General features: G+C 37.2%; 105 protein-coding genes and 2 tRNA genes (2 of these 107 only partly in view). 44 read left to right on the plus strand and 63 right to left on the minus strand.

Translation table 11 applies throughout. The annotated features are described in order from the left end of the window. The 14 genes from GGR42_RS09035 to GGR42_RS09100 all read right to left on the minus strand — a co-directional run. Nucleotides 1–5, minus strand: the 5' end (the start) of a protein-coding gene (locus GGR42_RS09035; protein ID WP_167963043.1) for a xanthine dehydrogenase family protein molybdopterin-binding subunit. The gene continues 2,254 nt to the left of window position 1, outside the view; the window shows 5 of its 2,259 coding nt (coding positions 1–5); it begins with the start codon at nt 3–5; the stop codon falls past the left edge of the window. Between the two features lie 18 nt (nt 6–23). Beyond that, entirely contained in the window at nt 24–479 is a 456-nt protein-coding gene (locus GGR42_RS09040; RefSeq protein WP_167963046.1) for a (2Fe-2S)-binding protein, read from the minus strand. A 96-nt stretch (nt 480–575) separates the two neighbouring features. After that, nucleotides 576–1,178 carry a flavodoxin family protein gene (locus GGR42_RS09045; protein ID WP_167963048.1) on the minus strand — a complete coding sequence of 201 codons (603 nt, stop codon included), beginning with the start codon at nt 1,176–1,178 and terminating at the stop codon, nt 576–578. A 19-nt stretch (nt 1,179–1,197) separates the two neighbouring features. Beyond that, the gene (locus GGR42_RS09050) at nt 1,198–2,322 is read right to left on the minus strand and encodes an aldo/keto reductase (protein WP_167963050.1); all 1,125 of its coding nucleotides are present in this window, start codon (nt 2,320–2,322) and stop codon (nt 1,198–1,200) included. 27 nt (nt 2,323–2,349) lie between these two features. After that, a complete protein-coding gene (locus GGR42_RS09055; protein ID WP_209023943.1) occupies nt 2,350–3,252 on the minus strand; it encodes an alpha/beta hydrolase in 903 nt (300 codons plus the stop codon). A gap of 41 nt (nt 3,253–3,293) precedes the next feature. Beyond that, nucleotides 3,294–5,450, minus strand: a complete 2,157-nt coding sequence (locus GGR42_RS09060; RefSeq protein WP_167963053.1) for a pyrroloquinoline quinone-dependent dehydrogenase — start codon at nt 5,448–5,450, stop codon at nt 3,294–3,296. Nucleotides 5,451–5,495: 45 nt separating this feature from the next. Next, nucleotides 5,496–7,124 carry a carboxylesterase/lipase family protein gene (locus tag GGR42_RS09065; RefSeq protein WP_167963055.1) on the minus strand — a complete coding sequence of 543 codons (1,629 nt, stop codon included), beginning with the start codon at nt 7,122–7,124 and terminating at the stop codon, nt 5,496–5,498. Between the two features lie 24 nt (nt 7,125–7,148). Further along, nucleotides 7,149–7,595, minus strand: coding sequence for a nuclear transport factor 2 family protein (locus GGR42_RS09070; protein ID WP_167963057.1), 447 nt, complete (start codon nt 7,593–7,595; stop codon nt 7,149–7,151). Nucleotides 7,596–7,621: 26 nt separating this feature from the next. Continuing rightward, nucleotides 7,622–8,074, minus strand: coding sequence for a nuclear transport factor 2 family protein (locus GGR42_RS09075; RefSeq protein ID WP_167963059.1), 453 nt, complete (start codon nt 8,072–8,074; stop codon nt 7,622–7,624). Nucleotides 8,075–8,468: 394 nt separating this feature from the next. Further along, complete coding sequence (locus tag GGR42_RS09080) at nt 8,469–8,882, minus strand: cupin domain-containing protein (protein WP_209023944.1); 414 nt, start codon at nt 8,880–8,882, stop codon at nt 8,469–8,471. Nucleotides 8,883–8,923: 41 nt separating this feature from the next. Continuing rightward, nucleotides 8,924–9,745 carry an alpha/beta fold hydrolase gene (locus GGR42_RS09085; protein ID WP_167963061.1) on the minus strand — a complete coding sequence of 274 codons (822 nt, stop codon included), beginning with the start codon at nt 9,743–9,745 and terminating at the stop codon, nt 8,924–8,926. Between the two features lie 24 nt (nt 9,746–9,769). Then, a complete protein-coding gene (locus GGR42_RS09090) occupies nt 9,770–10,516 on the minus strand; it encodes a family 16 glycoside hydrolase (RefSeq protein ID WP_167963063.1) in 747 nt (248 codons plus the stop codon). Nucleotides 10,517–10,603: 87 nt separating this feature from the next. Continuing rightward, entirely contained in the window at nt 10,604–11,188 is a 585-nt protein-coding gene (locus GGR42_RS09095; RefSeq protein ID WP_167963065.1) for a Crp/Fnr family transcriptional regulator, read from the minus strand. Between the two features lie 108 nt (nt 11,189–11,296). Next, nucleotides 11,297–11,992: a dioxygenase family protein gene (locus tag GGR42_RS09100; RefSeq protein ID WP_167963067.1), complete on the minus strand. Its 696-nt coding sequence runs from the start codon at nt 11,990–11,992 to the stop codon at nt 11,297–11,299. Nucleotides 11,993–12,457: 465 nt separating this feature from the next. Here GGR42_RS09100 and GGR42_RS09105 point away from each other — a divergent pair, with 465 nt between their 5' ends. Both GGR42_RS09105 and GGR42_RS09110 read left to right on the plus strand, forming a co-directional pair. Beyond that, on the plus strand, nt 12,458–13,036 hold the full coding sequence (locus GGR42_RS09105; protein WP_167963069.1) for a Crp/Fnr family transcriptional regulator: 579 nt from the start codon (nt 12,458–12,460) through the stop codon (nt 13,034–13,036). 75 nt (nt 13,037–13,111) lie between these two features. Continuing rightward, the gene (locus tag GGR42_RS09110) at nt 13,112–13,768 is read left to right on the plus strand and encodes a hypothetical protein (RefSeq protein ID WP_167963071.1); all 657 of its coding nucleotides are present in this window, start codon (nt 13,112–13,114) and stop codon (nt 13,766–13,768) included. 40 nt (nt 13,769–13,808) lie between these two features. Here GGR42_RS09110 and GGR42_RS09115 read toward each other — a convergent pair whose 3' ends face one another. The 4 genes from GGR42_RS09115 to GGR42_RS09130 form a co-directional block, all read right to left on the minus strand. Continuing rightward, a complete protein-coding gene (locus GGR42_RS09115; protein WP_167963073.1) occupies nt 13,809–14,231 on the minus strand; it encodes a putative quinol monooxygenase in 423 nt (140 codons plus the stop codon). Between the two features lie 12 nt (nt 14,232–14,243). Beyond that, on the minus strand, nt 14,244–15,311 hold the full coding sequence (locus tag GGR42_RS09120) for an alpha/beta hydrolase (RefSeq protein WP_167963075.1): 1,068 nt from the start codon (nt 15,309–15,311) through the stop codon (nt 14,244–14,246). A 19-nt stretch (nt 15,312–15,330) separates the two neighbouring features. Then, nucleotides 15,331–16,176: an aldo/keto reductase gene (locus GGR42_RS09125; RefSeq protein WP_317169691.1), complete on the minus strand. Its 846-nt coding sequence runs from the start codon at nt 16,174–16,176 to the stop codon at nt 15,331–15,333. A 160-nt stretch (nt 16,177–16,336) separates the two neighbouring features. After that, nucleotides 16,337–17,083, minus strand: coding sequence for a hypothetical protein (locus GGR42_RS09130; RefSeq protein WP_245201420.1), 747 nt, complete (start codon nt 17,081–17,083; stop codon nt 16,337–16,339). Nucleotides 17,084–17,320: 237 nt separating this feature from the next. Between GGR42_RS09130 and GGR42_RS09135 the strand changes: the two genes are divergently transcribed. After that, a complete protein-coding gene (locus GGR42_RS09135; protein WP_167963079.1) occupies nt 17,321–18,232 on the plus strand; it encodes a helix-turn-helix domain-containing protein in 912 nt (303 codons plus the stop codon). 184 nt (nt 18,233–18,416) lie between these two features. Here GGR42_RS09135 and GGR42_RS09140 read toward each other — a convergent pair. Continuing rightward, a tRNA-Ala gene (locus GGR42_RS09140) sits at nt 18,417–18,493 on the minus strand. 54 nt (nt 18,494–18,547) lie between these two features. Next, a complete protein-coding gene (locus tag GGR42_RS09145) occupies nt 18,548–19,345 on the minus strand; it encodes a universal stress protein (protein ID WP_167963081.1) in 798 nt (265 codons plus the stop codon). A 53-nt stretch (nt 19,346–19,398) separates the two neighbouring features. Here GGR42_RS09145 and GGR42_RS09150 point away from each other — a divergent pair, with 53 nt between their 5' ends. The 7 genes from GGR42_RS09150 (at nt 19,399) to GGR42_RS09180 (ending at nt 26,171) form a co-directional block, all read left to right on the plus strand. Continuing rightward, nucleotides 19,399–19,899 carry a GNAT family N-acetyltransferase gene (locus tag GGR42_RS09150; RefSeq protein WP_167963083.1) on the plus strand — a complete coding sequence of 167 codons (501 nt, stop codon included), beginning with the start codon at nt 19,399–19,401 and terminating at the stop codon, nt 19,897–19,899. An 11-nt stretch (nt 19,900–19,910) separates the two neighbouring features. Beyond that, on the plus strand, nt 19,911–21,245 hold the full coding sequence (locus tag GGR42_RS09155) for an MATE family efflux transporter (RefSeq protein WP_167963085.1): 1,335 nt from the start codon (nt 19,911–19,913) through the stop codon (nt 21,243–21,245). A gap of 21 nt (nt 21,246–21,266) precedes the next feature. After that, nucleotides 21,267–22,034, plus strand: a complete 768-nt coding sequence (locus tag GGR42_RS09160; protein ID WP_167963087.1) for an enoyl-CoA hydratase/isomerase family protein — start codon at nt 21,267–21,269, stop codon at nt 22,032–22,034. 163 nt (nt 22,035–22,197) lie between these two features. Beyond that, nucleotides 22,198–23,067 carry a LytR/AlgR family response regulator transcription factor gene (locus GGR42_RS09165; RefSeq protein WP_167963089.1) on the plus strand — a complete coding sequence of 290 codons (870 nt, stop codon included), beginning with the start codon at nt 22,198–22,200 and terminating at the stop codon, nt 23,065–23,067. Between the two features lie 15 nt (nt 23,068–23,082). Continuing rightward, nucleotides 23,083–24,276, plus strand: coding sequence for an acyltransferase family protein (locus tag GGR42_RS09170; RefSeq protein ID WP_245201421.1), 1,194 nt, complete (start codon nt 23,083–23,085; stop codon nt 24,274–24,276). Between the two features lie 197 nt (nt 24,277–24,473). Beyond that, nucleotides 24,474–25,682 (plus strand): PHP domain-containing protein, encoded by a 1,209-nt coding sequence (locus GGR42_RS09175; protein ID WP_167963093.1) that lies wholly within the window; start codon nt 24,474–24,476, stop codon nt 25,680–25,682. Nucleotides 25,683–25,721: 39 nt separating this feature from the next. Next, nucleotides 25,722–26,171: a 6-pyruvoyl trahydropterin synthase family protein gene (locus tag GGR42_RS09180; protein ID WP_167963095.1), complete on the plus strand. Its 450-nt coding sequence runs from the start codon at nt 25,722–25,724 to the stop codon at nt 26,169–26,171. 14 nt (nt 26,172–26,185) lie between these two features. Here the strand turns inward: GGR42_RS09180 and GGR42_RS09185 are convergent, their stop codons facing one another. After that, the gene (locus tag GGR42_RS09185) at nt 26,186–27,820 is read right to left on the minus strand and encodes an N-acyl-D-amino-acid deacylase family protein (RefSeq protein ID WP_167963097.1); all 1,635 of its coding nucleotides are present in this window, start codon (nt 27,818–27,820) and stop codon (nt 26,186–26,188) included. A gap of 120 nt (nt 27,821–27,940) precedes the next feature. Between GGR42_RS09185 and GGR42_RS09190 the strand changes: the two genes are divergently transcribed. Beyond that, a complete protein-coding gene (locus GGR42_RS09190; RefSeq protein ID WP_167964435.1) occupies nt 27,941–28,702 on the plus strand; it encodes a UDP-2,3-diacylglucosamine diphosphatase in 762 nt (253 codons plus the stop codon). A 264-nt stretch (nt 28,703–28,966) separates the two neighbouring features. Here the strand turns inward: GGR42_RS09190 and GGR42_RS09195 are convergent, their stop codons facing one another. From GGR42_RS09195 to GGR42_RS09210, 4 genes are all read right to left on the minus strand, one after another. Continuing rightward, on the minus strand, nt 28,967–30,235 hold the full coding sequence (locus tag GGR42_RS09195; RefSeq protein ID WP_167963099.1) for an MFS transporter: 1,269 nt from the start codon (nt 30,233–30,235) through the stop codon (nt 28,967–28,969). A 62-nt stretch (nt 30,236–30,297) separates the two neighbouring features. Then, nucleotides 30,298–30,654: a hypothetical protein gene (locus GGR42_RS09200; RefSeq protein ID WP_167963101.1), complete on the minus strand. Its 357-nt coding sequence runs from the start codon at nt 30,652–30,654 to the stop codon at nt 30,298–30,300. Nucleotides 30,655–30,659: 5 nt separating this feature from the next. Beyond that, nucleotides 30,660–31,214, minus strand: a complete 555-nt coding sequence (locus GGR42_RS09205) for an FMN-binding protein (protein WP_167963103.1) — start codon at nt 31,212–31,214, stop codon at nt 30,660–30,662. Beyond that, on the minus strand, nt 31,198–32,124 hold the full coding sequence (locus GGR42_RS09210; protein ID WP_167963105.1) for a DUF6607 family protein: 927 nt from the start codon (nt 32,122–32,124) through the stop codon (nt 31,198–31,200). The genes GGR42_RS09205 and GGR42_RS09210 overlap by 17 nt, the downstream gene beginning before the upstream one ends. A 125-nt stretch (nt 32,125–32,249) precedes the next feature. On the opposite strand from GGR42_RS09210, the gene GGR42_RS09215 reads away from it, so the two are divergent. Together GGR42_RS09215 and GGR42_RS09220 are read left to right on the plus strand one after the other, a co-directional pair. Beyond that, nucleotides 32,250–34,379 (plus strand): TonB-dependent receptor plug domain-containing protein, encoded by a 2,130-nt coding sequence (locus tag GGR42_RS09215; protein ID WP_167963107.1) that lies wholly within the window; start codon nt 32,250–32,252, stop codon nt 34,377–34,379. A 12-nt stretch (nt 34,380–34,391) separates the two neighbouring features. After that, nucleotides 34,392–35,810: an HmuY family protein gene (locus tag GGR42_RS09220; protein ID WP_167963109.1), complete on the plus strand. Its 1,419-nt coding sequence runs from the start codon at nt 34,392–34,394 to the stop codon at nt 35,808–35,810. A 163-nt stretch (nt 35,811–35,973) separates the two neighbouring features. On the opposite strand, the gene recJ is transcribed toward GGR42_RS09220, so the two are convergent. Together recJ and GGR42_RS09230 are read right to left on the minus strand one after the other, a co-directional pair. Then, a complete protein-coding gene (recJ, locus tag GGR42_RS09225; protein WP_167963111.1) occupies nt 35,974–37,683 on the minus strand; it encodes a single-stranded-DNA-specific exonuclease RecJ in 1,710 nt (569 codons plus the stop codon). A gap of 43 nt (nt 37,684–37,726) precedes the next feature. Further along, nucleotides 37,727–38,137 carry an OsmC family protein gene (locus GGR42_RS09230; RefSeq protein ID WP_167963113.1) on the minus strand — a complete coding sequence of 137 codons (411 nt, stop codon included), beginning with the start codon at nt 38,135–38,137 and terminating at the stop codon, nt 37,727–37,729. A 55-nt stretch (nt 38,138–38,192) separates the two neighbouring features. On the opposite strand from GGR42_RS09230, the gene GGR42_RS09235 reads away from it, so the two are divergent. Further along, nucleotides 38,193–38,783 (plus strand): carboxymuconolactone decarboxylase family protein, encoded by a 591-nt coding sequence (locus GGR42_RS09235; protein ID WP_167963115.1) that lies wholly within the window; start codon nt 38,193–38,195, stop codon nt 38,781–38,783. Nucleotides 38,784–38,922: 139 nt separating this feature from the next. On the opposite strand, the gene rsmI is transcribed toward GGR42_RS09235, so the two are convergent. Beyond that, nucleotides 38,923–39,594 (minus strand): 16S rRNA (cytidine(1402)-2'-O)-methyltransferase, encoded by a 672-nt coding sequence (gene rsmI / locus GGR42_RS09240; protein WP_167963127.1) that lies wholly within the window; start codon nt 39,592–39,594, stop codon nt 38,923–38,925. Nucleotides 39,595–39,676: 82 nt separating this feature from the next. Beyond that, complete coding sequence (locus tag GGR42_RS09245; RefSeq protein WP_167963129.1) at nt 39,677–40,363, minus strand: hypothetical protein; 687 nt, start codon at nt 40,361–40,363, stop codon at nt 39,677–39,679. 106 nt (nt 40,364–40,469) lie between these two features. Between GGR42_RS09245 and GGR42_RS09250 the strand changes: the two genes are divergently transcribed. From GGR42_RS09250 to arfB, 8 genes are all read left to right on the plus strand, one after another. Further along, nucleotides 40,470–41,114 carry a thymidine kinase gene (locus GGR42_RS09250; RefSeq protein WP_167963131.1) on the plus strand — a complete coding sequence of 215 codons (645 nt, stop codon included), beginning with the start codon at nt 40,470–40,472 and terminating at the stop codon, nt 41,112–41,114. Then, on the plus strand, nt 41,107–42,204 hold the full coding sequence (alr, locus tag GGR42_RS09255) for an alanine racemase (RefSeq protein ID WP_167963133.1): 1,098 nt from the start codon (nt 41,107–41,109) through the stop codon (nt 42,202–42,204). Before GGR42_RS09250 ends, alr begins: the two co-directional genes overlap by 8 nt. Nucleotides 42,205–42,307: 103 nt before the next feature. Beyond that, the gene (mscL, locus tag GGR42_RS09260) at nt 42,308–42,712 is read left to right on the plus strand and encodes a large conductance mechanosensitive channel protein MscL (RefSeq protein ID WP_167963135.1); all 405 of its coding nucleotides are present in this window, start codon (nt 42,308–42,310) and stop codon (nt 42,710–42,712) included. Between the two features lie 215 nt (nt 42,713–42,927). Beyond that, a complete protein-coding gene (locus GGR42_RS09265; RefSeq protein ID WP_167963144.1) occupies nt 42,928–43,917 on the plus strand; it encodes an aspartate-semialdehyde dehydrogenase in 990 nt (329 codons plus the stop codon). 213 nt (nt 43,918–44,130) lie between these two features. Continuing rightward, nucleotides 44,131–44,769, plus strand: a complete 639-nt coding sequence (locus GGR42_RS09270; protein ID WP_167963146.1) for an NAD(P)-dependent oxidoreductase — start codon at nt 44,131–44,133, stop codon at nt 44,767–44,769. 91 nt (nt 44,770–44,860) lie between these two features. Next, nucleotides 44,861–47,017 carry a prolyl oligopeptidase family serine peptidase gene (locus tag GGR42_RS09275; protein ID WP_167963148.1) on the plus strand — a complete coding sequence of 719 codons (2,157 nt, stop codon included), beginning with the start codon at nt 44,861–44,863 and terminating at the stop codon, nt 47,015–47,017. 56 nt (nt 47,018–47,073) lie between these two features. Then, nucleotides 47,074–48,057, plus strand: a complete 984-nt coding sequence (locus GGR42_RS09280; RefSeq protein ID WP_167963150.1) for an ABC transporter ATP-binding protein — start codon at nt 47,074–47,076, stop codon at nt 48,055–48,057. Between the two features lie 6 nt (nt 48,058–48,063). After that, a complete protein-coding gene (gene arfB, locus GGR42_RS09285) occupies nt 48,064–48,468 on the plus strand; it encodes an alternative ribosome rescue aminoacyl-tRNA hydrolase ArfB (RefSeq protein WP_167963152.1) in 405 nt (134 codons plus the stop codon). Here the strand turns inward: arfB and GGR42_RS09290 are convergent. From GGR42_RS09290 to pdxA, 12 genes are all read right to left on the minus strand, one after another. Continuing rightward, the gene (locus GGR42_RS09290) at nt 48,465–49,301 is read right to left on the minus strand and encodes a fumarylacetoacetate hydrolase family protein (RefSeq protein WP_167963154.1); all 837 of its coding nucleotides are present in this window, start codon (nt 49,299–49,301) and stop codon (nt 48,465–48,467) included. The genes arfB and GGR42_RS09290 overlap by 4 nt on opposite strands. 17 nt (nt 49,302–49,318) lie before the next feature. Continuing rightward, the gene (locus tag GGR42_RS09295) at nt 49,319–51,040 is read right to left on the minus strand and encodes an IlvD/Edd family dehydratase (RefSeq protein WP_167963156.1); all 1,722 of its coding nucleotides are present in this window, start codon (nt 51,038–51,040) and stop codon (nt 49,319–49,321) included. Between the two features lie 95 nt (nt 51,041–51,135). Beyond that, a complete protein-coding gene (locus GGR42_RS09300) occupies nt 51,136–51,582 on the minus strand; it encodes a GreA/GreB family elongation factor (RefSeq protein ID WP_167963158.1) in 447 nt (148 codons plus the stop codon). Next, a complete protein-coding gene (gene lpxD, locus GGR42_RS09305) occupies nt 51,583–52,575 on the minus strand; it encodes a UDP-3-O-(3-hydroxymyristoyl)glucosamine N-acyltransferase (protein WP_167963160.1) in 993 nt (330 codons plus the stop codon). 69 nt (nt 52,576–52,644) lie between these two features. Continuing rightward, nucleotides 52,645–53,763, minus strand: coding sequence for an NAD(P)/FAD-dependent oxidoreductase (locus GGR42_RS09310; protein WP_167963162.1), 1,119 nt, complete (start codon nt 53,761–53,763; stop codon nt 52,645–52,647). 72 nt (nt 53,764–53,835) lie between these two features. Beyond that, on the minus strand, nt 53,836–54,474 hold the full coding sequence (locus GGR42_RS09315) for a hypothetical protein (protein WP_167963164.1): 639 nt from the start codon (nt 54,472–54,474) through the stop codon (nt 53,836–53,838). Nucleotides 54,475–54,651: 177 nt separating this feature from the next. Continuing rightward, nucleotides 54,652–56,001 (minus strand): acetyl-CoA carboxylase biotin carboxylase subunit, encoded by a 1,350-nt coding sequence (accC, locus tag GGR42_RS09320; protein WP_167963166.1) that lies wholly within the window; start codon nt 55,999–56,001, stop codon nt 54,652–54,654. 77 nt (nt 56,002–56,078) lie between these two features. Next, entirely contained in the window at nt 56,079–56,567 is a 489-nt protein-coding gene (accB, locus tag GGR42_RS09325; protein WP_167963168.1) for an acetyl-CoA carboxylase biotin carboxyl carrier protein, read from the minus strand. A 28-nt stretch (nt 56,568–56,595) separates the two neighbouring features. Continuing rightward, nucleotides 56,596–57,591, minus strand: coding sequence for a beta-ketoacyl-ACP synthase III (locus GGR42_RS09330; RefSeq protein WP_167963170.1), 996 nt, complete (start codon nt 57,589–57,591; stop codon nt 56,596–56,598). 175 nt (nt 57,592–57,766) lie between these two features. Then, complete coding sequence (gene rpmF, locus GGR42_RS09335; RefSeq protein ID WP_167963172.1) at nt 57,767–57,964, minus strand: 50S ribosomal protein L32; 198 nt, start codon at nt 57,962–57,964, stop codon at nt 57,767–57,769. An 8-nt stretch (nt 57,965–57,972) separates the two neighbouring features. Further along, nucleotides 57,973–58,506 carry a YceD family protein gene (locus GGR42_RS09340; RefSeq protein ID WP_167963174.1) on the minus strand — a complete coding sequence of 178 codons (534 nt, stop codon included), beginning with the start codon at nt 58,504–58,506 and terminating at the stop codon, nt 57,973–57,975. A gap of 163 nt (nt 58,507–58,669) precedes the next feature. Further along, nucleotides 58,670–59,716 carry a 4-hydroxythreonine-4-phosphate dehydrogenase PdxA gene (gene pdxA, locus GGR42_RS09345; protein ID WP_167963176.1) on the minus strand — a complete coding sequence of 349 codons (1,047 nt, stop codon included), beginning with the start codon at nt 59,714–59,716 and terminating at the stop codon, nt 58,670–58,672. Nucleotides 59,717–59,771: 55 nt separating this feature from the next. Between pdxA and GGR42_RS09350 the strand changes: the two genes are divergently transcribed. Continuing rightward, nucleotides 59,772–60,362: a riboflavin synthase gene (locus GGR42_RS09350; RefSeq protein ID WP_167963178.1), complete on the plus strand. Its 591-nt coding sequence runs from the start codon at nt 59,772–59,774 to the stop codon at nt 60,360–60,362. Nucleotides 60,363–60,389: 27 nt separating this feature from the next. On the opposite strand, the gene GGR42_RS09355 is transcribed toward GGR42_RS09350, so the two are convergent. From GGR42_RS09355 to GGR42_RS09375, 5 genes are all read right to left on the minus strand, one after another. Next, a complete protein-coding gene (locus GGR42_RS09355; protein WP_167963180.1) occupies nt 60,390–60,932 on the minus strand; it encodes a cupin domain-containing protein in 543 nt (180 codons plus the stop codon). A gap of 84 nt (nt 60,933–61,016) precedes the next feature. Beyond that, the gene (locus GGR42_RS09360) at nt 61,017–61,823 is read right to left on the minus strand and encodes a helix-turn-helix domain-containing protein (RefSeq protein WP_245201422.1); all 807 of its coding nucleotides are present in this window, start codon (nt 61,821–61,823) and stop codon (nt 61,017–61,019) included. Between the two features lie 36 nt (nt 61,824–61,859). Then, a complete protein-coding gene (locus tag GGR42_RS09365) occupies nt 61,860–62,945 on the minus strand; it encodes an acyltransferase family protein (protein WP_167963182.1) in 1,086 nt (361 codons plus the stop codon). Between the two features lie 58 nt (nt 62,946–63,003). Further along, entirely contained in the window at nt 63,004–66,801 is a 3,798-nt protein-coding gene (locus tag GGR42_RS09370) for a transglutaminase domain-containing protein (RefSeq protein WP_167963184.1), read from the minus strand. 104 nt (nt 66,802–66,905) lie between these two features. After that, complete coding sequence (locus GGR42_RS09375) at nt 66,906–68,717, minus strand: sodium:solute symporter family protein (protein ID WP_167963186.1); 1,812 nt, start codon at nt 68,715–68,717, stop codon at nt 66,906–66,908. Nucleotides 68,718–68,808: 91 nt separating this feature from the next. Here GGR42_RS09375 and GGR42_RS09380 point away from each other — a divergent pair, with 91 nt between their 5' ends. After that, nucleotides 68,809–69,546 (plus strand): sulfite exporter TauE/SafE family protein, encoded by a 738-nt coding sequence (locus GGR42_RS09380; RefSeq protein WP_167963188.1) that lies wholly within the window; start codon nt 68,809–68,811, stop codon nt 69,544–69,546. Nucleotides 69,547–69,593: 47 nt separating this feature from the next. After that, nucleotides 69,594–70,988: an AGE family epimerase/isomerase gene (locus tag GGR42_RS09385; protein ID WP_167963191.1), complete on the plus strand. Its 1,395-nt coding sequence runs from the start codon at nt 69,594–69,596 to the stop codon at nt 70,986–70,988. Nucleotides 70,989–71,053: 65 nt separating this feature from the next. On the opposite strand, the gene GGR42_RS09390 is transcribed toward GGR42_RS09385, so the two are convergent. The 5 genes from GGR42_RS09390 to GGR42_RS09410 form a co-directional block, all read right to left on the minus strand. Continuing rightward, nucleotides 71,054–71,860: a DUF4097 family beta strand repeat-containing protein gene (locus GGR42_RS09390; RefSeq protein ID WP_167963193.1), complete on the minus strand. Its 807-nt coding sequence runs from the start codon at nt 71,858–71,860 to the stop codon at nt 71,054–71,056. A gap of 21 nt (nt 71,861–71,881) precedes the next feature. Then, a complete protein-coding gene (locus GGR42_RS09395) occupies nt 71,882–72,757 on the minus strand; it encodes a DUF4097 domain-containing protein (protein ID WP_167963195.1) in 876 nt (291 codons plus the stop codon). Nucleotides 72,758–72,803: 46 nt separating this feature from the next. Then, nucleotides 72,804–73,598 (minus strand): HEAT repeat domain-containing protein, encoded by a 795-nt coding sequence (locus tag GGR42_RS09400; RefSeq protein WP_167963197.1) that lies wholly within the window; start codon nt 73,596–73,598, stop codon nt 72,804–72,806. A gap of 3 nt (nt 73,599–73,601) precedes the next feature. Further along, nucleotides 73,602–74,129 (minus strand): RNA polymerase sigma factor, encoded by a 528-nt coding sequence (locus GGR42_RS09405; protein ID WP_167963199.1) that lies wholly within the window; start codon nt 74,127–74,129, stop codon nt 73,602–73,604. Between the two features lie 116 nt (nt 74,130–74,245). Then, nucleotides 74,246–75,010: an SDR family NAD(P)-dependent oxidoreductase gene (locus GGR42_RS09410; protein ID WP_167963201.1), complete on the minus strand. Its 765-nt coding sequence runs from the start codon at nt 75,008–75,010 to the stop codon at nt 74,246–74,248. A gap of 344 nt (nt 75,011–75,354) precedes the next feature. Between GGR42_RS09410 and GGR42_RS09415 the strand changes: the two genes are divergently transcribed. Further along, nucleotides 75,355–78,795, plus strand: a complete 3,441-nt coding sequence (locus tag GGR42_RS09415) for a ThuA domain-containing protein (protein WP_167963203.1) — start codon at nt 75,355–75,357, stop codon at nt 78,793–78,795. A 106-nt stretch (nt 78,796–78,901) separates the two neighbouring features. On the opposite strand, the gene GGR42_RS09420 is transcribed toward GGR42_RS09415, so the two are convergent. The 6 genes from GGR42_RS09420 to mce all read right to left on the minus strand — a co-directional run bounded on the left by GGR42_RS09420 (nt 78,902) and on the right by mce (nt 83,946). Then, on the minus strand, nt 78,902–79,648 hold the full coding sequence (locus tag GGR42_RS09420; protein ID WP_167963205.1) for a LytR/AlgR family response regulator transcription factor: 747 nt from the start codon (nt 79,646–79,648) through the stop codon (nt 78,902–78,904). Further along, nucleotides 79,645–80,688: a sensor histidine kinase gene (locus GGR42_RS09425; RefSeq protein WP_167963207.1), complete on the minus strand. Its 1,044-nt coding sequence runs from the start codon at nt 80,686–80,688 to the stop codon at nt 79,645–79,647. The genes GGR42_RS09420 and GGR42_RS09425 overlap by 4 nt, the downstream gene beginning before the upstream one ends. A gap of 243 nt (nt 80,689–80,931) precedes the next feature. Then, nucleotides 80,932–81,939, minus strand: coding sequence for a sugar phosphate isomerase/epimerase family protein (locus tag GGR42_RS09430; RefSeq protein WP_167963209.1), 1,008 nt, complete (start codon nt 81,937–81,939; stop codon nt 80,932–80,934). Nucleotides 81,940–82,113: 174 nt separating this feature from the next. Beyond that, on the minus strand, nt 82,114–83,178 hold the full coding sequence (locus GGR42_RS09435; protein WP_167963212.1) for a cellulase family glycosylhydrolase: 1,065 nt from the start codon (nt 83,176–83,178) through the stop codon (nt 82,114–82,116). Between the two features lie 194 nt (nt 83,179–83,372). Further along, nucleotides 83,373–83,446: transfer RNA gene (locus GGR42_RS09440), tRNA-Ile, on the minus strand. Between the two features lie 95 nt (nt 83,447–83,541). Beyond that, the gene (mce, locus tag GGR42_RS09445) at nt 83,542–83,946 is read right to left on the minus strand and encodes a methylmalonyl-CoA epimerase (RefSeq protein WP_167963214.1); all 405 of its coding nucleotides are present in this window, start codon (nt 83,944–83,946) and stop codon (nt 83,542–83,544) included. 58 nt (nt 83,947–84,004) lie between these two features. Between mce and rbfA the strand changes: the two genes are divergently transcribed. Both rbfA and GGR42_RS09455 read left to right on the plus strand, forming a co-directional pair. After that, nucleotides 84,005–84,397 (plus strand): 30S ribosome-binding factor RbfA, encoded by a 393-nt coding sequence (gene rbfA / locus GGR42_RS09450; protein ID WP_167963216.1) that lies wholly within the window; start codon nt 84,005–84,007, stop codon nt 84,395–84,397. A gap of 3 nt (nt 84,398–84,400) precedes the next feature. Next, nucleotides 84,401–85,621: an ABC transporter permease gene (locus GGR42_RS09455; protein ID WP_167963218.1), complete on the plus strand. Its 1,221-nt coding sequence runs from the start codon at nt 84,401–84,403 to the stop codon at nt 85,619–85,621. A gap of 5 nt (nt 85,622–85,626) precedes the next feature. On the opposite strand, the gene dusB is transcribed toward GGR42_RS09455, so the two are convergent. Together dusB and GGR42_RS09465 are read right to left on the minus strand one after the other, a co-directional pair. Then, complete coding sequence (dusB, locus tag GGR42_RS09460; RefSeq protein ID WP_167963220.1) at nt 85,627–86,619, minus strand: tRNA dihydrouridine synthase DusB; 993 nt, start codon at nt 86,617–86,619, stop codon at nt 85,627–85,629. A gap of 90 nt (nt 86,620–86,709) precedes the next feature. Then, the gene (locus GGR42_RS09465) at nt 86,710–87,930 is read right to left on the minus strand and encodes a M28 family peptidase (RefSeq protein ID WP_167963222.1); all 1,221 of its coding nucleotides are present in this window, start codon (nt 87,928–87,930) and stop codon (nt 86,710–86,712) included. A 37-nt stretch (nt 87,931–87,967) separates the two neighbouring features. On the opposite strand from GGR42_RS09465, the gene GGR42_RS09470 reads away from it, so the two are divergent. Next, nucleotides 87,968–89,074, plus strand: a complete 1,107-nt coding sequence (locus GGR42_RS09470) for a TolB family protein (RefSeq protein WP_167963224.1) — start codon at nt 87,968–87,970, stop codon at nt 89,072–89,074. 2 nt (nt 89,075–89,076) lie between these two features. Here GGR42_RS09470 and GGR42_RS09475 read toward each other — a convergent pair whose 3' ends face one another. After that, nucleotides 89,077–91,485 (minus strand): outer membrane beta-barrel family protein, encoded by a 2,409-nt coding sequence (locus tag GGR42_RS09475; protein WP_167963226.1) that lies wholly within the window; start codon nt 91,483–91,485, stop codon nt 89,077–89,079. 197 nt (nt 91,486–91,682) lie between these two features. On the opposite strand from GGR42_RS09475, the gene lepA reads away from it, so the two are divergent. Further along, nucleotides 91,683–93,479 (plus strand): translation elongation factor 4, encoded by a 1,797-nt coding sequence (gene lepA / locus GGR42_RS09480; protein ID WP_167963228.1) that lies wholly within the window; start codon nt 91,683–91,685, stop codon nt 93,477–93,479. Here the strand turns inward: lepA and GGR42_RS09485 are convergent. Continuing rightward, on the minus strand, nt 93,476–95,314 hold the full coding sequence (locus GGR42_RS09485) for a cation:proton antiporter (RefSeq protein ID WP_167963230.1): 1,839 nt from the start codon (nt 95,312–95,314) through the stop codon (nt 93,476–93,478). The genes lepA and GGR42_RS09485 overlap by 4 nt on opposite strands. A gap of 190 nt (nt 95,315–95,504) precedes the next feature. Here GGR42_RS09485 and GGR42_RS09490 point away from each other — a divergent pair, with 190 nt between their 5' ends. From GGR42_RS09490 to GGR42_RS09555, 14 genes are all read left to right on the plus strand, one after another. Then, a complete protein-coding gene (locus GGR42_RS09490; RefSeq protein WP_167963232.1) occupies nt 95,505–96,362 on the plus strand; it encodes a universal stress protein in 858 nt (285 codons plus the stop codon). 1 nt (nt 96,363) lies between these two features. After that, nucleotides 96,364–98,607 (plus strand): SulP family inorganic anion transporter, encoded by a 2,244-nt coding sequence (locus GGR42_RS09495; RefSeq protein ID WP_167963234.1) that lies wholly within the window; start codon nt 96,364–96,366, stop codon nt 98,605–98,607. A gap of 272 nt (nt 98,608–98,879) precedes the next feature. Then, entirely contained in the window at nt 98,880–101,627 is a 2,748-nt protein-coding gene (locus GGR42_RS09500) for a PAS domain S-box protein (RefSeq protein WP_167963236.1), read from the plus strand. After that, entirely contained in the window at nt 101,596–101,991 is a 396-nt protein-coding gene (locus GGR42_RS09505) for a response regulator (RefSeq protein WP_167963238.1), read from the plus strand. The genes GGR42_RS09500 and GGR42_RS09505 overlap by 32 nt, the downstream gene beginning before the upstream one ends. Nucleotides 101,992–102,063: 72 nt before the next feature. Next, nucleotides 102,064–102,924 carry an MBL fold metallo-hydrolase gene (locus GGR42_RS09510; RefSeq protein WP_167963241.1) on the plus strand — a complete coding sequence of 287 codons (861 nt, stop codon included), beginning with the start codon at nt 102,064–102,066 and terminating at the stop codon, nt 102,922–102,924. 106 nt (nt 102,925–103,030) lie between these two features. After that, complete coding sequence (locus GGR42_RS09515) at nt 103,031–104,671, plus strand: S8 family peptidase (RefSeq protein ID WP_167963243.1); 1,641 nt, start codon at nt 103,031–103,033, stop codon at nt 104,669–104,671. 10 nt (nt 104,672–104,681) lie between these two features. After that, a complete protein-coding gene (locus tag GGR42_RS09520; RefSeq protein WP_167964439.1) occupies nt 104,682–106,520 on the plus strand; it encodes a M1 family metallopeptidase in 1,839 nt (612 codons plus the stop codon). A gap of 15 nt (nt 106,521–106,535) precedes the next feature. Next, a complete protein-coding gene (locus GGR42_RS09525) occupies nt 106,536–107,477 on the plus strand; it encodes a hypothetical protein (protein ID WP_167963245.1) in 942 nt (313 codons plus the stop codon). Nucleotides 107,478–107,537: 60 nt separating this feature from the next. Continuing rightward, complete coding sequence (gene rnpA / locus GGR42_RS09530; RefSeq protein ID WP_167963247.1) at nt 107,538–107,930, plus strand: ribonuclease P protein component; 393 nt, start codon at nt 107,538–107,540, stop codon at nt 107,928–107,930. Then, nucleotides 107,911–109,539 (plus strand): S41 family peptidase, encoded by a 1,629-nt coding sequence (locus tag GGR42_RS09535; protein ID WP_167963249.1) that lies wholly within the window; start codon nt 107,911–107,913, stop codon nt 109,537–109,539. Before rnpA ends, GGR42_RS09535 begins: the two co-directional genes overlap by 20 nt. Nucleotides 109,540–109,543: 4 nt before the next feature. Continuing rightward, on the plus strand, nt 109,544–110,029 hold the full coding sequence (locus GGR42_RS09540) for a GyrI-like domain-containing protein (protein WP_167963251.1): 486 nt from the start codon (nt 109,544–109,546) through the stop codon (nt 110,027–110,029). Nucleotides 110,030–110,066: 37 nt separating this feature from the next. Continuing rightward, nucleotides 110,067–112,181 (plus strand): pyrroloquinoline quinone-dependent dehydrogenase, encoded by a 2,115-nt coding sequence (locus GGR42_RS09545; RefSeq protein ID WP_167963253.1) that lies wholly within the window; start codon nt 110,067–110,069, stop codon nt 112,179–112,181. Between the two features lie 70 nt (nt 112,182–112,251). Further along, on the plus strand, nt 112,252–113,472 hold the full coding sequence (gene dcm, locus GGR42_RS09550) for a DNA (cytosine-5-)-methyltransferase (RefSeq protein WP_209023948.1): 1,221 nt from the start codon (nt 112,252–112,254) through the stop codon (nt 113,470–113,472). Nucleotides 113,473–113,475: 3 nt separating this feature from the next. After that, nucleotides 113,476–114,090 carry a hypothetical protein gene (locus tag GGR42_RS09555; RefSeq protein ID WP_167963255.1) on the plus strand — a complete coding sequence of 205 codons (615 nt, stop codon included), beginning with the start codon at nt 113,476–113,478 and terminating at the stop codon, nt 114,088–114,090. Here GGR42_RS09555 and GGR42_RS09560 read toward each other — a convergent pair. Both GGR42_RS09560 and GGR42_RS09565 read right to left on the minus strand, forming a co-directional pair. Then, nucleotides 114,087–114,536, minus strand: coding sequence for a GNAT family N-acetyltransferase (locus tag GGR42_RS09560; RefSeq protein WP_167963256.1), 450 nt, complete (start codon nt 114,534–114,536; stop codon nt 114,087–114,089). The genes GGR42_RS09555 and GGR42_RS09560 overlap by 4 nt on opposite strands. After that, nucleotides 114,537–115,343 carry the 3' portion of a cation diffusion facilitator family transporter gene (locus GGR42_RS09565; protein WP_167963258.1) on the minus strand. Its footprint extends 108 nt past the window's final position, so the window shows 807 of its 915 coding nt (coding positions 109–915); its start codon lies off the right edge, out of view; its stop codon occupies nt 114,537–114,539.

Consider the following 115,343-nt stretch of genomic DNA (forward strand, 5'->3'; position numbering starts at 1 on the left):
GCCATTTGTGTGATTTTTTTTAATTAAGATTCAGCTGCTGTTTTAACCGCTTTTTTAATACGGGTATACGTACCGCAGCGACAAATATTTCCGTTCATGGCAGTCTCGATTTCGGTGTCAGAAGGATGGGGATTTCTCTTCAACAATGCCGAAGCGGTCATGATTTGTCCCGCTTGGCAATAGCCACATTGTGGTACATCTATTTCCAACCAAGCCTTTTGCACAGGATGGTCACCATTTTCTGAAAGGCCTTCTATAGTGGTGATTTCTTGCTCACCAACGGCCGAAACAGGTAATTGACATGAACGAACCGCATTGTCACCTAAATGAATTGTACAAGCACCACACTGCGCAATGCCACAACCGTATTTGGTGCCAACCAGTTTAATGTGATCGCGCAGTACCCAAAGCATTGGGGTACTTGGGTCAACGTCTATTTCTTTTGTTTCCCCGTTGATGTTTAAATTGAAAGTTGCCATGATTTTAATGTTTGATTGAAATTATGAATTTTTTGCTGAATCGAGACCTAAAATTCCAATATTCTCAATCCAAATAATGTTAATTTTTTTATTTTTCTATCTCATAATCAATAGATTGAGTTTTTTAAGCCATTCTTCAATTTTTAATTCCGCTTTCATTGCAATAGTATCTTTAATGACCAAAAAAATACCATCCCTTTCAACACCACCTTTTACAGTAAATCCTTTTAATATATTACTGTTTGGACATAGTTCTTTTACTTTTTTAAAACTACTTCCAACGCCATACCCAGCATTGGTGTTAAAAGGTACTATGGTCTTGTTGGATAGGTTATTGTTATAGAGGAAACTCTTCATTGGCGGGGGCAATTGCATGCCCCATGTAGGGAAACCCAAGAAGATAGTATCGTATTTGGTAATATCTACGTTTGTTTTGAGCGGGGGAAGAAATCCAGATTCGTTTTCTTCGGCCACCTGTTTTACTATAGCCTTGTAATTCTCTGGATAGGGATTTTCTAGCTCCAAGGCCACCAAATCACCACCAACTTTTTGATGTATTATTTCTGCAATGGCTTTGGTATTATTGGTGCGGGATAGATATACGATAAGAATATTGTCCGATTTGGGCTGATGTTCCTTTTCCGCCCCCATTGGGAAGCAAGAGGTAAATAAGACTAAGAATATGGCCAGCTTATTCATAAATATCCAAATTCAAAATTTATTGGTCTATCAAGGCAGTTTCGGGACCTCTCACCCCAATTAAATTTATTTGCTCTAAATCGTTTCTAAATTCTTTCAATTCTGATTTGGTAAAATTAATATTGATGGCTCCCATATTCTCTTTCATATGATGCAATTTTGTGGTGCCTGGAATAGGTACGATAAAAGGTTTTTGGGCCAATAGCCATGCCAATGAAATTTGTGCGGGGGTCGCATTTTTCTTTCGCGCCCATTGTCGAACAAGTACCAGCACATCCATATGGGCTTTGATAGCTTCTGATGTAAAATAAGGAACGGCCGATAGACGGGATTCGCTCGAAAAACGACTGTGTTCATTAAATTTGTCCCCCAGAAACCCACGGCATACGGGCCCCCATGGCACAAAACCGATTCCTAATTCGCCACAGGTATCTATTACTTCATTTTCAAGTACGCGTTGAATCAAGGAATATTCGCTTTGAAGTGCTGCAACCGGTTGCTCGAGATGTGCTTTTCGCAAAGTGGCCGGCGAAACTTCAGATAACCCAAAATGGAGGGCCTTGCCCTCCTTAATCAAATCTTTAACTGTGCCAGCAACATCTTCAATAGGAACATTTGGATCTAAACGATGTAGATAGAGCAAGTCTATACGATCTGTTCTTAATCTTTTCAACATACCTTCTACAGCTTGCCTAATATATGCTGGGTTGCTGTTTCTTCCACCTCTTTGTCCTGAAGTTAAATCGAATCCGAATTTACTTGCTATGACCACCTGTTCCCGAACAGGGGCAAGTGCTTCTCCTACAAGTTCTTCATCTATAAATGGGCCGTACACTTCTGCAGTATCAAAAAAAGTAACCCCTAAATCTACAGCACCACGTATTACAGGAATCATTTCTTTTTTATCCCTTGGCGGATTGTAGCTGCCACTTTTCATACTCATACAGCCTAGTCCAATTGGCGAAACTTCCAATGCGCCCAACATACGTTTACCAGGGCTGGAAGCTGCTTTTGAACCCTCAATTTTTTTAGATGAATTTTTCTCGTGGGCAAAAGTCATAGGGCTTGCCACGAGCCCTGCACCTAAAAGCGCGGATTTTGATATAAAACTCCTTCTATTGACTTGTTTCTTTTCCTCTTTCATGATGTTTTCATTTTATAGGGTAAAAAATTATTGCCCTAAGTGTTTCTGTAAAAAATAAATAACCTTATCTCTGATGTCAGCAACATCGAACATTTCTCCAAAATGGGGGGCATCCTTAACAACAATCAGTTCATTTTCAACGCCATGAACTGTTAACCATGAACTTAAAAGTAGGGATTGTCTTGGCGAAACCAAGTCATCCTTTTCCCCATGAATGATTAAAAAAGGAGGGTCGTTTTCATCCACATAGGTTACAGGGCTAGCAATCTTGGCCAAGTCAGGCCTATGAAGAGGAGGAGCTCCTATCAATAAAGCTTCGGGCGATTTAGCATCATTGGCCCCTGGGAACAATATTAATTCTGCTGGGCCATAAAAATCTACCACTGCCTTAAAGTTGAATGATTCTGTTGAGCCGTTCATAAAAAAATTAGGAACACCATTGTTTTTAGAAAGTCCCATTAATGAAGCTAAATGTCCTCCAGCCGAGAATCCCATTACCGCAATACGGTCAACATCCAAATTATATTTTTCGGCATTGTCTATCAAAAAAGAAACGGCCCTATTGCAATCTTGTATCTGTGCCGGAAAAACAGCTTGGGTGGCAAAACGGTAATCGATTGAAACCAAGGCATATCCTTTAGAAACAATTTCTGCCACTGTTTTTTTCATGTATCCGATATCGGCGTATTTATCATTGACCAACCATCCGCCTCCGTGAACAAAAACAACTACCGGTACCTTGCCGTTTATATTAGGTGGTAAATAAATATCCAACATGTGCTTTTGTAGGGTGTCGTTGTTGTAATTTACATTGCCATGTAATACAGTTCGCTCAGGGAATAGGTTAATTACCCGATTGGTCTGAGAAAATCCCTGCTGAACTATGATAATCCCAAAAAATAAGAAGAGTAAAGGTTTATTAACTTTCAAAATACATTGTTTTTTTAAGTAACTAAAACATTTTACAATTGCTATGGTAATGCAAACGTCATAATCGAACCCGAGGGGTTTTCTTTTGTGCCACCTACCGAAAGTGCAATATATTGTTTACCATCAATCACATAAGAGCACACATTTGCGTTATTGGCCGCAGGCAATTCTTTTTCCCAAACAAGTTCTCCTGTTTTCTTGTCAAAGGCCCATAATTTTTTATCTGCCGCACCACTGATAAATACCAGTCCTCCTGCGGTTACCATGGGACCAGAGCGGCCAAGTAGGCCAGTGTTGGGACCTCCTGGCTCTTGTAGTTTTTCATCGTTCCCCAATGGAATCTGCCAATCATATTCCCCCGTGGAAAGATTCAGGGCATTTAAGGTTGCCCAAGGGGTTTTTAAAGCCGGATTGCCACTAGGGTCGCTCCATGTTCTGTACGGTGTAATGTTCATATACCTTGTAGGTTTTTCTTCATCATCAGCTATTTGTGGAGCATCAATTGTAGCATCCTTCATATTGTATAAAAAGGCAATGATTCCTCTTTCTTCCTGAGCTGTAATCACTCCTTTGTAGCCGGGCATTTTGCCACCTCCTTGCTGTATTTTCTGAAGTGCTTCGCGTTCAGAAAGCTTATCTTTTAAGTCGACCAAAGAAGGTACATCCGCCATCATTCCTTGTTTTTCGATACCATGACAGGCCACACAATGTTTTTCATAGGTAACCCTTCCCAACTCAAAACGGGTATTGTTCTGGGCGGCAAAGTGTTTATCCGCATCCACAATGGTCTGAATTTCGGGAAGATTGTTTCCCCTTATGTACAAATAATCTGTGTTTGGGTCATAGGCAGACCCACCCCAATTGGCACCGCCTCTTGTGGCTGGTAAGGATAATGTTCCCTTTAAATCTGGTGGTGTAAACAACCCTTCATACCTTACCGAACGAAACGTTTTTAATATGGCTTCATGGTCTTCTGGTGAGTAATTATTCAGGTCATCTTCTGTCATAAACTGTTTTACAAAAGGTTTTGGTTTTACAGGAAAAGGCTGGGTTTCAAAAGCTACTTCCCCAGGAAGATTGGATGCAGGTACTTTGCGTTCTTCCACTGGGTAAATAGGTTCTCCTGTATCACGATCCAAGATAAAAACAAAACCTTGCTTGGTCGTTTGGGTGACTGCCTCGATTGTTTTTCCATCTTTTTGAAGGGTCACCAAAGTAGGAGGTGCAGGCAAATCATAATCCCAAATGTCATGATGCACCGCTTGAAAATGCCATTTATAGGCGCCCGTGGTAGCATCCAATGCCAAAACACAGTTTCCGTAAAGGTTAGCACCTATTCTGTCGGCCCCATAAAAATCATAGGAAGGAGACCCCAACGCTAAGTAAACCATACCTCTTTCCGCATCGATACTCATACCTGCCCAGCAATTAACACCACCCGCATATTTGTATGCATCTGGGGGCCATGTCTCATAGCCAGGTTCACCTGGATGGGGAATGGTATGAAAGGTCCAGGCCAATTCTCCAGTTTTTACATTATAGGCACGAACATAACCGGGAGGAGCTCCATAAAAATCGGGTAATCGTGAACCTATAATCACCAGATCCTTAAAAATGCTTCCTGGTGTTGTCAGCGTTACTGAAATTTCTTCCGGATTATCGCGTACCCCAACATTCAAGTTTACTTTTCCGCCTTCTCCAAAAGTGGGAACCAACTCACCAGTTTTTGCATTAATGGCCATTAAATAATTTCCCGCGGAATAGAGGATACGCTTGTCTTCACCATCTTCCCAATACGTAACACCTCTACTGGCAGCACTTGGAGCACCTTCTTCCAAGGCTTTAAATTTCCAAATTTGCTCTCCTGTTTTGGCATTTATGGCATAGACTGATTGTTTTGCTGAATTAGCATACAGTACCCCATCAATTATTATGGGATTACTTTGGCTCGAAATAGGGTCCTCCCCCTGCGGCACATCATCCGTTTGAAAGGTCCAAGCGTTTTGTAGTTGGGCCACATTGGAAACATTTATTTGGTCCAATGGGGAATAGCTTGAAGCTTTGGCATCTGCTTTGTAGGTGGTCCAGGTATTCAATTTTTTTTTGGCTTCCTTGGCACAATTGGTTAATAGCAGCATTGAAATAAGCCCAATATATATGGAGTATTGAATACGCGTATGTACAATTTTTATTTTCATATTTTAATATCGGGAATTTCTTTTCCGTCTTCTGAACAATTCCTGTTAAATCCCACGTGACTGGATTTGCCCTCTTAATTTAATAGCTTTTTTAATTACATCAAGGCGTGCTTTTCTCGGGTCTGGTTTTCCAACTGCATCACCATTTAGTTCAATATCTAAAATCTCACCTCCCTCTTCATTGTAGACTGGCCATTCAGGTAATCCTGCCCCATTAGGATCTCCGGTCTTGGCAAAATTTACCCAATAGGCATTCATGATTTCTGCCACCTTTTTGTCCTCAGGAGTTATCTCAGGATTTCCCCAACGTGCGTCAAGGTTATTAAAAACATAACCCACTTCGGAACCATGGCCGGCACCGTATTTCATTCTTTCTTTCAGAGGTTCCGGTACAAAACCAAAATGGTAAATAAATGTGGGTTCTCCTTGTTCCGCAAAAGCTCTTGCGGCAAAACGACCTGGTTCTCCCCATACCCAATCGGTATTGAATTTTGTAATGACTTCGGCAAATTCTTTGTTGCCTTCAGGGTCATAGGCTACTTTGGCTTCCTCTTTAAAATTACCAAAAAGTGAAAATAGTTCTTCTTTGGTTGTGCTAGCATTAACAAAACTACCACCTATTTCTGCACTGTTGGAACCGATGATTAACGGGATTTTTAATTGTTTTCCCTTGTTGTAGGCACTTTCGGCAGTTTCTATTACTAGTTTGCCGTCCAGGATTGGACCGGAATAAATTCGAGGTCCTCCCTCACCATCCGTTTCTTGTCCACCGTCCACAATTTCTTCCACACTTAGTGCGCGAAGCTTCGCCAAGGCATCGGCACCAGTTCCTTCTATACCATGTTTTTTGGCAAAATTAACACCAATAGTTTCTGCAGAAACAACATAAAAAACATCGGTATTTTCTTCTTTAATTGGCCTACCCGTAAGCACACCATCACGACCACCTCCAGATTCGCTAATGGCTTTATGAAAAAGTCCTTTTGCATCGGGTATTGTCATAAGTGAATGTACCGATACCCCGCCAGCGGAAAAACCAAAGATGGTCACATTATTGGGGTCACCACCAAATGCAGAAACGTTTTTCTGTACCCATTGAAGTGCCGCAATCTGGTCCATGTAGGCATAGCTGCCCTTAGGTTCCTCAGGATGTTCAGTGCTCAAGGCTGGAAATGCAAAATGGCCCAAACGGCCTAAACGATAATTTATAGTGATTAAGATGACGCCTTGCTTTGCGAAATTATTTCCGGCAATTCCCGCCCCGGAACCACTACCGCCAACAAAGCCTCCTCCATGAATCCAAACCATGACCGGTAAATTGGCTTTGGCATCCGCATCCGCAGGTTTCCAAACGTTTAGGTACAGGCAATCTTCCGATGAACCTTCAACTATGGTACCAGGGGCACCACCCCAACCCGATTGGGCACAGTTGGCACCGTACTCGGTCGCATCTAATTCACCTTCCCATGGTTTAACAGGTTGAGGAGGTCTCCAACGAAACTCACCAACTGGAGGGGCAGCGAAGGGAATGCCTTTGAAACTATCTACATCTTCTTCTTGCGCACCACGAATAACACCCAATTCAGTTATGACCCTGGGCGCATCTTCTGTGCCTTCTTGCGCGAATATGGTAACTCCAAGGAGTAACACCAATCCTAAAATATATTTTTTCATTTTTGTTTTTTAAGTTAAGTTGATTTATTCCCTCGTCATTGTTTTGCTAAAGGTTAAATCGGCCAATTTCCACTGTTGATTTTCTTTCACATAGACCTCAGTTACCATAAAGGGATTAGTGACCTCATTAGAGCCTACAACAGCCAAAAGAGTTATTTGGTTCCACAGCATAACAGTATTTTCGTTCAATACTTCGACCATGACTTCTTGTACATCGGCTTTTTTGTAGTGTATGAAACCGCCCCTTATAATTTCTATTTCACGGTCTTTGCCCCATGTACCGCCCATGTGCACAAATTTTGCCTTGTCATGAAAGAGATTCTCAAGCTTATCCGCATCTTTATCGGCCATCCATTGCCATTTTTGGGTAGATAGCTCCCTTATTTCTTTTTCCATATCTCCGGATTGTGCCAATGCAATTTGCGCACTGAAAATCAGCAATAAAAAGCCAAAAGTTATTCTTTTAATCATAATAGAATGTACTTAGTTATATTGAATTAATGGGCAATTTCATGGGTGTCACGGACACTGCTAAAGGTAAGGTCCAATAATTTCCAATCTGTTCCCTCTTTCTTATAAAATTCGGTTACGGTAAACTCATTGGATACATCGTTACCACGAACATGGGCCATAAGCGTAATTCGGTTCCAAAGCACCACTGTGTTTTCATCAAAAATTTCAACTACTACATCGTGTACATCGGCATTTTTATACCAAATGCTTCCAGTTTCAATAATTTCAAGTTCACGGTCTTTTTTCCAAGATCCACTCATGTGTACAAACCTTGATTTGTCATGAAACAAATTGGCCAACTTGTCCACATCCTTATCCGCCATCCATTGCCATTTGGCTTTAGAAAGTTCCTTTATTTCTTTTTCTATGGATGCTTCTTGTGCAAAAGAGGATGCACCAATTAGTACTAGAAAAAGTCCGATTATTATTGTTCTCATTTTGTAATTATTTAATTGTTATAATTTTAAAATACCTTTCCCAAACTTATACAATATAAAAGTCAAACCACTTACCCTATTTACGGATTTACCTACCATTTTTACGGATTAAAGGAACGTAAATGCTTTGTTCACAAAACTTTAACTAAATTATATGAATAAAAAAGGGTTCATGAACATATTCAGGATAGAACTATTGAAGATGTATAGCTAAGAATACATTCCCCCGAGAAATTGTTGGATTCAATTACCTTTGATTCTGGACTTAATCATCCACAGTATTTTACTTGCTTGTTCAAAAAGAGTCTGAGGCAAAGGGTCAATAATTCACACATTTTTGAAGGATTAACAGTAAATTGTGCAATTGGAACTGAACCCAGCCTATTCATTATTCTTATTTGCCCAAAGATAATGGTTGTCCGTCCCCTCCCAAATAAATAACCAGGACAACTACATCTTCTTCACTTTGGTTAATACCACGATGGTATACATTGACTGATTCGGCAAAAGTTTCCCCAGTGGAATATTGTACCGTTTCAAGGTCCTCAAATTCTATAGTGAGCACACCTTCGAAAATATAGGAAAAAACAGGGATGTTATGTTTATGCCAACCTGTAGAACAGCCAGGTGGAAATGTAATTTTTCGAATGGTAACCTTCGCATCAGTAAAATTTGGGTACTTTATTTTTTGACCAATACCATTTATATCCGAAGCAAATAATTCTTCAGTTTTGAGATTATCAGAATATTGGGCTTTGACCCCTATACCAAGTATTGAAGAAAGAAATAAGGAGAACCTTTTTCTCATGGCGTGAACCTGTTTTTTGATTATTCTTTTCAATACCTATATTAGTGAAGAAATGGGGCAATACTCGCCCAAACAGCATCAAAATTTTCCATGAAAACTACATGCCCCGTATTGGGTACAATGGCCAATTGACTATTTGGAATCATTTGATACGCCGCTATGACCGTGGCCAATGGGGCATTCCTGTCAAGTTCCCCTGCCATGACCAAAACAGGACACTTAAGGCTATTGAACAGTTCTTTGCTTGCCGTCATGGAATTATAAAAATGCTCCATATCCTTCCAGAACGCTTCCAGCTTTTGTGGTTCTGGCATTAGCTTTTTCTTTTGTTTCCAAAACTCATTATCTGGATTGAACGGCCCTCCAGTAAAGACTACTTTTCGCAAACCGGAAATCTGTTCCCCTGCACCGATTGCAATAAGTTTTTTGACCCGTTCTGGAAACATGCTCGCTACCTTATAGCCCGTATAGGCACCATCACTAAAACCCAGAATTGTAACACTGTCCCTGGTAATGGCATTGATAACGGCCATGACATCATTGGCCTTTAAATCATAGGTTATGGTTTCCGAACCAATTTCTGATCTGCCATGGCCACGGGTAGCCATGGCAATAACTTTATAACGGGGTTTAAGTTTTTCAATAAAACCTTCCATTTCATCAATATAACCCATGATGCCACCATGCAACAAGACAATCGGTTCTCCTTCGCCATACATTTCATAATAGATTTGCGCATCGCCCGATTGAACATACTGACCGGCAAGGTCATTGTTTCCGTAGGGAATTTTATTGTTTTGCGCCACACTAGACAATGAGAAAAGTAGGGTAAAAACAAGTGGTAATCGAAGGTTATTTTTCATAATTTATTGCCTTAAGCCGTAATGTTAAATGTCATCCGCCTTTATGGTATTGCCTTTAGGCTCTTTGTAGGCGCGTTTGGTCACCTTTAAATCTCTGAAGTATCCAATTGTACCAATATCTACATACAATCCCACGTAACCTTTCTTGTTTTTCCCTAACATTTTATTCACAATAAAGGATGAATATTTCATGTCATTGATAAACACTTCGGCTGTTTCCCCGTTAACTTCAATCCTCATTGTAATCCATTCATTAAGGGTTACAGGAGCCGAACCTTCGTATGTTCCCGCTGGAAAATCATCTCGCAAGGTTTGAAATTTATAATCAGGATATGAGAAATATTGCACCGCATGGTTTCTCGCATACTGGTTATTGATCCTACCTACTTTGGGACGTAAATAAATGGATTCAAAGGCAGAATCATCTTCTTTTATTCTAAAATATACCCCAATAAAACCCGCTGCAGGTGCATACGGGGAAGGGTCTTGAATTTGACTATACATTTTAACCTCTATAGTGCCGTTCTCAAAATCATCTAGGTCAACAAGACGGGCATAATGGGTTTCATCAACAGTTTCTTCCAAGCGATCAGCATCAAAAGGCAATGCCTCTAGATCACGCTCAATTTTCAATACTTTTTTACCCTGAAATTTGATAATGGACCCAGTAACGTTGTGCAGTTCAAATTCCTGCTTTTTAAGCTTAAGGGTCTGACCAATACTGCTGAGTGTCCAAAGACCTAATAGGAAAAGAAGAATGTTATTTTTCATGATTTTGACTTAAAGTTTACAACTACAAAAATCGGAAGGCCATGAACCTTTTACCCTTAAACTAGTTTAAGAAATTAAGCTGATGTGTTATTTACCCAAGATGATTTCCTTGCGAATCATGCTTAGAAACTCAGGCGTAATGCCCAAATAAGATGCAATCTGTGTATTAGGGAGTCTTGAGGCCAAATGCGGGTATTTCTCATAGAAATAACTATAACGTTGCTGTGCCGTTGAACTAATGTTTTGAAAGACCCTATTTTGCAGTTCTACATATTTTTCTTCGGTGATGACTTTAAATATGCGATCCAGTTTGGGAATGTTTATATACAAATGGTACAGGTCTTGTTGGGCAATTTGAATTATTTCGGAGGGTTCTATGGTTTGAATGTTGGATTTGCCAGGCTTGGTATCATGAAAACTGGTAATGTCAGCGATCCAATCATTTTCCGCCGCAAAAAGAATATTATGTTCTTTTCCGGTTGGGTCAATTCCATAAAGGCGCAACACTCCTTTAACCACAAAAGTATAGTGTCTGCATATGTCACCTGTGGTCATTATATATTCACGTCGTTTTAGTTTACGACGCGAAATTCTACTTTCAATCAATGAAATTTCAGCTTCCTCAAAAGGGAGGTAGGTCTCGAAATGTTCAATTAAAGGCTTGGCTTTCATTGCCGAAAAATACGTCTTTTCAATTACACTAACACCTATGAAAATTCAGTAGTCTAAAATAATCACTTGGTTGCTGGGTAATTATCAGTGAATGAAAAAATGAATTTTTTAGGTAGTTACCACAATTGCTTTTTCAAGTATATATCCATCACTTAAGTTACCTGAAACCTTATCTGCCATATTCTGATCTAGACTATTACGGAATATCCCATCCCTAATATTGCTGACATAACCGGCTCCCTGATAATTTTCAGAAGCATATACGCTATCACATATATCTTCGGGGAAGGCAATTTGAGTAACCAATACGGATTTAGCATCCGGAGTTAGAACTTCTAAATGAATATGTGGTGCACGCCCAGGATAATATCCAGGGAAGATACTTATAAAAGATACCCGGCCGTAGACATCCGTAGTCTGTCTCCCCCTTAAAAAATGTTCTTGGGTCAAATCTGTTTGCTGCATCCTAAAACCTCCATATTCGGAGTAATTACCTTGGTTATCACAATGCCATATATCTACCAAAGCATTGTCCAAGGGCTCACATCCAGAATTCTTGTTTAGAATGGTCAGGGTAATTAACAAGGGTACTCCCTTGCGGTCTCCAATAATATTGTCACGCACATAATCCGCAGGAGTTTTGTTCGGAAAAGGGCCTTTGGTCTCACTAGGCGAAACGTTACAATCCTCTAAATTTATATCTTCTTCGTTTTTGTGTTTTTTTCGTGAATTGGCAAAGCCCGTCAATGCAACAACACCTCCTAAACCAATAACACCTTTGATCAAAAAATCTTTTCGCTTCATTTTAATTGTGCTTTACTTGATAATCGAGATTTTAATGCTCCAACGCTTGCGTCGAAATCAAACATGAATATATTTATAATGCCTCGTGGGCTTACCCTGGGGTAGTTTACTTCTCGGGAATAGTTTACTAACTTAACTCTTCTTGAGTACATTATTAAAACATTTAGCACCGATTAAACATGTAGTAGGTAGTAGTAGTTAGACTTTGAATTTAAAAAAAGGTTTAGCCTCAGACTTAAGTTGTAATCTGCATTCACTTAAAAAAGTCTTAAGTCAAAAAGAGAAAAGTAAACAATCTTTAAAGGAAGCATTGGTTTTAACAATGTCCGCAATCATTTCTTAAGACACTAAAAATTCATTTCCATGAATTTCTCCTTTATCGTATTCATATTGATTATTTTTAAATCGATTACTTAATCAACCGTTTATGTGGCTTTATTAATATTTTTTATTTAAAATCAGCTTATGAAGGATAAATACGAAAAATTATATGACTATCTACAGCGCAAAACCCAACTGGAAAAAGATGTCTTTCTTAACTATTGCCATTATTTTAAGCCCAAGACACTTAAACGGAATGAAATACTTCTTCATCAAAATACAGTCTGCACCTTCAATATTTTTGTAAACAAAGGATGTCTTAGGTTCTATTCCCATAGTGAAGAAGGAAAAGAATTAACACGATATTTCGCCTTCGAAAATAAATTTGGCACCTCTTTGACAAGTCTTATAAGCCAAGCGCCTTCCAACGAGAATATCCAAGCGATAGAGAAATCAGAAGTACTTATCATTTCTAGAAATGATTTCTACCATCTTGTTAAAACGATTCCTGAAATAAACTTTGCTTACAGGGATATTCTTGAAATGGCATATATCACCACCACCAAACGAATCTATAATTTTCAAGGAGAAAGTGCACTGGATAGATTGAGGTGGTTAATGAGAAATCAACCCTTGATTCTTACACGATTATCCAATAAAATGGTAGCCTCCTATTTGGGAATAACTCCATATACCTTAAGTAGGTTAAAAACGGAACTCTAATTATTCAAAGTGTTGCCCTAGAGCAATACTTTTACAAGGTAGGCCAACTAATTTTGTGTCATATAAAGTTTACGTATGGATTGGCCGAAGTTTAAAAGATTTGTTTTCGTTTTATTTTTTTTGGTTTTAGGTAAAGCGTTGGCGCAAAAGCCAGAACCACCTATACCCGTAGAAGCTTTTTTTGGTAATGAAGCCTTGTATTTTCAGCTGGTGGTCAAGAAAAAATTCACCCCTAACAGTCGGTTTAATTTCTTTACGGTAGCCACCTACACCGCCGATTATGAAAATAACAGAGAGGAAAACAGCATTGTAATGCCTGTTCAGGTGAGTTATGATATCGGGAAAGGCTTCGGACTAATGGCAGGTACGGACATCAACAGTATCTCTGGATTTTCTGCCCTTGTTGGACCTCAATTCAACTATGCATCAAAGGATTGGCTTATTGTAAATGTTGCGTCTTTTTTTCTAAATGAAGACCAAGACTTTAAACTTTTTGGTCTTTACGAATATAAGCCCGCTTTCAATGAAAATTTGGGACTTTATACCCGGCTACAATATGTTTATAATCAAAGTTGGAAGCTTGGCACCAACAATCAACGCTATCTTTATTTAAGGGCAGGTCTTAAAAGAAAACAATTCATTTTTGGTCTTGCCGCCAATTTGGAGCAGTCGGGTCCTTTTAAAGAAAAAGGAGCTAATTACGGCCTTTTTGTACGATGGGAGTTTAGATAAAAGTACTATAAATTTCCAAATCTGATATTTAACAAAATAGTTATAACTTCTTAAAAATCATCGACATAGATTCCGCATCAATAGCTTCCATATCAATCAGTTTTAAGTCCTTGACCATTTCTGCGGTGGTTGTTTTGTACTTTTTAAAATGTGGGGTTTTTAAATGTGATTCGTAGGCCGATTTGTTGGCATAAATTTCCAAAAGTCTTATTTGTGCCGGGTTTTCCTTTTGGAACATAGGATAAATACAAATTACCCCTGGCTCTAAACGTAAAGATGCTTCTGCCTCTTCTTTTAGTATGGTAAGGTACTCGTCGATGGAATTTGGATCAATCTCCAATTCTGCAATGCGAACCATTACTTCATCTTCGCCAGAATAACTTTTCTCATACTTACTTTCTTGACCAACACAATTCAATGATATTGCGAAAAACAATAATACTCCTATTTTTTGAAAATTCATTTTACTGCTTTCTTAATCCAATTCTTTTTCCTTTAACCAATCCGACATGAGGTCGGCCACTTTGACATTGTTCAAGTCGGAAAACGGAAAATGGGTATTGCCCTTGATTCCTACTTCGGGTAAATGCACCACGGTTACGTCCCCGCCATGTTTGTTAACCACATCGCGCCACTTTCTTGCCATTTCAAGACGTACACGCCATCCGTCTGTTCCGGGATTGGGGTCGTATTCCTTGGGAATAAAATCCCCATAGTATATTACAATCGGGATTTTGGTCAATTTTAGAAATTCTTTTTTCGCAACTCCCACTGCACGCAAAGCACCTGCAGAGCTTTCAATTGGTTCGGGCACTTCCCCTTCGGGAAATGGGAACCCGGATCCGGGTTCGTAAGAGACAATAGCTTTTACTTTTTCATTTTTCATAGCTGTGGCCCAACCAAATCCACCGGAATGGGAATGCGTCACTAGAACTCCATCACCAATTTTATCGAAAAGTTGTGATGCGGCATCTGTAATAACTTCTGTATCAAATCCACCGATATTGGGTGTTATTTGCCTGAAATACTGATTCAGCGTTTCCTCGTCTTGGGCAAACTGTACGCCAGGAAAATAATCTGGCCAAACGCCTACGCGAAAAATGTTGAACCAAAATTGCTCATCAGGATTCGGCACTATGGTAGCTTCAGCCATACTTTTTCCTGCTCTACCACGTCTGGGTTGGTCCATGATATAGGTGCTGAAACCACGTCTTAGAAAAATATTTTGATAGCCCTCACGTCCGTCGGGAGTGGTTTCCCAAGTTTTAGAAAACTGGCCAATACCATGCCACATGACCAAGGGATGTTTACGGGCATTAATAGGAATCTGATAAAAAATGTAGGCGTGGTCACCATGAAAGGTTTGCCCTTCGGGACCCCGTTTAATGGCGTCAAAAGTACCCGGATTGCTTTTTACTGTACCGCCCACGGCAAAACTGCCTTGGTCTTGAATGACCATTGGCTCTTTTTGGGCCTGTATAAACGATACAGTGGTCATCCCTATAATAAATACCTTAAAAATGTTTAGCTTACCTATTTTCATTGATTTAGTATTAAATTATTTATAGGATACGTTTCCCCAACCACTTAACCATGGCTGGGTCTCTATGGTCAAAAAAGCTGCTGGTTTTAGCATCTAGTTTTTGGATAGTTTCTATATCCTCTGGAGAAAGTTCAAAATCAAAAATGTTGAAATTCTCTTTCATACGTTCTTTTCTAACCGTTTTTGGAATGGCTACCACACCACGCTGGGTAAGCCATCTCAAGACTACCTGAGCAACCGTTTTGTTATGTTTTTCACCAATCTTGGCCAATAATGCATTTTTAAAAAGGTCATTTTTGCCTTCAGCAAAAGGTGCCCATGATTCTATCTGGATATTATTTTCTTTAAGAAAGTCTTGGTTTTCAATTTGTTGTTGAAAAGGATGGGTCTCTATTTGGTTCACGGCGGGTGTTATTTCATTATGGATTATAAGGTCCATCACTCTGTCCGGATGAAAATTACTGACTCCAATAGCCCTGATTTTACCCTTTTTATAGAATTCTTCCATAGCTCTCCAAGATCCATACACATCGCCATAGGGTTGGTGTATGAGATAAAGGTCCAAATAATCAAGTTGCAGTTTATCCAAAGATTCCTGAAATGCCTTTTTAGTGCCAACATACCCGTTGGACTGAATCCAAAGTTTTGTAGTAATAAATAACTCTTCTCTAGAAACACCACTCCTTTGAATAGCCTTGCCAACAGCTTCTTCATTTCCGTAGGATGCCGCGGTGTCTATTGAGCGGTAGCCAACGTCAATGGCATCGATTACACATTGTTCGCATACAGCCAAGTCATCAACCTGAAAAACCCCAAATCCTAGAATTGGCATTTTTACACCATTATTTATGGTAACTGTTTTTATTTGCATTCATTCAAATATTACATAGTAAATGTACTATTCTTAAATTTGAAAAAAATTACCATGATTACGGTTTCACCTACCAATATCACCGTTTCCAACTTAATTTTTATACGTCCTACCGTTATGGCTTCTTATTTAGAGAAACATAAACGTAGCTAAACTATAGTTTCATTTTTGGCTTGCGGACCTTACGATTGCCACCAAAAGCATAGTTCAATGAAACATTCCATATAAAATCATCTTCAGGTACAATTTCTGTATCGATCGCTTTGTTTAAAATGGAAGAAATGGAAAGTGGAAACCCTTTTTTTGCCAACGTGATAAAAGCTACCGCATAATAGCCTTCATCGTCATCCAGGGTAAGATAGTACACTTGTGGTGAAATATTAAAATAGAGTGTCTCTGAAATAAACAGATTTGTAAAGGAGGAATTAAGTACTAAGAAATTCGTCTGTTTTACTCCATCATCAAAACCTTTGCCTCTTAAATAATAAGCCCCAACACTTACCTTATCAGAAATTTTATAATTGGGTACAATCTCGGCGGCAAGATACCTTCGTGCTTCAATAAGATCTTCAGTTTGCCCATTTCTTATAATATTTACAGTTCTAAAATTCATGGCAGGATGTGCCCCAACACGGAGTGAAAATCGCTCTTTTTGAACAGCTTTATACCTAAACCAAAATAGAAAGGACCATGGTTTTCCCTCTAGCGCGAATCGCATATCAGGCTCAAAGCTGAACTTACCCTTGGTCATTTTAAGATCAAAAATGGCCGCAGGGTCTCCCAATGAAAAGGAGGGAACCAGGGAGATCCCGTTATGGGTAATTGAGGCTGTACCGCGAAAATCATCAAGGAAAGGTTTTTTTTCTTGTTCTTGGCCATTTATGCAAATGGTAAAGCTCAAAATTGAGATAAACAGAAAAAATCTAAAAAAAACTGAAAAGGTATTAAATTCTGGTTTTTTAGTTGAAAATTGCATCAAGATACTGTACTTTAAATTCATTCGGCCAAAAGTATTCTTTAATGGTAGCGCTGGTATAACCCAAATTACAGATGTTCATACCTAGATTACAGATTTTTAAACTAAGATTTGATTTGCTGATTACCAATGACTTATATTTAACAAGAAATTAGTGGTTCTATGAAGAATGTATACAACATAAATACCGTACGAGATTATCTTGCCTTGCGAAATCAAGAGGTCTTGCACCCTTTGGTTGGGGTAGTCGATTTTAATGAAGTGGATGAATCGGGCAAGGTTATTTCTGGGTATGATGCCCTTAGTTTTAATTGTTATGCCGTTTTCTTAAAAGATTCCATAGGTTGTAAATTAAAATATGGGGGAAAGGATTACGATTATGATGAGGGCACGTTGGTTTTTGTTGGTCCTAAACAGGTCGTTGGCCTTACCTATAATGAACCCAATTACAGGCCAAAAGGCTATGCGCTTCTTTTTCATCCAGATTTGTTGATAGGTACCGAGTTAGGTAGGAAAATAAGTAACTATAATTTCTTCTCATATGCTACGAAGGAAGCATTGCATTTGTCGGCAAAAGAACGCAAGTTGGTATTGAGTTTAATTGACAAGGTGCAATATGAACTAGGGCAGAACTTAGATAAGCACAGTAAAAAATTAATAGTGTCAAGTCTAGAACTTTTATTGGACTATTGTACACGTTTTTACGATCGCCAATTCCTTACCAGGGAAGTTGAAAATAAGGGCGCACTTGACAAGTTTGATAAGCTATTGATAGAATATTTTGCATCGGACAAGCCTCAAAAATTCGGCACGCCATCAGTGGGTCACTTTGCAGAGCAGTTGCATCTATCCTCAAACTATTTTGGAGATTTGGTAAAAAAAGAAACGGGAAGATCGGCCCAAGAATATATCCAGGACAAACTCATAGAAGTTGCCAAGAACAAGGTTTTTGACCCAAATAAATCCGTTAGTGAAATAGCCTATGAATTAGGGTTTAAATATCCGCAGCACTTTAGCCGTTTATTTAAGCAGAAAGTAGGGCATTCTCCTAATGAATTCAGAATGATGAATTGAATTTCCCAATTCAAGGGTATAATTATAGAAAATTGGGTCCCTAAAAATGATCTTTTTTTAGATGTCCTTTAAAAGAATGAAGCTTTTAATTCTTAATTAAAAATTGAGGTCAAAAAACCCAAAGACTGAGATATTTACAAAAAAAAGCTTCAAAAGTTAAAAACTCTTGAAGCCCTATAGAAATTGGTGGAGAATACCGGATTCGAACCGGTGACCTCTTGCCTGCCAGGCAAGCGCTCTAGCCAACTGAGCTAATCCCCCGCAGATGGGCAAAGAAACTGCTTTTTATATAAGTATCAAAATTAAATAACGATACTAGTCCTTTTTGGCCGGCAATACCAAAACTGGTATTTTAACAAAGAACTCTGATTTAGAAATAGTGCTCTTTTCCCATAGCTTTTTAAAGAACCCCCGTTTTCTTCTAAATACACATAATAAATCTGGCTGCTGTGCCTGAAAATGCTCTAAAACCCCTTGATAGGTAGTAGCATTTTCAGTAATGTACAAATTAGAACTTATGTCCATCAAAGCTGGATTTACTGTTAAATCATTATCCGAATATCCAGGTGTTTTTACCAATAGAAGATTAACTTTGGACTTAAATCTCCTCTTTATTATTTCTAATGGAATAAGAGTGCTTTTCCTTTTAACAATTCCAGATTTAAAAGCTGTTAATATGGTTTTAAAAGGAGAAAAAACAGTTCCTTTTGGCACTATTAATGTTGGGATGTTGGTTCTTTTAATAATAGGCCCAGAAGTATGGCCCAAGTAGAGTTCTTCTTTAATATCGTTACTTCTTGGGGCAATAATCAATAGATCTATCCCCAATTCCCTATCAATTTCTTTAAGACCATCAACTAATTCTCCATTATATGTGGCAATTTTTATTTCTACCTTACCTGCATCAACCTTATCTATAACTTCCCTAAGGTTGTCCATACTACTTTTGGAAACTTTATCCGCTATATTGCCTAAATTTCCAGCACCAACAGATACACTAAAAACATCCATCACATAAACTTGTGCGGAGAATTCTGCAGCAAAATTTACTGCATACTGCAAAGTCTCGTGCGCATTTGGAGAGGTACCTATAGGAACTAAAATATTTTTCATGTTATTATTTTATACGTTATATGATAAATTTACAATTAAATTAAATCCAATGTATGATAAGACATGCAAAGATATCGGAAATCCCCAATATTCTATCCCTATCAAAAGCATGTGCAGCTTATATGATTTCCAAGGGAATATACCAGTGGAATGAACACTACCCATCTGCACAAGCCTTTGAGAACGATATAAAAAGAAAAGAATTGTATGTTTTGGAAATTGATGCAGAAATTATTGGCATTATTGTGATTTCTACCTTTATGGATGAAGAATATATTCCCGTTAAATGGTTGACGACCAACCAGAACAATATATACATCCATAGATTGGGGGTTCATCCAAAATTACAAGGAAAAGGCTATGCACAACATATGATGACATTTGCAGAGAATTATGCCAAAGAACATAGTTTTACTTCTGTAAGATTAGATACTTTTAGTCAAAATAAAAGAAATCAAAGGTTTTATGAAGCCAGGGGCTATCAAAAGTTGGGTGACATTTTTTTTCCCAAGCAAAGTGAGCATCCTTTTCATTGTTACGAACTTGTTCTATAGAAAACATTTTTTTGAAAAATAAAATCAATTTTAAAAGCATTAACAATTTAGCCCTACCCGCCACTATTGCAGGGATAGCCGAGCCCATTTTGTCCATAACAGATACCGCCATTGTTGGGAATATTCCCGAAAATGGATTAGAATCATTGGCCGCCGCGGGCATCGTTGGCTCTTTTCTATCCATGATGATATGGGTTTTGGGACAAACCAGAAGCGCCATTTCTGCCATTATATCCCAATATTTAGGTGCAGGAAAAATTGAGGAGGTAAAAAACCTGCCTGCACAGGCCATCTTTTTTAATTTAGGCCTTAGTGTCGTTGTATTGCTTTCTACCATTTTTATTATAGAGGACATTTTTAGGCTTTTTGAAGCTACAGGCAAAATATTGGAATATTGCGTGTCCTACTACTCTATTAGGGTATGGGGATTTCCTTTAACACTTTTTACTTTTGCGGTCTTTGGAATCTTTAGAGGCTTGCAAAATACTTTTTGGCCCATGCTTGTTGCAATTATTGGAGCAATACTAAATATTGTACTAGACTTTATTTTGGTCTATGGAATAGAAGGATTAATAAGCCCCCTTTATTTGGAAGGAGCGGCATGGGCAAGTTTAATTTCCCAAGGGGTTATGGCCCTAATTGTTTTTGTTCTTCTAATTAAAAAAACAAATATCAGTTTAAAAATTACTTTTCCCCTGCATGAAGAATTAGGTAGGTTGGCCTTAATGAGTTTAAACCTTTTTGTACGGGCATTGGCGCTAAATGTTGCGCTTATTTTAGCCGTTAGGGAAGCTACCTCTCTGGGAGACCAATATATTGGCGCACATACCATCGCTACCAACATATGGCTCTTCGCCGCTTTTTTTATTGATGGTTATGGGGCCGCAGGTAACATTATGGGGGGAAAACTTCTGGGAGCCAAAGATTATAATGGGCTATGGAAATTGGCAAAAAAAACAATGCTATACGGAGTCTTGGTTAGTATGGTTCTAATGATTTTGGGCTTCGTCTTTTATCACCCAATAGGACGTTTGTTTTCCCAAGAAACTATAGTCCTGCAGACTTTTTATTCTATTTTCTTTATTCTATTGTTGGGCTTGCCCATGAACAGTATCGCTTTTGTTTTTGACGGGCTTTTTAAAGGTTTGGGAGAAATGAAATATTTAAGAAATGTATTGCTCTCGGCCAGCTTTTTAGGATTTATTCCTGTACTTTATTTGGGAAAATACTTTGGGTGGGGCATTTATGGTATTTGGATGGCATTTACCGTATGGATGCTTATCCGAGGTGGTGCCCTGGTCTGGAAGTTTAGACGAAAGTTTCGCCCTCTATTGCAAAAGACTTAATTTTGGTCAAAACAAAAACTCATGGGAACCAATAGGCCAAACGGAAGCTTATATACCAACATAAAAAACAGAATTGCAACTGTAGAATTTGGACATCCTGCCAGCAATTCTTTTGTTTCCGAACTTCTGGAAAGATTGACTGCCGAGTTGAATAAATTATCTGAAAATAAAGACGTGTCCCTTATTGTTTTAAAATCTGAAGGTGATAGAGCTTTTTGTGCGGGTGCTTCTTTTGATGAATTAGTGGCCATTTCTAACCTAAGTGAAGGAAAAGCCTTTTTTAGTGGTTTCGCCAATGTTATAAATGCCATGAGAACTTGCGCCCAACCTATTGTGGGGCGAATACAAGGAAGGGCCGTTGGTGGTGGTGTAGGTTTGGTTGCCGCATGTGATTATGTGTATGCCACTGAGGATGCATCTGTAAAACTATCAGAACTAACAATTGGAATTGCACCTTTGGTAATTGCGCCGGCTGTGGAGCGAAAAATCGGAAAGGATGGATTGGGAGAACTTGCCTTGGCTCCTACAGAATGGAAAAATGCCTACTGGTCAAAGGAAAAGGGATTGTTCTCCAAAGTGTACGGAAGCATAAATGAAATGGATAAGGAACTTGATATTTTTACTGGGAAATTGGCAGCATATAACCCTGATGCTTTAGCTGAAATGAAAAAAGTACTTTGGGAAGGAACTGAACATTGGAAGAAATTACTGGAAGATCGTGCAGAAATGTCAGGAAAATTAGCACTTTCTCCTAATACCAAAGCTGCTTTAGAGAAATTTAAAAAATAATAATTTTACTACACTATCGTTTTGTCTATCTAACATAATAACATGAATATTCTAGACTTCTTAAACGGAGATTTAATCTTTCCCATACTTGCCCTCTTTGTTGTAGCTATTTATTTTATAAACAGAATAAGAAAGAACAGAAGGTATAAAAGATAGATTATCAATGGGTTGGGGGAAAAAAATAACGGCATTTTTAAAACAACCTTATCCTTTTTATTATGGAGGCAAGAATTTCCTTTTGTTCAACCTTCTTGTATTTTTATTGGCCTTAGCATTCAATTATTTAATTGAACCCTTTAATGTCTATGTCCCGGAACATAAGATGGATTATTTTTGGATAAGCCTTATTCATTCTTTTACTCCAATAGTTGTCGCCTTTCTTTTGCTTCCTTTTCTTTGGAACCCTAAAAATGAAGAAAACTGGAACTTGGGAAAGGAAGCTTTCCTTTTAGCCATCTTTCTGTTTTTAATTGGATTAATTCAATTTCTTATCAGGGATATAATTTATGATAACCCCAATAATTGGTCGTGGAGGTATTTTTTTGAAGAAATAAGAAACACTTTCTTGGTGGGTATTTTTATGCTGAGTATCCTATTGCCCTGGAACCATAACAGGTTAAACCGGAAAAATAGTAGAAAAGCACAAGAGCTTGGCATTGTGAATTCGTTTGAAAAACAGAAACAATCACCAATCTCCATAAAAACCCAATTGAAAGGGGATGACTTTGATTTGAACGTGGCTGATTTTCTTTTTGCCAAGGCCGAAGGAAATTATGTAGAACTTCATGTAAAAACAGAGACATCAACTAACAAACTTTTAAAACGAATTTCCATTAAAGAATTGGAATCCCAATTAAATTCCATTCCCCATATCTTTAGAACACACAGGTCCTATTTGGTCAACCTTCTTTTTATTGCAAGTATTTCTGGGAATGCCCAAGGATATCGTTTAAAACTAAGAGATTCCGAAGAAATGATTTCTGTTTCCAGGAACATGATCTCCAAGTTTGAAAATCAACTAAAAGTTATTTAAACCATTTCTTGTTATTTGTCCCAAAAGCTTGCTGTCCGTCACAAGCTTCTCTTTTCATGGCATATAGCCCTTACATTTGAACAAAAATATAAAGGCATGCGCAGGCACGATTTAGATTGGTTACGGGTTTTGGTATTTGGGTTACTTATTTTTTATCATGTGGGAATGTTCTTTGTCCCTTGGGGTTTTCATATAAAGAACAATATTATTTATGATTGGCTTATATACCCCATGCTATTTGTAAATCAATGGCGACTTCCCATTCTCTTTGTGATTTCTGGTATGGGCACCTTTTATGCTTTGAACAAAAGAACAGGAAAGCAATTTGCGTTGGAGCGCATCATTAGATTGTATATTCCATTAACAGTGGGTATGCTACTTATTGTCCCCCCACAGGTATATATAGAACGCTTAGTAAACAATCAATTCTTAGGGAATTATTTTGAATTTTGGCCTTCCATGGCTTTCAATGGTATTTATCCTGAAGGGAACTTTAGTTGGCACCATCTTTGGTTTTTGCCCTATTTGTTGATATTCTCCTTGCTTTTAATCCCTGTTTTCCTCTATTTAAAAAAGCATCCTGCAAATAAATTTATAGTATGGATCAATAAATTGGCCACAAAACCTTTTGGTCTCTTTTGGTTGATCATTCCCTTGTATTTGTGCGAAGCATTTTTAGAGCCCTTCTTTAATGTTACCCATGCCCTAATTGATGATTGGTTCAATTTTACCAGCTCAATGATTCTTTTCTTTTACGGTTTTTTACTGATTTCAGTTAAAGCAACCTTTTGGAAAACTGTGGAACAATATCGCAAATGGTATCTCATTGCTGGGCTGGTGGGCTTTTCAATTTTAATGACCATTATTTTTGGTTTTGAAGACTCTACTGTTATTCATTTTACAGAAGCTCTTGTGAAGGTTTTTAATATTTGGGCCTGGATTATGACCCTCTTTGGCTATGCCTCCAAACACCTAAACAAACCAAGCAAAACATTGTCCTATGCCAATGAAGCGGTTTATCCATTTTATATTATGCACCAAACCATTATGATAATCATTGGGTACTATCTTATGGATTTAAATTGGGGGTTCGTTCCAAAGTTTAGCATCATGATTTTGGGAACTTTTTTAGGGTCATGGCTTATTTATGAGTTTTTAATCCGAAGATGGAAATTGATACGTCCTTTGTTTGGGTTAAAGATGAAATGAAATATAAACTAAGTTTCTACAATCAGGATAGAATGGCCTCTCTACTTCTGTAGTTCATACTACATGTAACAAATTGATTAAAAAGGAGTAGAAAGTTTTTAACAATTGTAATTTTTAAAAATATCAAGAACCCTTATCCTCCGAATTGCAGTACCTTTTCCTTAATTTTATCACACAACTATCCAACCTATATAAAAATGAAAAATATAGCTTTTATAATTTCACTAATATTCAGTTTCATTATTGTTAGCTGTGGAGATAACCAGAAAAATCCAGAAAAGGAAGTTGAAAAAAAATGGTACAAGGGAAATCTCCATACCCACTCTTTTTGGAGCGATGGTGACGAGTTTCCCGAAACTATTTTAGATTGGTACAAATCCAACAACTATCAATTCATATCCCTTTCTGATCACAATACTATTTCAATGGACGAAAAATGGATCCAGGTCCGTGAGGATTCCATATATCAAAATAGCTTTAAAAAATATTTGGATACTTATGGGAAAGATTGGGTAGATTACAAAATTGACTCTGGAAAAATAAACGTAAAACTAAAAACTTATGCTGAGTATAGCAATCTATTTGAAAAGCCGGGAGAGTTTTTGGTAATTCACTCCGAAGAAATAACTGATAAATATGAGGATAAGCACATTCATATGAACGCCACCAACATTCAACAAAAAATTAGTCCACAGGGTGGTAATAGTGTTGCGGAAGTACTTCAAAATAACATAGATCAAGTACTAAACCAACGTAAGGAAACCGGTGTTCCAATTATGCCACATATAAATCACCCGAATTTTTATTACGGAGTTAGCTTGGAAGACATGATCAAGCTTAATGGGGAACGGTTTTTTGAAGTCTACAATGGACATCCTATGGTACATAATATGGGCGATTCCACCCATATATCCACTGAAGAAATGTGGGACCTTATCAATATTTCCTATATAGAGAGCAAAAAGCCCATTATGTATGGACTGGCAACAGATGATTCACACAATTATCATAAAATGGGCCGTGAATGGAGTAACTCTGGCAGGGGCTGGGTAATGGTACAAGCAGATACCTTATCTGCTCCTGCTCTAATTAATGCTATGGAAAATGGGGATTTTTATTCCACTACAGGGGTTATACTGAAAAACTTGAAATATGATGCCAGCAGCATTTCTGTAGAAATAGAAGCTGAAACAGGAATCTCCTATAAGATAGCATTCTATGGATGTCTTAAAGGCGAAACAACCATAAAAGAGTTGGCATCCTATGAAGATACTTCCGCAAAATTTGAAATAACCGATGATTTACTCTTTGTTAGAAGTAAAATTACTTCTAACAAACTCCAGGAGAACCCTATAGAAAATATAAAATACGAAACCGCTTGGACGCAACCCTTCCTTAACCAATAATTTAAAAGAATCCCTACCTTTGCTTCGCAAATTACTCTTATGGGCACTATTAGGATTACCAAACAATTTACTTTCGAAACAGGCCACGCACTATACGGTTATGACGGAAAATGTAAAAATGTACATGGCCATAGCTATAAGCTTTCCGTAACTGTTATTGGAAAACCCATTGCCGATACCTCTGACGTAAAATTGGGAATGGTCATCGATTTTGGCGACCTAAAAAAGATTGTGGAAGAAGAAGTTGTAGACCCTTTTGACCATGCAACGGTATTCAATAAAAACACCCCACATGTGGATTTGGCTAAAGAGTTGACAGATCGGGGCCATAAAGTAATTTTGGCCGATTACCAACCCACCAGTGAAAATATGGTGATAGATTTTGCTACAAAAATAAAAGCCAGATTGCCCAAAGAAATACAGTTACACTCCATAAAACTAAGAGAAACAGAAACCGCCTATGCAGAATGGCATGCTGCTGATAATTAAAATTTGATAAAGGATTACTTAGTAGCCCCAGGACCTTTTACAAATCTTCCTGCATTTGTTCCGGTGTGTTCCCCATTCTTTAGAACGGCCATGCCATTTACCCAAACATATTCCACCCCAACGGCGTATTGGTGGGGTTTTTCAAAAGTTGCTTTATCGTTTACTATCAAAGGGTCAAAAATGACAACATCCGCAAAATAATTCTCTTTCAACAACCCTCTGTCCTTAATTTTTAGGTTATTGGCGGGAAAAGACGTCAATCTTCTAATACCCTCTTCCAAAGGGAAAAGTTTTTTATCTCTGCTAAAAAGTCCCAAAACTCTAATGAATGAACCATACGCACGTGGATGTGTACTTTGATTTAGAAATACTCCTTCTGTACTATAAGAACCGGCATCCGAACAAAAGCTCATCCAAGGTTGTTGAATTTTTTTGTCAATATTATCTTCGGACATTGAAAAATAGACCACTTGTATTCGACTTTGGTCTTTTAGAATAAGTTCAACAATGGCTTCATCTTCTGGCAAGTTCATTTCCTTTGCCACTTCGTCCAAGCGTTTTCCCAAAAACTTACGTAATTCCGGGTTTTTAAAGCCCACGAACAATACTCCATGTGCTGGAACCCTCCAATAAATCTCTTTTATTGCTTTTTCCTTTTTCAACGGGTCTCTCAACCGCTCCAACATATTTTCAACCCCTCCTTCACGCACCCATTCCGGTAACATAACATGAAGTCCCGTTGAACTTGCGTTATAGGTATACATATCGGCAGTAATCTCCAAGCCTTTACTTCTGGCATTGTCTATCATAGTGAAAACAGTATCTAATTTTGGCCAATTGTCTTCACTAGAGGCTTTAAGATGGTATATTTCTGCCCTTATATCCGCTTCTTTGGCAATGCTTAAAACCTCATCAACAGATTCTATGAGCTCATTTCCTTCACTTCTTATATGGGAAATATACATTCCGTCATAGGCACTTGCCACTTTTGACAACTCTATCAATTCTTCCGTATCCGAATGCATACTTGGAGCATATAACAAGGAAGATGAAACGCCTACGGCTCCCTCCTCCATGGCCTTGGCCAAAAGAGCTTTCATTTGTTCTAGCTCTTGGGGGGTGGGTTTTCTATTGTCATACCCCAAAACATGTCTTCGTAAGGTGCCATTACCTACAAATGAAGTAACATTGGTAGAAACGCCTTTTTCCTCCAAATGTGATAAATATTCACCAAGTGTGGTCCATGGAACATCAAATTTTATTTCTTGCTGACCGTTTAACATATCCTTCTTCATTTCTTCGTTCAACGGCCCCATGGAACTCCCTTCTCCCATAACCAAAAGGGTAACCCCTTGTCTAATGTCGCCTTGAGACCTGCCATCCTCTAACAAGCTTATATTCGCCCAACTCAACATATTAATAAATCCTGGAGAGACAGCCTTTCCTGTAGCATCTATCTCGTTTTGTCCATTGCCCTTTACATCTCCCACAGCAAAAATTCTATCATTTTTTATAGCCACATCACCCACATATGGCTTATCTCCAGTGCCATCATAAATAGTTCCGTTTCTAATAACTGTATCGTACTGTGGTGAGTTATTACATGAAAGAATAAAAGCAGCGACTATAAGAGAAACAAAAAACTTCATACCATATATTTTAGAGGAGTTTAAATTTATAAAATATCCCATGGAAAATGATGGTTAGCACATATTATGTGGTTCTATTCTCGCTAATCTTTAACTATATTTGTTTGATAAATGAAGAACATTACCCTTCCAACAGGTAAAAAAGTGTATTTCGCCAGTGACAACCACTTGGGAGCTCCCACAATGGAGCAAAGCCTTCCCAGAGAGAAAAAATTTGTGGCTTGGTTAGACAAAATAAAAGAAGATGCAGGTGTAATTTTCTTGATGGGAGACCTTTTTGATTTTTGGTTTGAATATAAAACCGTAGTTCCAAAAGGGTTTACTAGAACATTGGGGAAATTGGCAGAATTATCGGATGTTGGGATACCAATTTACTATTTTGTTGGCAATCATGATCTTTGGATGAATGGGTATTTTGAGGAAGAATTGAATATCCCCGTTTTTCATGAGCCACAACAATTTAGAATAAACAACACTTCATTTTTTATTGGCCATGGCGATGGTCTTGGACCTGGAGACAAGGGCTTTAAACGAATGAAAAAAGTTTTTACAAATCCATTCTCCAAGTGGTTATTTAGATGGCTACATCCAGATTTAGGGGTAAAATTGGGACAGTATCTTTCAGTAAAAAACAAATTGATTTCGGGTGATGAGGACATTAAGTTTTTGGGTGAAGAAAACGAATGGTTGGTGCAATATGCCAAAAGAAAGCTGGAAGACCTGCATTATGATTATTTTATTTTTGGACATCGCCATTTACCTTTGGAGATTGACCTCAACGAAAAATCTAAATATATAAATCTAGGGGATTGGATTATCCATTACACCTATGCCGTTTTTGATGGAAATACCTTAAATCTTAAAAAGAACAAAATAGAATAAGAGTTTCCACTATCTATTTTGGCTCCCAAAAGGCATAGTTTCATTGTAAACATATTGTAATCCTTTTCTTACAACATATTTTGTGGGGTTCACAACAATAGTTTCCAAAATATTTAGTGCACTTATATATTTACACTGTTGTTAAGTTTTAGTGAAGACCCAAATCTTTAAATTACCTACAAAAAATCAAGCCCCGCCTACGGGGCTTTTTTTATTCAAAATTTTATGATTATTAGCCCTAACTATAAAAAGCAAGGTTCAATCCTATATATCCGCCTCATGTTCTTCCAAATCTTTGGTTAAATCCAGTTTTCTAAAACTAGGAGAGGCAATACTGGTAAGTCCCACTGTAAATAATGTCATAGCACCACCAAAAACTACGGCAGTTACAGTGCCCATCCATTTAGCGGTAAATCCACTTTCAAAAGCACCCAATTCATTGGAAGAGCCAACAAACATGGAATTTACAGAGGCTACCCGGCCCCGCATATGGTCTGGAGTTTTCAATTGTAAAATGGTCTGGCGAATTATCATGGAAACCCCATCTACTGCACCACTTATAAACAAGGCCATAACGGATATCCAAAAGGAAGTGGAAAGCCCAAAAACAATGATACACACACCAAACCCAAAAATAGCCCACAACAGCTTTTTACCCGCATGTCTATGTAGTGGAAAATAGGCAGAACCCAACATGGTAATGCTGGCTCCCACCGCAGGGGCAGCCCTTAATACACCAAATCCTTGGGAACCCACATGTAAAATATCTTGCGCAAAAATTGGTAGTAGTGCTACAGCCCCCCCAAAAAGGACAGCAACCATATCCAAGGTCAATGCCCCAAAAACAGCTTTGGTATTAAAAACAAATTTTAATCCCTCCTTTAAGCTGTTCATCACTGGCTCGCCTAGTTTTGGGTTTAAAATAGGCTTTTTTGAAATTCTGAAAAGCGCAATAAGAGCAATGAGCGAAAAGGTAAATACCAAACACATTGACCAATGGACTCCTATCCAACTAATGGAAAAACCTGCCAATGCTGGTCCAACTACCGAGGCCACTTGCCAAGTGGAACTACTCCAAGTAGCGGCATTGGGATATATTTTTTTAGGAACAATTAGTGCAACCAAGGAAAAAATTGTAGGTCCAATAAAAGAACGGACAAAACCGCCCAAAAACACAAGAAAATAAATACCGTACAAAATACTTTTTGATGGAACTCCATTTATAATCTCTGGCCAACTCAATAAGAACAGTCCAAAACTAATGACCGAAAATCCCAAAATACATTTTACCAAAAGGCTTCGTTTCTCCTTTTGGTCCACTACATGCCCAGCAAAAAGCGCCATGGAAACTGCTGGGATAACTTCCATAAGTCCAATTATTCCCAATGAAAGAGGGTCTTTGGTCATGGAATACACCTGCCATTCTATTACAATAAATTGCATGGACCAAGCAAAGACCATAGCAAAACGGACAAGTAAAAAAATATTGAACTCCTTATATCGTAAGGCAGCATATGGGTCTTTAGCGCTCATTTCGCAAGAAAATAAAGGCACAAAGGTATTCTTTATTGCCCAAAAATGATACTGAAAAAGGGCTAACTACCCACAATATCCCCCAAATAATTATCTAGATTTATTTGGAATAAGGTCCCTTCAATCAAATCTTGGATTGCCTGAAGCTCTTTGTAGCTAACTGCCAAAGTAATTTGGGGGGCTGGAGTATCTAAAAGCAATGCTCTACAACCTTCATCTTGGGTACATTGGCCACAAAGTCCACTTTCCCCTTTAGTGCATTTAATGTTTTTGGAAAACTGAACCAATTCTTCTTTGGATAATAAAAGACCTGTGTCCCTAAAAACCACTTGCACCTTTTTATAATGTTTGGCAGTACCTCTCCTCCATTGAAAAGCCACTCCAAAATTATTGCTATAAATATGATCAATATCGTTCATAGGATTTACAAAAGTTCATTTTCTTTGAGCACTTTAAGTGTTTTTAATACATTATCTGTGGCACGAGTCATACTATTTGCAGAAATAGTAGCTCCAGCAATACCATCTATAGTTTCCTCATAAACAACGGAATCCATAATGGATAATCCTATGAATTGTTTTAGCCAACGTTGGCTACCAATCTGCAAACCATAATCCTCACGATAGATAAGTACTTTTGATTTTTTTATGGTCAAGTCAGGATTAAAAAGAATCACATAGTCAAACACTTTTTTCATACTTGGGGCTTCCCCAACATAGATATAGCCAACAAACTCCTTGGCTGAATGGACCTTAAAAAGATTGTCTCCTCCCAATTCCGCTTTTGTATCCCTATTTATTCTATCTGAAACTTTTATGGGATCCAAATTGTAGGCTTCAATGGCATAAGTTGTCTTAATGGCGCTATCTACCTTTTTTTGAAGACGTGGTGGAAACTGAACCTTTACAAACGAGAATAAAAGTATGGTCGTACTTATTATGACGACCGTACCAAGTACTGTTTTATTTCCCCTCAACATGGGCAGTTGTCTTTTTCTCAATAAATTTTTGCAGCACCCCATTTATATCTTCCTGGTTACCACTTTCTTTTTCCAAAGATGAAAGGTGCATAAACAAAGGCTTTTCATCCACTGCTTTCTTTAGGGTTAAATCCCCTTCCCTATCATAGACTTTATCCCATGAAGTGCGTACTTTTGCCCAGAAATCACCATGCTTTGCCCACCATTCTTTGGCAACAGCACACTCTTCATCTGGCACTTTTTTATAAATATTGTATCCTTTTTCTTGTGCCAATAAAACATCTTCCGTTCCATCCTCTCTAATAATTTTGTCATTATCCTGTTCATGAACCCAGCCAAAATTTGTTATTTCTTGTCTGTTTCCTCTAAACATAACATTATAATCACTGCGTTTACTATACTCTCTTCTTGGTAACGGTGCGCTGGATTTATTTTCCCAATAGTGTTTTCCATCCGCATGAATCCAAGTAGCAGAGCCGGCATACCTTGGACTATCCTCCGTTTGGTACACTTTCTGTGTCCACTGTCCTTTTATCTCTTTCGCGGGAACTGTCTTAAATACCCAATTGTTGTCCTTATCGTAATGAAACACTTTCTGGTCTTCATACAACCAATCCTGCCTCCAGTGCTTAATCACCATGGTATCTCTAAGTACCAATAAATGTTGGATAGAAAGTTTGTTGTCCTCATCTTCTATTAGCAAAGCAAGTTCATGGGCAGAAGCCGTATAATCATGGTGCTGTTCATAATCAATTTCTGGTGCAAAAGTTTCAGTGTACTTAAAAGTAATGTCATAACAGCCACACATTGCCTTAATGGCTTCAATGTCCTGCTGTTTTTTGCCTTCTTGTGCAATTCCTCCAAACATTATCAACACTAATAATGCTGTTATGGGCTTAAATGTTTTCATAATGATTCTTTTAAAGTTGATGGATAAAATTCTTTGACAAAAATATTAAATTTATTTAGATTGATTAAAAATAACTAATATATTTGTTGAAAATTATTTTTATTAAGATTTAGTCTAAATAATAAATGAAGGCAAAACTATTCTCTTTAACCTTTTTGTTTCCCTTTTTTTTCTTTGCCCAAGAGATTGAAAGTCATATTGACAGTATTCCTGCATTAAATAATTTGGATGAAGTAGTTGTTACGGGACAAATAAACAAGAAAAGTGTAGATAAGTCTATTTTCGAGGTTAAGGTCATTAAACAGGAAACAATAGAGCTTCTTGGCGGAAGCACCTTGGCAGATGTATTAAATCAATCTCTAAATATTACCATACAACCCAATCCTTCAACCGGAAAAAGTAATGTGAGCCTTTTTGGCCTTGATGGGCAATACTTTAAAATATTAGTGGATAATATTCCCTTGATCAATGATGAAGGTTTGGGTAACAACACCGATTTAACCCAAATAAATCTTGATGACATTGAGCAAATAGAAATAGTGGAAGGCTCCATGGGTGTCCAGTACGGCTCCAACGCCGTTTCTGGTATTATAAATATTATTACTAAAAAGGAATCCCAACATAAGTGGGAAATAACGCCATATATACAAGAAGAAACCCTTGGTAGTGAATATGGCTTTTTTGATAAAGGCCGCCACATACAATCCTTAAAAATTGGAAATCAGATTTCTAAAAATTGGTACATTAATGCAGGGTTTACACATAATGATTTTACAGGTTTTTCCAATGAACAACTTGGCCAGCACCATCCTTTAAACGATGGAAAAAGAGGGTTTGAGTGGTTGCCGAAAGAACAATATTCCGGAAAAGGATTATTACGATATGCCACAAAGAACTTTCAAGGGTTTTACCGATTGGAATATTTTGATGAAACAATAGAGCGGTACGATTCCATTGTAAGAGAGAACTACAATTCCGCTACACAGACCACCAATCCCACAGCTACGGACGAAATTTTTACATCAACCAGGCTATACCACCATGCAAACATAGTAGGGCAGGTATTTGGACAATTAAACTATGACATCTCTGCATCTTATCAGCAACAAAAAAGAAATATTGAGCAGTACAATTATCGCATTAATGCAAGAGAAAAATTTGATATAAATAAACAGGAATACGAATCCCGAAAGGGACTTTATTCCAGGGGCACTTTTACCAACTTTTTTACAACGGATAAACTTGATTTTCAACTTGGATACGAGCTAAGCAATATTAAAGGGTATTCTTCTGCCCTAGCGGGCAGTTTTGATGGTGACAATATTGAAAGACGATTGGAATCATACGATGCCTTTGCCACAGCAGAAATTCCCATTGGAAAAAAATTATCTGTCCAACCCGGAACAAGATTAATGCTTTCGTCCCAATTTGATGCCCAAATGGCCCATTCTTTAAGTGTGCGTTATGTTCTTAAAAATAATTATCAATTACGTGCTGTTGTAGGTAGTTCCCCCCGAAACCCCAACTACCATGAGCTTTTCACCTACTTTGTGGACGTTAACCATGATGTACGAGGAAACATAAATGTAAAACCAGAACGTGGGTTTTCTTCCTTTTTGCACCTTAAGAAAACATTTTTTTCAGAGGACCTTTCTTGGCAGCTCAACAGTAAACTTTCCACATGGTATCTAAAAGTAGATGATCGCATAGAGCTAACCATTGTAAATCCAAGCCCCTTGGCCTACCAATATAACAATATAGACCTCTATAAAACTTGGGGCCTTTCATTTACCAACGGGCTTTCATATGATAATCTGCAATTCAATGTGGGGTTGTCCTTTTCTGGACAAAGCAAAGTGCTGGAAAGTGATGGCGCCTATAACGACGATTATCTATATGCATTACAGGCCAATACCAATTTGGCATATTCCCTGCCCAAAATCAATACAGTTTTCTCCTTGTTCTTTAAGTACAATGGACCTGAATATCAATTTCTATTGGATAATGAGGGAGATGTCAACAACTTCATTAGGGTTAAACAGGACGGGTATAGCTGGGCGGATGCATCGATCAAAAAAACATTTATGGACAAAAAAGTGCACTTGACCCTAGGGGCAAGGAACTTGTTCAATATTACAAGAATAAATAGACAGACAAGTCTCGGGGGAGAAATACATTCTTCCGCCAACAATGGGCTCCTTTTAGGATATGGAAGGTCCTATTTTGTAAAATTTTTATATAAACTAAATATCTAAAAATCAATTTTTATGAAAAATCCAATCCCTTATTTACTAATATTTACTCTCCTTTTCATTGGGGTTAGCTGTAGTAGCGATGATGAAACCGTTCCAGAGACATTGGTTGTTGCATTTGAAAATCCATCTTTAAGTTTTGATACTGTTGACACCCAAAAAGAAATAACTTTGGTGTTTTCTGCCACAACATTGGAAAGTGGCACCGTAACCATAAATTATACTACTGAAAATGCGACCTATGGTGATACGGAAGATTTCACCACATCTCCATCTGGCGCATCAGGTTCAATTGTGGTTGATATTGCCGAATCAACTAACAGCACATCATTTACATTTAACAAATTAAAAGATGCCATTGAGGGCACTACAAAATTGGTTACTTTCAGTATAGCTTCCATTAGTATTCCAGATGCTATATCCAATGGAAATACTCAATTACAGATCAGTTTTGCCGAGACTGCAGCCACCGCCGGTAGTTTTGCTCCAGAAGTGGGTGGTCCAAATGAGCCTAACCAGGTATATGTAGATTTAAGTTCTTTAACACAATCCTCTGCCAATCGTGCAAGTTGGGATTTAGGGTTCCATAGTGGAGATGAATATAGAGTAACACTAAACGGATCCATTTTTATGGCTGCCGCTAAATTGGAAGCTACAGATATAGATGCCGTAACACCGGAGGATGTTGCCGAATTACAGCCACAAGTTGCTGTTGGCACTTTTGATGCCGCAAATACAGCCTACGTAGATGGGGTTACAGGTGAGATAACAACTACTGCAATTGCTGAGATTTCGGAAACAGACGAAGACAACACTGTTTATTTATTGAACCTTGGGTTTGAAGTGGGAACTGATACTCCTGATATAGGCAGTGTAGATATAAGCGATGATCCACGTGGATGGAAAAAAATAAGAATACTTCGTAGTGGTACGGATTATGTATTACAATATGCTGATTTAGATGCATCGGAACATACGGAAGTAACCGTTTCTAAAAATACGGGATACCACTTTAGCCATTTTAGCTTTGATACGGAAAAAATAGTATCTGTACAACCAGCAAGTGATAAGTGGGATATGAATTTTACAGTTTTTACCAATGAAATACCTGGTTTTGGTTCTTATGGGTATTCAGATTTCATTGCGACAAATAGTCTTTCGGGAGTTGGAGCATATCAAGTAGAGGCCGCAACAATAGCCTATGCAGACTTCACTTTATCCAGCGTGGAAGAAGCTTCTTTTGTAACCGAGGCACGTGCCATTGGAAGTGGTTGGAGAAATGGTGGTGGTCCAGGCACTCTTCCTTCCATTAAGGATGATATTTATTATGTTCTAAAAGATGCTGATGGAAATATCTATAAAATTCGTTTTACTGCTCTTGTTAATGAAAGTGGGGAAAGAGGTTATCCAGAGTTTGAGTTTGAACTTTTATAATAAACTAGGTAGGGATTTTAAACGCCCTATTTAGCACTCTTTAGGTTTATACTAGTTTTGCGGAAGGCCGTTTTCTAATGAAAACGGCCTTTTTAATTAATTCTTCGTGTTTTTATTGATGTTTTGTGGTTATCACATGATTAATATTGATTAAGAAAAGAGCCTATTTTATGTCTTTTATCCTTAATTGAAGGCTTATTTTACCATTCCACTCATTTTCATCCAAAACATAAGCCGCACTAAAGGGTTTTTTATTGACCACTAAATTTATTTTGTTTCCAAGGTTAAAACCAATGGCATCTATAGACCTATTGACTCCTCTTGATGTGACATCATTACTTGGCCTTACTTTACATTTTAAATGTTTGTCGTCTTCGCCAACACATTTTGCATATCCAGTGTCCTGTAGATTATCCGTCATAAAAACCGGTGCCATATTGCCAGGACCAAAAGGAGCAAACTGATTTAAAATCCGCATAAGTTTGGGTGTAATCTGATTTAATTCCAACTGGGCATCAATCTTTATTTCTGGTGTCAACAAGCTTGTATCAATAGTTTCTGAAACCACTTTTTCAAATTGCTTTTTAAAACCCGAATATTGTTCCTCCAATAAGGTAAGTCCAGCTGCATATTTATGCCCTCCAAACTGTTCAATATACTCTGCACAACCTTCTAGGGCATTGTACACATCAAAACCCTTTACAGATCTTGCCGACGCAGCCAATTTTTCACCACTTTTAGTAAAAACCAAAGTAGGTCTGTAGTAGGTTTCTGTTAAACGGGAGGCCACAATCCCTATGACACCTTTATGCCAACTTTCTTTATAAACAACCGTTGTGAACCCTATTTCTTCATCATTTTCAAGAATCTGTGCAAATGCCTCTTGGGTAATCTCTTTATCCAGTCCTCTTCTATCCGTATTGAACTCTTCTATTTGTTTGGCAAAAATCTCAGCTTGGTCAAAATCTGTTTCCGTTAATAAATTTACAGCATGTTGGCCATGTTCAATTCTCCCTGCGGCATTTATTCTTGGAGCTATAATAAAGACAACATCGGTAATGGTGAGCTCTCTCTTTTTGATTTGATTTATGATGGCCTGTATCCCTATCCTTGGATTACTATTTATTACCTTAAGTCCATAATAGGCCAAAACCCTGTTTTCGCCAGTCATTGGGACAATATCCGCGGCAATGGCCGTTGCAACCAAATCCAAGTACGGAATTAAATCATCAATGGTTTGTCCTTTCTTAGCTGCCAAAGCTTGTACCAATTTAAAACCTACCCCACAACCGCAAAGTTCATCATAAGGGTAAGAACAATCATCCCTTTTAGGGTCCAATACAGCAACGGCATTGGGTAATTGGTTCCCCGGCCTGTGATGGTCGCAAATAATGAAATCTATTCCCTTTTCACTGGCGTAAGCCACTTTTTCAATGGCTTTTACCCCACAATCCAGTGCAATAATGAGAGAAAAAACATTGTCCTCTGCAAAATCTATTCCCTTAAATGAAATTCCGTACCCTTCATCATACCTGTCAGGGATATAGGTCGCCACATTGGGATACTCCTCCAAAAGATAAGAAGAAACCAACGCCACAGATGTGGTGCCATCGACATCGTAGTCCCCATAGACAAGAATATTTTCTCCATTTTCAATAGCCCTTTCTATTCTATTGACCGCAACATCCATATCTTTCATTAGAAATGGGTCGTATAAATCTGCTAATTGGGGTCTAAAAAAAGCTTTTGCCTCTTCATATGTGGAAATTCCTCTTTGTAAAAGCAAATGCGCCACCAAACCATCCACTTGCAAGGCTTGGGCTAGTTGATCTATTTGTTGTTGTTCTGGTTTAGGCTTAAGTGTCCAGCGCATATTTAATTTCCATTATTATTGCTCCACTTGCAATGACTTCATTTTACTTATGGTGAAAAATCACTTTAGTTTCCATTTTGGCGAACTGACGAAACATTTCAAAAACACCACAATATTTATCCACTGATAGGTTCACGGCTCTTTGTAAACGCTCCTCATTTAAATTACTTCCATAAAAATGGTATTCCACCACTACCGCATCATAATGTTTGGGGTGTTCCTCTGTCATATTGGCAATTGTGTCTATCTTAAAAGTATCCACTTCCAATTTCATTTTTTTTATCAATGAGGCAACATCCAGCCCAGAACATCCAGCCAATGCAGAAAGCATCAAAGATTTTGGTCTTAGACCGTCACTTTCCTCCTTATCCTCAATTTTAAATGTATTCCCAGAGGTATTGGTGCTTTCAAAAGCCATCCCACCCAACCATTTGGTGGTAATATGATTTGTCATAGTCTCTTTTTTTTGTTTCTTGTAGGGCGTAAAAATACAATAAAAAGACAGCACTATGCCATTGGTACAACCACTAGACCCCGACCATGATTCCAAAACAAAACAACTGGCTGAATTCTTTAATGAAACCCTGGGTTTTTGTCCCAATTCAGTGCTTACTATGCAATATAGACCAGCTATCTCCAAGGCTTTTATTAATTTAAATATGGCCGTTATGGCCAATGAGGGCAGGGTAACCTCCGCTTTAAAAAGAATGATTGCCTGGGTAAGCAGCAATGCCACAGGGTGCCGTTATTGCCAAGCGCATGCCATACGTGCCGCAGAACGCTACGGAGCAGAGCAGGAGCAACTGGATAATATTTGGGAATATAGGACACACCCTGCTTTTTCAGAAGCGGAACGTGCCGCACTCGATTTCTCTTTGGCAGCTTCACAAATTCCCAATGCGGTGGATGAAAACATTAAATCCAGACTTTATGAACATTGGAACGAAGGCGAAATTGTAGAAATGCTAGGGGTAATCTCCCTTTTTGGCTATCTAAACCGTTGGAACGATTCCATGGGAACCTCCATTGAAAATGGAGCAGTGGAAAGTGGGAAACAGTATTTAGGGAAACATGGCTGGGAGAAGGGCAAGCATATTTAGTTTTTTTAATTTACCACTCCTCCCTTTACCAGAATTGTTGCTTTTTTACAATAAAACATTAGGTTTTCCTACGTTTAATAACAGGTTTAGTTCCATCCATAAATCTCATTTTCAATATTTTAATAAAAAACAGATGAAACTATTTCTTCCCCCCAACCACAATGACAATCTCTCCTTTTGGAGGGTTTTTGGTATAGTATTCCAAAACTTCAGCAGCAGTTCCGCGTACAGTTTCTTCATAAAGCTTGGTAAGTTCCCTAGATACTGAAACAGGCCTGTCCTCCCCAAAATATTCCACAAATTGAGTCAAGGTTTTTAACAACTTGTGCGGAGATTCATAAATAATAATTGTTCTTGGCTCTTCTGCCAAGAACTTCAACCGAGTTTGTCTTCCCTTCTTAACTGGTAAAAAACCCTCAAAGACAAATTTATCATTTGGGAGGCCACTATTCACCAAAGCAGGGACAAAGGCAGTTGCTCCAGGCAAACACTCCACATCAATATTGTTTTCCAAACAAGCACGTGTCAATAAAAATCCAGGATCGGAGATCGCAGGTGTGCCTGCGTCGGAAATTAAAGCAATTTGTTCTCCAGACAAAATTCTCTTTACAATGTTATCCACCGTTTTATGCTCATTATGCATATGATGGGAGTGCATATGTGTCTCTATGCCGTAATGCTGTAATAATTTTGCACTTGTTCTAGTGTCTTCAGCCAATATTAAATCCACTTCCTTTAAAACCCTTATGGCCCTAAAAGTAATGTCCTCTAAATTTCCAATGGGTGTAGGCACCAAATATAATTTTCCCATACAACTAAGTAAATATTAAAAATAAGGAACCGAAAGCTGACACATCAACTTTCGGTCTATATTTTCATGTCTTTTGAATATTTCAGCTAAACTTTCTTGTAATCAAGGCTATAAAGCGATCTTCTACTTCTTCCTTTCCAGCCCAATTATCATATTCTGGCTTTACTAGATTATTAATAAAAGAAATAGAACGTTCTTCGGTGTCAATTGTATTTAATTGGGACAGTACCCTGTTATAATCTTCTGTACTATCATTGAACAAATGTTTAATGAATGCCAACTTATCATTTAATCCCACCTGCATATCTTTAATTAATCTATCGTTCAAAGATTTTGGTTTGGATACTACTTTTTGTTCTGTCTTGGCTTCTGGCATAAAAAGCTCCTTGTCATTTTTCATTAAATTGGGAGTCGCCAAAAAATCTGCAATAGCATCCTTGGATTCAGAATCATTGGGCATTTCTGACACCATGTGCTTTATGGTATCCATCCCTGGGACCATTATATCCTCATCATGTGGATTGTTTTCCGGAACAGATGTGTTTTCGTTCATAACGGCATTTGCCATTTTCTCAAACTTACTGGCCACCACATTGTTGGATACATCAATTTCTATATCATTTAGTTTTTCATCTATAAACTTAAGCACAGCCAATTTCTCATAAAGACCCTTGGCAGCCTCATATAATTCTGGGATTTCCTTTAAGTTCCTTGAGGTGATAATATCGGTGGACATTTTCACCAATTCCTCTTTCAATTTTCTTTTCATTCTTTTTTATTTTCCCTTATTCTTTAAAGGTGCTTCTTTTTTAATAATTTTATAGCTTCTTATATAAAACGGAAATAGCAATGTTTTCGTCTACTAAAATTACAAAATGTTTCTCGAAAATACTGTTAATCATAAAGAACAATTTGGCTGGATAGAAGTTATTTGTGGTTCCATGTTCTCTGGCAAGACCGAGGAACTTATCCGTAGATTGAAACGTGCAAAGTTTGCCAAACAAAAAGTTGAGATATTTAAACCTATGGTAGACACTAGATACCATGAGGAAATGGTGGTCTCCCACGATGACAATGAAATACGTTCCACACCCGTTCCCGCTGCAGCCAATATTAGGATTTTAGCAGATGGATGCGATGTGGTGGCTATTGACGAAGCACAATTTTTTGATGACGAGATTATCTCTGTCTGCAATGATTTGGCCAATAAAGGAGTCCGAGTAATCGTAGCGGGATTGGACATGGATTTTAAAGGCAATCCTTTTGGTCCCATGCCCGCATTAATGGCCACCGCCGAATATGTCACCAAAGTGCATGCTGTTTGTACAAGAACGGGCAACCTTGCCAATTATAGTTTTAGAAAATCCAACAATGACAAGTTGGTAATGTTGGGAGAAACCGAAGAATATGAACCCCTTAGTCGGGCTGCTTTTTACAAGGCCATGTTGAAAGAAAAAATAAAGGATATGGATGTAGATGTGGAAGAAATTTCTCAAAAGAAAAAAAACAGCAATGCCTAAAGCTACGGAAACTGTTCTTGAAATCGACCTAAAAGCATTAGAACACAATTATCGCTATTTAAAATCCAAACTAAACCCAAAAACCAAGTTTTTGGCAGTGGTAAAGGCTTTTGCCTATGGTAGTGATGCCGTGGAAATAGCAATAAAATTAGACACCTTAGGTGTAGATTACTTTGCCGTTGCCTATGTTAAGGAAGGTGTCGCATTAAGGGAAGTCGGAATTAAGACACCCATTTTGGTACTACATCCACAACCTGTGAACTTCAAAACCCTTATTGAATATAAACTGGAACCCAGCTTATATTCTCCAAAAATCTTAAAAAAGTTTTTAGGAATTGCAAAAGAACAGAATCTAAAAGACTATCCTGTTCATATAAAATTTAATACCGGTCTAAATCGACTGGGTTTTTGGGAAAATGATATTGATTATATAGTTCAACACTTAAATAATAATGTAAAAATTGTGTCCATCTTTTCACATTTAGCAGCCTCTGAAGATGCCTATGAAAAAGAATTTACGCAAAAACAAATAGCCTCTTTTTGTAAAATTTCTAAAGAATTTGATGAAAAATTAGATGTTAAGCCTTTAAAACATATTTTGAATACCTCTGGAATCATTAATTATCCGGAAGCCCAATATGACATGGTCCGTAGCGGCATAGGATTATATGGCTATGGCAACGATAGTGCTATTGACAAAGAATTGCAGCCCATTGCAACTTTAAAGACCATAATATCTCAACTACATAAAATAGAGCCAAATGAAAAAGTGGGATACAATATGGCTTTTACCTCCGATTCTTATAGAGTCACTGCTACTCTGCCCATTGGGCATGCAGATGGCATTAGAAGACAGTATGGGAACAATAATGTTTTTGTTCTAGTTCATGGTAAGAAAGCCCCCATAATTGGCAATGTGTGTATGGACATGATTATGGTAGATGTAACGGGTATAGAGTGTGCAGAAGGAGATGAAGTTATTGTATTTGGCAAAGAATCCTCTGCTGAAGCCTTTGCCCATGCCGGAAATACCATTTCTTATGAATTACTTACAGGGATTTCCCAAAGGGTAAAACGAGTTTTTATATAATGTCGTTAAATTTTTGTAATTAACATTTTGTTAAGAGTTTATTTTTTGATTAAATTGCGGAATTATTAACTATAACATTAATTAACTATTAAAAAAACACAAAATGTTAAAAGAATTTAAGAATTTTATTATGACCGGCAATGTAATTGATTTTGCAGTTGCTGTAATTATGGCCACAGCACTTGGTGGTGTGATCAATGGCTTTGTTAATAACATTGCAATGCCATTTGTTGGATATTTCGCAGGGGGAATGAACTTTGAAGATATGCACGTTGCAATGGATGGCAAGGAATATGCAACCCTAGCGGCAGCTAAGGAAGCAGGTGGGGCCGTTATTGCATATGGTGCTTGGATCAATACCATTATTAACTTATTAATAGTTGGTTTGGTAATGTTCCTTATAGTAAAAGCTTATAACAAAACTAAAGCGCCAGCTGAACCAGAAGCGCCAGCTGGACCAAGTCAAGAAGATCTTTTAGGAGAAATAAGAGATTTACTTAAAAAATAAATTTTAATTGTCCCAAAATTGGTTGGGATAAACCGCTACATTACTAGCAAACCAATAAAACCGTCAACCATGTTTAATATACATAGTTGGCGGTTCTTCTTTATAAGGTTGTTTTATTTATAACTTTTTGTTATATTTTGATTATTTCTTGCCTCATTGCTTGTGAAACTCTGTATTAGTGGTACATTTGCCGTCTAAATTTTAATTGCTATAAAATGAAAGTTGCAGTTGTAGGAGCCACAGGTATGGTTGGCGAAGTTATGTTAAAAGTATTGGCGGAGCGTAATTTTCCAATTACAGAGTTAGTATTGGTGGCCTCAGAGCGTTCAGTTGGCAAAAAATTATCCTATAAAGGAGAAGAGTATAGCGTAGTTGGCTTAGCGGATGCGGTTGCATCCAAACCAGATATTGCAATATTTTCTGCCGGGGGGGATACTTCTACAAAATGGGCGCCAAAATTTGCTGAAGCAGGCACAACTGTTATAGATAATTCATCTGCATGGCGTATGGACCCTACCAAGAAATTAGTAGTTCCAGAAATTAATGCAAGTGAATTGACCAAAGAAGACAAAATAATTGCCAACCCCAACTGTTCTACAATTCAGTTAGTTATGGCATTGGCTCCATTGCACAATAAGTATAAAATGAAGCGAGTGGTTATTTCTACCTATCAATCTGTTTCAGGCACAGGTGTCAAAGCCGTACAGCAGTTAGAAAATGAAATTGCCGGCATTCAAGGAGAAATGGCATATCCCTATCCAATTGGCAGAAATGCCTTGCCGCATTGTGATGTGTTTCTGGAAAATGGATATACCAAAGAAGAAATGAAATTGGCGCGTGAGCCCCAAAAAATATTGGATGACAGAACCTTCTCTGTAACGGCTACAGCTGTCCGTATTCCAACGGCTGGTGGACATTCAGAGTCTGTAAATGTTGAGTTTTACAATGATTTTGATTTAGCGGATGTTAGAAAGTTATTGAGCGAAACCCCTGGAATTGTGGTTCAGGATAATCCGGACACAAATACCTATCCAATGCCCATTTATGCTCATGACAAGGATGATGTTTTTGTAGGCCGCATCCGTAGGGATGAAACGCAGAGACATACCTTAAACATGTGGATAGTTTCAGATAATCTAAGAAAAGGAGCTGCCACCAACGCTGTACAAATTGCAGAATTTTTGGTGGAGAATGATTTGGTGTAATAAACAGCCCTAAAACCTTTTTAATAAACAATTGAGAGCCTTTGTGTTTGTCACAAAGGTTCTTAATTGTTTTCTTATTATTCTAATAATTACCTACATTTACCGTATTAGAATCTCTCTTTAAATATTTAAATCTTATTTCACCAACGTGAAAACAGCAGGTTAAAACTTAACCAGCTAAGTAGTCTATTTTTAATATTTAAAGAAATTTTAATGAAAACAATACATAAAATTGCCGTTTTAGGTGGCGCAGGAAAATCTGGGCAATACCTAGTAAAAATGCTCATTAAAAAGGGCATCTCTATTAAATTGCTTCTACGGAGTCCTGAAAAACTTCAAATACAAAATCCTTTAATTGAAATCATAAAAGGGAATGCTCGTGATTTTGATTCCATTCACACTTTATTAGATGGATGCGATGCTCTAATAAGCACATTGGGGCAATCAAAAGACGAGGTTGGCACATATAGAGATGTCTCAGAAAACATCATTAAAGCAATGCATCAGCTTAACCTAAACCGCTATATAATGGTTACAGGGCTTAACGTTGACACGCCTTTTGATGCTAAGGGTCCACAAACATTAGCTGCAACCAATTGGATGAAGGCTAATTTTAGAGAAGCAGTTTTACAAAGACAGGAAGAGTATGAAATTCTTTCTAAATGTAATCTTAATTGGACCGTTGTTAGGGTTCCCATGATTATACAAACCGATGAAACTGGAGCTATAGAATCCAATCTTGTAGACTGTTCTAGTGATACAATAAATGCATATGACTTAGCATCTTTTCTAATTGCTCAAGTGTATAGTCCTGTTTATGTTAAAAAAGCTCCTTTTGTTGCTACTCTTTAACCATCAAAACAGCAGGTTTAGTAATAGCCTGCTGTTTCTCTTTGTTGTCATATAATTATATTATTTTAGACCCAGATCAAATCATGTGAAAATGAAGAAGCTCCTCCTTGTTCCTATAATGGCAATTATTCTTGTTGCATGCCAAACTAAAACAAAAAAAGAACCTATTCTTGTGACATACCCTACTACTAAAAAAGCAGATACAGCAACCAACTATTTTGGAACCGAAATAAAAGACCCATACCGTTGGTTGGAAGATGATAGAAGTGCCGAAACGGAGGCTTGGGTAAAAGAACAAAACCAAGTGACATTTGGATATTTAGACAAAATTCCCTTTCGCAATGACTTGAAAAATCGACTTGAAAAATTGTGGAACTATGAAAAGTTGGGCTCTCCTTTCAAAGAAGGCAGTTATACTTATTTCTACAAAAATGATGGGCTGCAAAACCAGTATGTTGTATATAGAAAAAAAGAGGGGTCGGAAGAAGAGGTTTTCCTAGACCCGAACACATTTTCAGAAGACGGCACCACATCCTTAATGGGGCTGCGATTTACTAAAGATGGTTCCCTGGCCGCTTACTTGATCTCAGAAGGTGGGAGTGATTGGAGAAAGGCCATTGTTTTAAATGCAGAAACCAGGGAAGTAGTAGAAGACACTCTTGTAGATATTAAATTTAGTGGTCTTTCATGGAAAGGAAACGAGGGTTTTTATTATTCCAGCTATGACAAGCCAAAAGGAAGTGAGCTCTCGGCAAAAACAGACCAGCATAAACTTTACTACCACAAATTGGGCACTCCCCAAAAGGATGATATACTTGTTTATGGTGGAGTGTTATCAGAAAAGCATAGGTACGTAGGTGCCTCTGTAACAGAAGATGAAAATTATTTAATGATAACCGCCTCAAATTCAACCTCTGGCAACAAGCTTTTCATTAAAGATTTGTCAAACCCCAACAGCAAGTTGATTACTATTTTGGACCATACTGAAACTGATAGTTACATCATAGAAAATGTTGGCTCCAAACTATATATAGTAACCAATATGGATGCTCCCAACCAAAAAATTGTCACCGTGGATGCATCAAATCCCACACCTGACAATTGGGTGGATTTTATTCCTGAAACCGAAAATGTACTTTCTCCAAATACAGGGGGTGGTTATTTCTTTGCAGAATATATGGTAGATGCCATTTCCAAAGTTTATCAATACGATTATGACGGAAAATTGATTAGAGAAGTGAAATTGCCCGGAGTGGGCAGTGCCAGTGGTTTTGGAGGTAAAAAAGAAAATGATGAATTCTATTTCTCCTTCACTAATTACAACACGCCCGGTTCTTCTTTTAAATACAATGTAAAAACTGGAGAATATAGTCAGTACTGGAAACCAGAAATTGATTTTAACCCAGAAGAATATGTGTCTACCCAAGTATTCTACAATTCTAAAGATGGCACAAAAATTCCCATGATTATTACCCACAAAAAAGGATTGGAACTCAATGGTAAAAATCCAACCATACTATATGGTTATGGTGGATTCAATGTAAGTTTGACCCCGTCCTTTAGTATTGTAAATGCTGTTTGGATGGAACAAGGTGGGGTTTACGCGGTGCCCAATTTACGAGGGGGTGGCGAATACGGTAAGAAATGGCATGATGCAGGAACAAAAACAAAAAAGCAAAATGTTTTTGATGACTTTATAGCCGCAGCAGAGTATCTTATTGAAAACAACTATACCTCATCCGATTATTTGGCCATAAGAGGTGGCAGTAATGGTGGTTTGTTGGTAGGTGCCACCATGACCCAAAGACCCGATTTAATGAAAGTTGCCCTACCCGCAGTAGGAGTTTTGGATATGCTTCGTTATCACACCTTTACTGCAGGAGCGGGTTGGGCCTATGATTATGGGACCTCTGAAGAAAGTAAAGAAATGTTTGAGTATTTAAAGGGCTATTCCCCTGTACATAATGTAAAAGAAGGGGTTTCTTATCCAGCCACTCTGGTTACTACTGGTGACCATGATGACAGAGTGGTTCCCGCACATAGTTTTAAATTTGCAGCTGAGCTTCAAGAAAAACAACATGGGACAAACCCTACGCTTATTAGAATAGAGACCAATGCGGGTCACGGAGCTGGTACACCTGTAAGCAAGACCATAGAACAATACGCGGATATTTTTGGTTTTACACTTTATAATATGGGTTATGAGGCTTTGCCCAACAAAGCTGTTTTGAAAGAATTTAAAGATTAAACATACAATACTATGAAGTCCGGTTCCTTAGAGGCAGACTTTATTTATCCAAACCCATGCTAAAAGTAGACATCACATCTTTCTCTTATGACGATTTTCCTGTCCTAAAAGATGTTATTTTCAAGATAAAAAGAGGTGAGCATGTTTCCATTATTGGGGAAAGCGGTTGTGGAAAAAGTACCTTGTTAAAAATAATTTACGGCCTCTTACATGTTGAAAAGGGTGAGGTTTTTTGGGAGGACACACAAGTCATGGGCCCTAATTACAATCTGGTTCCTGGAGAGCCCTATATGAAATATCTTTCCCAAGATTTTGATTTGATGCCCTTCATTACGGTTTCTGAAAATGTGAGCCAATTTTTGTCTGTTTTTGAACCGGAGGAACTTAAAAAAAGAACGGCCGAGTTATTGGAGATGATTGAAATGACTCCTTTCGCCAATACCAAAGTAAAAAATCTGAGTGGAGGACAGCAACAACGTGTTGCGCTAGCAAGGGTATTGGCACAAGAGCCTAAGGTTTTATTATTGGATGAGCCCTTTGGCCATATTGATAATTTTAGAAAAAACAGTTTGCGCAGAAATCTTTTTGCATATTTAAAAAAGCAGGGGATTACCGTCCTAACTGCCACACATGACCACAATGATATTCTACCCTACGCAGACAGAATCATTGTTTTAAAAGATAATAGTATCATAGCTGATGGCACTCCTGAAAATGTATATCAAAATCCCAAGGAAATCTATGTAGCCTCCCTTTTTGGTGAAGCCAGTCTTATCCCAATCCAACTAATTAAACCCTATGCGGAGTTAAGTAAGTCCATTCTGGTATATCCCCAAGAGTTTAAAGTTTCTGATAGTTCTGGATTGAAAGTTTGGGTAAAACATTCTTATTTTAAGGGTAGTCATTATATGGTTGAGGGAAAAATGAATGAAAATGATGTTGTTTACTTTAACTCCAATAAAGTCTTGAAGCCAGAGACAGAGGTGTTTTTAAACGTTTCCATTGAAACCATTAACTTGCGGCTGAAAGATAACAACTAGCTATTTGTGGATAAGGGAACCATTATAAAAGAACTTAAATTCAAGGCCATTCGAAGTAGTGGTGCCGGTGGCCAACATGTGAACAAAGTTTCATCCAAGGTGGAGCTTTTATTTGATGTTGAACACTCTTTGGGGCTGACCAATCTAGAAAAAGAACGTCTATATATTAAATTGGCCAATAAACTTTCCAATGAAAATATGCTTTTATTGCAATGTGATGAATCCCGAAGTCAGCATAAAAACAAGGATTTAGTGATTAAACGCCTTTTTGAAGTACTAAAAACAGCTCTAAAGGTTCCAAAAAAGCGCAAAAAAACTAAACCATCAAAATCTGCCATTGAAAAGCGTTTAAAATCAAAACAAAAAAGGGCTCAAAAAAAGGTCAATAGACAAAAGCCTAATTTGGACTAAGCTACTGTATTTACCAACGTCCCTATTCCATCAATGGTAATCTGAATCTCATCACCACTTTGCAAATTAAAATCCGTTGAAGGTACAATTCCAGTTCCCGTCATTAACAAACTTCCATAAGGAAAGGAACATTCTAGGTATAGATACTTCACCAAATCTTCAAACTTTCTTTTTATTTGGTCTATTCCAATAGTGTCTGCAAACACAGCAGTGCCACCACGTAAAATAGTAAGTCTTATTTGTGTTGACTGTGACAGTGGTTCATTGGTAAGTAGAATACAAGGTCCCACCGCCGCACAACCATCATAGGTTTTTGCTTGCGGAAGGTACAATGGATTTTCACCTTCAATACTTCTAGAGCTCATATCATTGCCAATGGTATATCCTATAATTCTTCCAGACGAGGTAATAACCAATGTCAATTCTGGTTCTGGCACATCCCAAGTAGAGTCTGAACGTTTTCTAACTTTTCCACCAGACCCAACAGTTCTATAGGCAGTGGATTTAAAGAAAAGTTCCGGTCTATCAGCCACATAGACTCTTGAATAAAAGCTACTCCCGCCAGCTTCTTTAGACTCTTCTTCCCTACCCATTTTACTGTTGTAATAAGTAACCCCACTTGCCCATATCTCTTGGCTTTGAACAGGCGCCAAAAGCTCCTTTTCAATATAATAGGGTGCATTATCGATTGGATTGGATGCGCCAATCTTACTACCTATAGTCTCAATAAGGTTATCATCATTAATGAACTTGTCCCAATCTTCATTCTTTAATAAATAGAATACTTCTCCTTGTTCTACTAAAATTCCGCTTTTTACTTTATAAATTTTCATCTGGTTGGTTTTATTTTTTAATGAAGGTCTCTATCTACTTTGGAACCCGAACCTCCTACCAGAACATCCAAGTCTGCTCCTTTGTCCGCCTGTTCCACATGGTCAATATAAATTCTTGCGTATCCTCTGTAAGCAACAGGTTCTGGGGCTTTCCATGCTGCTTTTCTTTTTTCCAGTTCTTCCTGTGAAATATCCAAATTGAGCAATCTATTTTCTACATCCAGCTCTATTATATCACCATTTTTAATTAAGGCAAATGTACCTCCAACAGTAGATTCTGGTGACACATGTAAGATTACTGTTCCATAGGCGGTACCGCTCATACGGCCATCCGAAATACGGACCATATCTTTCACGCCTTTTAATATAAGCTTTTCAGGAAGGTCTACATTCCCTACTTCTGGCATTCCAGGATAACCTTTAGGTCCTACTCCTTTAAGAACAATTACACTGTTTTCATCAATATCAAGGTCTGGAAGGTCTATTCTTTCATGGTAATCTTCCATACTTTCAAAAACAACTGCTTTTCCTTTATGCTTCATTAATTTTGGAGTAGCCGCCGAAGGCTTAATTACTGCTCCATTCTCACATATATTCCCTTTTAAAACAGCAATACCGGCATTCTCTTGCAAGGGTTTGTCCATAGTGGCTATTACTTCCCTATCATAACAGATAGCCTCGGCATAATTATCCTTAAAGGTTTTTCCGTTTACGGTAATAATGTCATTATGTAGTAATTTTCCTAGCTCCTTCATCACCACAGGGAGTCCTCCTGCATAGAAAAAATCTTCCATTAAAAATTTTCCAGAGGGCATAAGATTTACCAAAAGAGGAATTTTACTTCCAATACTATCAAAATCCTCCAGTTTTAAATCGATCCCAATCCTTCTTGCTATGGCAATCAAATGAATAATTAGATTTGTGGACCCACCTACTGCAGCGTTGGTAACTATCGCATTTTCAAAAGCCTCTTTAGTTAATATTTTGGAAAGGGTTAAATCTTCATTTACCATATCAACAATGCGTCTTCCTGAAAGCTGCGCCATCATCTTTTTACGGGAATCTGCAGCCGGAATGGATGAAAATCCTGGTAGTGTAAGCCCCAATGCTTCGGACATGGTTCCCATGGTAGATGCTGTTCCCATAGTGTTACAGTGCCCTATACTTCGTGCAGCGCACACCTCAGCTTCCGTAAAATCTGCTTCCGAATATTCGCCTGTTTTTTGTTTTTCCTTAATCATCCAGTTAAAAGAACCGGATCCTATTGTTCCTCCCCTAAAACGTCCATTGAGCATAGGTCCTCCAGGTACTACAATAGTTGGCAAATCCACACTACATGCTCCCATTATGGTTGACGGTGTGGTTTTATCACAACCTGTTAATAAAACTATTCCGTCCAATGGATTCGCCCTAATGGATTCTTCAGTGTCCATACTTGCCAAGTTCCTGAACAACATGGTACTAGGACGCATTATAGTCTCTCCCAAGGACATTACAGGGAATTCCAATGGAAAGCCTCCCGCCTCTGCAACACCTCTTTTCACCACCTCGGCAAAATCTCGCAAGTGTCCGTTACAAGGTGTCAATTCTGACCAAGTATTACAAATTCCTATAACCGGTTTCCCTCTAAAATAATCATCTGGATAACCTTGGTTGCGAAGCCATGATCTATGAACAAAACCCATTTTGTCATTGCTGCCAAACCATTCCTTACTACGTAAGTCTTTTTTTTTGCCCATGAAGCAGTGGTTGGATTAATCTTTTTTCAAACTATTAAATTATGGAAAATATTCCATTCCAAAGCTATCGTAAGTGTTACTTAAACACTATTTGTTTAGTGAATTTGTTTAATTACGAAATCGTTTTCGGAAAAGCGAACTGTATCCCCAATGGATTTGCCTAGTAAGAGCCTGCCTATAGGGGTAATTGACGAAATACAATAGATATTTTTATACTCCCCTGCAGAAATACCAATAAAATAATTTGCCTTTGTAGTATAGACCAAACTTCCTTGGAGAACATGTTCTGCCTTGTCTTTAATTTTAATCTGAGATAATACCTGCTTTGTTTTTTCTGCTTCGGCCAACTGCTGTCCTAACTTTTCTCGCTCTAATTGAATCATAGCACGGCCAGTTTCATGTTTGTCTCCTGCACTACTTTTGGTTTCTGATGTCAAGGCTTCTTGTGTAGCATCAATATTAGATTTAATTCTAAAAATTCTACTGTTGATAAAGTCCCGGCAATGCTCAAATAGTTCTTCTTTTAATTTTTTGTTATCCATTTATGCTTGGGTAAGTTTACGCATGGCCACCCATTGTTTAAGCATTTCCCTTGATTCTTGGGCGGGATATCCCAAGACTGTTTGTCCTGCAGGTACATCCTTCATAACGCCAGAACCTGCACCGACCACAGCTCCAGAATGAATTGTTGTATGGTCTTTAATTGATGCACTTCCCCCAATAATAACCCCATCCCCCAAGGTGACAGAACCAGCAAGGCCACTATGTCCTGCCATAATACAAGAACGACCCATTATACAGTTGTGGGCAATTTGCACGAAATTGTCTATTTTGCAACCATCCCCAACTATGGTAGAACTAAATTTGGCTCGGTCTACACAAGAATTTGCTCCTATTTCTACCCCATTCCCTATGATAACATTTCCTATTTGCGGTATTTTTACAAGTCCCCTGCCATCTTCACTTGGCCTGTAACCAAAACCATCTGATCCAATGCTCACATTGGTATGAAAAATACAGTAACTCCCAATTACAGAACGTTCTCTAATTACGGTTCCAGACCATACCGTGGTATTATTCCCTATTGTAGTTTCATCAAAAATGGAGACATGGGGATATAAAATAACAGAATCACCCAAAACCACATCTTTGCCTACATAGCAGCCAGCACCAATTTTACAGCCATTTCCAATTGTAGCAGATTCATGCACAATAGCTGTAGGGTGAATATCCTCATCAAATTGTGGAGGTCCAGGGTCAAAGGCCTCCAATATTTTTGCCATGGCCAAATCCGCATTTTTGACTTTGATCAAAGCTCTGTTATCCCCCGGTTCAACATTAAGTTTTTCATTAACAATGGCGGCGCATGCCTTAGAGTCCTTCCAAAGACGAACATATTTTGGACTTCCAATAAAGGTGATGTGGTTGTTTAAGGCCTTTCCTAACTCTTCAGGACCCTGTATTTGTTCCGTGGTATTGCCTATCAATTCTCCTTTCAGGATTTCATTGATTTCTTGTATGCTAAACGATTTCATTTAAAAATTTCTTGGTTAGTTTCTATTCTAAATTGTGAATCTACAAAATAATAAGGGGTATGTCATAATTTAGTTTTGTGTCAAATCTGCCAGCTCCTTACCCACAAAACTGCCTATGGCTATGCCCATTCCACCCAATCGAACCCCGCAGTACACATGATTGGAAAGTTGCTTTACGATAGGATTTTTTGTTTTCCCCACCCCCATAATTCCACTCCAACTATAATCCACTTCGAAAGAAGTACTGGGTAAAATAATGTCGTGAAGCATTTTTTTTAAGGTATTCTGGACCAAATGTGTTTCTCCAAAATCTGAAGTTTCCTCTGCTTTAAAATCCAAATTTCTACCCCCTCCAAAAAGAATTCTATTGTCAATATTCCTAAAATAATAATACCCTTGGTCCAAGTGAAAAGTACCTTTGACATGGAGATTTTTTATGGGTTTTGTAATGAGAACCTGGGCCCTGGCCGGTTTTACTTCTTCTGTAGTCAATTGAGGCGCAAAGCCATTTGTGGCAATTAATAATTTGTTGGTTTTAAAATCAAACAAATTTGTCTTTACCAAAACATTATCCGGGTTCTCAACATATTCCTTAACTGTAATGGAATTTAGGATGTGAATTCCAGCGTTTGAGACCTTATTGATCAGAGAGTCCATCATTTTGCCTGTATCAATCTGGGACTCCAAACTATTGGTAATGTATTGTTCTTTTACTTTCCTAAAATTAAAAGAATTGCCATGCTCTCTAAATCCTTTCACGCCAAAAATTGGTTTCAGCAAGCTATTTACTTCATTTAGTTTAGCCAAACAATCTTGGTAGAGTTTTTCATCATAATACATAAACAGTTCATGCCCTCCATGGTTTTGAAAATCTATGTTTTCATCTCCTAAGGTTTTGCGCAATAACTGTATCCCATCCCATCTTTTTTTAACCAGTCCCAAAACTTCATCTTCAGAATGGGTTTGTAAATCGGATACTATTTCAGAAATACTCCCAAAACAGGCAAAACCGGCATTTTTGGTACTTGCTCCTTGTGGAAGGATTCCCTTTTCCAATACCAAAATTTTTGCTTCCGGATACTTATTTTTAAGGGATAAAGCACAACTAAGTCCCACTATGCCACTTCCAACAATTGTGAAATCTATGTTGGACAACCATAATTTGTATTCCCAATAGCTAAAGGTCATTTTCTAAGATAAAATATGTTTTGTTAAAAATCTACCTATTTTATATTTTATCTGGAATAATTTGTTTGATCCTTAATCCTCAAAATGATATAAGTCTGCTAATTGATATACCAAAAAAGCAATCATACTATCATCAGTATCCTCTTTTTTATATCTTCTATATATTTCTTGACTATTTTCTTCCTTGAAGGATTCCAAATCCCCTGTTCTGTTCTCACTGAAAATGTTCCATGCTTTTAGACCTTCCAGCATTTCTCTATGTGCGGTGTATTTTTTGTTTACCAGTTCCAATAGCTTTTTAAAATCCCGATTGCTTCTATTGATGGGGTCGTGCTTTTCTCTGTTGAGTCGGTCGTATTCTTGCTGAAGTCGATCATCTGCTTTTTGAGCTTCTGTCAAAATTTTATGGTAGGCCCTTACTACCAGGGAATTGTATTTCTCACTAAAAATATTATCGGACTTTATAATTGAAACGTACTCCGTTTTCCCATATCCAGTATTGGATACATCTAGAAAAGGTTCTGAAGAGTCCAATGAAACCATAGCGTCTGAAGGCTCCAATGCATCGTACCATGCCTGAGATTTTATTATTTTTTTCCATTCTTCATTATAGGCCTTACTATAGTTGGATTTGGGCGCAGAACAACCTGCTACTAAGAATAGCATATAAAAGAGTACATACCTGTAAGGAAAGTGGTAAAATTTCCCCATATACAAAGAGTTTGAAAAGCAACAGTGCTCTATTCTACCACAGATTTAGCAGGTGCAAGAAATTTTGGGGATTACATAAATAAATAGGACTGGACCAAATACAAAATAATCTCGTTGAGAGTCAATATTTAACGATAGCGCTCTCAAGAATACACTATTGGTCAAAAAACATTTTATTTACTTCTCTATGGGTTTCATTTCAAAATCCTCCATGAATTTGGTGGTATAATTTCCCGCCAAATAATCTGGATGATCCATTAATTGTCTATGAAACGGAATAGTAGTTTTAATTCCCTCAATTACAAACTCGTCCAATGCCCTTTTCATTTTATTGATGGCTTCTTCCCTTGTTTGGGCAGTAGTAATCAATTTGGCAATCATAGAATCATAGTTGGGTGGTATGGTATACCCACTATATACGTGAGTGTCCAAACGTATTCCATGGCCCCCAGGCGTGTGTAAAGTGGTTATTTTCCCTGGTGATGGTCTAAAATTGTTATAAGGGTCTTCTGCATTTATTCTGCACTCTATGGAATGCAGTTTAGGAATATAATTTTTTCCAGAAATAGGAACGCCTCCAGCAACTAATATTTGCTCTCTAATCAAGTCATAATCAATCACTTGCTCGGTTATTGGGTGTTCCACCTGTATACGGGTATTCATTTCCATAAAATAGAAATTTCGGTGTTTGTCAACCAAAAATTCTACAGTGCCAGCACCTTCATATTTAATATATTCAGCTGCTAAAACCGCTGCATTACCCATATCCTCCCTTAACTTATCCGTCATAAATGGAGATGGAGTTTCTTCTGTTAGTTTCTGATGTCTACGTTGTACGGAGCAGTCCCTTTCAGATAAATGACAAGCCTTTCCATACTGGTCACCAACAATTTGGATTTCTATATGTCTAGGCTCTTCTATCAATTTTTCCATGTACATTCCACCGTTCCCGAAAGCTGCTGTTGCTTCTTGTACGGCACTTTCATAGAGTGCCTCCATGTCATCTTCACTCCAAACGGCTCGCATTCCTTTACCACCACCACCAGCAGTGGCCTTAATCATTACGGGATAGCCCATTTTCTTGGCAACTTTTTTGGCATCATCAACAGATTCCAAAAGACCCTCAGAACCGGGAATGGTAGGGACACCAGCCTTTTTCATTGTCTCTTTGGCTGTCGCCTTATCTCCCATTTTATCTATGTGCTCTCCTGAAGCACCGATAAACTTAATATCATGCTCTGCACATATTTTGGAAAATTTAGAGTTTTCAGACAAAAAACCATATCCTGGATGTATAGCATCGGCATTCGTTATTTCTGCGGCGGCAATAATATTTGGTATTTTAAGATAGGATTCGCTACTTGCAGCTGGACCAATACACACGGCCTCATCAGCAAATCTTACATGTAGGCTTTCCTCATCAGCTTTGGAATAAACAGCAACCGTTTTTATTCCCATTTCCTTGCAGGTTCTAATAATTCGAAGTGCAATCTCACCCCTATTTGCAATAAGTATTTTTTTAAACATAACAAGTCTAAATTTCAAATCTCAAAAAACAAATTCCATAAAAATAGGGATTTGGAGTTTGGATATTGTTATTTTATTTATGAAGGGTCCACCAAGAATAAAGGTTGGTCAAATTCTACTGGAGACGAATCATCTACCAATACTTTTACAATCTTACCTGAAACCTCAGATTCAATATCATTAAAGAGTTTCATAGCTTCTATAACACATAAAACATCTCCTTTCCCAATAGTGGCTCCTACCTCCACAAATGCAGGTTTGTCTGGAGCTGGTTTTCTATAGAATGTTCCAATAATTGGAGATTTTATTGTAATATATTTAGAATCATCATCTGAGTCTGGTGTTGGTTCCGCGGAAGAAGCTGGTGTGGTTTCCAAAACGGCGGGAGCTGCGGCCATGGGGGCAGATGCTAATGGAATTTGCTGTACATATGTGGTTTCTGGAGTACTAGAGCCTGCTGCTCCAGTCCTAATAGTAATCTTAATATCCTCCATTTCCAATTTAACCTCACTTGCACCCGACTTGGCTACAAATTTAATTAAGCTTTGAATTTCTTTGATGTCCATGAAATAAGTTTTTGTTAGTTGTATTTATTTAAGAATTATAGGCCCATTTTAAATAAATGGCCCCCCATGTAAAACCACCTCCAAAGGCGGCAAAAACCAAATTGTCCCCTTTTTTTAATTGACTCTCGTAGTCGTTCAACAAAAGAGGTAATGTGGCAGATGTGGTGTTGCCGTATTTAGCAATATTCATCATAACCTTAGAGTCGTCCACTCCGGCACGACTGGCTGTAGCGTTTATAATACGCTTATTTGCTTGATGTGGCACTAACCAATCCAAGTCTTCATTGCTTAAATTGTTCTGTTTCATTATTTTCTCTGCAGCGTCAGCCATATTGGAAACAGCAAATTTAAATACTGTTTTCCCATCTTGCTTCACAAAGTGCTGTCTGTTCTTGACCGTTTCTTCAGAAGGAGGAAGAATAGACCCTCCTGCTTCTATCTTTAAAAAATTTCTGCCGACACCATCCACTCTTAAATACTCATCCTGCAACCCTAGTCCTTCATTGTTAGGCTCAAAGAGGACTGCGCCACCACCATCACCAAAAATAATACAGGTAGTCCTGTCCGTATAATCAATAATAGATGACATTTTATCCGCTCCAATTAACAATACTTTTTTATATCTGCCTGATTCTATATAACTAGCTGCCGTGGACATACCATACAAAAAACTGGAACAAGCCGCTTGTAAATCGTACCCAAAGGCATTCACCGCTCCTATTTCTGATGCCACATATGCGGCTGTTGCTGAAACTTGAATATCTGGAGTTGCCGTAGCAACAATAATCATGTCAATTTCTTTTGGATCTAGATTGCTTTTCCTTATTAAATCTTCGGCCGCCTTTATGGCAAGATAGGAAGTTCCCTCTCCCTCTTTTTTTAGTATCCTTCTCTCTTTGATACCAGTTCTGGAGGTAATCCATTCATCATTGGTATCTACCATGGTTTCCAATATTTTATTGGTCAACACAAAGTCTGGAACATACGCTCCCACAGCTGTAATAGCTGCTGATAATTTGCTCATGCTAAAAATTGTTTTTTTGTAAAAAACATTCAAAAATTACTCAAAAGAGGTGAAAATTAATCATTTCAAACGACTTTTTGTCTAAAAATGACTTGTTTTTGTCTTTTTTTGAAATTCACAAAAAAACTCCCACTTGAATTCAAGTGGGAGTTAAATGTAGTATTGTGGTAACAGACTATGCTACTGCTTCTTCTGTTTTGTCTATTAGAACCTCACCGCGGTAATACAATTTACCCTCGTGCCAGTGCGCTCTGTGGTACAAATGTATTTCTCCAGTAGTTGGGTCTTTCGCCAATTGTTGGTCCGCTGCCTTGTAATGGGTTCTTCTTTTGTCCCTTCTGGTTTTTGAAATTTTTCTTTTAGGATGTGCCATTATGAAACTTATTTATCCGTTAATAATTTTTTAAGTGCATCCCATCTGGGATCCGTATTTTCTTTGTTTTCTTTTTCTTCTTTTGGTTGTAATTCTTCCAGTCTTGTCAATGCCTCAGAATCCAGAGACCCATCCAGAACCCCTGGGTGAACTCTTTTAAGTGGCACTGCCAAAACCAACATTTCGTAAATATATTGGGCAATGTTTATTTGATGTTCTCCATGCGGAATAATTAATATCTCATCATTCTCATCATTGTACTCTTCACCAAACTTAATCACCAACTCCAAATCACCTTTTATTTCTTGGTCATAGGGTTCGTTGGTAATGTCGCAATTTACGTTTACAATGCCAGTAGCGGATAATTCCAGCTCCAGCATGGTAGTTAATTTGTTCAATTGGGCATCAATATGAATATCTGCTTTATTGAACTCATTGTAATCAAAAGATTCAAAGAACGTATTCTTTATATTGTAATCAAACTTGTGCTTTCCTAGACTCAATCCTGAGAAAGGAATGTCAAACTCCTTTTGCTTCACCATGTTCAACACTTGTTTAATGCATTTCCTGCTCAAAACAGGGGTGCAAAGATACTATTATTTTATAAAATCCCAACTTTTTTAAAGCTAAAAGCCTTATAGTTTGTTGGTTGATACAACAAAGTAACGATTGTTTCATCAAGAATAAAAATAGCTTAAGAATAAATTATCGTTTTATCCGCTGTTTCCTCAATGGGTTTTTGGTTAATTCCAAATACTCCATCCTGTTTCTAAAAATCTTGATTCCCATAAAAACGGCTTCTTTAAATGAGCTGTGGTCTGCTTTGCCCTTTCCCGCTATTTCATATGCTGTACCATGATCTGGTGATGTTCTCACCTTATTCAGGCCAGCGGTAAAGTTAACCCCTTTGCCAAAGGACATGGTCTTAAAGGGAATAAGTCCTTGGTCGTGATACGCGGCCAAAATAGCATCAAAATTCTTATAGGATTCTGCACCGAAAAAACTGTCTGCCGCATACGGGCCATATACCAAATGCCCTTTTTCAAAAAGTTCATTAATCACAGGTTTCATAACCTCATCGTCCTCTTTTCCAATGACTCCGTTATCACCACTATGAGGGTTTATTCCAAGCATAGCGATTTTGGGCCTGCGAATGCCAAAATCCATTTTTAAAGAGTCTTCTATGATCTTTACCTTTTCTTTGATTAACTTAGGAGTAATGGCTTTAGCCACATCTTTTACCGCCACGTGATCTGTTAAAAGTCCCACTTTTAAATCGTCCGTTACCATAAACATAAGGCTTTCGCCTTCTAACTCCTTTGCCAAATAATCCGTATGTCCAGGAAAATTAAAATCGTCGGCTTGAATGTTATTTTTATTGATGGGTGCTGTAACCAACACATCTATATCCCCTTTTTTTAACGCTTTAACGGCGTCTCGCAAGGACTTAATGGAGAAGGAACCAGCTTCTTTACTGTTCTTCCCAAATTCAATTGTTGGCAAATCCTTCCATACGTTCACCACATTAATTTTACCATCTAAAGCTTTGGATGCGTCATGTATTCCATGGAAATTAATCTCAATCCCCAATAAATTCTTTTGGGCAGATATGGTTTTGTTGGATGCAAAAATAATAGGGGTGCAAAAATCCAGCATTCTTTCATCTTCAAAAGTCTTAAGAACCACCTCGCAGCCTATACCGTTTAAATCCCCTATAGAAATCCCAACTTTTATTTTTCCGGTCTCGTGCATACCTTTATGCCTTTATATCTAAATTTACAGCAAAACTACTTAATTAAAACGATACATGTTTACAGGCATCATTGAAACACTTGGAACAATAGAAAAACTAGAAAACGAAGGACATAATCTTCATATGACCATACATTCCAGTATTGCCACGGAGCTAAAAATTGATCAAAGTATAGCGCATAATGGTGTATGCTTAACTGTGGTGGCCCTAAATGGAGACACTTACACTGTAACGGCAATTGAAGAAACCCTACAAAAAAGCAATTTAGGTTTTTTAAAGGAGGGGGATGTTGTAAACTTAGAACGTGCCATGGTTTTGGGCGCTAGGTTGGATGGTCATATTGTTCAAGGCCATGTAGACCAAACTGCTATTTGTACTAGTATAGAAGAAAAAAATGGAAGTTGGTTTTTTTCTTTTGAGTATGATGCCAAACAAAACAATGTGACCATTGAAAAAGGATCCATTACGATTGATGGCACCAGTTTAACAGTTATAGACTCCAATATAAATACGTTTAGTGTGGCCATAATTCCCTACACCTACGAGAACACTCGCTTTAACTCCTACAAAAAAGGAACGATTGTCAATTTGGAATTTGATGTCATAGGAAAGTACGTTGCCAAGCTAATGGGAACGGCAAAATAGCCATTCCCAATAAAGTTTGTTTTTTAACTATACAAACTGGATTCCATGCTTTCCACAAATATTTGAAACCTTTTCAAAATCTGGTGGACCCTCGGGTAATTTTGATAATTCCACAAACATTTTTTCTATTCCAGCCGGAAAGGCACTTGTAATCATCTTAGCCTTTTCAGTACCCACAACCTTCCACGAATGCGGTATGTTTTTAGGGGCGAACGCAGTATCTCCCTCATTTAAAACTGTTACTTTACCGTCGACCATTATCTCTACTTGTCCCTTGATGACTCTAAAAATCTCATCTTCCTTGGTGTGTACATGCGGAGGTATGCCGGTACCTGGTTCAACATTGTCTACCCATTCGGTAATTTGATTTGCTGTTTCGCTTCCAACCAATTTATGTGTTTGAATATCACCAATCACATTAAACACCTCTCCTTCTTTGTCCTTAATAACTTTAGGGGAAATTGATTCTGGAGAACTGGTGCCAGCTAGTATTTGACCTGGAAGGATTGTTGGAGTAAGGGTAATACCTATGCCTATACTTGTCGATTTAATAAATTCTTTTCTGTTCATAAATTAAAGTTTTTTGCAAGTTACATTGCATTTAATATGTTGAAAATGTGAAAACTGCGGTAAAACCTTAGAATAAAAGAACTCTTAACTGTTTCTAAGTACAGAAGGGGAGGTGCCTGTATGCTGTTTGTAGAAATAGCTGAAATAATCTGGGGAAGAGAAGCCTAATTCATAACAAATCTCCTTGATTGTTTTGTCTGAAAATTTTAGTTCATGGCGAGCCCTCATTATGCGCTGTTCCGTTATTAAGCTTTTTGCATTTGTATGTAGAACTTCTTTTACGCACTCATTTAAGTATTTGCTGGACACATTAAGCAATTTAGCATAATCATCCACCTCATGATATTTATTAAACCATTGGTTGATTAATTTTTTAAACTTAAAAACTATAGTTTTTTTATTACTTGTTTCCCAGATAACAGACTTAATGTTGCATTGCCCATCACAATAGACAAAAAAAGTGTTCAGCAGTGAGATAATGGCATCTTCCTTGTGTTTAAGATGCGAGCCTATTAATTCATCGAGCATTTCCAATATGTCTATTATTCTTTTTTCTATTCCTGGAGCCAGATTTATTTTGGGCACTTCATCTTGTCCAAAAAGTCTAACCTCATTAATATGTAACTTACTTAATAAAGGGTTGTCCAATATTTCTTTATCAAGAAATAAAACATAGCCTGTTGAAGAAGGTTTGGTTTTTAATATTTTCCAATTATTTCTTGGGTGCAGAAAGAATATGGAGCTTGATGAATTTTTATAAACCGTAGAATCAATTTCAATAGCCATGCCGTCTGTTTGGAGAAGACAAATAGCATAGCAATCTCCATTGGTATTAGTAGTAAGTTTGTTTACTATCCTTGATATTTTAACCGTTTCTATAGACATTTTCATTTAATTACATCTCATTTCTAATTCCCTCCACAACAATTATACTTTTATAAAAATCTTTCTTTTATAAAGTATTTGTGCCAAAAACAAGTAAAAGGCCACTACAGAAAGACCATACAAGAGGGATGACATTTTAATGGGCATAAAACCTTGTACATATACTGTATTGAACAACCAGCCATGTAATGATGTTTCTCCTACTTTGATCATGCCCATTAATTTGGAAATAAAACTGGACAAGAAATAGATGGTAATGGCATTAGCGCCCACTTTCTTAAAGATACTGCCAAACTGTATCCCTTTTACATCTGTCAAGAAATAAATCAATGCCAAAACTATATTGGCCCAACCGGCCGTTACCATTACAAAACTGCTCGTCCATAAAGCCTTATTAATTGGAAAAGCCAAATCCCAGAGATGTCCTACAATTAGAAAAATCACTCCCAGTGCCGCTAACAGCACCTCCTTCTTTTGCCTTTTGGAAACCAAGATCAACCCCGTAAAAATACCCAACAAAGAGGTGGCTATGGAGGGTAGCGTGCTCAATAGGCCTTCTGGATCATAATCTGCCTTATAATTATGTGTCCCAAAAACCATAACATCCAAATAATTTGCAAGGTTATTAGGTGCCCTTTCCAAAGTGGATGCTACACCACTAACAGGAATAAGGGTCATCAATGCCCAGTAGCCCAATAAAAAGGTTGCACAAATGCCTATTAACACCTTCCAATTACAATTAATGAACAAAATCGCTGCAAAGAAAAACACAACTCCTATTCGTTGTAATACTCCAGGAAAACGAATGTCGGCGAAATCCTTAAGGAATGGAAAACTCAATGTAAATGCACCAAGGAACAACCCCAAACCTATAAGTTTCAAAGTCCGAATGGTTATTTTTTTATACGTGCCACTATTTGTTTTTTTGTTCTTATAAGCAAAAACAATGGATGTCCCTACAATGAACAAAAAGAATGGAAATACCAAGTCGGTAGGAGTGTACCCATGCCAACTTGCATGTAAAAATGGCGCATATACATTTGACCAAGTTCCGGGGGTATTCACCAAAACCATTAAGGCTATGGTGAGTCCTCTAAAAATGTCTACCGATAAAATTCTTTCTTTCATATCTTTAAAGTTTAGTTGGCTCTTTAAAGATACGTTTTTGGTCTATAAAAGCAGGTTTTTATTTATTGGAAAAGCTAACATTTGCCGGCTTGGTACTTTTTTTAAATCCAATCAATTGTTCCTTCGCATCAATAACAGCTTTAACATATTTCTTAAAATCGGCATAATCTTCAATGGCAATTCTATCTTTTGGAGTGTTTGCCTCTATGCTTACTTTAAGTTCGTTTTCGTTACCTAACTTATAATCAATTACAAAGCTGTGGTTCTTAAAGCTATAATTTTTGCTTTCTGGAACTTCAACAAAACGCTCATCATGGCCTATTCTAATGATATAACTGGATTTATAGATATCGGCATTCTCATATAGCACATAATCTATTGGGAAAAAACGCTCATCTTCATCTATAATGGAGCTATTATAGGCATTATTCACTTTAGGCAACCTAAAGACCTTTAAACTCCCTATTTCATCCATAGTTTCATTTATTGTGAGTTCAGAAGTATATTCAACATTTGGAGACCTTAATTCATATTTAATGTTGTAAATAGAATCCAATTTGAAATCTTCTGAAATTCTAGCCCCAAAATCTTCTGAAATTGCATCCTTTATAGTGCTATAGTTTTTCTCTTTTAATATACTGGCGTAGTTAGAATTTATACTTCCCTTGTAAATTGAATTTATCTTTAATTTATGGCTGTTGTCGCCCAATACATATTCCATGTGGCTTTCCACTTCTGTAGGAACGTGATTGATATTTTTTAACTTGTATATACCCGTTTGTTCTGATGAAAACCATTTATTGGGAATGTCCAATGCCGTAGCACCTTCCAAACTTGTTGGGATAGACCTGTAAGGCAAATTGTTGTCGGTTAATTCCAAATATTGTGGGGCTCCATCAATAAAGACTTTGGCAATACAGTGATTAAAGTCTTGGTTTGGAAGTACCATGGAGCGCTCTCCATAGTCGGAGGTCAATACAAGAACCATATGCGATTTCAAACCGGCCATTTGTGCCAACGTAACATATAAAGCAGAGAAATCTTTACAATCTCCTAGTTTAGATTTAATAGTTTTTGACGGTTCTTTAGGAACATAGCCACTTTGCATAAAACTAACATGGCTATAACTAAAGTTCTCCATAATATAAAAATAGATACGCTCCGCTTTGTCATCTTCATTAAGCTTAGCAGTTCCTTCTGGAAAAATCTCTTTAAAGGCCTCTTCTACATCTGAATTTACTAATAACTGTGGTCTAACCAAATCTGAATACCAAATTGCAATATCATCCCAAGAACCAATTGTGCTTATATGGAGTGTTCTACTAACATCCGACGTACTAGGCATATAGTTTTCCTCGGCCTTTAAACCCGATATATTTTCAACATTCCAGGTGTGGCAAATAAAATCGTCTATCTTTTCTGTTGTATATTCCACATCCCCATTGACTACCTCTCCTATTATTTGTTTCTCTTTTGGAGTCAGTATTTTTACAACTGTTTTGGTTGAGGGGTGAAAAGAATCAAACTGAAAATAGTTTACATAGTCTTTATAAAATCTACCTGAAGAGCTTTGGTTCATTTCATAATCAATATGTATAACATCTCCTATTTTTAGGTTGTTGAAAACAAGGTTAGACCCACTTTTAGAAGCCGGCACCACTGAGTTGTCTGGCTTCACAAGTTCTGATTTAGAAATGCTGTAGGTCCCAGACAAGCCTAAATCTAATTCTTTAAGTGATTCTATTCCATTATCTGATGTTATTTCCACTATATACGTGTATTTAGATTTATTTCCTCCTTCTTCATATAATTGAATAATGCTTTGGTCCAACAAATAATTATACCCGTAATTATTTTCTACTCCTTTGTTTCTGTTTTTGGCTATATACCCATACACATCTGAAACCTCCAATTGTTTAAAATAATCTTTCTCCTTAGAGAGGTCGTTTATCTTTTTTCTTAGAGATTTACTTGCGCTATTATGCTTTAAAGAAGCACTATAATACTCCAGTGATTTTTTCTTTTGCCCCGTTTGCTCCAAGGCATTGCCCATAAGTTCCATTGCATTAAAGGAGTGTGGGAAATTTTTGAGCATTTGTTCTATAAATGGAATAGATTCCTCGTACTTCTTATACTGGTGCATATAGTTAATGTAGTCCTCTAAATATGAATTATCTCCTAAAAGTTGTTCATATATATTGGCGAACAGGGGCAAAACCTCTTCTTTTCTTTCCAATTTATTATAGTTGCTTGCAAGACTTTTTAAGGCAGGATAATTAAAATAGTCTTTGTTTATATTTTCCAAAATCTCTAACGATTTAGAATCTTCATTTAAATATTGCGAATACACAAATAGGTATGATCTTAATATTTTTATATTATCACTGTGGTTCAAGGCAATATCGTCCATGACTTCCTTAACCCTCTCTTTGTTTTCATTTCTAAGATGAATAAGTAATTCTGAAATCTTTTTAAGAACATCAGAATCTGTAGATTCTGAGAATTCATTCATAAAATCCTCAAATTCTTTAATGGGTAATTTGTAAAGCTCTCTTGAATTTTGAAACTCATAGACATAGGACAAATAATATTTGTCATCGTCCTTTTTTATATTTTCTTTTAATTCTTTTGTAGAAGTAAAATCCTTCTCCTGCGTATATGCAACGATCATATACTTCTTTAAAATGGAGCTCTTTGGGTATTTTTTTAATAATGGAGACAGAATTTCTTTAGCCTCTGTATATTTTGAGTTTCTTATATACGTGTTTAAAAGACAGAATTGTATAAGAAAATTGTTGGGGTCTGCTTTTAATTTCTGTGCAAAATACTCTTCTACTGGATGCTTAATACTATTTGGTGAAATCTTGGTCGATTCACTTATATTATATTCTTCAGAATATGTGTCATAACTTAAGTCTGTCAAGGAATTTCCATCCTTATCCGTTATTCTTGCAATAAAATAACCAACACCTCCACTATCCGCATTCTTTATTAACAAACGATTAATGCCCACTGGCAAAGTTACTTCTACATTATAGGCGTCCAAATCTGTGACTCCATCATTTACATTTTCATAAACAAGTACATCATTCAGCCATGCTTTAAAACGGGAAGAGCTTCCGAATCTTAGTACTACCCTTTTTTCTTCGCTGTTGGTAATAAATGTTTGAGCATAATTGACCCCTGCTCCATATTCTGAGTGATTGGTATAAAATTGATAGGCTTCTTTCTCAAAATTAGGATTGGCGTACCAATTTACAATGCCATTACTATTTGCATTGAAACCTTCTTTGGAGTAGACGTTTTTTTCTGGGCCATATTCAGTATCAAGTCCACTGCCATTCAAATTCTCAAAAACCCCACAATATTGCCATTTACGAATAGAAGAAACATGGTTTACTTTCTTGAAATATCCTTCCCAATTATTATTGTGTCTTGCTACAGCGGCTTTTAGATATTTGATAGCCTCTTTTACGGTCGGGTTTTCTATCTCATTTTCTGAAAAAGAGTTTAAATTGGAGATGCTTTTTGTTGAAAAACCCGAGGATACATAGTTGTCAAAGAAAAAGCTTTGGTTCCATAGCGCGTATAAATAGAATTCAAAGTCATCAAAGCTTTTTATCTTGTCTAAAAAACCCTTTTCGCTTTTAAACAATCCATTTTCCGCCTTTATTATTTCTTCTGCGAAGTATTTATTTAAATCCTCTTTTTTCTTTTTCTTAATTTCCACCAAGGCCTGTTCCCTATTATTGGTCAAAAGCAATGACCATTCTTTGCTTGGGGAAAATTCCTCCTGTGAAAAACTTTTAGAGAATAAAAAAATGAAGAAAAAGACGAAGGTATATAAATACTTCATGGGAATAAAAATGGTTTTTGGTTAATCTTTTGGTTAACTATAAACGCAATTTTATCCTTATTGGTATATTTATACTGATTGAAAAAACCTTATTAAGTCTTCCCCTATAAAATTGAATCCTTCATTTTACCCCAAACCTTTATGAGCGAGAAACCTGAAGCTATTGCAATACCCGTAAGAATTAATGCATTTGTGGTTTCGCCATAAATCCAATAACCTGTGGCAAACATGCAGGAATAAATTAGAATACAACCCAATAACATGGCCAATAATCCTGAGGGTACACTCCACTTTTCCTTGTCATTGACAATATCCGTTTGGTCATGTTTTGCTTCATTTATGACTTTGTCCCACCCAGGTCCACCAGGCTGGATTTTCTTGTAAAAACTTTGCAACACACTTTTTGATTCCGGTTGTGTCATAAAAGTAGCGGTCAACCAAATAACGCTTGTAACAAGTACTACAAAAAGGTATTCTGACCAATCTGGAAAAACGCCCGTTTCTGAAGCAAAAAAATAGGCCCCAACGGGTGTTAACTTAAGTATGATGGATATAATCCCTGATGCAAACATCGCTGTAATCTCACTCCAAGCATTAATGCGCCACCAAAACCATCTTAGAATAAATATGAGTCCCGTGCCCGCTCCAAAGGTTAGAAGAACATCGAACAGTTGTAACGCATTTTGAAGCAAAAGAGCCAACAAAGCACTAAAGACCATTAATACTACAGTTGACAATCTCCCAACTGCCACCAATTTTTTCTCAGAGGCATTAGGGTTTATTTGTTGCTTGTAAAAATCATATACAATATAGGAAGACCCCCAATTTAATTGGGTTGAAATAGTACTCATATATGCCGCAACCAAAGAGGCCAACACCAAGCCCAATAATCCACTTGGAAGCTTTGTTAGCATGGCTGAATAGGCCAAATCGTGCCCTAATTTATCTTCTGCCACATTAGGAAATGCCTCGTGGATACTAGCAATATCCGGATACACCACTAAAGAGGCCAAAGCCACCAAAATCCATGGCCAAGGACGCAAAGCATAATGCATAATATTAAAGAAAAAAGTAGCGCCAATAGCATGGTTTTCATCTTTTGCGGCCAACATGCGCTGTGCAATATAGCCTCCCCCACCAGGTTCTGCTCCTGGGTACCAAGAACTCCACCACTGTACCGCCAAGGGTATAATGAACAGGGTAATCAATGCTTTTTTATTGCTAAAATCTGGTAATATATTAAGTTTATCTGCAACATTTTCATTGGTGAGCAATGCTTTCATTCCGCCCACTTCCGGAATATTCACTAAAAAATAAGCCGCGCCTATTGCTCCTGCCATTGCCACAAAAAACAAAAGAAAATCTGTATAAACAACACCTTTAAATCCCCCCAAGGCACTAAAGGTAACAGTAATTAATCCCGCGCTTACTACCGTTTGCCAAGGTTCCAACCCAAGCATTATGCTTCCAATTTTAATGGCTGCCAAAGTAACCGCCGACATGGTAATCACATTAAAAATAACGCCAAGATAAACAGCCCTAAATTTTCGCAAAAAACTGGCGGGAGCCCCGCCATAACGTAGTTCATAAAATTCTAAGTCTGTGTTCACGTTGGATTTACGCCAAAGTTTGGCATACACAAAAACAGTAAGTAATCCTGTAATTAAAAAGGCCCACCATACCCAATTACCCGATACTCCATTTGTCCTCACAATATCAGTAACCAAATTGGGGGTGTCCGTGGAGAAAGTGGTTGCGACCATTGAAAGCCCCAATAGCCACCAAGGCATGGTCCGCCCTGATAAAAAATACTCCGAAGTATTTTTTCCGGATTTTTTAGAGACATAGATTCCTATAGATAGAACAATCGTGAAGAAGACAATGATAATGGTATAGTCAAATGTACTTAATTCCATAATTTGGTTTTGGTTGTTAGATAAAGATATCATTTTTTAAGATACTTTTGTGTTTTACCAACCAAACAGATAATCAAGTTTTTAATTCCTTTTGGAGATTTCAATTACATCTTGGGTTCTGGCTTTTATTGCTGCGTTTGTAATAGGGGTGTCAAAAGCTGGTCTTAAGGGCATTGCGATTATTATCGTCACCTTAATGACTTTTGCCTTTGGGGCAAAAGAGTCTACTGGGCTCATAGTTCCAATGCTCATTGTTGGTGATATTTTTGCGGTTGTTTATTACAACAGGCATACTCAATGGAAACATATTGTCCGTTTCCTTCCTTGGATGATGTCAGGTGTTGTAATAGGTGTTTTTATTGGCAAGGATATGCCAGAGCAAACATTTAAGGTGTGTATGGCCATAATAATTTTGATTAGTGTCATTACTATGTTTTGGTGGGACAAACGTCCTTCTAAAACAGTTCCAAATCATTGGACATTTGCTGGTTTTACAGGTGTCATGGCGGGTATTACTACAATGATAGGAAATTTGGCTGGTGCATTTTCAAATATTTATTTTTTGGTTATGCGATTACCAAAAAATGAATTCATTGGTACAGCAGCCTGGCTGTTCCTGTTCATCAATATATTTAAGCTGCCCTTTCATATATTCATATGGAAAACCATTACCCCAGATACATTAATGGTGAATTTAAGATTAATCCCCGGAGTATTTTTAGGTCTGTTTTTTGGAATAAAGCTGGTACATGTAATACAGGACAAACTATACAGAAAACTTATATTGGGGCTTACAGCTCTTGGCGCCCTATTAATTTTGTTCCGATAATGAATTATTGACTAGTTTTAAGGTCTACTATTCAAATTGAAGGCTTTATGAAACCAATATCATATTTCAGCACTCTGTTAAAATACTTTTTAGTTCCTTTTTTATTACTAATTTTTTCCTGCAAAGAGACAGAGCCTAAGTCAGGTTCCCAAGAGCTTTTGCATGAAATAGAAACCTCATTGAACGAATTGGTGGATGTTTGGTACCCCAGAAGTATTGACACAGTCCATGGTGGGTTTTTAGCAGATTTTGATGCTGAATGGAAAGCAAAAGGACTTCAGAACAAAATGTTGGTCACCCAGGCACGCCATATTTGGACAGCCTCTACTTTGGCTATGTATTATGGAGATAGTAAATATCAGGATATTGCTGCTCATGGGTATCAGTTCTTAAAAGAAAATATGTGGGATGATGAAAATGGAGGCTTTTATACTCTAAAAGGAATAGAAGGCGATTCTTTAATACTACTTTCAACTTCCAAAAGTGCTTATGGCAATTCTTTTGCAATTTATGGCTTGTCCACCTATTACAAAATATCAAAGGATACCACGGCCCTTAATTTGGCAAAGAAAACTTTTCAATGGTTGGAGGAACATTCCCATGATTCTGTATATGGTGGCTATTTTGATATTATGAAACAAGATGGTTCTTGGTTGTTGAATGTAAAGGAGAATGATAACAATTATGACAGTTTTGTCCGAAAGGATTGGAAAGACCAAAACTCATCCATACATCTTTTGGAATGTTTTACCGCCCTTTATGAAGTTTGGCCAGATCCACTTTTAAAGGAGCGTTTGGAAGAATTGTTGCTTCTGATACGAGACACCATTACTACTAAAAAAGGGTCTTTGACGCTTCATTTGGAAAGGGATTGGACGCCTGTTTCCTTCAAAGACTCTACAGAAACTGTTAGAAAGGCCAACTTTTGGTTGGACCATATTTCGTTTGGGCACGATGTGGAAACCGCTTTCCTAATGTTGGAAGCTTCCCATGCCCTAGGGATTAAAAACGACACAACAACCCTAAGCAAGGGAAAAAAAATGGTGGACCATGCAATTGCCAAAGGATGGGACAGCGAAAAAGGAGGGTTCTATGATGGTGGATATTATTTGGATGATTCAGATACCTGTACCATAGAAAATCCTGCAAAAGTATGGTGGACACAAGCAGAAGGTCTCAACTCTCTCTTGTTGCTTTCTAAATTATATCCAAATGAAAAACAATATTCTAACTTATTCAAAAAGCAATGGGAATATTTGGACACCTATATGATAGACCATAAAAATGGTGGTTGGTACCATGAGGGGCTAGATTCAAAACCGAGCGTGGGTAAAGATGTAAAAGCTCATGTATGGAAGGTAAATTATCATAACATACGCGCCTTGGTTAATGTAATTAAGATGTTGAAAGGAGAGTTTGTTTTAACTAAAGAAAGTCATTAATCATATAAAAGGGTTATCACTATAAATGATGACCCTATTTATATCAATATTTCTTGGGTGGACCCTTAGTTAGCTCTAATCATGATATCCCCATTAAAGTTTTTAAATAACATTTCTGGTCCCCCGCCATTAATCTTACCTTTTACCCAGCTTTCTATTTCTACTTTGTAAGTGCCAGATTTTGTGTCTGTTTTGGTAACGGGTTTTTGGCTGTCCAACACCATATTAAAATCGGTATAGATTTCTCCCATATCGGATTTTGCTTTAATATTGGCCTTTAAGGAGCTTGGAAAGGCAACATCCACATCTCCATTAAAACTTGTAAATGCCATACTTGCATTGTTGGTGATAGACTTAAAACTTGCCTTAACATGCCCATTTGTAGTATTGGCAGAAGCAGATCCACTCACATCTTCCAAATCTATATGGCCATTTATGTTGCTGATTTCCATTTCTCCATTAATGCCTTTTACATAAATATCCCCATTATTTATGGTGCTAAGCTTAAGTGAAAAATTTCTAGGAACTTTTATTTCTAAGTCTGTTCTTTTGTTCCATTGTTCATTGATTATTTCCACAACATTGTTTTTTTCCTCTGCACTTATGGCAAGAGATGTGTTTGCAATGCGCTTTAATCCATTTTTGGATTTCTGTTCTTGTTCCTTGCCTCCAAAGGAAGCCTTTACAATTACCTCTTTTCCTTCGTAAGAAATTACATTTATAGATCCCGATATCTGACCAACCACTAATTTACCCGAATCATTTGGATTGCTCAAGGGAATGGAAAACAGTTCAGTGCTGGTTTCCTGCGCCTTTGCCACTAATCCTGTGAACAATAGTAGCATGAGCGTTATTGTTTTTATGTTTTTCATGACTTTTTCTTTATTTTATTCTTAAATTTTTTTGATAAATACATTTCCGTTTAGGGTCTCAAAATCAAAATCTATTCCTCCCTTGCCTATCTGCACCATGGGCCTTGCTTCATATTTATACTTTCCTTTTTTCTTATTGCCTTCTTCATTTTTACTTGTTTTAGTATACTGTTTGGCAATATCAAAATCCGTGAACATTTCCCCGTTCATACTTTTAAATGCAACATCTGCGGACAAATCTTTTTGATAGGTTATATTAATATCTCCATTTAAGGAGTAATAGGTAGAAGATGCTGAGGGATTATCAACATAGGAAATGTTCACCTCTCCATTGATGCAATGTACATCTGTTTGGCCGGTAATCCTTTCTAAGGTTATGCCACCGTTTATATTGTTTGCTTTAATAAAATCTCCACGTGTATTTTTTACCAAAACCTCCCCATCATTTATGGTGGATACCTCTACTTTAATATTCTTGGGAACCTTAACACTAAAATTCATATGATGGTCATAGCCAGGTTCATCATAATCATTATCATTGCACCAATCAAACTTAAGGCGCCCCTCATTAAAACTTATGTATGGGGCATCTGGATGCGCAATTATTAGATTTCCTTTTTTAAACACTTTCAATTGCAGCTCTCTCTTGCCCAACTCTAGGTTTTCATTACTTTCTGCCGAAATTGTTTTTTCGACCGAGAACAACACTTGATCGCCGTCATATCCTTCTACTGTAATAGAGCCGAAAACATTTTTAATGATCAATTTGTTCTCTTTAGAAGAACTATCAAAAGAATGCTCTTTTTTAATCTGCTCCTTAGATTCCTTTTTCTGTGATTTTGCGACCTGTGTCCCCATAAGGGTCATAAAAGCTGCACATAACAATACTTGTTTCATGATTTTTAAATTTGACTGTTCGTAATTTGATTGATGAATAATTATTCTAAATAATGGAGTGAATAGATGTTTCCAGCTTTTCTTTCACTGATTTGTCCAGCTCCTTTGTTCGTATTAATTTTTTAAAAGGTTCCACTGATTTTTTTTCCTGTAATGCTACCATAAGGTCCGCCAAAGTAACTTGCACAATGGGTGATTCTTGTTTTACAATGCTTTGAACTAGGCCTTCTCTCACAATTGGGTTGTCCAAATAATTGGTCAAGGACTCTATGGCTGCCAATCTCACATTCACATTTGGATCATTATTAAGGGTTTCCAATAAAGCCTTTATTACCTTATCATTGGCCTTTTTAAACTTATTGGCCTCGCTTACTCCTTGTAGTCTTTTGTTTGCCGAGGGCTGCTCCAAAAGTGTTAAGACCAACTCTCCTCTAATTTCTTCGGTTTCTTCGTTTACAACCGTGGTTGTTTCTATACCAGGATTTGATTTCATAAAATACCCCACGCCCAACCCTATACAGAGCAAAATGAGGCCGTAGGCTAGTTGGGGTCTAAGAATACCAGATAAAACAGACATAATCTTCTCACCAATGTTTTTATGCCCTTCTGATGTTTTTGATTTTTGAGCGTGGAGCATTTCATAAAAACGACTGTCCATTTCCTCTGATGGTTCTGGAGTTTCCATACTTTCTATTTGGCTCCATGCATAATGAATATCATTGAACTCCTGTAGGTGTTCCGGGCTAGTTTTCAAGAACTTATCGAACTCTATTCTTTCTTCACTGCCCATAGTTCCAGAAAGGTACTCCATTGCCAACATTTCAAATTTTTTCTTCTCCATGGCTTATATTTTTTCCATTTGCATAAAAACCGTTTTTAAATCCTTCAAAGCTCTATGGGCCTTTACTTTTGCTGCCCCTTCGGAACATCCCAATATTGTTCCTATTTCACTAAATTTCATTTCTTTAAACTTGCTCAACACCAATACTTCCCGTTTTTCCTGGCTTATTTTACCTAATGCCACTCTTAGCTGTACCACATTATCGTTATAATCCATTTTTGCATTTACATCATCGGAATCCTGCAACTTATATTCAATGGAAGAAAGTGGGTTTACGTCTATTTTCCTATTGTACTTTTTAAAATGGTCGTAATAAATGTTTCTTGCCATTTTAAAAATCCATGCATCAAAAGAACCTTCGCCCGTAAAGGTGTGTTTGTATTTTAAAATCTTTACAAACACATTCTGTACTAAATCCTCGCTTAAAGAAGCATTTCCGCTCATGTTATAGAAAAACCCAAACAATCTTTTCTTATGACGTTCATAGAGCAAGCCAAGTTTATCCGTGTCACCAGATTTTACTTTCAACATTAATGAGTTGTCTGTTAGAGCTTGCAATGGTTTTGTTTTAGGTCTACAAAAAGGGTAAACTTCCTTTTTTACAAAAGGTTACAAAAATTTATAAAAAATAATCTAATAGCCTGGTCTTACTCTTTATAAGGAGATGGACTTACGGAACTCCATCCACCATCTATTACCAAGCTCTGTCCGGTAATCTGTTTTGCTTTGTCCGATACCAAAAACAAAACTGCTTGGGCAATATCAGAAACAGTTGCGGCCCTGCCCATTGGTGTTAATGTTTCCCATGTTTTTTTGTAGTCTTCTTCTTTTAGAGTTCTTTCCGTAAGGGTTGCACCGGGAGCAACAGAATTTACATTGATTTTGTATGGGGATAGTTCTATTACTAAATTTTTTGCGAGCATTTCCAAAGCGGCTTTACTCATCCCATAGGCAGCAAGGTTTCTATGCGCCTGATGTCCCGTGGCGGAAGACATCAACAAAATGGAGCCACCATTCTTTTGTTTTCTCATTTGATTTGCAGCTGCTTGTGCCAAAAAGAAGCTCCCCCCAAGATTGACCTCCATTACTTTAAAAAAAGAGGCTGGTGTATACGTAAGAAAATCTCCAAATAGTGTAATGCCCGCATTTGCAACAACAATATCCAGCTTGCCAAAATCAGCAATGGTTTTGTCCACCATTTGATTAATAATGGATAGGTCACTAGAATCCCCAGCAATAGCAATACAATTGCTTTGTTTCCCGCCAATACTTTTTACCGCATTGTCGGCTAGTTGGGAATCAATATCATTTAACACTACAATTGCTCCTTGCAGAACCAGTTGTTTACATATTTCCAGGCCAATACCTTGTCCTGCTCCTGTTACAATAGCAACCTTTCCTTTAAAATCCATACTATTTGCTTTATTTTTAATAGCCTCACTAAGTTAATTATTCTTAGACACTTATTTGGAATAAAACTAGTTCACAGATTCTTTACTTTATATAACACACCTTTCTAGATGGTTATTCTCTCTCCCGTATCATACGGATCTAGATGATATTTCATTTTCACTATTTATATGTTTTTAGATACTTCGACATAATTAATAGACCGTTGAACAAAATTGATGGATAACTTCTCCTTTAAGATTAAAAAAGGTGGATGAACCAATGAAATGCCCAATCTGTATAATTCTTTTTTTCTTTACAAGAATATAGACCACATTTGTTTCTGTTCAAAATCTTAAAAAACATAATGTTTTCAAAAAGCTGGTTTACGCTATTTTTTATTTCTATTTCAGTTTTTATCCTATTGTCTTCTTGTCAAGATAAAGGTCCTAAAGTACTTGTTTTCTCAAAAACCAAAGGTTGGGTTCATACCTCCATTCCCTATGCAAATGAAGCCATTTTAAAACTAGGAAAGGAGAATGGTTACCATGTGGATATTTCCAAAAATGCAGAAATTTTTAATGATGATGATTTAAAAAATTACGATGCCGTAATTTTTAACTGTACCACGGGAAACGTGCTCAATGCAGAACAGCAAGCAGCTTTTGAACGCTATATTCAGGCTGGTGGAGGATATGTAGGAGTGCATTCGGCAGCTGATACAGAATATGAATGGCCATGGTACAATAAACTAATGGGAGCCCACTTTGCAAGTCATCCTCACAACCCCAATGTACGCACTGCAGTTATTGACGTAGTGGATAAAAATCACAGCTCCACTTCCGGCTTGCCCAATCAATGGGAACGTAAGGATGAATGGTACAATTACAGGTCTTTTTATCCAGATTTAAATGTATTGGCCTACCTAGATGAAGAATCATATGAAGGGGGGGCCAATCGTGGCAATCACCCCATAGCATGGTACCATGAGTTTGATGGTGGCAGGGCATTTTACACTGGGGGAGGTCATGAAGATGCTTCTTTTAGCGAGCCTCTTTTTCTTGAGCATCTTCAAGGAGGAATAACATATGCCATGGGAGATGGGATATTGGATTATAGTAGAGCTACAGCAATCACTTCCCCCGAAGAAAACCGTTTTGAAAAAACCGTCCTGATAAATGATCTTAACACGCCTATGGAAGTGGCGGTTTCTGATGACGGACGGATTTTTTATACGGAACTTCGTACGGCCAATTTAGGCGTGTACAATACCAAAACTGGAGAACAATCCATAGTACATCGTTTTGATGTTGCCACTACGGGTGGAACTGGGCTAATTGGAATTACTTTAGACCCAGATTTTCAAGAAAATCAATATGTCTACCTTTATTATTCACCCCCAACAGATGAGGAACCCATCCTTTTTAACCTTTCCCGTTTTGTATTACAACAGAACAACACTTTGGATGTTAAATCAGAAAAGGTTTTGCTCCAAGTACCTGTTGAAGAAAATAGTGGCTCACACCATGGAGGTTCTTTAGCATGGGACAAAGAAGGAAATTTATACCTTTCCACTGGGGATAGCTCTAGTCCTTTCCCCTCAGATGGATATGCCCCTTTGGACGAAAGACCCGGAAAACAATACTATAGTTTAGATGCACAACGTAGTGCGTCCAACACCAATGATTTAAAAGGCAAAATACTTCGCATTCATCCAGAAGCAGATGGGTCATATACAATTCCCGAGGGCAATTTATTTCCAAAAGGAATGGAAAAAACCCTTCCGGAAATATATGTTATGGGCTGTAGAAATCCTTATCGAATTGCCATTAACCCAAAAACCTCTACCGTTTATTGGGGGGAAATTGGACCGGATGCAGGTGAAGATGGGGAACAGGGCACAAAAGGATACGATGAATTTAATCAAGCTAAGACATCTGGAAACTATGGGTGGCCTTATTTTGTTGGGAACAATCAAGCTTATGTGGAGTGGGATTTTGCTGCCCAAACGGCAGGTTCTTACTACGATCCTAAAGCTCCTATAAACAACTCCCCTAATAATACAGGTCTCACAGATTTGCCTCCTGCACAACCTGCCATGATTTGGTATCCCTATGCAGCATCCCCAGAGTTTCCAGAACTTGGAGAAGGAGGCCGTAGCGCCATGGCTGGAGAATTTTACACCTTTGATGAAAGTTCGCCATCAGAAAAAAAGTTTCCAGAATATTATGATGGTTCATTATTTGTTTTTGAATGGATGCGTAATTGGGTAATGCCCCTTCGTTTTGATGAAAATGAAAATTTTCTTCGTGCAGAACCGTTCATGACCGCAAAGGGCGATTTTAGAAGGCCCATTGATCTAGCTTTTGGAAAAGACGGAGTAATGTACATGTTGGAATATGGTTCTGTTTATGGGGCTGATAATGAAGATGCAAGGCTCGTAAAAATAGAATACAATCGGGGAAATAGGGCTCCAATTGCCAAAGCTTCGGTAATTGATTCTCTTGCCGAAGCCAATTTATCCCAAAAAGTATTTCTGACTTCTGAACGACGAACATTACCTGTCTTAAAAGAAGCCATTGGAAAAGCTCCTTTGCGTGTATTGTTCAGCAGCCGAGATTCCAGTGATTTTGATGATGACGATGAACTCACTTACAATTGGTTGTTAGAGGGAGAAACACGTACTTCTACAGAAAGAAATCCCATCCATACATATACCCAACCTGGCATCTACAATGCCATCCTTAAAATTAGTGATCAAGATGGACTTACAGGTGTTGACACTGTTGTGGTCAAAGTAGGCAATGCGCTTCCAGAAGTCGCTATTTCCTCCTCGCAGAATAAATCCTTTTTCTGGGAAAACAAGCCTTTTAAGTATGCCATAAAAGTAAGTGATAAGGAAGATAAGGAAATCAACCCACAGAGGGTAAGTGTTACTTTTGGCTATGATGCTTCACCAAGTATGTTGAAACCAGTAGATGGCGATACTGCTCCAGTTTCTCCAACAGCGATGCCCTATGGATACTCTTTGATTGAAAAAAGTGACTGCAAAGCCTGTCATACTGTAAGTGAAAAGTCCGTTGGGCCTTCCTATCTGGATGTGGCACAACGTTACAAGGGTCAATCCAATGCCGTGCCAATGCTCACAAAAAAAATCATAGCAGGTGGTGGTGGCAATTGGGGGGAAAGTTTAATGAGTGCTCATCCACAACTCTCAACCCAAGATGTTAATGAAATAGTGAAGTACATACTATCACTGGCCAACGAAAAAAATAAAGTGACCAGTATGGGCTCCCAAGGCACCATAACATTTAAAGAACACAGTCAAAATGAGCCCAGAGGGATATATACGCTAACGGCAACCTACACGGACAATGGTGCCAACGGAATTGGCCCACTAACAGAAAGCGATGTTGTTAAACTTAGAAATGCAAAGGTTAGAACTGTATTTGCTGACGATTATGTTGGCTTCCAAAGATTTGGAAATAGCTTAACAAATGCCAATCATAAATCCCATTACATGCTTAAAAACATTGATCTTACAGGTATTAAACAATTTGTTTACGAGTATGCGGCGGAGGACAAAACAGGAGAGATTGAAGTTCGTATTGATTCGCAGGCCGGTCCAGTAATTGCCAAAACAGCTTATGAAACAACAGGTAGTTGGAATACCACAAGAAAATTGGAGGCCACACTTGGCAAGCCTATTGATGGAAGGCATGATATTTATTTTATCATGGTAAAACCAGAAAAGCCGAATGAAGATATAATCAATGTTAAATCTATAACATTTAAGGAAAAAAACTAAGCCGACCAAGCTTAAGGGGGTTGTTTACCCTAGACCAGAATAGCCCAGACAACTAAGTCTGGGCTATTTGTTTTAAGAATACCTTAAATATTTTCTGTTTCTTTACTCAGAATGATTTTTTGCCAATAAATTCTTTGAACCCTTTTCTGTAAGTGTCACTAATTGGAATTGGAATGTCTCCTATCTCCACTTTTTGTCTATGAACAACAGTAATCCAATCCATAGAAACTATATAGGAATGATGCACTCTAATAAATTTGTCTTTGGGCAATAATTCCTCCAAGCCTTTTAGTTTCTGTAAAGTAATTATTTTTTGTTGGGGAGTGTGGATCGAAACGTAATCCTTAAGTCCTTTTACAAACATAATATCATTCAACTTTATCTTTATTTGCTTAAACCCGTCCTTTACAAAAATATAAGGCTCTTGGGGCAAAGGTTGGGTAATAAGGGGGGTGTCTTCAATAGTGACCTTCCCCTTTGAGGGCTCTGGTGTATAGGTCAATCTTTGGGCTGCCTTTTCAATTGCTTTTAAAAATCTTTCAAAGGTAATTGGCTTTAATAAGTAATCCGTGATATCCAATTCATATCCTTCTATGGCATAATCCGAATAGGCTGTAGTAAGAATTACAATGGGCTTTTTCTTTAGGATTTTTAATAGGGATACTCCTGTAATCTCCGGCATTTGAACATCCAAAAACAGAATGTCTATCTCACCACTATGCAATACTTCCATTGCCTTTAATGGATTGGAAAATGATTGATATAATTGAAGAGTGGGTACTTTGTTTATATATTCCTGCAGTAGATTTCTAGCCAATGGCTCATCCTCTATAATTACACACTTTAATTTCATTCCAAATTCAATTTTAGTTCCACACAGTAGCAATCATCAATATCTTGAACCTTAAGTTCATAATTGTCCTCATAGTTTAAATCCAACCTTCTTTTTACATTTTTTAAACCAATTCCATATTTCTCCTTGACTGTTTTATTGGATTCGGAAATTTTTCCGTTTTTCACGGTATACAGACATTTCTTTCCATCAATTTTTACAAATACTTCTACCCATGATTGAGTGTCTGAGTTACTAACCCCATGTTTAAAGGCATTTTCCAAGAAAGTAATAAATATTAATGGGGCAACGGATACCCCGCTGGTATTTCCTTCCAATTTAAGATTGATTTTAACTTTATTGTCCATTCTCAGCTTTTCTAGGCCAATATAATTTTTTATGTACTCTATCTCCTTTTCCAGGGGTACTCTAAAATGGTTGCTATCATACATCATATACCTCATCATGTCAGACAATTTTGCTATTACTTCTGTGGTATTGGGTGATTTTGTAAAAGCCAAATAGTATAAATTATTAAGCGTATTAAATAAAAAGTGAGGGTTAATTTGGGCTTTTAAAAAACGGAGCTCAGAAGCAAGTTGCTCATTTTCCAATTTCTTTTTGCGAGATTCCAACTCAAACCAATCTTCAACAAATTTTAACAGTCCTACAAAAATAACCACGAAAATAGCCCCAAAAAACAGCTGTATAATAAACCTCGGTTCATACATCCATTCCCTGTTGTGTGTAAAACCATCTATTATATAGCGCTTTCCCAAGAGCAAAAAATACCATAGTCCCAAGAAGATTGGAAAAAACTGAAACACATATCTCTTTAAGTTTCTATCCTTTAAAAAACGAGGCAAGAATATATAATAGTTTAAATAGCTTAGAATCACTGTAACGGACATATGAAAGCTAAAATCCTTTAGTGTTCTTGGCCAATTGGTTTCCTCTCCATTATCAATGGTACTGATACGATAAAGAAAAACAGAGGCATATACACACCAAAATGATATATGTATCAAAGTTTTCTTATGTCTTTGTAAATGAAAAGCCATTTTTAAATGGTAATTATTTTTATTAGCCTCCGTAAAATGATAGAATCCGACCATGTATCCGAATCCTTGCCAAGTTATAAAACAAGTTATGAATGATGGTGGTCTTGGAATAAGACATTTTCATTTAATAGATAGTAAATAAGGTTTGTTTGATATATGCCCTTATTAGTTCGATAAATCATATTTCCGGCACAACAGAGAAACTCTGCGAGCAACCTTTTTGATTCTTCAGGAAGATTGGTTTCAGCGATTTTTATTAATCTGTCTAACTGTTCTTTCTATCAATTTTTTTGTTGCATGTATTCCGTCTTCATTGCTCAAATAGCCTTCCATACCCTGTAAATGCATTAGACCTCCTTCATATTCAATCCCCACGATTCCGTTAAAGCCAGATTTTTTAATGATATTGAACATTTTGCCAAAATCAATCTCTGTCTCGTTTCCATCGGCATCAAACTTATGGGTTTTGGCACTTATTCCTTTAGCATAGGGCATTAGCTCTTCCACACCTAGGTACATGTCATACTGCTCCAAACATTTGGTATTCATATAGCCGGCAATATCCATGGTTTCGGGTTTTGTCCTATTGACACAGAAATTTCCAAAATCAGGCAGTACGCCCGCCCGTTTGTGGTTTACTTCTTTCATGATTCCTGCCAACCATTTACCATTGCAAGAGTGCCCCACATGGTTTTCCACTATAATATCCATTTCGTGCTGGTCCCCATATTCCAATAACTTGCTATAGCCTTCCATAGCTGCATCTGCCACCTCTTCTGCGGTACCTGTCTGTTCAATACTGCCCAGATTGACCCTTATGGAGCTACACCCCAGTATTTTGGCCGCTTCCACCCATTTGTAATGGCTTTCAACCGCATGTTCTCTTTTTGCTTTATCCAAGTCGGCAATGTTTTCATCATCCACCATAATCAAGTGGTTTTTTACTCCAATGTCATCTGTACGTGTTTTTAGCTCCTTAAAAAAGAAGCTGTCATTTGCCTTATCGGCAAAAAACATAGAGACGTACTCCACAATATTAACTCCATATTCGTTCTTGGCCCGAGCAGGAAATTCCAAAGTATCATGCTTTCCAGTAAAAAATTCGGATGCCAATGAGAATTGAGCCAATGAAATTTGGTAGGAAAAACTGGGGCCTGTTTTTGCAAAAAGAGATTGTGGCAAAGACGTCATTAATCCAGCACCCATGGTTCCCAATCCTAATTGTTTAACAAATTTTCTTCTTTCGTTCATGATATTGTGCTTTACTATTTAATTGCTAAAATTTCGATTGGTTTAGTGTTCAATTCAATTAAGGTATACCTTAATTCTCATTCGCTCTTTCGAAGAACATCAAAGAAAGGTACAAAATCGTCCTCCCATTATCTACAGGTTAGAAAAAAATTGTTTGGATTATATCAAATAGGGTTATTGCTTCCCGTTCAACTTTTTAATTAAATCAACTTCATCTTGGCGATAAGGGGTTCCATCTTGCCTAAAAACATCATGGAACCATTCTATGGGTTCCTCTCCATTGGGAATGGGGGTATTCCATTGGTAGATCGTATTACTTTTACCTTTTACAAGGCCCCAATTTATAGCTCCAATATTCTCTTCCTTTAAAATTGGCATAATGTTAGAAAATCGACTGTTCCGGGTCCTAGCCATATATTCCGTACAGATCAAAGGCCTTCCATGGCTTTTTAAAAGATTTATTATGTGTTTGTGGTGCTCTGGACCTTCATAATCGTGGTAGGTGATTATATCAGAATTCAATGCCTGAAAAGCGTTCAACTCTGTTAAATCCCATTTCCACAACCCTGCCGAAATGGGTTGCGAGGGGTTTATCTCTCTTGCCCATCCAAAAACTTTTTTCAACAACGGCAATGTTTTGTTGCCTTTACCCTCGTTGCCAGGTTCATTATACAAATCCCATAAAAGAATTCTATCATCCTTGGCAAACGTCTTCATTACATCTTTGACGTAGGCCTCTAGTTCTGGAAAGTTACTGGCTTCATAGGATGCTGGGTCTCCTGGATCTTGAATCCATCCTGAGTTGTGGGTTCCAGGTTTGGGGTTGGGTTGCTTTCCTATTTTTGGGGTTTTGCTCCAAACATCATCAAAAAACACAAACATGGTTTTTATTTTATGATTCTTTGATATTTCTAAATAGGTATCCATTCGCTTTTTAAAGCCATCTGGGTCTTGCTTGTAAGCCAAACTATGCAAGTAAACACGCATAACGTTCATCCCAATTCCCTCGGCAAAGCCCAGCTCCCTATCTATTGTCTTTGGGTCAAAAGTATCCTCTTGCCACATTTCCAATTGATTAATGGCCGTACTTGGAACAAAATCTGCGCCGTTTAACCATGTGTGGTTGTCATACCACTCATTGGCTTTTTCCACGGACCATCTTTTCGGTTCTTGGGATTGTCCAATAGCCAAGATGCCAATAAAAAAAAGGGTAAATAAGGTAATTGTACTGGTTTTCATTTTCAGGTGTATTTATGGGTAGTTAGTTCTTAAATGTACCCAATGCCCAGATATTGGGCAAGCCCAAAAACCATTTTAGAGGGGATATGCACCCTATTTTCCTCAAATTCATGAATTCTATTATCTCGCTGATCTTTCTAAAAACAACAAAGCCTCATAAATCAATGATTTATGAGGCTTTTGTTTGTTAAGTGTGGTCCCACCTGGGCTCGAACCAGGGACCACCTGATTATGAGTCAGGTGCTCTAACCAACTGAGCTATAGGACCAGCTGTATTCCGTAAACGGACAAGCGGATGCAAAACTACTACTATTTTTTAGACGTTGCAAACAATTTCAACCTCATACAGCCAACAAAAGCAGCTTATTCTTCTATTTCTTGGCACAACTCTATTAATACCCCATTACAACTCTTGGGATGAACAAACGCCACCAACTTATTATCCGCGCCCTTTTTAGGGGTTTTGTTTAAAATAACAAAGCCTTCTTTGTCCAGTCTTTTAATCTCTGCAACTATATCATCCACGGCAAAAGCAATATGATGGACTCCTTCTCCCTTTTTATCAATAAACTTGGCGATAGGGCCATCCGCGTCAACGGGTTCCAACAATTCCACCTTATTGGGTCCCACTTTAAAGAACGATGTCTTAACCCCCTCAGATTTTACTTCTTCTTCTTTATAATGGGCAACACCCAACAATTTTTGATAAAGAAGGTTGGAAACTTTTAAATCTTTTACGGCAATTCCTATATGCTCTATTTTGTTCACTAGTGCCAATTTAGTCTTAAACCTGTAATTTACATATAATTCTACGTATTTTTGCGGCATGGAAACACAACGACAGAAAAAAATTGGAGGTGTCATACAAAAGGATTTGGCAGACATTCTTCAACGTGCGGCAACCGATGGTGGCCTAAAGGGCACATTGATCTCTGTATCCAAAGTAATGGTCACTACAGACCTTTCCATAGCCAAGGTATATGTTAGTATCTTTCCTGCCAAGAACGCGGCAGAATTGTTAAAAGGGATGAAATCCAATCAACCCCTTATAAAACACCAGTTGGCGCAACGTACCAAAAATCAATTACGAAGAATTCCAGAACTTTTGTTCTTCTTGGATGACTCTTTGGAATATATAGAGGGCATTGAAAAATCCCTAAAAGGAGAAGAAAACCCTATTGAGAACAGAGACCTGTTGGAAAAAAGAAAAAAGTCTTAAACTTTGAACTTTCCTTTGTACATCGCAAAGCGATATGTAAAGTCCAAAAGCAGTCAAAATGTTGTTAATATCATCAACTTTGTCACTTTTTTGGTGATTGTAATTGGTTCTATGGCTCTTTTTATTGTTCTTTCTGGATTCGCCGGCCTTAAAACTTTTAGCCTTTCCTTTAGTGAATCTACAGACCCTGACTTAAAGGCCCAACCTACAATTGGTAAGTTTTTTTCCGTTTCATCCGAACAAGAAAAGGAACTCACCCAAGTAGATGGTGTTGTATCCTATGCCAAAGAAATTGAGGAACAGGTATATCTCACTTATAGAGAAAAAAGTCATGTAGCCTATATAAAGGGAATAGATGAAAACTATACGGCCACCACACATATGGACAGTACCATTTATTACGGTAGTTGGGAAATAGAACAAAATTATGCTGTTGCGGGCAGAGGTATTGTAAACCTTTTAGGTTTGGCAACCAATGATGGCCGGAATCCTTTAACAGTTTTAGCGCCTAAACCTGGCAAGGGAAGTATTTCTCAACAAACATCAACCAATCCTTTTGATAATCTATTCAATAGATTGCCTGTAATTATAAGTGGTGTGTATGCCATAGAAAATGATTTGGACAACAAATATGTATTTGCAGATTTACCCTTGGTACAGGCTCTTTTGGAGAAAGATGAAGTAACTGTTTCGGGAATAAATTTTAAATTGGATGAGTCGGTAAATGTAACAGATATTAGGGTCAATATCTCTTCTATTCTTGGTGATGCCGTGGTTTTAAAAGACAGAAAAGAATTAAACGGCACCTTGTACCGTATGCTAAATACCGAAAATTTAGCCACCTACCTAATTTTCACCTTGGTGCTCATTATTGCCCTTTTCAATGTTGTTGGTGCCATTATAATGATGATTTTGGACAAGCAACAAAACTCCCGAACCCTCTATAGTTTGGGAACCACCATAAAAGAGCTCCGTCGTATTTATTTTGTCCAAGGAATTCTGGTCACAGGCTTGGGCGGATTAATTGGTGTGTTATTGGGCGCTCTATTGATAGCCTCCCAAATATGGTTTGGTTGGTTAAAAATAACCCCTTCACTGGCCTACCCTGTAGAGTTTAAATACATTAATGTCCTTGTAGTTTTGGCAACCATACTCGTATTGGGCATAATTGCCTCTAAAATAGCAAGCAGTAGAATTAACAAAAGACTGGTGGCGTCTGCTTAGGGTTTTTATACAAATTGATAATCCCCAAATTTTTCCAGTACCTCATCAAAAGCGGCAAAAACATCTGCTGACTCATCACTGGTTACCATTTTCATACGATATTCCTTAAAGTTTGGAATCCCTTTAAAATAATTGGTGTAGTGTCTTCTGGTTTCAAAAACGCCCAGTTTTTCGCCTTTCCAGTCAATTGACATTTGCAAGTGTCTCCTAGCGGCAGTTACGCGTTCTTCCATGGTAGGTGGAGCACAATGTTCCCCTGTTTTAAAAAAATGTTTTACCTCTTTAAAAAACCATGGGTACCCAATACTAGCGCGACCTATCATGGCGCCATCCAAACCAAAATCATCCCGCATCCGCATGGCGGCTTCGGGTGAGTCTATATCTCCGTTTCCAAAGACGGGAATGTGCATTCTAGAGTTGTTCTTTACCTCGGCTATGGGTTTCCAATTGGCATCGCCCTTATACATCTGTACCCTTGTGCGGCCATGAATTGCAATGGCCTTAATACCAACATCTTGCAGGCGTTCCGCAACCTCAACAATTTTAATGGAATCGGAATCCCATCCTAAACGTGTTTTAACAGTAATGGGTAGTGACGTCCTTTTCACCATTTCCTCTGTCAACTTCACCATGAGGGGAATATCTCTTAAAATCCCTGCCCCTGCGTTTTTACTCACCACTTTCTTAACTGGGCATCCAAAATTAATGTCTATGATATCTGGCTTGGATTTTTCAACAATATCTATGGATTGGAGCATAGAATCCAAATTGGCACCAAAAATTTGAATACCTACAGGTCGCTCCTTTTCATAAATATCCAGTTTCATGGTACTTTTTGCGGCATCACGTATCAAACCTTCAGAGGAAATAAATTCTGTATACACAACATCTGCCCCTTGCTCCTTGCACAGGGCTCGGAACGGGGGGTCGCTTACATCTTCCATAGGCGCCAAAAGCAATGGAAAATCTGGTAATTCTATGTCTCCTATTTTAGGCAATATATGTTTTCTTTAAAAATGCAAAAATAAGGAAAAAGAAAAAAGCCAATATTTAAGTTGACTTTTAGAATTACATCTGTTTTTCAAGTGTTAAAAATCTATTTTCTTTACAATGCTTTCACCATCCCTATTTACCGTTACGTCAGCGCTATCACCTTCCTTAAATACAGAAAGCGCCCTCATATAGCTCATCATATCGGTCACGGTGCTATCTCCCAATTTTACAACCACATCTCCCTTTAAGAGTCCTGCCTTAAAAGCTGGCCTGTCTTCACTAACACCATCTATACGCATTCCCTTGCCGTCAAAAAGATAATCGGGCATTACACCCAACCCTACTTTAAATCTTGGTGTTTCTTCACTTTCATTTTTGGTTTTTCTAAACTGTAGTTTCTCCTTACCGTCCAATTCTCCAATGGTGGAAACAATATAACCCGATATCATTTCCATTCCCTCATAGTTAAGCTTGTCAAAATCATCAGAAGGTTTGTGGTAATCCTCATGCTGTCCTGTAAAAAAATGTAGAACGGGAATGTCCTGTAGATAAAACGAGGTGTGGTCAGATGGCCCAATTCCAGATTCCTTCAACACAAGCTTAAATCCAGGGTTTACAGAATTCAGTACTTGGTTCCAAATTGGAGCCGTGCCCGTTCCGCTCACAGAAAGTGTTTTGTCTTCCCGTAATCTCCCTACCATATCCATATTGATCATACAATTTGCCTTGGACAGATCAATGGTTGGGTTTTTTGCAAAATAATTACTCCCCAAAAGACCCATTTCCTCACCAGAAAAGGCCATGAACAAATAATTATTTCCATTCAGGGTGTCTTTAAGTTTTTCGGCCAATTTTAATAATACTCCTACTCCGCTTGCATTGTCATCCGCCCCGTTGTGTATATCTTCCCCAACATATAGGGAGCCTTCCCCTCCCATTCCCAAGTGATCAAAATGTGCTCCAATAATTATAGTATTTTCGGCTTTATTGTCCACATAGCCAATTACATTTCTACCAGATAGTATACTATCTCCATTCTCAACAAATTGTACCTCGTCATGTGGACCTTTCTTTGGTTTAAAAGTAAATGTTTGGTAGTAGGTGCCATCCAATCCCATTGGCAGTAATCCTATGCTCTCCATTCGCTCTTTAATGTATGTTGCTGCTTTTACTTCATTTTCTGTGCCCGTTTCTCTACCCTCTAGCTCATCTTTAGCCAAAAAAGCCACATCCTCTTGAATAGTAACCAATGGCGTTTCGTTTTTTTTGCAAGACATAAAAGCCAGAAAAAACATAAAAAGAAATATTCTATTCATAACTTAAAAGTTAGTTTTGCATAAAAATAAGCATCTTATGAGGATTATATCTTTTCTATTTTTAGTTCTTCTTTTTAATAGCTGTAAACAAAGTCAAAAAAAGAACTCTACTGCAGAAGAAAACACGGTTGAAATTGAAACAAAAACAGATTCCCTCATTTACCCAGAAGAAAAACATTTTAAATCCTTACAGCAAATCACCTTTGGTGGTGATAATGCCGAAGCCTATTGGAGTTTTGATGATAAGAATATTGTTTTTCAATCCAATAATACAAACTGGGGTGTAGAATGTGATCAGATGTTTTTGATGGAAGTTGGTGAGACTTTTGAGGATAATATCCCTCCAATGATAAGTACTGGGATGGGCAGAACTACATGTTCATATTTCTTGCCGGACAACAAGCATATTATATATGCGTCCACTCATTTGGTAGATAAAGCGTGTCCAGAGGTTCCCCTTAGAAAAAATGGAAAATATGTTTGGCCGGTCTATGATTCTTTTGACATTTTTGTGGCTGATTTAGAAGGGAATATAGTTAACCAACTAACTAATGAGGTGGGGTATGATGCTGAACCAACAGTGTCACCAAAAGGAGATAAAATTGTTTTTACCTCTATGCGTAGTGGTGATCTGGAACTATATACCATGAATTTGGACGGTAGTGAAGTCGTGCAAATAACAGATGAATTGGGATATGATGGTGGTGCCTTCTTTTCTCCTGATGGAACAAAAATAATTTTTAGGGCTTCTAGGCCAAAAACCGATGAAGAAATTTCGGAATACAAAGAACTTTTATCTCAAGGCTTGGTCCAGCCTACGGAAATGGAGCTTTTTATCTGTGATGCGGACGGAAGCAACTTAAAACAACTCACCTTCTTGGGGAATGCTAATTGGAGCCCGTTTTTTCATCCTTCTGGGGATAAAATTCTTTTCTCGAGCAATTATGAGTCGGAAAGAGGGTTCCCATTCAATCTTTATCTAATTGATGTTGATGGGAAAAATCTAGAAAGAGTTACCCATGGAGAAACATTTGATGCTTTTCCCGTGTTTTCCAATGATGGTGAAAAATTAATTTTTTCCAGTAACAGAAACAACGGGGGAACACGCGATACCAATTTATTTATTGCAGAGTGGAAAGATTAATACTATAATCTATCCCGCTCGTTTTTGTCTATATTCTTTTCGTTATCACTCAACCTAAAGTTTCCAAAATTATAAGTAAAACCCAAGCGGACAAATTGCCACTCGGATTGATGGAAATAGGAGTTGTTCTGGTTTAAAAACTTGGCCTGATAATCTGTACTTACGGTGTTTAGAATATCTTCAACCGACAATGAAAGGGTCGCTTTATTGTCCCAAAGAGTTTTGCGCAATCCAAAATTAAGGTTGGTAGTTGGTCCCATGACGTAGGTTCCCGCAATGAAATCTGTAAAATGGGAAAACCCAACTTCTCCAGTAAAGGTACCGTCTTTGGAAAGGGTAAGATAATTGGCCATTTGAAAATACAATCCTTCAACAATATTGGTATATGGAACATCATTAGTCTCCTCGGAAACAAAAGTCTCATCTTCATAAAATAATGAAGTATAGGCATACAGGTACCAATTTTTTAAAATGGACTTACTAATTGTAAAATCCAATCCATAAGAAATACTTTCAAGAACATTTTGGTTTATGGCATGCAGGGTCAATGTTTGGTTGTCCTGAAAGCTTAAAGTGCTAATATCCCTTCCATTATCCGTATAATAAAGGGAAAAGAAATAATCCCCTTTTAATGTATAATTTAGTTTAAAGCTATGTACAAAACTAGGTCTTAGGTTTGGGTTTCCTGTTGTAAAGTCATTTTCATAAAGAAAATATCTAAACGGGTTTAAATCATCATATCTGGGCCTGTACAGTTTTCTACTATAATCAATAGAGAAACTATGATTATCCGATGGTGTATGTAGTATATATGCGCTGGGGAACAACTCAAAATACTGTTGAATGTTGGTTACATTTAAAGTCAGTGATTTTCCTTTTACATCGGTATACTCGCCGCGGGCACCGGCCTTCAACGTCCATTTATCCCAATTTTTTAAAATGCTTAAATATCCTGCATATACTTTTTCGTCATACTCAAAATTATCGGATAAGCTTGAATTAAACGTTTGATTGCCTGCCATTCCGTTAAAAAAGTCCAAACCGCTTGTTGATTGTATTATTGAAGCTTTTGTCCCTGTTTCAAAAATTGTGCTTCCTATAGGAGTGGTATAGTCTATTTGGCCTGTGACAATTTCAATATCCTGAATTGCATCGGTTGCAAAACTATTGTTCCTTAAAAAAACATTGGTCGCATCAAAATAATCCGTATTTACCACTTGTACCTGGGTTTCATCAAAGGCTGTATAATGCCCATTTAAGGTTAAGGCGGCCCCTTCTTTTTTAAATTTACGCTTAAAAGAAAGGTCAAAAGCAAGATTCTTACTGTCATTTTCCAAGTTGCTTTTGGTAGAAAAAGTAGAATCCAGCTGTTTTTGCCCATTGTAGGCTTCACCATCCAAAGCGTTATTATATGTTCGGTTGGGAGATAGAGATATGTTGGTTGTTAGGTTAACACTGGTTTTGTCATCAAGGTCATAATCCAAAATTACACTTGCATTTTGCCCTAAAGATTTAGTGGTCTTATGGTAGTCCGTATTCCAGATAGAAAAAATATTGTCACTGGTGTTTATGTAGTTAAGGTTACTATAAATTCTATCTTTTTCCTTTCTTGGATTAATTGTATAGTTTGCGAATACGTTTAAGTTCTTTGCCTTAAAATAATGACTGGTGCCAAAACTATATTTTGGAAAAATTGCTTGGGTATAATTAGCGTTTACACTTCCCTTATAGCCCGGTGTAATGCTCTTGCTGGTTATAATATTCAAAATGGCCCCTCCTTCGGCGTCATACCTTGCAGGTGGATTTTCTATCAATTCAATCGATTTAATGTTTACCCCGGAAAACCCTTCTAGCAAATCTTTAATTTCAGATTGGGATAATTGCACCTTTCTATCATTAAGGTAAATAGAGGGGGTTTTACTACCTATCTGTAGTTGGTCCTGTACCATTATTACCCCAGGTGTTCTTCTTAAGATGTCCCAAGTGTTTCCTTGTGAAACAACCGTATTTTCAACATTAAAAACCACCCTATCCGCCTTTCGTTCTATGGTGGGTTTTTTTGCAATTACTACAACTTCATCTAGGGTTTCGGTACTCTCCAAAATAACCAAAGTCCCTATTTTGGTGTCTTTTTGAACATCTATGGCTGTAGGTTTGGATGTTTGCCCTATATAACTTGCGCTGATCCAATATAGAGCTGGTTCAACTCCATTAATATTAAAAAGTCCTTCTTCATTTGTAGAAGCCCCCTTTACAATTGTTGAGTCTGATATTTGAAGTAAAAAAACATTGGCATATGGAATAGGGGAATTAATGCCATCCTTAACAAAACCACTAACCTGATAGTTTTGAGCGATTAAATTTAAGGTGCTGATGAATGATAATATCAATAAGAGATATAGGTTTTTCATCTTTAGTTTGGGGGTTCAGCCTCCAAATCTAAGAAAATATTTAAGTTTTTCTTAACAAAAGAGTATACTTTAACCGCTTTATAGTGCCTACACCATTATTTTCTTCATATTTAGACAATTCCATAATTCTAGGTGCGCAAATAAATTATATTTGCAGTTGCTTAGGCTTTTGCCTGTATGCATTTGTATTTGAGTGTATGAAAAAGATTAGAAATTTCTGTATTATAGCACATATTGACCATGGTAAAAGTACTTTGGCAGACAGGTTATTGGACTTTACGGGAACAGTAACGGAACGTGAAAAACAGGATCAGCTGTTGGACAGTATGGATTTGGAGCGAGAGCGCGGCATTACCATAAAAAGCCATGCTATACAAATGGACTACACCTACAATGGTGAAGAATATATCCTTAATTTGATAGATACCCCTGGCCATGTTGATTTTTCCTATGAAGTATCAAGGTCCATTGCTGCTTGTGAAGGAGCCTTATTGGTTGTAGATGCCGCACAGAGTATTCAAGCTCAGACCATAAGTAACCTGTATTTGGCTTTGGAAAATGATTTGGAAATAATTCCCGTTCTAAACAAAGTGGACCTTCCAAGTGCCAATCCAGAGGAGGTTACAGATGACATTGTAGACTTATTGGGCTGTAGTCCAGATGAGGTTATCCCCGCAAGTGCCAAAACAGGAATTGGGATTGAAGAAATTTTAACGGCTATTATTGAGCGAATCCCCGCCCCAAAAGGAAACCCAGATGAATCCTTACAAGCATTGGTTTTTGATTCTGTTTACAATCCTTTTAGAGGCGTGGAAACGTATTTTAGGGTCATAAATGGGGAAATAAAAAAAGGTCAAAAAATTAAATTTGTTGCTACGGATAAAAGTTATTTTGCGGATGAGGTGGGTACATTAAAACTTGTACAACACCCTAAACAAAGTATTAAAACTGGCGATGTTGGCTACCTTATTACGGGAATAAAAGATGCCAGGGAGGTTAAGGTTGGTGATACCATAACCGACGCCGCAAATCCAACAAAAAATGCCATAGAAGGTTTTGAGGATGTAAAACCAATGGTTTTTGCGGGTATTTATCCCGTTGACACCGAAGATTTTGAAGAACTACGTTCTTCCATGGAGAAATTACAATTAAATGATGCTTCCCTAGTATTTTCCCCTGAGAGCAGTGCAGCCCTTGGTTTTGGTTTCCGTTGTGGATTTTTGGGAATGCTGCACATGGAAATTATTCAAGAGCGTTTGGAGCGTGAGTTTGATATGACGGTAATTACGACCGTCCCCAACGTAAGCTACCATGCCTTTACAAGAAAAGATCCAGAGAAACCAATAATTGTAAACAACCCTTCAGATTTGCCAGACCCTTCCACAATTGATAGGGTTGAAGAACCCTATATTAAAGCCACTATAATTACCAAATCCGATTTTGTGGGAAATGTGATGTCTTTGTGTATCGAGAAAAGAGGTGTTATTACCAATCAAACTTATTTGACCACAGAAAGGGTTGAACTGAATTTTGATATGCCTTTGGCGGAAATTGTTTTTGATTTTTATGATCGATTAAAAACAGTTTCAAAAGGCTATGCTTCCTTTGATTATGCCCCAATTGGAATGCGGTCTTCCAAATTGGTACGTGTGGATATTTTACTGAATTCTCAGCCTGTTGATGCCCTTTCTGCGCTAATACATGCTGACAATGCCGTGAACATAGGTAAAAAAATGTGTGAAAAATTACGCGAACTAATCCCAAGGCAGCAATTTGATATTCCCATACAGGCAGCAATTGGCGCTAAAATTATTTCAAGGGAAACTATTAAAGCGCTAAGAAAAGATGTTACCGCTAAATGTTATGGTGGGGATATTTCCCGTAAAAGAAAACTTTTGGAAAAGCAGAAAAAAGGTAAAAAAAGAATGCGACAAGTAGGGAATGTGGAAATACCCCAACAGGCATTTATGGCTGTTTTAAAGTTAAACGACTAGTTGGGTTTTTCTTCTTTAAACCGTTTGCCCATATAGACCAACTTACTTCCTTTTTCAATGGTGCTGATTTCTGTGCTAAAGGAAGAAATTATTATAAGTTCCCCATCTGGCATTTTTATAAAAATAGGGATTATCTGGTCGTCATCTTTAGTGGTTTCTATAAGCTTATCATAATGGTCCTTGTCATTTAGGTCAATTTCATTTATTGATGGATATTTTCTAACTGTTTCCGTCAGCTTAATAAAATCATCTGTATGGGAAAAAAGCCCCTCTCTAGGATTGTTTTCGGGATTGTTCATTTCATCCGTATTGACCAACCTAAAAGAACCATTTTCACCAAATTGTTTTTTAAACTTGTCTATTACAAAATTGTTAATCTCAGAGTTTCCTGTAAGGGCCATTAAATAGCCTACATCGTTCAGCTCAATATTATCTGTAAGTGAATCGGAATAAACATTGGCGACCATTGCTTCCAATCCAAGTGCTTTTGCTTTTTCCACATTATTCTGGTTGTTGTCTATTACAACCACATGCCTATTGTTCTCCTTTAGGTAGTATGCAATAAGTCTGGACACTTTGGAGGCTCCAATAATTAATATTCCATCAGATTTTTTTAAGAATACTCCTATCCACTTAGCAAAAACCCTTGCTGTTGTGGCATTTAACAAAACTGTTCCCAGTACAATCATAAAAACCAGAGGGGTAATGTATTCCGCTCCCATCTCCCCTTTAGACAATAATTTTGATCCAAATAGTGAAGCGATACCGGCGGCTACGATACCTCTTGGGCCCACCCAGCCAATAAAAAGCTTTTCGTTAAATTTAAGATTGGACCCATGGGCACTGACAAATACTCCCAAAGGACGAACTACAAAAACAATTGCTACAAAAAGAAGAGCTGTTTTCCAATTATAAATAAGCTCTAAATCTGCTATATTGATATTGGCCGCCAAAAGGATAAAGAGAATGGAAATTAATAATACACTAAGCGATTCCTTAAAATATAATAGTTCTTTAAGGTTAGGTAAATCTATATTTCCCATGACCATTCCCATGACCACTACAGCTAAAAGGCCGGATTCATGGGCAAGCATATCCGATAGAACAAAAACCAACAAAACTATAGATAGAGTTGCAACGTTTAATAGATAGTGGGGAATTAATTTCTTTTTAATGGAAAAAGCCAGTGCATGGGCAAATGTGAACCCAAATGTGGTCCCAAAAAGTAAAATCTTGACAAACTCTACCAAAGCGGTCTGAGTGTAACCCTCTCCACCTCCGCCAACACTAATAAATTCATACACCAAAACTGCTGCCAAAGCCCCTATTGGATCAATTAATATTCCTTCCCATTTTAAAACTGTGGATACATCTTTCTTTAAGGGGATGTTTCTTAGAATGGGAGTAATAACCGTGGGTCCCGTTACAATAATCAAGGCTGAAAACAAAAAACTAATTTGCCAGTTTAATCCAAAAATATAGTGTGCTGCCACTCCCGCCCCAAAAAAAGTGATTGCGCTTCCTACAGTAATCAATTTTGTAATAACAGGTCCAACTGTCTTTATTTCTGAGCGCTTTAGAGTCAATCCTCCTTCAAAAAGAATAATACTAATGGCCAATGAAACAAAAAAATAAAGACCTTCCCCTGGGAAAAGCCCTTTTTCTCCGTTCCAAATGGGTTCTATCAATTTGCCACCATCTTCTGTATATAAAGTAGCTATAGGCCCAACTAATAGACCTATTAGAATCAACGGCAAAATAGCGGGCAGTTTTAACCTCCATGCTACCCATTGGGCAATAATTCCAAGGATAATAATTCCTGCAAGTTCTAGCATTGGTTAGTTTTTTAGTTTTCTGTTGCGCATAAATTTAAACATCTTTCATTATTAATTGCTAAACAAGACAAATAGATTTTTAAAGCCACTTGGTATTTCCAAAATAGTTGATGAAACAAATTAGGAATGTATTGCTTTTAAATTGGGGCAACAACTTAATTGTTTTATATTGTCGGCGAAACTTTTTTGAATGAATAATTCAACACAGCCATTTAACACCATATTATTTGGTTTTGCTTTTTCTCCATCTCTTAAAACCAACATTTTAGAAACCTCTAGGGTGGCTCATTTTTTTGACTCTAGGCTTGTTTTGCTGCATGTGGGTAAAAAAACTTTAGAAAAAGAAAGAAATATTGAAGAGCTTCTAAATCAAATAGAGCATAAAAATTTACCCATAGATATAAAATGGGAAGAAGGGGATCCATATGAAATAATTTTAAACAGTTGTAAAGAAGAAAACATTGACCTTTTGATGCTTGGAGCCCTTCAACATGAAAACCTATACCAGTTTTATGTAGGTTCCATTGCAAGAAAACTTACCCGTAAAGTTTGTTGTTCTGTATTATTGCTCATAAAACCTTCCGAAGAAAGGGTTCCCTGCCAACATATTGTGGTAAATGGGCTCGATGCACCTGAAACTCCTGTTGCAATTACAGATGCTTTTTATGTGGCCAATTTATTGGGGTCAAAACAAGTTACAGTAGTGGAAGAAATTAGACAAAAAGAAATTCAAGTCATTGTTGAGGATGATCGATCATTAAAAAAGACCAACATTTTAAAAGAGCGTCTTAAACACAGGGAAGAAAGTCGGGTTCGTAAAATAATAGATGCTTTGCCAAAAGACTTGACACATACTCTAAAAATTAAGACCCAAAGTATTTTCGGAAAAAGAGGGTACTCCATTGGGCATTATGCAGAAGTAGTGAGGGCCGATTTATTGGTTATGAACGCGCCAAAAAAAACCAGTATCCTTGACCGCATTTTCCCTCATGATATTGAATATATCCTATCTGATCTACCAACAGATATTTTAATAATCCGAAATTAAATTGGGGTCAAAAACAAACCATTCAAAAACCTTTATTGGAACCTTACCAAAGAATATTTTTTCTGGGTTTGTGGTTTCGCTTATTGCATTGCCTTTGGGACTGGGACTTGCATTGGCAAGTGAAGCTCCTCCCATCTCTGGTATTATTGCCGCTGTTGTTGGGGGTGTAATTGCTTCCATTTTAGGGGGTTCAAATGTCACCATAACAGGACCCGGAAATGGTTTGGTCATTGTGCTTTTAGGTGCTATAACTACTCTGGGCAATGGTAATATGTACCAAGGATATCTCTTTACTTTGGCAGCAATTGTTGTTTCGGGAGGGTTAATGTTGTTATTGGGCTTTTTAAAAATGGGACGGTTGGCCGATTTTTTTCCTGCTTCCGCAATCGAAGGAATGTTAGCAGCAATTGGCTTGGGCATTTTGTCCAAGCAATTCCATATTATGATTGGCAATAATGCCGAAAAGGGAAGTATTATTGAGCTTTTGTATCGTATTCCCAAGGGGATGATTATGCTCTTTCAGTCCGAAAACCAAAGTATTCTCATAGCCGCTAGTATAGGAATAATTAGTCTGCTTATTATGATATTCTATTCTAAAATTAGGAATAAGTACTTTCAATTGATACCGGCCCCAATGTGGATTTTGATTCTTACCATTGGGTTTGGATATATATATGCCTCTATAGGAAAAGCACACCCACTTAATTCATCTTTTTTAATAAATATACCCGATGATGTTTTTGGAAATATGGCTTTTCCAGATTTTTCCAAAATTGCAAACAAAGACTTTATTCTGGCTGTTTTTGCAATAACCTTGATTGCTAGCATTGAATCACTTTTGAGTATTAAAGCAGTAGATAAATTGGACCCACAAAACAGGAGGTCAAATGTAAACAAAGACCTAAAGGCATTGGGCTTTGCAACAATTGTAAGTGGTTTGTTGGGGGGATTAAATGTTGTAGCCGTCATTGCTAGAAGCTCTGTGAACGTTAATAACGGGGCTACCAATAGGTCTGCCAATTTCTTTCATTCGCTCTTCCTAGTGGCCTTTGTTCTTCTTTTTCAAGAACAGTTAAAAATGATTCCTTTGGCCGCTTTGGCTGCAATTTTGGTTTACACTGGCTATAAGTTGGCCACCCCAAAGACTTTACGTAAAATTGCCAAAATTGGAAGAGAGCAAATTGTAATTTTTTTGGTCACCTTAATCACCACATTGTTCACCAACTTAATTACGGGCATAGCGGCCGGTATCTTAATTACTATCGTAATTCATATTTTCATAAATAAAGGAGGGAGACTTTTTATAAGCCATCTTTTTAAGCCTAATGTTCTAATGTTCAAGGAAAGTGATGGCGGAAATTATTATGTAAGCGTAAAATATTTCTGTAGTTTCTTAAATTTTTATCGCCTAAAAAACAAGTTGGATGCTATTTCGGAGCATGAAGAAGTTGTCTTGGATTTTTCTATGTGTAGTTTTGTTGATCACACTGCAATGGAAGGTTTAGAGAATTATATGGCCTCCTTTGAAAAAAGAGGGGGTAATTTTGAAGTCATTGGACTGGATAAGCATGATACGGGCTCCAAACATCCTTTTGCGATAAGGAAAGTGATTCCTTTTGCCTCCTTAAAGCCCATTGAGCGTTATTTTACCAAAAGACAACAATCATTAAAGACAACTGCCAAAGAATTTAATTGGAAGTATATACCTAAGAAGAATACAAACAGTTTTTTCTTGTCTGACTTTGTTTTTTTTAATGCTCGGGAAATAAGTTATTTCTATAACAATATTGTTGATCAAAACGGTCAACAACAAGTCCTTGATGTAGAATTTACCGAAGGTGCGTTCTATGCACGGGAAGTCGTTAAAACTACTGTGATGCATATAAAATTACAGAAAGAAATACCCGTATTTACTCTGGACAAAGAAGGTCTTTTACATATAATCTATAGTTTGGCCGGATTTAAGGATATAAAAATTGAAAACCACCCAGATTTCAACAAACGCTTTTATTTAAAAGCAGAAAACCAAGCCCAAATATCCTCCTTATTTACAGATGAGCTTATTCTTTTCTTTGAAAGCCACCCTTATTATCATGTAGAATCCAATGGAACATCATTATTGATTTTAAAGAAAGAACGCCTTTTAAGTGTTCGTGAAGTAAAGGCAATGATATATTTTGGACAATTACTTTATAAGTTGTTGCAAAATTGCGAAAATGTGTCAAATTCGCTAAAAAACAATTAATATATTTAATTAAACAGCCATTAATTTGCGAAATATTTATTATCTTCTGTGTTATATGGAAAATATCTCTATTGTGAAATTCTATGGTAAGGTTTTAAATGAATAAGGAAATTCAAAATTTAGTGTTCATGTTGTTAAAGAATAATCTTACATTGCACGAAAAAAAAATTTTTCATTAAAATTTCCATTGCGAAAACTGGGTGATGTGGTTTGCATTTAATTTGAAGGGAATATTTTATTAGATAGATTTTTAAGCACACTCTTAAGTCTATATGAAATTATTAAAGAATATTACTTTTTTCAAAAACCCCATCTTGTTTGGGATATTGGTTTTTTCATTGGTGTTGCTTCTTACACAAATAATTACCTCACAACAGTATTTGCTTTTTAAAAGCATAGAACAGGATAAAATTGACAGACAGGCCGTTTTGATTGAAGAAGGTTTGCAGGATGTTATGCGTCAACATTTTACTTCGACACAAACACTTGCTTTTATTGTGGAGCAATATGGTGTTCCTTCAAATTTTGACAGTATTTCCAAAATCCTTCTAAATACCAACAAACATGTAGATGCCTTGGAGCTTGTTAACAGTGAAGGGACTATAACACATGTGTACCCTTATAAAGACAATGAAGTGGTCGGGTTTAATATTTTAAAAGACTCTTTGGGAAAAAAGGGGGCAATCGCCACTATTGAACGAAAGGATTTTTTTATTGCGGGCCCCCTAAAGTTAAAACAAGGTGGGAGCGGTTTTATAAGCAGAACTCCTATTTTTAATAGTAAGGGTGCTTTTAAAGGGTTTACCTCTTCGGTTCTTAAATTATCAACACTTTTAAAAGCTGCTCACTTAGACTCTCTAAGCAGTAGTCCTTTTTCCTATTGTCTAGCAAAAATAAACGCAGACAAATCAGAAGAGGTTTTTTTCTCATATGGTAGTGCCTCAACCAAAAAAAATATTAGCATTCCTATTAAGTTTAACCAAGCGGAGTTTGTTCTGTACGTTATTTCCAATAATAGAGTCACCTTTTTAACGGTTTTTGCTTTTATACTTTTAGGTTTTATAATATCCTTATTGGCGGGCTTCTTTACTTGGCACTTGGCAAGGCAGCCAAGAAAATTAAATAGAATGGTCAAGGAAAAAACTACTTTATTATATGAAAGTGAAGAAAAGTTTAGAACCTTGGTAGAGCAAGCTTCTGATGGTATTTTTATATCAGACCTTAAGGGGAACCTAATTGATGTTAACATACGCGGTACCAAAATGTTTAATTATTCCAAAGAAGAATTGTTGAATCTTGGAATAAAGGATATTATAGTATCCAAAGATTTGAAAACTAACCCTCTTAAATTAAAAGAATTGGTCCAAGGTGAAATAATTCTAAGTGAACGAAAGATGCTTCGTAAAGATGGAAGCACGTTCTTCGGGGAAATAAATGCTAAAATGTTGCCCAATTCCACTTTCCAAGGAATTATTAGGGATATTACAGAACGCAAAGAATTGGAAATAGCACTAAAAAGCAATTTGGATAAATTTAGTAAGGCTTTTAACAGTGGCACTGTGGGAATGGTGATTTTTAACCAAGATAAGCAAGTTGCCGACATCAATGATTTTCTTTTAAACCTACTTGGGAGGTCTAGGAATGAAGTAGTCGGTAAAACTTTTACAGAAATTGGGTTTTTAAAAGATAATGATAGTATTTTAAGAGAAAAGGTTTTACAAGAAGTGAAAAACAAAGGGAAGGTATCCCAGATGGATGTAGCGCTCAACACAAAAAAAGGAGATCTTCTACATTTTATTTTTTCCGCGGAACCATACCAAATTGATAAAGCCGTCTATGTTCTTAGCACGTTTATTGATCAAACAGAGGCTAAAAAAGCCCAAAAGAAAGTTGAAGAAAGCGAAGAGAAGTTCTCAAAAGCATTTCACAACAATTTAATGGGTGTTTTAATCATGGATAGTGAGAGAAAGATTATTGAAGTAAACAATAGGGTTACAAAAGTATTGGGTGTAACTAGAGATAAAATGCTTGGTAAGACCATAACGGAATCAGGGGCATTAAAATTAAAACCAAACAATACTGATCAAAGAAATAATTTGCTCAAAAAGTTACAGAAAAAAGGTCAAATCATTAATGAGGAGGTTACCTACACTTTAAATACTGGGAAGAAAATATCTGCTCTAATATCTGTTGAGCCATTTATTTTTGATGATTCGCAAAACTTTCTTGTTACCATTATGGACAATACAAGCCGGAAAGAGGCTGAAGATAAGTTGGAGGCACAAAATTTAGAGCTTAAAAAAACCAATTCCGAACTAGATCGTTTTGTTTATAGCGCATCACATGAGTTACGCGCCCCACTTACCTCTGTCATGGGTTTAATTCATATTACTCTAATGGAAGAGGATAAGCCAGAGCTGATAGAGAAGCTTAATATGATGGGGAATTCCTTAAAACGTTTGGACAATTTTATAAAAGATATTATTCAATATTCTCGAAACAGTCACCTTAAGGTTAATTTGGAAAAAATAAATTTTGAAAATTTAATTAAGGAGTCTCTAGAGAACTTATGGTACCTAGAAAATAGGAGCGATATACAAATCGAAACAAATCTAAATGATTCTGTAGATTTTGTGTCAGACAAAAAAAGAATATCTGTACTACTGGATAACTTTATTTCCAATGCTATTAAATATCATAATATTGAACAGCCAAACCCAACAATTTGGATTAAAATTAAAACAAGCAAAACGAAAGCAATTATTGAAATCCATGACAACGGACCGGGCATACCAGATGAGCACTTGGATAAAATATTTAACATGTTTTACCGCGTTTCATCAAAAATTATGGGAACCGGAATAGGCTTATTTATTGTAAAAGAAATAGTGGATAAACTAAATGGATCAATAAAAGTTGAATCAAAGCCAGATGATGGAACAAAATTTATTATAACATTGCCCAATCAGCAAAAAAAATTAAACACTTATGAAGCCAAAAAAAATAGTATTAATAGATGATTCGGAAATAGATAATTATATCAATAAGGCAATTATTAAAAAAGTTGGTGATGAGCTAGAAATTCTATCATTTACTTCTGGAATAGAAGCTCTCGAATACTTGGAGGAATTACAAAATGATTTGGGTGAATTTCCTGATTTCATTTTTTTAGACATACGAATGCCCGAAATGGACGGCTTTGAGTTTTTGGATGAGTACATCAAATTACCAGAAAAAGTAAAAGACAAATGCAATGTCTTTATTTTAAGTTCTTCACTAGATCCTATTGACAAGGAAAAGACAAAACAATATAAAGATGTACAAAAACATCTTACAAAGCCTCTTGTTCATCACCCAATTGAGAAATTTATTTTAGGCGAATAGATTAATTATGGTCTTATAAATTATTAATTTAGGCTAAAATATTGTTTCCCTTTTGGCCAGCATTCAACCTGCATGAAATTATACCCCATTGAAACAGGAAATTTTAAATTGGATGGCGGAGCCATGTTTGGTGTTGTTCCAAAAACACTCTGGAGTAGAACAAACCCTGCGGACAACAACAATTTAATTGATATTGCCGCAAGAAGTCTTCTGGTTGAAGATGGAAATAAATTGATTTTAATTGATACTGGGATTGGGGACAAACAATCAGATAAGTTTTTTAGTTACTACCATAGGTGGGGAAACCATTCATTGGAAACCTCTCTAAAGCAAAATGGTTTTCAAAAGGATGATATTACCGATGTCTTTATGACGCATCTTCATTTTGATCATTGCGGCGGAAGCATTCGGTGGAATAAAGACAGAACCGGCTATGAACCCGCTTTTAAAAATGCCACTTTTTGGACAAATGAAAATCATTGGGAATGGGCTACCAAACCAAACCCCAGAGAAAAACCTTCTTTTTTAAAGGAAAACTTATTGCCCATGCAAGAAAGCGGGCAGCTCAAGTTCATTAAAAAAGGGGAAAGCTCTTTTTTAAATGAATCTGAACTGGGTTTTGGTATTCTTTTTGTGGATGGCCATACAGACAAACAAATGATTCCACATATAAAATATAAAGGTAAAACCATAGTGTTTATGGCAGACCTGCTGCCAACAGTGGGCCATATCCCCATACCATATATAACAGGTTATGATACCCGGCCCTTATTGTCCATGAATGAGAAAGAGCTTTTTATGAACAATGCCATTGAAAATAACTATTATCTGTTTCTAGAACATGATGCCCACAATGAGCTATGTACAGTAAAACATACCGATAGAGGCCCAAGACTTGATAACACGCATACTTTTTCCTCTATTTTTAACTAATTTTCCAAAATTTTTACAGCATTATTTTCCTAATCAATTGTTCCTTTTTATGAAATCATTAAATAAAAGTAAATTTGCACCTAATTATATAGAAAAAATCCCCGTTATGACATTTAGATTATCCTATTGTGGTGTTTTTGCCGCATTTTTTTTGCTTATTGGTTGTGGTTCTACGTCTTTGGTAACCACTCCTATTGAAAATATAGATACAATTCCATTAAAAATAGCAGACCTCACAGGGGCTGAAAAAAGGAATTGGGGTCATTTGGACCTTTTAAAGGATACAATTCCTGGAATGAGTATTGATAAAGCTTACTCCGAAATCATTGGAAGAAAAAAAGGTAAAAAAGTTATTGTTGCCGTTTTGGACTCAGGAGTGGATTTAGAGCATGAAGACCTAGATGATGTGCTTTGGACAAACACCAAAGAGATTAAAGGAAATGGAAAAGATGATGATCAAAATGGATACATAGATGACATTCATGGTTACAACTTTTTAGGAGAATCCTACAATGAACAATTAGAGTACACGCGTATTCTTAGACTTAAATTGGGAGATGCTGTGCTACAAGCAAAAGCAAAAGCAGAATTAGATAAAGAGTATCAAAAAGCACTACAAAACAAGCAGCAATATGAGCAAATTTTACAAGCAGTAAAAAATGCTGATGCAGCCGTACAAAAAGAATTGGGCAAAGAGACCTATACAAAAAAAGAATTAGCTTCCATTAAAACGGAAGATCAGGCAATGCAACAAAACATTTCCATTCTAATGCAAATGTATAATTATGCCGATTCTATTCCAGAGGTATTAGAAGAGCTAACTGGAGGCATAAAACACTTTGTAGAACAACTTAATTATAATTTAAAAGTTGATTTTGATGGAAGGGCAGTCGTTGGGGACGACCCATATGATATTACTGATACTGGTTATGGTAATGGAAATCCGCAGGCTATTGGCGAAGATGAAGACCATGGCAGCCATGTAGCAGGAATCATTGCGGCAGAAAGAAATAATGGTATTGGAGCAAATGGGGTGGCCAACAATGTTGCCATAATGAGCATTAGGGCTGTCCCGAATGGTGATGAATATGATAAAGATATTGCCTTGGGGATTAGATATGCCGTGGACAATGGTGCAAAAATAATTAACGGCAGTTTTGGAAAGTCGTTTTCTCCAAAAGCTGAGTGGGTATATGATGCCATAAAATATGCAGCAGCCAATGATGTATTGATCATACATGCCGCAGGAAATGATGGAAAAGATTTGGACAACCCTTCTAACCCCAATTTTCCAAACGATCAAATAAATAATGGGGCAGAAATAGCGGACAACCTAATAACCGTTGGGGCTTTAGACTCCAAATATGGCTCAGAGGTTGTGGCTTCTTATTCCAATTATGGGGCTATAAATGTGGATATTTTTGCGCCAGGCACAGATATTTATTCAACTATTCCAAATAATAAGTATGAATTTATGCCTGGAACATCCATGGCCGCCCCAGCTGTTGCGGGAATTGCGGCTCTTATACGTTCCCAATATCCAAAACTAACAGCTCCAGAGGTGAAAAACATCATCATGCAGTCGGGATTAAGCATTAAAACACCTGTTATCTTAAGCGGTGATGCTTCTAAAACAACTACTTTTGATAAGATTTCAAAATCAGGAAAAATTGCAAACGCCTATAATGCCCTTATAATGGCAGAAATGGTTTCAAAAGGAAAAATAAATAGCTATGAAGGAGAATAAGAAGTTTTTAATGACATTGTTTTTTGTTGGCCTATTTGTCTTTGTAAATGGCCAAAACATTTCTAATTATTGGCAACAGCATGTAGATTATGCAATGGATGTGCAAATGGATGTTGAAAACTATCAATATACCGGCACGCAAAAATTGGTCTATACCAATAATTCGCCCGATGAGATAAAGCGAGTCTATTATCATCTATATTTCAATGCTTTTCAGCCAGGAAGTGAAATGGATATAAGATTACAAAACATTGAGGATCCTGATGGTAGAATGTTTGTGGATGGCAAAAGCAGAATAGCTCATTTGCAAAAAGATGAACAGGGCTATCTTCACGTGTCTAGTTTAACTCAAGATGGGGAAGAATTATCTTTTGAGGAAGAGGGAACTGTTTTGGTCGTAGATTTAGCGAAACCTATTCCCTCTGGAGGCAAGACCACTTTTGATATGGTTTTTTCCGGACAAGTTCCATTACAAATTAGGCGTTCTGGCCGCAATAATAAAGATGGTGTAGCGCTTTCTATGAGCCAATGGTACCCTAAAATGGCAGAATACGATTTTGAGGGCTGGCATGCAGACCCATATATTGCAAGAGAGTTTCATGGTGTTTGGGGAGATTTTGATGTTAAGCTTACTATTGATAAAGACTATATAGTGGGTGGTACAGGATATTTACAAAACCCAGAAGAAATAGGCCATGGGTATGAAACTTCTGGAGCAAAAATTAAAAAACAGAAGGGAAGAACACTTACATGGCACTTTAAAGCCCCAATGGTTCATGATTTTATGTGGGCAGCTGATCCAGAATATGTGCACGATACCTTACAGATGGAAAATGGTCCCATGCTTCATTTCTTTTATAAGAGCGACCCAAAATTTGTGGATACTTGGAAAGCCGTACAGCCCATGACAGAAAAAGCAATGGCCTTTTTCAACAAAAACATTGGAGAATATCCTTATGAACAATATTCGGTTATCCAGGGAGGTGATGGTGGCATGGAATATGCCATGGCCACCCTTATAACAGGTGGTGATAAGCCCGGAAGTGTCATTGGCACAATGATTCATGAGTTGGCACATTCTTGGTTTCAACATGTTTTAGCTACAAATGAAGCCAAGCATTCTTGGATGGATGAGGGTTTTACAAGTTTTATTTCCGCACTTTGTAGTAATGAAATTAGGGATTCTAAAAAAGAGAACCCTTTTGAAGGATCATATAAAGGCTACTATTATCTGGTAAACTCTGGCAAGGAACAACCACAGACCACACATTCTGATCGTTATAACTCAAATATGCCCTATGGCATAGCCGCCTATAGTAAAGGAGCGGTTTTCTTGTCTCAGTTAGGGTATGTAATTGGCCAAGATAAATTAATGGAAACTATCAGAAAATATTATGAAGATTTTAAATTTAAACACCCTGTCCCCAATGATATAAAAAGAACTGCTGAAAAAGTTTCTGGCATGGAACTAGATTGGTACTTAACGGATTGGACACAAACCACCAACACAATAGATTATAATATAAAAGAAGTGATTGCTGATGGTGATAAAACCAAAATCATTTTGGAAAGAATTGGACTTATGCCCATGCCAATAGATCTTTTAGTGGCATATTCAGATGGAACCAAAGAAACATTCTACATGCCTTTACAAATGATGCGTGGAGAAAAAGAAAATCCATATCCAACAATTAACAGAACCGTATTAAAAGATTGGCCTTGGACAAATCCAACATATGAATTTGTAATTGATAGACCTCTGGGCGATGTATTGGCAATACTTATAGACCCTTCTCAATTAATGGCGGATATTAACCCGAATAACAATATATATCAAGCTCAGGAATAATAAAATTGCGCTAGAATGTTGCCAAAATTTTCTTCCTGTGTCCTTTTCTTATGGCTAATTAATATACACGCCCAAGATAAGCTGGAAGAAAATTCCATAAATTATATTAGAGTCTCTACTTCTGCGGAAGAAATAGAAAGCAAGTCTGTTACCGCTGTCTATTCTGACCATTTATTCTTGGCCAGAGACAAAAACCAAGATTCTTATTGGTTTGTTGGATATTCAAGAAATAGGGTTCAATATATTAATGGAAAAGTTGCTCCCTTACAGTTTGCTCCTGGGGGAAGTTATGTTGGGAAAAAGATTGGGTCAAAAAAAATACAGCGGCTACTTAGGGCAATTAACAATTCTAAATCTGTTTTAACTGTTTCCGATGAAAATTTAGGTGAAATTGTTTCAAGAATTACTACCAAGAAAATTAAATCTATTCTAAAAAAAAATCATCTTTATAGAGACTTTAAATCTTTTTTTTCTGCAAGCCAACAAACACTGTTCTACCATAGTCTTGGCCAGGATAGCTTAAGCTCATACATAGAAAAAAGGTTCAAGCCAACGGACACATCCATCGTAACATTTCCCAAATCGTTTGAAGTTGCTTTTTATCAAAATGCCTTTTCTGTTAAACTAACGGGAAATACCATGAACTCCGCTCTTCATCCTTGGGCATATTATAAAACAACAGTGTCGGATTCCTTGGAATTACATTTTGAAGAAAGAAAATTAAATATTGATCCAAAACTTTCTCCTTTTATAAAAAAAAGGCAAATAAGGAAAGAAAAAAAGCTTGAATATCAACTAAAGTATAATCTTGATATTAATATCGCTATTGAGGAAATACTTCCTTCCAATATGTGGAATCAACCCTATACTACAATAGATGGCATTATAAAAGACTATGTTTTGTGGTATTATAATGAGTTTAAGAAACATGGCGGGAAACTAGAAATCCAAAAGTAAATAATATGAAACAGTATCTTTATCCTGTTATTTTTCATTTAAGGTGTTTATAATATTAATATGAAATTCACTTTCCAAAAAAGAGAAAAGCTGAAAAGCAAAAAAATTATTGAAAAGCTTTTTGAGGAAGGTAAGAGCATTTCCCATTATCCTATAAAGTTAATTTATCTAAAGGTTCAGCCACTTCCAGAAGATGTTAAAATTAGGGCAGGTGTTGCGGTGCCCAAAAAGAATTTTAAGAGCGCGGTAAAAAGAAACAAAATAAAAAGACTCCTTAGGGAAAGTTATAGACTAAACAAGCAGGTGGCTTTTAACAACATAGAGGGAAACTTTGCGTTTTTATTTTTATACCTTGGAAAAGAATTGCCACAATATGCTGAGGTAGAAAAAAGCTTGATAGTTTTATTACAAAAATTCTCTAAACAAATAGCTCATGAAAAGTTTGATGAATAAGCGCATTTTAGTTCCTGTTTTTGCTCTGATTTTTTTGGTTGCCACAACTAGTTTTAAAAGTGATTTCTTTGAAATTGCCAAGCAAATAGAAATTTTTACAACACTTTTCAAGGAATTGAACATGAATTATGTGGATGAAACCAATCCAGCTGAATTAATGGATACCGCCATTAAAAATATGTTGGATGAATTAGATCCCTATACCAAATTTCTTAATGAACAGGATGTGGAGGCTTTTAAAATAAACAATGCCGGCGAATATTCTGGAATTGGTGCTTTGGTTCGGTCATATGATGATCGTTTGTTAATTGTTGAGCCTCACAAAAATTATCCTGCAGACAAAGCGGGTCTAAAGGCGGGAGATGAAATCATACAAATTGGAGACATAAAAGTAGCGGATTTTAAAGAAAACGCCTCTGACCTTTTAAAAGGCGCTAACAACACCAGTGTTGAAATCACATACAAAAGACAAGGGGAAACCAAAACCACATCAATAACTAGAGAGGGCATTGAGGTAGATGCAGTGCCCTATTATAAAATGGTAGACGCCACAACGGGCTATATTGTTTTGTCAAAATTTAATGCAAAGGCTTCCAAGCAGACCAAAGAAGCGATTGTGGCGCTTAAAAATGAAGGTGCAGAAAAGCTAATCTTAGATTTAAGAGGAAATCCTGGAGGCTTATTGTCCGAGGCCATCAATGTTACCAATCTGTTTGTGCCAAAAGGGGAGCTTATTGTGACCACAAAATCAAAAGTCAAGAAATTCAATAGAGAATATCATACTAAAAACAAGCCCGTGGACATGGAGATTCCTTTGGTGGTCATGGTAAATGGCAGTAGTGCATCTGCCAGTGAAATTGTGTCTGGCAGCTTGCAAGATTTGGACCGTGCTGTTGTTATGGGCGCTAGGAGTTTTGGAAAAGGGTTGGTTCAACGCCCTTTAAAACTAACTTATGGCACACAGCTTAAGGTTACAATTTCCAGATATTATACACCATCAGGAAGGTGCATACAATCTCTGGATTATTGGAACAGAGATGAAGCGGGTAAAGCGGTTAAAACGACAGAGTTTAATGATTTTACCACTCGGAATGGACGAAAAGTACAAGATGGTGGAGGGGTGTTGCCAGAAGTCGAAATAAACACTACAAAAACAAACACCCTAACTAGGGCTCTTTTGGTCAACCATGTTATATTTGATTACGCCACAAAGTACTATTATGAAAATGCAGTAGAAAACATTAATAGTTTTAATTTTTCCGATGCGGACTATAGCTCCTTTAAAGATTATGTGTCCAAAAGTAATTTTGAGTTTGAAACCAAGGCCGAAATTGCCATAAAAAAAGCAATGATGGATGAGGGTAATGTACTTTTTGGTAACGAAGTGGAAAACAATTACCGCTCTTTATTGGTAGAAATAGAGAAAAGTAAAATTGCATCGCTGGATAAATATCAAAAAGAAATTCGAAAAAATCTTGAGGATGAAATTGTTAAAAGATATTTCTACCGAGAGGGTCTCTATGATTATTATTTAAAAAATGATGAGGCCATCATGACCGCAACAGAGCTTTTGTCCAATAAGGCAAAATACTCGGACCTTTTAAAATAGATACATGGAAGTATTCCTGAGAATAGAAAATGTTCCAGAGAAGACGGTAGTGGGCATGTCTGCTAAAATGACCCTTACAGATAACAAGACCTCTTTTTTGTGGGGCAAATTTATGCCAAGGCACAAAGAAATAAAAGGCCGTTTAGGCTCAGAATTCTATGCAATGCAGGTCTATGGCTCTCCTCTTTTCAAGAGCTTTACGCCACAAACAGTATTTGAACAATGGGCCTGTGTTCCAGTACAAAAAATTGATGATATTCCCCTTGGTATGGAGTCATTTATTATACCTATTGGGTCTTATGCCGTGTTTGTCCACAAAGGATTACCTAGTGATTTTTCAAAAACGATGGAGTATATTTCTAAAGTTTGGTTTCCCAAATCTGATTATACTTGGGATTTTAGGCCCCATTTTCAAGTAATGGGCAACAAGTATAAAAATAACGACCCAAATTCAGAAGAAGAGGTTTGGGTTCCCGTTAAATTAAAATAACCTTATCTTGTATAGGTCATTTTTAAGACTTTATACAATGAAAAATATTCTTTTAGTGTTTGTTTTTATGGCTTCAGTTTTAATAAGCTGCTCCAAAAACAAGGAAAATGTAGTCAAAGAATATACAACGTGGTCTTCTTATTTAGGCGGGTCAGACCGGAATCATTATTCCAAACTTTCCCAAATTACTCCAGAGAACGTTAAAAAATTAAAATTAGCATGGTCATATTCAGCTATTGATAGTGGACAAATGCAAATGAGTCCCATTATTGTGGACACAATGGTTTATGGCGTTACTGCCGCTGTTAGGGCTGTTGCGATACATGCAGAAACAGGTAGGGAAATATGGCGCTTTGGCGATTCATTAAAAGTTTGGCATTCAACAAGCCGAGGAGTTTCTTACTGGGAAAAAGACAAAGACAAACGTGTTTTCTATACCAGAGGTGAGCATCTTTTTGCCTTGGATGCGCTAACTGGAAAACCTATTTCTTCTTTTGGAGAGAATGGAAAAATTGATCTTCGGAAAGGGTTTCCAGAATCTGCCAAGGACAAGTTCATTGTATCCAATACCCCAGGAACCGTTTTTAAGGATTTAATTATTATGCCAACAAGGGTTTCTGAAAATGCTGGTGCAGCACCAGGTGACATTAGGGCTTTTAACGTCTTAACAGGTGATGTTGAATGGGCGTTTCATACAATTCCATATCCAGATGAGCCTGGATCCGAAACCTGGGAAAATAAAAATGCCCGTACGGATGAGTTTATTGGCGGTGCCAATAATTGGGCGGGAATGTCATTGGATGAAGAAACGGGTATAGTTTATGTTCCTACGGGTACTGCTTCCCCTGATTTTTACGGTTGGTTACGTTTGGGAAGCAATTTATACTCCAATTGTCTTTTGGCATTGGATGCCTCAACAGGAAAGCTTTTATGGCATTATCAATTTACCCATCATGATCTTTGGGATAGGGATTTGCCAGCTCCGCCCAATCTAATTACAGTAAACCATGATGGAGTAAAAATTAAAGCCGTTGCACAGGTTACAAAACAGGGATATGTGTATTTATTTGACCGTAAAACAGGGAAGCCTTTGTTTGACATAGAAGAACGGCCTGTCCCCGCTTCCTCCCTAAATGGCGAAGAAGCTTGGCCAACCCAGCCGTTCCCCACGATGCCAAGACCATTTGCAAGACAATCAGAGGATTTAACGGAAAATGACATAAGTCCCTATGCTGAAAACAAAGAAGAGCTTAAGGAACTGTTTTTAAAAGCGGATAAACGCACCTACGCTCCTCCCAATACAAACCCTGTCTTGCTTATGCCTGGATATGATGGGGCTGCTGAATGGGGTGGTACTGCCGCTGACCCAAATGATGGAATCATATATGTAAATTCCAATGAAATGGCCTGGATTTTACAAATGGAAAAAAATGATGTTGTTTCCTCTTCTTTAACTTTGGGTGAGCGAACATATTTGTCCAATTGTGCCACCTGCCATCAAAAGAATAGGGAAGGTCTTCCCGCAAGTGGTTTTCCGTCCTTAATCAACATAAAAGATAAACTCACTAAAAACCAAATAGAACAAACCATTATTAATGGTAAGGGAATGATGACAGGTTTTCCTCAAATAAACGGCGATGAAAAAGAGGCACTACTTCGGTTTTTGTTGGGTTTGGAAATTAAACATAGTGTTGGTCCAGAAATTAATAGTGAAAATATCTCTGATTTACCATACAAACACATGGGGTACAACAAATTTTTGGACAGCAATGGACTTCCTGCCATTTCTCCTCCTTGGGGAACTTTGCATGCTATCGATATGAATTCAGGGGAATTTATATGGTCCATTCCTTTTGGGGAAACCCCACATTTAAAAGAGCAAGGATTTCCTACAACGGGTACCGAAAATTATGGGGGAGCTGTTGTTACGGAAAACGGACTATTATTTATCGCAGCCACGAAAGACGGTTTTTTTAGAGCTATTGATAAGCATACGGGGGAAATTTTATGGGAATATGAACTTCCCGCTCCTGCCTTTGCAACACCAGCAACTTATGAGGTAAATGGCAAGCAATTTGTTGTAATTGCTTGTGGCGGTGAAAAACTGGGCACAAAAAAAGGAAACCAGATTGTAGCCTTTGCCTTAGATTAACTAGATATTATTTTAATTAGGATCTTGTATCAAAATCCTCGATATTCGCACTACACTATAAATTATAAAAATGCTTAAAGTAGTTGAGCTTTTTGCCGGAGTTGGGGGATTTCGTCTGGGGTTGGAAAAAAATAAAAAATACAAGGTTGTATGGAGCAATCAATGGGAGCCTTCCACAAAAACCCAGCATGCATCAATGGTTTACGAAGCTAGATTTGGTGAAAAAAACCATAGTAATAAGGATATTTCCTCTGTTAAAACAAAAGATATTCCAGATCATGATCTGTTGGTTGGCGGTTTTCCTTGCCAAGATTATTCCGTTGCAACAACACTTCAAAATTCAAAAGGGTTAATTGGTAAAAAAGGTGTGCTTTGGTGGTCCATTCATAGAATCCTAAAAGAAAAAAAGGAAAAGCCCAAGTACCTTTTTCTTGAAAATGTGGATCGGTTACTAAAATCACCTTCGAATCAAAGAGGACGTGATTTTGCCATTATGCTCAAAAGTTTGTCAGACTTGGATTATGCCGTAGAGTGGCGTGTGATCAACGCCGCAGATTATGGAATGCCACAACGTAGAAGAAGGGTGTTCTTTTTGGCTTACCACAAGTCTACTATAGTTTATAAAAAACTGAATAATATTGGTCCTCTTCAATGGATAAAAGAGTTGGGTACAATTGCTTCTGTCTTTCCAATTAATACCATTATTGAAAAAGAAAACGAATTTAAATTGAAGGGTGATTTGGTATCTATTTCTAATACTTTTAATGTTGATAAGCTGGTCTCTCCTTTTCAAAATTCAGGAATTTGTATTGATGGAACTGTTTACACTGGTAAGACCTCTGCAAAATACAATGGAAACAAGGTTCTTTTGAAAGATATACTGCAAAAAGATGGGGTTTCTCAAGAATTTTATTTGTCCAATAAAGATTTGCATAAATGGAGTTATTTAAAGGGAGCAAAAAAAGAGGTTAGAAAGGCAAAAAATGGTTTTGAATATAATTATAGTGAAGGTGCAATGGTCTTTCCAGATGCCCTTGACAACGCTTCCAGAACTATAATTACCGGAGAAGGGGGCAAATCGGCCTCCAGGTTTAAACATGTGGTACAAACCAAAAAAGGGATGAGAAGATTAACTCCTATTGAATTGGAAAGATTAAATATGTTTCCTGACAACCATACAAAATTAGAAGGCATTACAGATACCAAAAGAGCATTTTTTATGGGTAACGCCTTAGTTGTGGGGGTTGTGGAAAAAATAGGAGATGCACTTTTTAATAAAATTAATTCTTAATCCATGGATTTAAAAAGTAGTTTTAAGTCCGACTTGAACAAAGAACAAAAGCTTTCAACTTTGTTGGATGAATGCTACAAAAATTACTTAAAGAACTACACGTATAAAAGAATCCATGATTTAAAAAGCCAACTTATGGGGATTGATATAATTTTTACCCACAAAAGTTCTGGAAATTCCTTTTATATTGACGAAAAAGCACAATTGGATTATATAAATGATGACTTGCCCACTTTTGCTTTTGAGCTGCAATATGAGAAAGGTGGTTTCCTTAAGAAAGGGTGGCTTTTCGATGAAAACAAATCAACAAATTTTTACTCTTTAATTACGGGCATATATAGCGATGAACCCGAAAAATTCACATCTTGTAAGATAACGTTTGTCAATAGGGAAAAACTAATAGAATTGTTGTCCAATAAAGGAATTAATAATAGTTCTTTGTCCGCTTATATAGAATCAAATACTGCACAAAACGGTAAATTGATTATAGATGAATTAAATTCTAAAAATGAAGGTTATTTGTTTTTCTCTTCATCCAACAAGAAAGAAAAGCCCGTAAATTTGATTTTAAAGTTAGAATTCCTTCTTAATGAAAACGTTGGTAAACGGTTTTGCTAAACCTTTTTTCTAATCATTGTTACATGGGGAATTCCATCCTCTAGATATTCTTCTCCCTTTTCTATGAATCCCAAACTTGTATAAAAATTTTTAAGGTAGGTCTGTGCAGAAATTTTAATTATGGGTGATTTAAATCTATCCTCAATAGCTTTAATAGAAGCCTTCATTATATCTTGCCCATATCCATATTTTCTTTCCTCTTTCTTGACCACTACCCTACCAATACTAGCTTCAATAAAATATTCACCAGGTTTAAAAATTCTAGTATAGGCCACTATTTTGTTATCCTTTTTACCAATAACATGTAACGCTTTTTGGTCTTTTCCGTCTAAATCTTGATATACACAATCTTGTTCAACCACAAATACTTCTGATCTTAATTGTAGTACATCATATAGTTCTTCTATTGTGAATTCCTTAAGGGATTTTATTTGTATATCGAGCATTTAATCCTGGACTATTACTTTTTTGCTATCACATTTTCCAAATTCTGGTTGAATATTTACATGGTTTATACCAAAATCGTGAAAGACTTTTTCTTCTATTTCATTCAAAATAGTATCAAACTTGGAAAGACTTATATCCTCTTTAAAATCAATATGTGCCTCTAGGTGTACTTCAGCTTCGTTTAATTGCCAAATATGAACATGATGAACGTTCCTTATTGGTTCAATTTTGCATAATTCCAATACTATTTTTTGAACCTCTATTGTTTCTGGTGTAAACAACATCAATACTTTTGTTGATGCAATTAAAAGCTTATATCCCATATAAATAAGATAAAGAGCTATGAGCAGTGTAAGTAATGCATCAACCCAATATATTTTATAAAACATCATTAGAAAACCTCCAACTAATACAGCAATCGAAGCCATCATATCTGTTAGCAAATGTAAATATGCAGATTTCATGTTCATATTACTATCTGCATCTTTTTTTAGTAGAATAACACTAAAACCATTTGCAACAATACCTAGTAGAGCAAGCCAAATTACTATATTGGATTCTATTTCTTGCGGTGAAATAAAGCGTACAATTGCTTCCTTTATTAATATTACCGCAACAATAATAAGGGTGGATGCATTTACAAATGCCGCTATTATCTCTGCTCTTTTATAACCAAATGTCTTGTTGGTGGATGCTTCTTTTTTGGACAAGACCGTAGCTATATAGCTTACAATCAAAGAAAGTACATCACTAAAATTATGAAGTGCATCAGAAAGTAAGGCAAGGCTACCCGAAACAATACCCCC

Origin of the sequence: Saonia flava, assembly GCF_011927795.1 — a bacterium.
Lineage (GTDB): Bacteria > Bacteroidota > Bacteroidia > Flavobacteriales > Flavobacteriaceae > Saonia > Saonia flava.

Excerpts from the sequence above, each read along its gene's own strand:
- pdxA (WP_167963176.1), bottom strand. The coding sequence starts at position 59,716 with ATGCACGAGACCGGAAAAATAAAAGTTGGGATTTCTATAGGGGATTTA.
- GGR42_RS09075 (WP_167963059.1), bottom strand. The coding sequence starts at position 8,074 with ATGAGAACAATAATAATCGGACTTTTTCTAGTACTAATTGGTGCATCC.
- GGR42_RS09200 (WP_167963101.1), bottom strand. The coding sequence starts at position 30,654 with ATGAACGATATTGATCATATTTATAGCAATAATTTTGGAGTGGCTTTT.
- GGR42_RS09400 (WP_167963197.1), bottom strand. The coding sequence starts at position 73,598 with ATGGAGAAGAAAAAATTTGAAATGTTGGCAATGGAGTACCTTTCTGGA.
- GGR42_RS09280 (WP_167963150.1), top strand. The coding sequence starts at position 47,074 with ATGCTAAAAGTAGACATCACATCTTTCTCTTATGACGATTTTCCTGTC.
- GGR42_RS09070 (WP_167963057.1), bottom strand. The coding sequence starts at position 7,595 with ATGATTAAAAGAATAACTTTTGGCTTTTTATTGCTGATTTTCAGTGCG.
- GGR42_RS09105 (WP_167963069.1), top strand. The coding sequence starts at position 12,458 with ATGAAGGATAAATACGAAAAATTATATGACTATCTACAGCGCAAAACC.
- GGR42_RS09065 (WP_167963055.1), bottom strand. The coding sequence starts at position 7,124 with ATGAAAAAATATATTTTAGGATTGGTGTTACTCCTTGGAGTTACCATA.
- GGR42_RS09315 (WP_167963164.1), bottom strand. The coding sequence starts at position 54,474 with ATGGGGAAATTTTACCACTTTCCTTACAGGTATGTACTCTTTTATATG.
- GGR42_RS09185 (WP_167963097.1), bottom strand. The coding sequence starts at position 27,820 with ATGAAGTTTTTTGTTTCTCTTATAGTCGCTGCTTTTATTCTTTCATGT.
- rpmF (WP_167963172.1), bottom strand. The coding sequence starts at position 57,964 with ATGGCACATCCTAAAAGAAAAATTTCAAAAACCAGAAGGGACAAAAGA.
- GGR42_RS09350 (WP_167963178.1), top strand. The coding sequence starts at position 59,772 with ATGTTTACAGGCATCATTGAAACACTTGGAACAATAGAAAAACTAGAA.
- GGR42_RS09145 (WP_167963081.1), bottom strand. The coding sequence starts at position 19,345 with ATGAAAAATATTTTAGTTCCTATAGGTACCTCTCCAAATGCGCACGAG.
- GGR42_RS09250 (WP_167963131.1), top strand. The coding sequence starts at position 40,470 with ATGTTTCTCGAAAATACTGTTAATCATAAAGAACAATTTGGCTGGATA.
- GGR42_RS09050 (WP_167963050.1), bottom strand. The coding sequence starts at position 2,322 with ATGAAAGAGGAAAAGAAACAAGTCAATAGAAGGAGTTTTATATCAAAA.
- GGR42_RS09310 (WP_167963162.1), bottom strand. The coding sequence starts at position 53,763 with ATGACCTTTAGCTATTGGGAATACAAATTATGGTTGTCCAACATAGAT.
- GGR42_RS09500 (WP_167963236.1), top strand. The coding sequence starts at position 98,880 with ATGAAATTATTAAAGAATATTACTTTTTTCAAAAACCCCATCTTGTTT.
- GGR42_RS09120 (WP_167963075.1), bottom strand. The coding sequence starts at position 15,311 with ATGAAAATAGGTAAGCTAAACATTTTTAAGGTATTTATTATAGGGATG.
- accC (WP_167963166.1), bottom strand. The coding sequence starts at position 56,001 with ATGTTTAAAAAAATACTTATTGCAAATAGGGGTGAGATTGCACTTCGA.
- GGR42_RS09475 (WP_167963226.1), bottom strand. The coding sequence starts at position 91,485 with ATGAAAAACCTATATCTCTTATTGATATTATCATTCATCAGCACCTTA.
- GGR42_RS09510 (WP_167963241.1), top strand. The coding sequence starts at position 102,064 with ATGAAATTATACCCCATTGAAACAGGAAATTTTAAATTGGATGGCGGA.
- GGR42_RS09115 (WP_167963073.1), bottom strand. The coding sequence starts at position 14,231 with ATGAATTTTCAAAAAATAGGAGTATTATTGTTTTTCGCAATATCATTG.
- GGR42_RS09230 (WP_167963113.1), bottom strand. The coding sequence starts at position 38,137 with ATGACAAATCATATTACCACCAAATGGTTGGGTGGGATGGCTTTTGAA.
- GGR42_RS09180 (WP_167963095.1), top strand. The coding sequence starts at position 25,722 with ATGGGCACTATTAGGATTACCAAACAATTTACTTTCGAAACAGGCCAC.
- GGR42_RS09085 (WP_167963061.1), bottom strand. The coding sequence starts at position 9,745 with ATGAAAAATAACCTTCGATTACCACTTGTTTTTACCCTACTTTTCTCA.
- GGR42_RS09160 (WP_167963087.1), top strand. The coding sequence starts at position 21,267 with ATGGGAACCAATAGGCCAAACGGAAGCTTATATACCAACATAAAAAAC.
- GGR42_RS09555 (WP_167963255.1), top strand. The coding sequence starts at position 113,476 with ATGGATTTAAAAAGTAGTTTTAAGTCCGACTTGAACAAAGAACAAAAG.
- accB (WP_167963168.1), bottom strand. The coding sequence starts at position 56,567 with ATGGACATCAAAGAAATTCAAAGCTTAATTAAATTTGTAGCCAAGTCG.
- GGR42_RS09385 (WP_167963191.1), top strand. The coding sequence starts at position 69,594 with ATGAAACCAATATCATATTTCAGCACTCTGTTAAAATACTTTTTAGTT.
- GGR42_RS09045 (WP_167963048.1), bottom strand. The coding sequence starts at position 1,178 with ATGAATAAGCTGGCCATATTCTTAGTCTTATTTACCTCTTGCTTCCCA.
- lpxD (WP_167963160.1), bottom strand. The coding sequence starts at position 52,575 with ATGAAATCGTTTAGCATACAAGAAATCAATGAAATCCTGAAAGGAGAA.
- mscL (WP_167963135.1), top strand. The coding sequence starts at position 42,308 with ATGTTAAAAGAATTTAAGAATTTTATTATGACCGGCAATGTAATTGAT.
- GGR42_RS09245 (WP_167963129.1), bottom strand. The coding sequence starts at position 40,363 with ATGAAAAGAAAATTGAAAGAGGAATTGGTGAAAATGTCCACCGATATT.
- GGR42_RS09205 (WP_167963103.1), bottom strand. The coding sequence starts at position 31,214 with ATGTTGAGGGGAAATAAAACAGTACTTGGTACGGTCGTCATAATAAGT.
- GGR42_RS09420 (WP_167963205.1), bottom strand. The coding sequence starts at position 79,648 with ATGAAATTAAAGTGTGTAATTATAGAGGATGAGCCATTGGCTAGAAAT.
- GGR42_RS09375 (WP_167963186.1), bottom strand. The coding sequence starts at position 68,717 with ATGGAATTAAGTACATTTGACTATACCATTATCATTGTCTTCTTCACG.
- dcm (WP_209023948.1), top strand. The coding sequence starts at position 112,252 with ATGCTTAAAGTAGTTGAGCTTTTTGCCGGAGTTGGGGGATTTCGTCTG.
- GGR42_RS09360 (WP_245201422.1), bottom strand. The coding sequence starts at position 61,823 with ATGAAAATGTCTATAGAAACGGTTAAAATATCAAGGATAGTAAACAAA.
- GGR42_RS09435 (WP_167963212.1), bottom strand. The coding sequence starts at position 83,178 with ATGAAAACCAGTACAATTACCTTATTTACCCTTTTTTTTATTGGCATC.
- GGR42_RS09095 (WP_167963065.1), bottom strand. The coding sequence starts at position 11,188 with ATGAAAGCCAAGCCTTTAATTGAACATTTCGAGACCTACCTCCCTTTT.
- GGR42_RS09235 (WP_167963115.1), top strand. The coding sequence starts at position 38,193 with ATGCCATTGGTACAACCACTAGACCCCGACCATGATTCCAAAACAAAA.
- GGR42_RS09515 (WP_167963243.1), top strand. The coding sequence starts at position 103,031 with ATGACATTTAGATTATCCTATTGTGGTGTTTTTGCCGCATTTTTTTTG.
- GGR42_RS09395 (WP_167963195.1), bottom strand. The coding sequence starts at position 72,757 with ATGAAACAAGTATTGTTATGTGCAGCTTTTATGACCCTTATGGGGACA.
- GGR42_RS09355 (WP_167963180.1), bottom strand. The coding sequence starts at position 60,932 with ATGAACAGAAAAGAATTTATTAAATCGACAAGTATAGGCATAGGTATT.
- GGR42_RS09110 (WP_167963071.1), top strand. The coding sequence starts at position 13,112 with ATGGATTGGCCGAAGTTTAAAAGATTTGTTTTCGTTTTATTTTTTTTG.
- GGR42_RS09080 (WP_209023944.1), bottom strand. The coding sequence starts at position 8,882 with ATGAGAAAAAGGTTCTCCTTATTTCTTTCTTCAATACTTGGTATAGGG.
- lepA (WP_167963228.1), top strand. The coding sequence starts at position 91,683 with ATGAAAAAGATTAGAAATTTCTGTATTATAGCACATATTGACCATGGT.
- alr (WP_167963133.1), top strand. The coding sequence starts at position 41,107 with ATGCCTAAAGCTACGGAAACTGTTCTTGAAATCGACCTAAAAGCATTA.
- GGR42_RS09300 (WP_167963158.1), bottom strand. The coding sequence starts at position 51,582 with ATGGATAACAAAAAATTAAAAGAAGAACTATTTGAGCATTGCCGGGAC.
- recJ (WP_167963111.1), bottom strand. The coding sequence starts at position 37,683 with ATGCGCTGGACACTTAAGCCTAAACCAGAACAACAACAAATAGATCAA.
- rbfA (WP_167963216.1), top strand. The coding sequence starts at position 84,005 with ATGGAAACACAACGACAGAAAAAAATTGGAGGTGTCATACAAAAGGAT.
- GGR42_RS09520 (WP_167964439.1), top strand. The coding sequence starts at position 104,682 with ATGACATTGTTTTTTGTTGGCCTATTTGTCTTTGTAAATGGCCAAAAC.
- GGR42_RS09215 (WP_167963107.1), top strand. The coding sequence starts at position 32,250 with ATGAAGGCAAAACTATTCTCTTTAACCTTTTTGTTTCCCTTTTTTTTC.
- GGR42_RS09175 (WP_167963093.1), top strand. The coding sequence starts at position 24,474 with ATGAAAAATATAGCTTTTATAATTTCACTAATATTCAGTTTCATTATT.
- GGR42_RS09060 (WP_167963053.1), bottom strand. The coding sequence starts at position 5,450 with ATGAAAATAAAAATTGTACATACGCGTATTCAATACTCCATATATATT.
- GGR42_RS09430 (WP_167963209.1), bottom strand. The coding sequence starts at position 81,939 with ATGAACGAAAGAAGAAAATTTGTTAAACAATTAGGATTGGGAACCATG.
- GGR42_RS09195 (WP_167963099.1), bottom strand. The coding sequence starts at position 30,235 with ATGAGCGCTAAAGACCCATATGCTGCCTTACGATATAAGGAGTTCAAT.
- GGR42_RS09410 (WP_167963201.1), bottom strand. The coding sequence starts at position 75,010 with ATGGATTTTAAAGGAAAGGTTGCTATTGTAACAGGAGCAGGACAAGGT.
- GGR42_RS09040 (WP_167963046.1), bottom strand. The coding sequence starts at position 479 with ATGGCAACTTTCAATTTAAACATCAACGGGGAAACAAAAGAAATAGAC.
- GGR42_RS09220 (WP_167963109.1), top strand. The coding sequence starts at position 34,392 with ATGAAAAATCCAATCCCTTATTTACTAATATTTACTCTCCTTTTCATT.
- rnpA (WP_167963247.1), top strand. The coding sequence starts at position 107,538 with ATGAAATTCACTTTCCAAAAAAGAGAAAAGCTGAAAAGCAAAAAAATT.
- GGR42_RS09270 (WP_167963146.1), top strand. The coding sequence starts at position 44,131 with ATGAAAACAATACATAAAATTGCCGTTTTAGGTGGCGCAGGAAAATCT.
- GGR42_RS09330 (WP_167963170.1), bottom strand. The coding sequence starts at position 57,591 with ATGAGCAAATTATCAGCAGCTATTACAGCTGTGGGAGCGTATGTTCCA.
- GGR42_RS09090 (WP_167963063.1), bottom strand. The coding sequence starts at position 10,516 with ATGAAAAATAACATTCTTCTTTTCCTATTAGGTCTTTGGACACTCAGC.
- GGR42_RS09545 (WP_167963253.1), top strand. The coding sequence starts at position 110,067 with ATGAAAAATATTCTTTTAGTGTTTGTTTTTATGGCTTCAGTTTTAATA.
- GGR42_RS09295 (WP_167963156.1), bottom strand. The coding sequence starts at position 51,040 with ATGGGCAAAAAAAAAGACTTACGTAGTAAGGAATGGTTTGGCAGCAAT.
- GGR42_RS09485 (WP_167963230.1), bottom strand. The coding sequence starts at position 95,314 with ATGCTAGAACTTGCAGGAATTATTATCCTTGGAATTATTGCCCAATGG.
- GGR42_RS09340 (WP_167963174.1), bottom strand. The coding sequence starts at position 58,506 with ATGGTGAAGCAAAAGGAGTTTGACATTCCTTTCTCAGGATTGAGTCTA.
- GGR42_RS09535 (WP_167963249.1), top strand. The coding sequence starts at position 107,911 with ATGAAAAGTTTGATGAATAAGCGCATTTTAGTTCCTGTTTTTGCTCTG.
- GGR42_RS09415 (WP_167963203.1), top strand. The coding sequence starts at position 75,355 with ATGTTTTCAAAAAGCTGGTTTACGCTATTTTTTATTTCTATTTCAGTT.
- GGR42_RS09275 (WP_167963148.1), top strand. The coding sequence starts at position 44,861 with ATGAAGAAGCTCCTCCTTGTTCCTATAATGGCAATTATTCTTGTTGCA.
- GGR42_RS09470 (WP_167963224.1), top strand. The coding sequence starts at position 87,968 with ATGAGGATTATATCTTTTCTATTTTTAGTTCTTCTTTTTAATAGCTGT.
- GGR42_RS09210 (WP_167963105.1), bottom strand. The coding sequence starts at position 32,124 with ATGAAAACATTTAAGCCCATAACAGCATTATTAGTGTTGATAATGTTT.
- GGR42_RS09405 (WP_167963199.1), bottom strand. The coding sequence starts at position 74,129 with ATGTTGAAAGTAAAATCTGGTGACACGGATAAACTTGGCTTGCTCTAT.
- GGR42_RS09525 (WP_167963245.1), top strand. The coding sequence starts at position 106,536 with ATGTTGCCAAAATTTTCTTCCTGTGTCCTTTTCTTATGGCTAATTAAT.
- GGR42_RS09150 (WP_167963083.1), top strand. The coding sequence starts at position 19,399 with ATGATAAGACATGCAAAGATATCGGAAATCCCCAATATTCTATCCCTA.
- GGR42_RS09390 (WP_167963193.1), bottom strand. The coding sequence starts at position 71,860 with ATGAAAAACATAAAAACAATAACGCTCATGCTACTATTGTTCACAGGA.
- GGR42_RS09370 (WP_167963184.1), bottom strand. The coding sequence starts at position 66,801 with ATGAAGTATTTATATACCTTCGTCTTTTTCTTCATTTTTTTATTCTCT.
- GGR42_RS09365 (WP_167963182.1), bottom strand. The coding sequence starts at position 62,945 with ATGAAAGAAAGAATTTTATCGGTAGACATTTTTAGAGGACTCACCATA.
- GGR42_RS09100 (WP_167963067.1), bottom strand. The coding sequence starts at position 11,992 with ATGAAGCGAAAAGATTTTTTGATCAAAGGTGTTATTGGTTTAGGAGGT.
- GGR42_RS09290 (WP_167963154.1), bottom strand. The coding sequence starts at position 49,301 with ATGAAAATTTATAAAGTAAAAAGCGGAATTTTAGTAGAACAAGGAGAA.
- GGR42_RS09135 (WP_167963079.1), top strand. The coding sequence starts at position 17,321 with ATGAAGAATGTATACAACATAAATACCGTACGAGATTATCTTGCCTTG.
- GGR42_RS09560 (WP_167963256.1), bottom strand. The coding sequence starts at position 114,536 with ATGCTCGATATACAAATAAAATCCCTTAAGGAATTCACAATAGAAGAA.
- GGR42_RS09425 (WP_167963207.1), bottom strand. The coding sequence starts at position 80,688 with ATGGCTTTTCATTTACAAAGACATAAGAAAACTTTGATACATATATCA.
- GGR42_RS09465 (WP_167963222.1), bottom strand. The coding sequence starts at position 87,930 with ATGAATAGAATATTTCTTTTTATGTTTTTTCTGGCTTTTATGTCTTGC.
- GGR42_RS09490 (WP_167963232.1), top strand. The coding sequence starts at position 95,505 with ATGAATAATTCAACACAGCCATTTAACACCATATTATTTGGTTTTGCT.
- GGR42_RS09265 (WP_167963144.1), top strand. The coding sequence starts at position 42,928 with ATGAAAGTTGCAGTTGTAGGAGCCACAGGTATGGTTGGCGAAGTTATG.
- rsmI (WP_167963127.1), bottom strand. The coding sequence starts at position 39,594 with ATGGGAAAATTATATTTGGTGCCTACACCCATTGGAAATTTAGAGGAC.
- GGR42_RS09505 (WP_167963238.1), top strand. The coding sequence starts at position 101,596 with ATGAAGCCAAAAAAAATAGTATTAATAGATGATTCGGAAATAGATAAT.
- GGR42_RS09540 (WP_167963251.1), top strand. The coding sequence starts at position 109,544 with ATGGAAGTATTCCTGAGAATAGAAAATGTTCCAGAGAAGACGGTAGTG.
- GGR42_RS09165 (WP_167963089.1), top strand. The coding sequence starts at position 22,198 with ATGGGTTGGGGGAAAAAAATAACGGCATTTTTAAAACAACCTTATCCT.